At 38.9% G+C, this 115,343-nt stretch carries 101 protein-coding genes and 1 riboswitch (1 of these 102 running past the window's edge); of the genes, 50 read left to right on the top strand and 51 right to left on the bottom strand.

Annotated elements, in window-relative coordinates; genetic code table 11:
- Window positions 1–32: 32 nt before the first annotated feature.
- The 7 genes from ABVM49_RS06860 (at window position 33) to ABVM49_RS06830 (ending at window position 5,775) form a co-directional block, all read left to right on the top strand.
- A complete protein-coding gene (locus ABVM49_RS06860) occupies window positions 33–554 on the top strand; it encodes a hypothetical protein (protein WP_405203581.1) in 522 nt (173 codons plus the stop codon).
- Window positions 555–572: 18 nt separating this feature from the next.
- Complete coding sequence (locus ABVM49_RS06855; protein WP_405203579.1) at window positions 573–1,220, top strand: hypothetical protein; 648 nt, start codon at window positions 573–575, stop codon at window positions 1,218–1,220.
- 163 nt (window positions 1,221–1,383) lie between these two features.
- On the top strand, window positions 1,384–1,977 hold the full coding sequence (locus ABVM49_RS06850) for a hypothetical protein (protein ID WP_405203578.1): 594 nt from the start codon (window positions 1,384–1,386) through the stop codon (window positions 1,975–1,977).
- Between the two features lie 687 nt (window positions 1,978–2,664).
- Entirely contained in the window at window positions 2,665–3,321 is a 657-nt protein-coding gene (locus ABVM49_RS06845) for a hypothetical protein (protein WP_021778103.1), read from the top strand.
- A gap of 282 nt (window positions 3,322–3,603) precedes the next feature.
- Window positions 3,604–4,239: a hypothetical protein gene (locus ABVM49_RS06840; protein ID WP_405203577.1), complete on the top strand. Its 636-nt coding sequence runs from the start codon at window positions 3,604–3,606 to the stop codon at window positions 4,237–4,239.
- Window positions 4,240–4,363: 124 nt separating this feature from the next.
- Window positions 4,364–5,149, top strand: coding sequence for a sensor histidine kinase (locus ABVM49_RS06835; RefSeq protein WP_375252639.1), 786 nt, complete (start codon window positions 4,364–4,366; stop codon window positions 5,147–5,149).
- Window positions 5,146–5,775, top strand: a complete 630-nt coding sequence (locus ABVM49_RS06830; RefSeq protein WP_035325623.1) for a response regulator transcription factor — start codon at window positions 5,146–5,148, stop codon at window positions 5,773–5,775. The genes ABVM49_RS06835 and ABVM49_RS06830 overlap by 4 nt, the downstream gene beginning before the upstream one ends.
- Window positions 5,776–6,068: 293 nt before the next feature.
- On the opposite strand, the gene ABVM49_RS06825 is transcribed toward ABVM49_RS06830, so the two are convergent.
- Window positions 6,069–6,425 carry a DUF1801 domain-containing protein gene (locus tag ABVM49_RS06825; protein WP_405203576.1) on the bottom strand — a complete coding sequence of 119 codons (357 nt, stop codon included), beginning with the start codon at window positions 6,423–6,425 and terminating at the stop codon, window positions 6,069–6,071.
- A gap of 198 nt (window positions 6,426–6,623) precedes the next feature.
- Here ABVM49_RS06825 and ABVM49_RS06820 point away from each other — a divergent pair, with 198 nt between their 5' ends.
- From ABVM49_RS06820 to ABVM49_RS06805, 4 genes are read left to right on the top strand one after another with little or no spacing between them, the layout of a single operon-like run.
- A complete protein-coding gene (locus ABVM49_RS06820; RefSeq protein WP_375252637.1) occupies window positions 6,624–8,435 on the top strand; it encodes a sodium:solute symporter family protein in 1,812 nt (603 codons plus the stop codon).
- Window positions 8,435–8,923 (top strand): hypothetical protein, encoded by a 489-nt coding sequence (locus ABVM49_RS06815; RefSeq protein ID WP_035325629.1) that lies wholly within the window; start codon window positions 8,435–8,437, stop codon window positions 8,921–8,923. Before ABVM49_RS06820 ends, ABVM49_RS06815 begins: the two co-directional genes overlap by 1 nt.
- Window positions 8,924–8,926: 3 nt before the next feature.
- Window positions 8,927–9,844 (top strand): glutaminase, encoded by a 918-nt coding sequence (locus tag ABVM49_RS06810; RefSeq protein ID WP_405203575.1) that lies wholly within the window; start codon window positions 8,927–8,929, stop codon window positions 9,842–9,844.
- Between the two features lie 18 nt (window positions 9,845–9,862).
- Window positions 9,863–10,261, top strand: a complete 399-nt coding sequence (locus ABVM49_RS06805; RefSeq protein ID WP_405203574.1) for a DUF2809 domain-containing protein — start codon at window positions 9,863–9,865, stop codon at window positions 10,259–10,261.
- On the opposite strand, the gene mnmD is transcribed toward ABVM49_RS06805, so the two are convergent.
- Window positions 10,253–10,936: a tRNA (5-methylaminomethyl-2-thiouridine)(34)-methyltransferase MnmD gene (gene mnmD / locus ABVM49_RS06800; RefSeq protein WP_405203573.1), complete on the bottom strand. Its 684-nt coding sequence runs from the start codon at window positions 10,934–10,936 to the stop codon at window positions 10,253–10,255. The two genes, ABVM49_RS06805 and mnmD, sit on opposite strands and share 9 nt — an antisense overlap.
- A gap of 87 nt (window positions 10,937–11,023) precedes the next feature.
- On the bottom strand, window positions 11,024–11,572 hold the full coding sequence (locus ABVM49_RS06795) for a DUF4920 domain-containing protein (protein ID WP_405203572.1): 549 nt from the start codon (window positions 11,570–11,572) through the stop codon (window positions 11,024–11,026).
- An 81-nt stretch (window positions 11,573–11,653) separates the two neighbouring features.
- Here ABVM49_RS06795 and ABVM49_RS06790 point away from each other — a divergent pair, with 81 nt between their 5' ends.
- From ABVM49_RS06790 to ABVM49_RS06750, 9 genes are all read left to right on the top strand, one after another.
- Window positions 11,654–12,718: a branched-chain amino acid aminotransferase gene (locus tag ABVM49_RS06790; RefSeq protein ID WP_021778091.1), complete on the top strand. Its 1,065-nt coding sequence runs from the start codon at window positions 11,654–11,656 to the stop codon at window positions 12,716–12,718.
- 135 nt (window positions 12,719–12,853) lie between these two features.
- Window positions 12,854–13,639 carry a M48 family metalloprotease gene (locus ABVM49_RS06785; protein WP_405203571.1) on the top strand — a complete coding sequence of 262 codons (786 nt, stop codon included), beginning with the start codon at window positions 12,854–12,856 and terminating at the stop codon, window positions 13,637–13,639.
- 90 nt (window positions 13,640–13,729) lie between these two features.
- Complete coding sequence (gene gpmI / locus ABVM49_RS06780) at window positions 13,730–15,244, top strand: 2,3-bisphosphoglycerate-independent phosphoglycerate mutase (protein WP_405203570.1); 1,515 nt, start codon at window positions 13,730–13,732, stop codon at window positions 15,242–15,244.
- Window positions 15,245–15,255: 11 nt separating this feature from the next.
- Window positions 15,256–15,888: a thioredoxin family protein gene (locus ABVM49_RS06775; protein WP_405203569.1), complete on the top strand. Its 633-nt coding sequence runs from the start codon at window positions 15,256–15,258 to the stop codon at window positions 15,886–15,888.
- Entirely contained in the window at window positions 15,878–16,450 is a 573-nt protein-coding gene (locus ABVM49_RS06770) for a thioredoxin family protein (protein ID WP_405203568.1), read from the top strand. The genes ABVM49_RS06775 and ABVM49_RS06770 overlap by 11 nt, the downstream gene beginning before the upstream one ends.
- Before the next feature lie 131 nt (window positions 16,451–16,581).
- On the top strand, window positions 16,582–16,968 hold the full coding sequence (locus tag ABVM49_RS06765) for a DUF805 domain-containing protein (RefSeq protein WP_405203567.1): 387 nt from the start codon (window positions 16,582–16,584) through the stop codon (window positions 16,966–16,968).
- A gap of 108 nt (window positions 16,969–17,076) precedes the next feature.
- Entirely contained in the window at window positions 17,077–17,538 is a 462-nt protein-coding gene (locus ABVM49_RS06760; RefSeq protein ID WP_375252643.1) for a BT0820 family HAD-type phosphatase, read from the top strand.
- 5 nt (window positions 17,539–17,543) lie between these two features.
- The gene (map, locus tag ABVM49_RS06755; protein ID WP_021778084.1) at window positions 17,544–18,365 is read left to right on the top strand and encodes a type I methionyl aminopeptidase; all 822 of its coding nucleotides are present in this window, start codon (window positions 17,544–17,546) and stop codon (window positions 18,363–18,365) included.
- Window positions 18,366–18,368: 3 nt separating this feature from the next.
- Window positions 18,369–19,133: a class I SAM-dependent methyltransferase gene (locus ABVM49_RS06750; protein ID WP_405203566.1), complete on the top strand. Its 765-nt coding sequence runs from the start codon at window positions 18,369–18,371 to the stop codon at window positions 19,131–19,133.
- A 3-nt stretch (window positions 19,134–19,136) separates the two neighbouring features.
- On the opposite strand, the gene ABVM49_RS06745 is transcribed toward ABVM49_RS06750, so the two are convergent.
- The 15 genes from ABVM49_RS06745 to ABVM49_RS06675 all read right to left on the bottom strand — a co-directional run bounded on the left by ABVM49_RS06745 (window position 19,137) and on the right by ABVM49_RS06675 (window position 32,803).
- Window positions 19,137–20,135, bottom strand: coding sequence for an FAD:protein FMN transferase (locus ABVM49_RS06745; RefSeq protein WP_405203565.1), 999 nt, complete (start codon window positions 20,133–20,135; stop codon window positions 19,137–19,139).
- Window positions 20,135–20,497 carry a hypothetical protein gene (locus ABVM49_RS06740; protein WP_035328806.1) on the bottom strand — a complete coding sequence of 121 codons (363 nt, stop codon included), beginning with the start codon at window positions 20,495–20,497 and terminating at the stop codon, window positions 20,135–20,137. The genes ABVM49_RS06745 and ABVM49_RS06740 overlap by 1 nt, the downstream gene beginning before the upstream one ends.
- A gap of 65 nt (window positions 20,498–20,562) precedes the next feature.
- The gene (locus ABVM49_RS06735; RefSeq protein WP_298353723.1) at window positions 20,563–21,309 is read right to left on the bottom strand and encodes a LytTR family DNA-binding domain-containing protein; all 747 of its coding nucleotides are present in this window, start codon (window positions 21,307–21,309) and stop codon (window positions 20,563–20,565) included.
- Entirely contained in the window at window positions 21,281–21,967 is a 687-nt protein-coding gene (locus ABVM49_RS06730; RefSeq protein ID WP_405203564.1) for a sensor histidine kinase, read from the bottom strand. The genes ABVM49_RS06735 and ABVM49_RS06730 overlap by 29 nt, the downstream gene beginning before the upstream one ends.
- 95 nt (window positions 21,968–22,062) lie before the next feature.
- Complete coding sequence (locus ABVM49_RS06725; protein ID WP_405203563.1) at window positions 22,063–22,578, bottom strand: hypothetical protein; 516 nt, start codon at window positions 22,576–22,578, stop codon at window positions 22,063–22,065.
- 155 nt (window positions 22,579–22,733) lie between these two features.
- Entirely contained in the window at window positions 22,734–23,519 is a 786-nt protein-coding gene (locus ABVM49_RS06720) for a hypothetical protein (RefSeq protein WP_405203562.1), read from the bottom strand.
- A 95-nt stretch (window positions 23,520–23,614) separates the two neighbouring features.
- Window positions 23,615–23,809, bottom strand: a complete 195-nt coding sequence (locus tag ABVM49_RS06715) for a hypothetical protein (RefSeq protein WP_405203561.1) — start codon at window positions 23,807–23,809, stop codon at window positions 23,615–23,617.
- 213 nt (window positions 23,810–24,022) lie between these two features.
- Window positions 24,023–24,724 (bottom strand): hypothetical protein, encoded by a 702-nt coding sequence (locus ABVM49_RS06710; protein ID WP_405203560.1) that lies wholly within the window; start codon window positions 24,722–24,724, stop codon window positions 24,023–24,025.
- Between the two features lie 117 nt (window positions 24,725–24,841).
- Entirely contained in the window at window positions 24,842–26,548 is a 1,707-nt protein-coding gene (locus ABVM49_RS06705) for an OmpA family protein (RefSeq protein ID WP_405203559.1), read from the bottom strand.
- A gap of 204 nt (window positions 26,549–26,752) precedes the next feature.
- Window positions 26,753–28,060 carry an NADH:ubiquinone reductase (Na(+)-transporting) subunit F gene (gene nqrF / locus ABVM49_RS06700; protein ID WP_405203558.1) on the bottom strand — a complete coding sequence of 436 codons (1,308 nt, stop codon included), beginning with the start codon at window positions 28,058–28,060 and terminating at the stop codon, window positions 26,753–26,755.
- A 2-nt stretch (window positions 28,061–28,062) separates the two neighbouring features.
- Window positions 28,063–28,797 (bottom strand): NADH:ubiquinone reductase (Na(+)-transporting) subunit E, encoded by a 735-nt coding sequence (gene nqrE, locus ABVM49_RS06695; protein ID WP_035334627.1) that lies wholly within the window; start codon window positions 28,795–28,797, stop codon window positions 28,063–28,065.
- 51 nt (window positions 28,798–28,848) lie between these two features.
- The gene (locus tag ABVM49_RS06690; RefSeq protein WP_021778072.1) at window positions 28,849–29,496 is read right to left on the bottom strand and encodes an NADH:ubiquinone reductase (Na(+)-transporting) subunit D; all 648 of its coding nucleotides are present in this window, start codon (window positions 29,494–29,496) and stop codon (window positions 28,849–28,851) included.
- Window positions 29,496–30,242, bottom strand: coding sequence for a Na(+)-translocating NADH-quinone reductase subunit C (locus ABVM49_RS06685; RefSeq protein ID WP_021778071.1), 747 nt, complete (start codon window positions 30,240–30,242; stop codon window positions 29,496–29,498). Before ABVM49_RS06685 ends, ABVM49_RS06690 begins: the two co-directional genes overlap by 1 nt.
- 2 nt (window positions 30,243–30,244) lie before the next feature.
- The gene (locus tag ABVM49_RS06680) at window positions 30,245–31,453 is read right to left on the bottom strand and encodes an NADH:ubiquinone reductase (Na(+)-transporting) subunit B (protein WP_299150451.1); all 1,209 of its coding nucleotides are present in this window, start codon (window positions 31,451–31,453) and stop codon (window positions 30,245–30,247) included.
- 3 nt (window positions 31,454–31,456) lie between these two features.
- Complete coding sequence (locus tag ABVM49_RS06675) at window positions 31,457–32,803, bottom strand: Na(+)-translocating NADH-quinone reductase subunit A (RefSeq protein WP_405203557.1); 1,347 nt, start codon at window positions 32,801–32,803, stop codon at window positions 31,457–31,459.
- A gap of 414 nt (window positions 32,804–33,217) precedes the next feature.
- Here ABVM49_RS06675 and ABVM49_RS06670 point away from each other — a divergent pair, with 414 nt between their 5' ends.
- From ABVM49_RS06670 to apaG, 3 genes are read left to right on the top strand one after another with little or no spacing between them, the layout of a single operon-like run.
- Window positions 33,218–34,471: a DUF5103 domain-containing protein gene (locus ABVM49_RS06670; RefSeq protein ID WP_405203556.1), complete on the top strand. Its 1,254-nt coding sequence runs from the start codon at window positions 33,218–33,220 to the stop codon at window positions 34,469–34,471.
- A gap of 51 nt (window positions 34,472–34,522) precedes the next feature.
- Window positions 34,523–35,716, top strand: coding sequence for a DUF3667 domain-containing protein (locus ABVM49_RS06665; RefSeq protein WP_405203555.1), 1,194 nt, complete (start codon window positions 34,523–34,525; stop codon window positions 35,714–35,716).
- A 1-nt stretch (window position 35,717) separates the two neighbouring features.
- Complete coding sequence (gene apaG / locus ABVM49_RS06660) at window positions 35,718–36,104, top strand: Co2+/Mg2+ efflux protein ApaG (RefSeq protein WP_021778066.1); 387 nt, start codon at window positions 35,718–35,720, stop codon at window positions 36,102–36,104.
- On the opposite strand, the gene ABVM49_RS06655 is transcribed toward apaG, so the two are convergent.
- Both ABVM49_RS06655 and ABVM49_RS06650 read right to left on the bottom strand, forming a co-directional pair.
- A complete protein-coding gene (locus tag ABVM49_RS06655) occupies window positions 36,073–37,083 on the bottom strand; it encodes a DUF6695 family protein (protein WP_405203553.1) in 1,011 nt (336 codons plus the stop codon). The two genes, apaG and ABVM49_RS06655, sit on opposite strands and share 32 nt — an antisense overlap.
- Window positions 37,080–37,796: an NRDE family protein gene (locus ABVM49_RS06650; protein WP_405203552.1), complete on the bottom strand. Its 717-nt coding sequence runs from the start codon at window positions 37,794–37,796 to the stop codon at window positions 37,080–37,082. Before ABVM49_RS06650 ends, ABVM49_RS06655 begins: the two co-directional genes overlap by 4 nt.
- 264 nt (window positions 37,797–38,060) lie before the next feature.
- On the opposite strand from ABVM49_RS06650, the gene pruA reads away from it, so the two are divergent.
- Entirely contained in the window at window positions 38,061–39,692 is a 1,632-nt protein-coding gene (pruA, locus tag ABVM49_RS06645; RefSeq protein ID WP_021778063.1) for an L-glutamate gamma-semialdehyde dehydrogenase, read from the top strand.
- Between the two features lie 216 nt (window positions 39,693–39,908).
- On the top strand, window positions 39,909–40,577 hold the full coding sequence (locus ABVM49_RS06640) for a carboxypeptidase-like regulatory domain-containing protein (protein ID WP_405203551.1): 669 nt from the start codon (window positions 39,909–39,911) through the stop codon (window positions 40,575–40,577).
- 22 nt (window positions 40,578–40,599) lie between these two features.
- Here ABVM49_RS06640 and ABVM49_RS06635 read toward each other — a convergent pair whose 3' ends face one another.
- The 7 genes from ABVM49_RS06635 to ABVM49_RS06605 all read right to left on the bottom strand — a co-directional run bounded on the left by ABVM49_RS06635 (window position 40,600) and on the right by ABVM49_RS06605 (window position 49,089).
- The gene (locus ABVM49_RS06635; protein ID WP_405203550.1) at window positions 40,600–40,983 is read right to left on the bottom strand and encodes a hypothetical protein; all 384 of its coding nucleotides are present in this window, start codon (window positions 40,981–40,983) and stop codon (window positions 40,600–40,602) included.
- 10 nt (window positions 40,984–40,993) lie between these two features.
- Complete coding sequence (metF, locus tag ABVM49_RS06630) at window positions 40,994–41,959, bottom strand: methylenetetrahydrofolate reductase [NAD(P)H] (RefSeq protein ID WP_405203549.1); 966 nt, start codon at window positions 41,957–41,959, stop codon at window positions 40,994–40,996.
- A gap of 3 nt (window positions 41,960–41,962) precedes the next feature.
- On the bottom strand, window positions 41,963–44,653 hold the full coding sequence (gene metH, locus ABVM49_RS06625; protein WP_405203548.1) for a methionine synthase: 2,691 nt from the start codon (window positions 44,651–44,653) through the stop codon (window positions 41,963–41,965).
- Complete coding sequence (locus tag ABVM49_RS06620; RefSeq protein ID WP_405203547.1) at window positions 44,653–45,651, bottom strand: homocysteine S-methyltransferase family protein; 999 nt, start codon at window positions 45,649–45,651, stop codon at window positions 44,653–44,655. The genes metH and ABVM49_RS06620 overlap by 1 nt, the downstream gene beginning before the upstream one ends.
- Before the next feature lie 2 nt (window positions 45,652–45,653).
- The gene (locus tag ABVM49_RS06615) at window positions 45,654–46,742 is read right to left on the bottom strand and encodes an aspartate kinase (RefSeq protein WP_405203546.1); all 1,089 of its coding nucleotides are present in this window, start codon (window positions 46,740–46,742) and stop codon (window positions 45,654–45,656) included.
- Entirely contained in the window at window positions 46,730–47,701 is a 972-nt protein-coding gene (locus ABVM49_RS06610) for an alpha/beta fold hydrolase (protein WP_405203545.1), read from the bottom strand. Before ABVM49_RS06610 ends, ABVM49_RS06615 begins: the two co-directional genes overlap by 13 nt.
- 95 nt (window positions 47,702–47,796) lie before the next feature.
- Entirely contained in the window at window positions 47,797–49,089 is a 1,293-nt protein-coding gene (locus ABVM49_RS06605; RefSeq protein ID WP_035325679.1) for an O-acetylhomoserine aminocarboxypropyltransferase/cysteine synthase family protein, read from the bottom strand.
- 158 nt (window positions 49,090–49,247) lie between these two features.
- A riboswitch (SAM riboswitch) is annotated at window positions 49,248–49,369 on the bottom strand.
- Between the two features lie 410 nt (window positions 49,370–49,779).
- On the opposite strand from ABVM49_RS06605, the gene metK reads away from it, so the two are divergent.
- On the top strand, window positions 49,780–51,033 hold the full coding sequence (metK, locus tag ABVM49_RS06600) for a methionine adenosyltransferase (protein WP_405203544.1): 1,254 nt from the start codon (window positions 49,780–49,782) through the stop codon (window positions 51,031–51,033).
- 123 nt (window positions 51,034–51,156) lie between these two features.
- On the opposite strand, the gene ABVM49_RS06595 is transcribed toward metK, so the two are convergent.
- The 6 genes from ABVM49_RS06595 to ABVM49_RS06570 form a co-directional block, all read right to left on the bottom strand.
- A complete protein-coding gene (locus ABVM49_RS06595) occupies window positions 51,157–51,699 on the bottom strand; it encodes a CIA30 family protein (protein WP_405203543.1) in 543 nt (180 codons plus the stop codon).
- A 65-nt stretch (window positions 51,700–51,764) separates the two neighbouring features.
- A complete protein-coding gene (locus ABVM49_RS06590; RefSeq protein WP_405203542.1) occupies window positions 51,765–52,385 on the bottom strand; it encodes a TMEM175 family protein in 621 nt (206 codons plus the stop codon).
- An 80-nt stretch (window positions 52,386–52,465) separates the two neighbouring features.
- Entirely contained in the window at window positions 52,466–55,231 is a 2,766-nt protein-coding gene (locus tag ABVM49_RS06585; protein WP_405203541.1) for a carboxypeptidase regulatory-like domain-containing protein, read from the bottom strand.
- Between the two features lie 145 nt (window positions 55,232–55,376).
- Complete coding sequence (locus ABVM49_RS06580) at window positions 55,377–56,252, bottom strand: GLPGLI family protein (protein ID WP_405203540.1); 876 nt, start codon at window positions 56,250–56,252, stop codon at window positions 55,377–55,379.
- 65 nt (window positions 56,253–56,317) lie between these two features.
- The gene (locus ABVM49_RS06575) at window positions 56,318–57,145 is read right to left on the bottom strand and encodes a GLPGLI family protein (RefSeq protein WP_405203539.1); all 828 of its coding nucleotides are present in this window, start codon (window positions 57,143–57,145) and stop codon (window positions 56,318–56,320) included.
- Window positions 57,146–57,155: 10 nt separating this feature from the next.
- On the bottom strand, window positions 57,156–57,629 hold the full coding sequence (locus ABVM49_RS06570) for a hypothetical protein (RefSeq protein WP_405203538.1): 474 nt from the start codon (window positions 57,627–57,629) through the stop codon (window positions 57,156–57,158).
- A gap of 134 nt (window positions 57,630–57,763) precedes the next feature.
- On the opposite strand from ABVM49_RS06570, the gene ABVM49_RS06565 reads away from it, so the two are divergent.
- Together ABVM49_RS06565 and ABVM49_RS06560 are read left to right on the top strand one after the other, a co-directional pair.
- Window positions 57,764–59,368, top strand: coding sequence for a sensor histidine kinase (locus tag ABVM49_RS06565; RefSeq protein WP_405203537.1), 1,605 nt, complete (start codon window positions 57,764–57,766; stop codon window positions 59,366–59,368).
- On the top strand, window positions 59,361–60,038 hold the full coding sequence (locus tag ABVM49_RS06560; protein WP_405203536.1) for a response regulator transcription factor: 678 nt from the start codon (window positions 59,361–59,363) through the stop codon (window positions 60,036–60,038). Before ABVM49_RS06565 ends, ABVM49_RS06560 begins: the two co-directional genes overlap by 8 nt.
- Window positions 60,039–60,095: 57 nt before the next feature.
- Here ABVM49_RS06560 and ABVM49_RS06555 read toward each other — a convergent pair whose 3' ends face one another.
- Entirely contained in the window at window positions 60,096–60,488 is a 393-nt protein-coding gene (locus tag ABVM49_RS06555) for a group III truncated hemoglobin (protein ID WP_021778046.1), read from the bottom strand.
- A gap of 50 nt (window positions 60,489–60,538) precedes the next feature.
- On the opposite strand from ABVM49_RS06555, the gene ABVM49_RS06550 reads away from it, so the two are divergent.
- The 4 genes from ABVM49_RS06550 (at window position 60,539) to ABVM49_RS06535 (ending at window position 63,176) form a co-directional block, all read left to right on the top strand.
- The gene (locus tag ABVM49_RS06550) at window positions 60,539–61,327 is read left to right on the top strand and encodes a hypothetical protein (protein WP_405203535.1); all 789 of its coding nucleotides are present in this window, start codon (window positions 60,539–60,541) and stop codon (window positions 61,325–61,327) included.
- Window positions 61,328–61,329: 2 nt separating this feature from the next.
- Window positions 61,330–61,944, top strand: a complete 615-nt coding sequence (locus ABVM49_RS06545; protein ID WP_375252867.1) for a deoxynucleoside kinase — start codon at window positions 61,330–61,332, stop codon at window positions 61,942–61,944.
- 73 nt (window positions 61,945–62,017) lie between these two features.
- Entirely contained in the window at window positions 62,018–62,533 is a 516-nt protein-coding gene (locus tag ABVM49_RS06540) for a hypothetical protein (protein ID WP_405203534.1), read from the top strand.
- A gap of 124 nt (window positions 62,534–62,657) precedes the next feature.
- The gene (locus ABVM49_RS06535) at window positions 62,658–63,176 is read left to right on the top strand and encodes a hypothetical protein (RefSeq protein WP_405203533.1); all 519 of its coding nucleotides are present in this window, start codon (window positions 62,658–62,660) and stop codon (window positions 63,174–63,176) included.
- Between the two features lie 66 nt (window positions 63,177–63,242).
- Here ABVM49_RS06535 and ABVM49_RS06530 read toward each other — a convergent pair whose 3' ends face one another.
- The 6 genes from ABVM49_RS06530 to ABVM49_RS06505 form a co-directional block, all read right to left on the bottom strand.
- On the bottom strand, window positions 63,243–64,250 hold the full coding sequence (locus tag ABVM49_RS06530; RefSeq protein ID WP_405203532.1) for an App1 family protein: 1,008 nt from the start codon (window positions 64,248–64,250) through the stop codon (window positions 63,243–63,245).
- 149 nt (window positions 64,251–64,399) lie between these two features.
- Window positions 64,400–64,930 carry a peroxiredoxin-like family protein gene (locus ABVM49_RS06525; protein ID WP_021778041.1) on the bottom strand — a complete coding sequence of 177 codons (531 nt, stop codon included), beginning with the start codon at window positions 64,928–64,930 and terminating at the stop codon, window positions 64,400–64,402.
- A 145-nt stretch (window positions 64,931–65,075) separates the two neighbouring features.
- Window positions 65,076–67,505, bottom strand: coding sequence for a sodium-translocating pyrophosphatase (locus tag ABVM49_RS06520; RefSeq protein WP_405203531.1), 2,430 nt, complete (start codon window positions 67,503–67,505; stop codon window positions 65,076–65,078).
- Window positions 67,506–67,694: 189 nt separating this feature from the next.
- Window positions 67,695–68,222 (bottom strand): inorganic diphosphatase, encoded by a 528-nt coding sequence (locus ABVM49_RS06515; protein ID WP_021778039.1) that lies wholly within the window; start codon window positions 68,220–68,222, stop codon window positions 67,695–67,697.
- Between the two features lie 393 nt (window positions 68,223–68,615).
- Window positions 68,616–71,159 carry a DUF5686 family protein gene (locus ABVM49_RS06510; RefSeq protein WP_405203530.1) on the bottom strand — a complete coding sequence of 848 codons (2,544 nt, stop codon included), beginning with the start codon at window positions 71,157–71,159 and terminating at the stop codon, window positions 68,616–68,618.
- Between the two features lie 171 nt (window positions 71,160–71,330).
- Complete coding sequence (locus tag ABVM49_RS06505; RefSeq protein ID WP_021778037.1) at window positions 71,331–72,308, bottom strand: pyruvate dehydrogenase complex E1 component subunit beta; 978 nt, start codon at window positions 72,306–72,308, stop codon at window positions 71,331–71,333.
- A 254-nt stretch (window positions 72,309–72,562) separates the two neighbouring features.
- Here ABVM49_RS06505 and ABVM49_RS06500 point away from each other — a divergent pair, with 254 nt between their 5' ends.
- The 11 genes from ABVM49_RS06500 to ABVM49_RS06450 all read left to right on the top strand — a co-directional run bounded on the left by ABVM49_RS06500 (window position 72,563) and on the right by ABVM49_RS06450 (window position 82,619).
- A complete protein-coding gene (locus ABVM49_RS06500) occupies window positions 72,563–73,303 on the top strand; it encodes an electron transfer flavoprotein subunit beta/FixA family protein (protein WP_035325702.1) in 741 nt (246 codons plus the stop codon).
- Window positions 73,304–73,316: 13 nt separating this feature from the next.
- Window positions 73,317–74,279 carry an electron transfer flavoprotein subunit alpha/FixB family protein gene (locus ABVM49_RS06495; protein ID WP_021778035.1) on the top strand — a complete coding sequence of 321 codons (963 nt, stop codon included), beginning with the start codon at window positions 73,317–73,319 and terminating at the stop codon, window positions 74,277–74,279.
- Between the two features lie 166 nt (window positions 74,280–74,445).
- The gene (locus ABVM49_RS06490; protein WP_375253575.1) at window positions 74,446–75,060 is read left to right on the top strand and encodes a bifunctional nuclease domain-containing protein; all 615 of its coding nucleotides are present in this window, start codon (window positions 74,446–74,448) and stop codon (window positions 75,058–75,060) included.
- Between the two features lie 43 nt (window positions 75,061–75,103).
- Window positions 75,104–76,471, top strand: coding sequence for a NupC/NupG family nucleoside CNT transporter (locus tag ABVM49_RS06485; protein WP_405203663.1), 1,368 nt, complete (start codon window positions 75,104–75,106; stop codon window positions 76,469–76,471).
- A 197-nt stretch (window positions 76,472–76,668) separates the two neighbouring features.
- Entirely contained in the window at window positions 76,669–77,973 is a 1,305-nt protein-coding gene (locus ABVM49_RS06480; protein ID WP_405203529.1) for a carboxypeptidase-like regulatory domain-containing protein, read from the top strand.
- A 164-nt stretch (window positions 77,974–78,137) separates the two neighbouring features.
- A complete protein-coding gene (locus tag ABVM49_RS06475) occupies window positions 78,138–78,962 on the top strand; it encodes a thymidylate synthase (RefSeq protein WP_021778031.1) in 825 nt (274 codons plus the stop codon).
- A 24-nt stretch (window positions 78,963–78,986) separates the two neighbouring features.
- Window positions 78,987–79,394 (top strand): energy transducer TonB, encoded by a 408-nt coding sequence (locus ABVM49_RS06470; RefSeq protein WP_299150370.1) that lies wholly within the window; start codon window positions 78,987–78,989, stop codon window positions 79,392–79,394.
- Window positions 79,395–79,549: 155 nt separating this feature from the next.
- Window positions 79,550–79,987 carry a hypothetical protein gene (locus tag ABVM49_RS06465; protein ID WP_375253018.1) on the top strand — a complete coding sequence of 146 codons (438 nt, stop codon included), beginning with the start codon at window positions 79,550–79,552 and terminating at the stop codon, window positions 79,985–79,987.
- Window positions 79,988–80,118: 131 nt separating this feature from the next.
- A complete protein-coding gene (gene egtB, locus ABVM49_RS06460) occupies window positions 80,119–81,288 on the top strand; it encodes an ergothioneine biosynthesis protein EgtB (RefSeq protein WP_405203528.1) in 1,170 nt (389 codons plus the stop codon).
- A 37-nt stretch (window positions 81,289–81,325) separates the two neighbouring features.
- Window positions 81,326–82,291 (top strand): L-histidine N(alpha)-methyltransferase, encoded by a 966-nt coding sequence (locus tag ABVM49_RS06455; protein ID WP_405203527.1) that lies wholly within the window; start codon window positions 81,326–81,328, stop codon window positions 82,289–82,291.
- A 46-nt stretch (window positions 82,292–82,337) separates the two neighbouring features.
- A complete protein-coding gene (locus ABVM49_RS06450; RefSeq protein WP_375253015.1) occupies window positions 82,338–82,619 on the top strand; it encodes a DUF427 domain-containing protein in 282 nt (93 codons plus the stop codon).
- A 78-nt stretch (window positions 82,620–82,697) separates the two neighbouring features.
- Here ABVM49_RS06450 and ABVM49_RS06445 read toward each other — a convergent pair whose 3' ends face one another.
- Both ABVM49_RS06445 and ABVM49_RS06440 read right to left on the bottom strand, forming a co-directional pair.
- On the bottom strand, window positions 82,698–82,991 hold the full coding sequence (locus tag ABVM49_RS06445; RefSeq protein WP_405203526.1) for an isoamylase early set domain-containing protein: 294 nt from the start codon (window positions 82,989–82,991) through the stop codon (window positions 82,698–82,700).
- Between the two features lie 222 nt (window positions 82,992–83,213).
- Window positions 83,214–84,290 (bottom strand): aminotransferase class V-fold PLP-dependent enzyme, encoded by a 1,077-nt coding sequence (locus tag ABVM49_RS06440; RefSeq protein ID WP_405203525.1) that lies wholly within the window; start codon window positions 84,288–84,290, stop codon window positions 83,214–83,216.
- A gap of 64 nt (window positions 84,291–84,354) precedes the next feature.
- Here ABVM49_RS06440 and ABVM49_RS06435 point away from each other — a divergent pair, with 64 nt between their 5' ends.
- The 3 genes from ABVM49_RS06435 (at window position 84,355) to fabD (ending at window position 86,272) form a co-directional block, all read left to right on the top strand.
- Complete coding sequence (locus ABVM49_RS06435) at window positions 84,355–84,801, top strand: 2TM domain-containing protein (protein ID WP_298353866.1); 447 nt, start codon at window positions 84,355–84,357, stop codon at window positions 84,799–84,801.
- A complete protein-coding gene (locus ABVM49_RS06430; RefSeq protein WP_405203524.1) occupies window positions 84,798–85,280 on the top strand; it encodes a dihydrofolate reductase in 483 nt (160 codons plus the stop codon). The genes ABVM49_RS06435 and ABVM49_RS06430 overlap by 4 nt, the downstream gene beginning before the upstream one ends.
- A 107-nt stretch (window positions 85,281–85,387) precedes the next feature.
- Entirely contained in the window at window positions 85,388–86,272 is an 885-nt protein-coding gene (gene fabD, locus ABVM49_RS06425) for an ACP S-malonyltransferase (protein WP_405203523.1), read from the top strand.
- 76 nt (window positions 86,273–86,348) lie between these two features.
- Here the strand turns inward: fabD and ABVM49_RS06420 are convergent, their stop codons facing one another.
- Entirely contained in the window at window positions 86,349–86,810 is a 462-nt protein-coding gene (locus ABVM49_RS06420) for a hypothetical protein (RefSeq protein WP_405203522.1), read from the bottom strand.
- A gap of 243 nt (window positions 86,811–87,053) precedes the next feature.
- Here ABVM49_RS06420 and ABVM49_RS06415 point away from each other — a divergent pair, with 243 nt between their 5' ends.
- Window positions 87,054–87,824 carry a helix-turn-helix transcriptional regulator gene (locus tag ABVM49_RS06415; RefSeq protein ID WP_405203521.1) on the top strand — a complete coding sequence of 257 codons (771 nt, stop codon included), beginning with the start codon at window positions 87,054–87,056 and terminating at the stop codon, window positions 87,822–87,824.
- Between the two features lie 56 nt (window positions 87,825–87,880).
- On the opposite strand, the gene ABVM49_RS06410 is transcribed toward ABVM49_RS06415, so the two are convergent.
- Window positions 87,881–88,120 (bottom strand): hypothetical protein, encoded by a 240-nt coding sequence (locus ABVM49_RS06410; RefSeq protein ID WP_405203520.1) that lies wholly within the window; start codon window positions 88,118–88,120, stop codon window positions 87,881–87,883.
- A 144-nt stretch (window positions 88,121–88,264) separates the two neighbouring features.
- On the opposite strand from ABVM49_RS06410, the gene ABVM49_RS06405 reads away from it, so the two are divergent.
- The gene (locus tag ABVM49_RS06405) at window positions 88,265–88,924 is read left to right on the top strand and encodes a DUF2461 domain-containing protein (RefSeq protein ID WP_405203519.1); all 660 of its coding nucleotides are present in this window, start codon (window positions 88,265–88,267) and stop codon (window positions 88,922–88,924) included.
- Here the strand turns inward: ABVM49_RS06405 and ABVM49_RS06400 are convergent.
- A complete protein-coding gene (locus ABVM49_RS06400) occupies window positions 88,921–90,135 on the bottom strand; it encodes a 3-deoxy-D-manno-octulosonic acid transferase (protein WP_405203518.1) in 1,215 nt (404 codons plus the stop codon). The two genes, ABVM49_RS06405 and ABVM49_RS06400, sit on opposite strands and share 4 nt — an antisense overlap.
- A 160-nt stretch (window positions 90,136–90,295) precedes the next feature.
- Here ABVM49_RS06400 and ABVM49_RS06395 point away from each other — a divergent pair, with 160 nt between their 5' ends.
- Together ABVM49_RS06395 and ABVM49_RS06390 are read left to right on the top strand one after the other, a co-directional pair.
- Window positions 90,296–91,429, top strand: a complete 1,134-nt coding sequence (locus ABVM49_RS06395; protein ID WP_405203517.1) for a DegT/DnrJ/EryC1/StrS family aminotransferase — start codon at window positions 90,296–90,298, stop codon at window positions 91,427–91,429.
- A gap of 3 nt (window positions 91,430–91,432) precedes the next feature.
- Window positions 91,433–92,710 (top strand): amidohydrolase family protein, encoded by a 1,278-nt coding sequence (locus tag ABVM49_RS06390; protein WP_405203516.1) that lies wholly within the window; start codon window positions 91,433–91,435, stop codon window positions 92,708–92,710.
- 105 nt (window positions 92,711–92,815) lie between these two features.
- Here ABVM49_RS06390 and ABVM49_RS06385 read toward each other — a convergent pair whose 3' ends face one another.
- From ABVM49_RS06385 to ABVM49_RS06360, 6 genes are all read right to left on the bottom strand, one after another.
- Window positions 92,816–94,777 carry an OmpA family protein gene (locus ABVM49_RS06385; RefSeq protein ID WP_405203515.1) on the bottom strand — a complete coding sequence of 654 codons (1,962 nt, stop codon included), beginning with the start codon at window positions 94,775–94,777 and terminating at the stop codon, window positions 92,816–92,818.
- Between the two features lie 71 nt (window positions 94,778–94,848).
- Window positions 94,849–95,805, bottom strand: coding sequence for a type IX secretion system membrane protein PorP/SprF (locus ABVM49_RS06380; RefSeq protein ID WP_021778014.1), 957 nt, complete (start codon window positions 95,803–95,805; stop codon window positions 94,849–94,851).
- A gap of 58 nt (window positions 95,806–95,863) precedes the next feature.
- Window positions 95,864–109,162 (bottom strand): gliding motility-associated C-terminal domain-containing protein, encoded by a 13,299-nt coding sequence (locus ABVM49_RS06375; protein WP_405203514.1) that lies wholly within the window; start codon window positions 109,160–109,162, stop codon window positions 95,864–95,866.
- A 368-nt stretch (window positions 109,163–109,530) separates the two neighbouring features.
- Window positions 109,531–111,492, bottom strand: a complete 1,962-nt coding sequence (locus ABVM49_RS06370; RefSeq protein ID WP_405203513.1) for an OmpA family protein — start codon at window positions 111,490–111,492, stop codon at window positions 109,531–109,533.
- Between the two features lie 71 nt (window positions 111,493–111,563).
- Window positions 111,564–112,520 carry a type IX secretion system membrane protein PorP/SprF gene (locus ABVM49_RS06365; protein ID WP_021778014.1) on the bottom strand — a complete coding sequence of 319 codons (957 nt, stop codon included), beginning with the start codon at window positions 112,518–112,520 and terminating at the stop codon, window positions 111,564–111,566.
- A gap of 58 nt (window positions 112,521–112,578) precedes the next feature.
- Window positions 112,579–115,343, bottom strand: the 3' end of a protein-coding gene (locus ABVM49_RS06360) for a gliding motility-associated C-terminal domain-containing protein (protein ID WP_405203512.1). It continues 12,610 nt past the right edge of the window; only the last 2,765 of its 15,375 coding nucleotides appear in the window; its start codon lies off the right edge, out of view — the gene reads right to left on this strand; its stop codon occupies window positions 112,579–112,581.

Below are 115,343 nucleotides of genomic sequence, written 5' to 3'. Positions count from 1 at the left end.
ACAAGGAAAGACCACGTAAAATGTATCAAACTATGGCAGAGATACCTGACAACATTATCCCTGTACAAGAAGCAGATGACTTGTACAAAACTTATGGAAGCGATCGCGCTCCTATCATAGAAAGAGAGGTTAACGATCAATATAGAGGTGAAGACCCTCCTTATGAAGCGACAAGATTTGTTACTGCAGATTATGAGAAGCTCAAAGCATATATCGCTTTTATAGATCAAGAATCAGAAGAAGCTGGAGTAACCCCAAAAGGGCTACGTATCTATTTTGGGGCTACAGAGCCTACTAAAGGAAAACCTGGTAGAGAGACGGTGTTCTTTAACCCAGTAGCGGCCTTTAAAGGTATAGATGGCGATATCTCTTATGCCATTCACACAGACTTAGATGGTAACAAACAGGCAATCACGGTAGGTGATGTGATAGATGGAAAAATACCTAAGGCTTCTGACACAGAATTAGTTAATGGAGGTGTGCAAAGTCTTGCTGGTGATGACGTTATATGGCCACCACCACCAATTCAAAACGACCCTAACGATTACCACTAGAATTTAGAGGCCAGAATAATGAAATCACTAATATATGCAGTACATATTGCAGAACTTCTTGCCGCTATTTTGGCCTCTATTTATTATTTTAAATACAAAAAAACACCTTTAAAATTTTTCTGCATTTATTTATGGTATGTCCTTGTTAATGAAGCTTTAGCAAGTGTTCTTATCCCAAGAGGCATCGTTAGTTATCATCTCACAAATATTTACGGACTAATCACATCACTTTATGTAACCTGGGTTTGTCTGAGATATGTGAAATCATTCCATCTTAATAGAATTATTAAATTTCTAATATTCATAATTACCATCACTCATATAGTTGAGTTTGCTGTAAAAGGTTTTGATCAGCCTTGGGGTATTTCAAAAGCAGTAGGCCCACTTTTAGGAGTAGTCGCTCTTTTTATTTATTTAATTAATTTATTCAAAAGCGCTTCTGTCATAAATCCGTTTAAAGAAACCGTTACTTATTTTTTAATTGGTTTTGCACTATTTTTTGTTGCCTCTCCGGTAATCCTTATGGCTCGTATCTATTACTTAGATAATCTAACGATGAGTTATAACCTCTCATATATTATGGCCGCAATTGCAATTTTAATGTACACCATCTTCTCCTTTGGCTTTATCATTTCTAAAAAAGCATCTGAGTTAGAAGAGAACTAGATTAGTTCTTTCTTATGCTAGTGTAAGCTGTAACAACATTTGCCCTAGCTCCTACTTCCCATAAAGGGTCATTTACCCCTACCCCACTACCTATAAGGGTAGTATACTTGTGTTTCCCTAGCTTGGTTTAAGTTTTAACACTAACCCAAAACCAATTGTACAAATGAAAACAATTAAATTACTGGCCTTACTTTTTGTAAGTGCCATCATTCTTGAGGGCTGTAATGAGAAGCCCGCACATCCCACTGAAGGTGGCTCAATACCACCACCTAAGATTATTATAGACGTTCAGGAAGCTGAGGATATGTACCATCGTTATGGCAAAGACATAGCGCCCATTTTAGAAAAAAACAATCCAAATCTTAAAGCGACTAGATCGCTTTCTATAGATTATAAAACACTTAAAGATTATATCGCCTTTATCGATCAAGAAGCAAATAAAACTGAAATTACAGGACTGCGCATTTATTTTGCCAAATATGACGACTCACAAAATGATGGAAGAGCTACTGTTTTTCTCAATCCCATAATGGAAGCTGGCGCAATAGGTGACTTAAGAGACGATGTCTCTTTTGCAATTAAGACAGAGGATGGAAAAAGCACTGCGGTGCCAGTAGGAAAATTAATAAAAAAACCAACTACTGGATCAAACAGAGCAGACTTAACAATGACTATACAGAATGGAGTACAGAGTCTTGCGGCGAATGATTTTCCGTGGAGTCCACCACCGAATAGTGACCCCGATGATTATCAATAGGATAAATGAACGAAGAGTTTAAAATAGCAGGTATAATATCTGAATTTACAGCAGCAATTTTTGCTTCTATCTATTACTATAAATATCGTAATTCTAGACTTAAATTGCTGCTGTTTATTTTATGGTACATTCCCCTCAACGAGATGTTAGCTCAGTATCTTTTTGCAAGGACAGCAACTGGATACTTGTTAAAGAATCTCTATCGGATAATAATTCCCGCAAGTCTAATATTTCTAATTGGAACTCAAATCACACAAAGTTTAAGAAAAAAAATTGTTTCTATTTTTTTCTTCTTATGTGTCATTATATTCATAGTGAGTATTTATTTTGTAAACCCTCTTAAAGAATTTTCTAGTACTAATTTTACAATTTTCACTTTTATAGTGTTAGTATCTCTATTAATCTACTTTATTGATCTATTAAAGTCGGATAGGGTCTTAAAAATGTCAAGAGATCTTTTTCTATGGGTCGCTCTGGGGTTTTTAATTTTCTTTATTGCCTACCCTGTAATTTTATTGGCAAGAGAGTTTGTAAGTGACGGAAATAAAATACATAGGTCGTTAAATTATATTCAATTTACAGTGGCCATATTATCATATCTTACGATTGCCTTTGGATTCTATTATGGAAATAAGGTAGAAATCAACAAATAAATATTAACATTTAGAACAAAACATTGTACACCCTGTGGATTACCTAATATACATAGTGCTATTATTTGAGTTTGCTGCCGCAATCTCTGCCACTGTATATTATAAAAAGTACAAGTCAACCCCATTAAAATGGATGCTACCGCTTTTATGGTATATCGCCATTAATGAGTTTACTTGTCACATACTACTAGCGCCCTATAGGTTTGAGATACTTTATAACTTTTATGAGGTTATCGTCTGTTTAGGCTTATTAATAATCACAAGATTGCATTTATCACATCACACACGCATCGCTATAGCAAATGTATTAATCATAATAAGCGCTATCGCATTTACTATTACTGCGATTACTCAAGACCCTTTTAAAGACTGGCCTGTATTCTCATTTACGTTATCTACTATTTTAATCATTATAGCACTCACGCTATACCTAGTGGAGCAATTAAAAAGTAATAAAATTGCAGCATACACCAGAGATATCTTTTTGTGGGTATGTATTGGTTTTTTAATATTCCACATTTCATATCCCGTCATTATGTTTTCGCGATACTTCCTTGTTATGGATAGTGTTTTCATATATGAGGCAATTTTTCTTATTCAATTTATTGCAGTAATTGCGTGTTATGGCACGATTGCATTTGGTTTTTATAGAGGAGTACATTCAGCAACATTAATAAAGCGCACTTTATGATTAAGGAAGAAGTTCTTGTCATATGGCTGGTCTGCGTGACCATTTTGTTTCTACTATTTTTAGTAGCGACTTTGTTTTGTGCAATTGCGCTGTATTACCGTTTTGATAACAAGCCGCGAGTACGGTAAATGGCGTTTCTCTCGTTTTTTTAAAATTTGGTTTTGAGTACGCTTTCGCGAAAGCGTAACACAACCCTCCAGCGTAAAAAATCTTACAAAATGAAAATTTCTAATTTACTACCTTTCAATCTCATCAAATAAACCTACCTCCTTGAGCACCCTAATGTACATATCTGAAATTATAGCGGCACTTGTGGCAACTATTTTCTTCTACAAGTACAAACACCTGCCTATAAAAACGATACTGTACATACTCTGGATAGCCGTTATCACCGAAGGTATGGCTAGAGTTTACTCACATTACTACCACAATAATCACTGGGTATATAATCTGTATGCGTTCTTGTTTTACACCTTATTTTATAAAATGATTTATGATCATATAAAAAATAAAACCAGAAAACGACTCGTACTAGTTATTGCTACTATAATGATGATCGCAGTAATTATACGAGGTTTTACTGTGCCTGTAATTACATTCTATATGAGTAAAACGTATAGTATCGCAATGGTGGTAATGGTGTTTTTACTTATGATTTATGCCGTAGAGCGCCTTAAGAGTGATGACAGTTTACGGGCAAAAAATGAGCTAGCGCTTTTTGTTTTTACAGCTTATCTAGTTTTTGGTATTTCCTTTATTCCTCTGGCTCCTTTTTTGACAGGGCAGATGGACTTTAACTACTCCAGAGCTATGCTAGATATCTTAAAGGGCGTACAGACTGCGGCCTTACTGTTTGCAAATGCCTTACTTGTTTTTGGCTTTATATGGACAAAACCAAGGGCAAGAGAGATCTTATAAGAGAGCTTTCTAGATGCAAATTTTAAAGCTCCTACTGTAAACTAAAGGGCAAATGCCCTATGGTGAATGCGTACCAAAATAAGTATCTTGAACTCTTAATTTAATCACACCCCAATAGCAATCTATGTTTCTGATTCAAGATCAAGATAGCGGCACTCTTTTTATAGTGCTTGTTGCCATCACCATTTTACTACTACTGCTGGTTGTTGTAGTAGTGCTATTTTCTGTTTTTATGAAGCGTAAAAACAGCTTACTGTTAGAACAAGAAGAGGCAAAACAACGTTTTGAAAGAGAAATTACAGAAACGCAGATAGAGATACGTGAGGAGACACTACGTAACATAAGCTGGGAGCTACACGATAATATAGGGCAGCTACTTACACTTGCAAAAATACAAACACAAAACTCTGGTGGTAGCCAGCAAGATCTAGACGAGGCAGTTGCAACCATAGGTAAGGGTCTTACTGAGATACGAGCACTGTCAAAACTCATAAACCCAGAGGCACTTAAAAATATGTCTTTACCAGAGGCACTTAACCTAGAGCTAGAACGCTTTGAGAGAATGGCTTATCTAAAACCATCACTCAAAATATCTGGCAGCCCAATAGAAATAGATAAAAAGATTGAGACCATTATCTTTAGAATATTGCAGGAGTTTTTTACAAACACCATAAAGCACTCTAAAGCTACGCACCTAGATGTACACCTCAACTATAGAGGTGACACCGTACTCATTACCGTAAAAGATAACGGAGTAGGTTTTGATTATGAAAAAGCCAGGGCAAAAAATGGTATAGGCCTTACTAATATAGAAACACGCGCAAAGCTTATAGGCGCTACCATACAATATATGTCACAAGTTAATGAGGGCACAACGCTATCACTTAACTATAAAACACAATCATTATGAAAACAATAGTTATTGTAGATGATCACACATTACTTAGCCAGGCCATAAGCGGCTTAGTAAATTCATTTGAAAACTTTAAAGTGCTTTATACCTGTAAAAATGGGCAAGAACTACTAGACAACCTTAAGTTTGAAAACAAGCGTCCAGACATCGTCCTTATGGATGTAAATATGCCTATTATGGACGGTATTGAGGCTACCACAAATCTCAAAGAGCTCTATCCAGACATACTAGTGCTTGCGCTCTCTGTAGAGGAGGATGATCATACTATTTTAAAAATGATACGCGCAGGTGCAAAAGGATACCTCCTTAAAGACACCGAAAAAAAGGTGTTAGAAAACGCTCTTAATGAGCTTATCATAAATGGGTATTACCATACTAATACCGTGAGCCAGCTTCTTGTAAAAAGCTTAGATGGAGATAATAGAGATGAACTTAGGGATAGAGAAATAGAGTTTATAAAACACGCCTGCACAGAGATGACTTATAATGAGATTGCATCTGTAATGTTTTTAAGCCCTAAGACGGTACAAGGATATAGAGATAGTGTATTCTCAAAACTAAATTTAAAAAATAGAACAGGTCTTGTTATTTATGCACTTAAAAATGGCTTGTTTAAACCTTAACTACACATATTATATGGCCTACCAAACCTCCATAAATATATGATTTGTGGAGGTTTGGTTTTTTAGTGGATGTGTAAACACACCCATCTTTTATATATTTTGCATAGACACAAAATAATAAAAAAGGAGGCTTTCCCCCAAAAGCCTCCCGCTTGCTATCAAATACTAAATTCTATTGCTAGAACTACGATTCATTTGGATGGCAAGTTGTTAGGTATAAAATTAGATGATATTTACCCATTTTACAATTATATATAACGTTATTATTAGGGGTAAATGCCCTATTTATAAAACTACTTTTTAAGGTTATCTCTACTAGCAAAGTTAAGCAACACATCCATAAAAACCTTATAATCAATATCTTTCATATTTTTATAACGTAGAGATCTTAGATTTTTCCTTTTTTCGCCTCCCACAAGTGCTTCTTTATGAACACTTATTTCCACCCCACGAGGAAAACCCACGTCTACAAACGACGTTCTAAAATTGAGAAAACAAAACATTTTACCATCTAGCATATAAAATGGTAAATTCCATTTATAGGTCTCCTCTACCTCAGGCACGGTACTTTTTATAATAGCTTGTAGCTCTATAAGCATTGTACGCCAGGGCTCTGGTTTTGAGAGTATATACGCTTGAGCAGGATTCATTACTTACTTGATTTTGGTAGTTATAATGGTTTTATCTACGCTTTCGCGAAAGCGTTATATTATTCATTCTCCCACACATAGACTATGATAACAGCTTAAGGGGTGTAATGATGTCAAAATATCAAAAAAAACTATGGTGATGAATGCTTATCTTTCGCCTAATATTTCTCTTAAATATAAGACAAATTATACATTCTTATGATAGACTTATCAGGATTAGACATAGCCATTATTGCGCTACTTTTTATCATCATACTAGGTGTTGGGTTTTATGTAGGTAAAAGCGCCGGAAAAAACACGACTCAATATTTTCTATCTGGTCGCAGTATGCCCTGGTGGTTATTAGGTCTATCTATGGTTGCTACAACCTTCTCTACAGATACGCCTAATCTGGTGACAGATATTGTGCGTACTAACGGTGTGTCTGGTAACTGGGTATGGTGGGCATTTTTAGTCACTGGACTGCTTACCGTTTTTGTGTATGCAAAGCTGTGGCGCAAGTCTGAGGTAAAGACAGATATTGAGTTTTATGAGCTACGTTATGGCGGTGCCCCGGCGCGGTTTTTAAGAGGTTTTAGAGCCATCTATTTAGGTATTGTTTTTAACGTACTGGCTATGGCGGGTGTAACCCTAGCTGCCATAAAAATAGGTGAAGTGATGCTAGGCCTTGACCCAGTAACAACCGTGGTAGTAGCTGGTGTGATTACTGTACTCTTTAGCGCCATAGGTGGGTTTAAAGGTGTGGTATATACAGACTTTATATTGTTTTTTGTGGCGATGGCAGGAGCCTTTGGCGCGGCATATTATATTGTAGGTATGCCAGAAATAGGAGGGCTTGAAGCGCTTATTACACACGATAATGTAAAAGACAAAATTAATATTCTTCCAGATTTTAATAATACAGAGATGCTCATCACGCTACTTATCATCCCACTAGCGGTACAATGGTGGAGCTCTTGGTACCCAGGATCTGAGCCTGGCGGTGGTGGTTATGTCGCACAACGTATGCTCGCTGCCAAAGATGAAAACCACGCCATAGGTGCAACCTTCTTTTATAACATTATGCACTACGCGCTACGCCCCTGGCCGTGGATTCTAGTAGCACTAGCCTCACTTATAGTATTTCCAGACCTCGCAAGTATACAGGAAGCCTTCCCAAATATTTCTGAAGATAAGCTAGGGCAAGACCTTGCCTACTCTGCAATGCTCACAATGCTACCTAGCGGCTTGCTAGGCCTTGTGCTTGCATCACTATCTGCGGCATATATGAGTACGATAAGTACACACCTTAACTGGGGAGCATCATATGTGGTAAATGATGTGTATGCACAACAAATTAAACCAGAAGCGACAGAGAAGGAGCTAGTCGCTGTAGGTCGCATCACCACAGTGATACTTATGGTAGTAAGTGCGGGTATCGCACTGGCGCTTACTAATGCGCTACAGCTTTTTAATATTATACTAATGTTTGGAGCAGGTACTGGGCTCATCTTTATACTGCGCTGGTTCTGGTGGCGCATTAATGCGTGGACAGAGATAAGCGCGATGCTCGCCTCTGGTATCATTTCTATACTTATAGAATTTACCTCGCTGGGAGAAACACTTTTTGGTACTAGCGGGATGATGCCTGGCTATGCTAAGTTTCCTTTTGTGGTGTTTACCTCAACGCTTATATGGCTTGTTGTTACCTATCTCACAAAACCAGAAACTAAAGAAACACTTTATGCGTTCTATAAAAAAACGCAACCAGGTGGGCCAGGCTGGAAAGGAATTGTCACCGCTGCAAACCAAGAGGGAGTTACCATCGTACAACACACAGAAGCGTGGAGCGTGCCTATGGGAATAGTCGCAATGCTACTAGGCTGTATATTAATTTACGGAACGTTGTTTACCACGGGTTACTTCATTTATGGCCAACTTACTAATGCACTCATAGGGCTTAGTTTTTGCTTCACTTCTGGAGCCTTACTGATTGCGGTTTGGAAAAAAATAAAAGGAAAAGTACTCTAATGAAATTATCTCTTATTATCACCATATTGTGCTTGAGCTTAGGGCTACAAGCACAAGAAACGACAGACATCTACAAACAGGCTATTGGTCTTGTAAAAAAATCATCAGCTTTTAAGCAAACTGGTGCGACAGCAATTGCTACGGGTTCAAAAACTATAAGCTTTACAAACCAAGCCTATGCATTTTGGCTAGATGGCCTAGATACCCGTTTTAATGACAAGGATTTTGAAAACTTCTTTGGTGATTTATATCAACCTAAGGAGATAGAAAGCTTTAAAAAAGCTGGAGACAAGAGAAGATCAAAATACCAGCTATATGTTTCTGAGACAGATACAGATCTGTTTGTGATAGAGATGCTTTCGCGAAAGCGTAAACGCAAAGCAAAGTACCCTAAGTTTTATCAAGGGCAAAGCATCTCATTCCTTTTTGAAAAAACGAGCAATGGAGGTGTGCGCCTCATTGAGACGTTAACCCTACAAAATAATTAGACAATGATAGATTGCCAGCCTATAGTAGATAAAACGTACAAGAAGGTACTCGCTATGGAAAATAGCGGCAATGTAGCAAGCTACATACCAGAACTTGCAAAGGTAGATGCTACAAAGTTTGGCGTATGTCTCACCACCCAGAACGGTGAGGTGTTTACTGCGGGTGATGCGACTGTAAAATTTTCTATACAGAGTATTGCAAAAGTGCTATCACTTAGTCTCGTGCTTTCTAAAATAGGTGATGACCTATGGAAACGTATGGATTTTGAACCCTCTGGAACTGCCTTTAACTCACTAGTGCAACTTGAGAGTGAGAATGGCATCCCTAGAAACCCGCTTATTAATGCAGGGGCTATTGTGGTATGTGATATTATTTGTGAGCTTTTTGATAACCCAAAAGAAGCATTGCTGGATTATATACGCGAGGTATCTGGTATAGAAGATCTTCAGTATTCTGAAAATATTGCTCATTCTGAGCAGCAAACGGGTTATCGCAACTTTGCACTTGCAAATTTTATAAAGTCGTTTAATAATATTAAAAATACCTGCGACCAGGTTACAGACCTATACTTTCACCTATGTAGTATCGAGATGACGTGTGAGCAGCTCTCATATACGTTCGGCTTTCTTGCAAACCGTGGGAAGCAGTTTAATACAGGCAAAACAATTGTCACGCCTAATCAGGCCAAACGCATTAACGCCATTATGCAAACCTGTGGGTTTTATGATGAAGCTGGCGAGTTTGCTTATAAAGTAGGTTTACCAGGTAAAAGTGGTGTAGGTGGTGGTATGGTAGCCATACTGCCTGGTAGTTATGCAATTGCTGTATGGAGCCCAAAACTTAACAAACAAGGCAACTCCTATAGAGGAATGAAATTTTTACAATACTTCACAGATGAAACACAGGATACGGTGTTTTAGGAGCTAAATTATATTTTAATGAACATCTCCATTAAATACATCACTCTCTTTTTAGTCCTTTTTGCTATTGAAGTAATTATAGCAACATACATACACGACGATTTTATAAGACCCTACTTAGGAGATACGATTGTTATTTTATTAATCTACGCCTTTGTGATGGGGTTTTTCTCTGTAGGTCACACCCTCTCAAGCAAGATTAAAGTTGCCTTTTATGTATTACTATTTGCATTTATAATAGAGGGATTGCAAGCCTCTTCTTTTATTTATAAGATAGGCCTAGGAGATCAAAAATGGGCACAAGTGATCTTGGGCACTTCTTTTTCTTGGTGGGATATTGTAGCATACATAGCGGGCTTTATCGCAATAGTATGTGCTGAATGGGTTATAAACAAAAAGAAACTAGCTTCACACTAACGGCTTGCTAGCTCTAAGCATCTCACGCTTGCCTGGAGGTCCAGGCAGTCGCTCTACTACAAAACCTGCGGCTTGCATTGCCCTACGGGCTGCTCCTTGAGCACAATAGGTAGTAAGTACTCCTCCTGGAATTAAGGCTTCATACATTTTTGTAAAGATTTCTTCTGTCCATAAAGTGGGCTGCACTCTTGGGCCAAAGGCATCAAAATAAATAAGATCAAAAACCTCACTATCTCTAATATCTTCAAAACGCTGTGTGCGCTTAGTGAGTGTAAAGTGCTCACTTATATTTTCTGGTTGCTCCCAGGCAACGTCGTGCATCTCATTATAAACTTTTGTAGCATCCTCTTCCTCTAGCTGGCTAGCATACTCCATAGCTTGAGCTTCTTCTTTAGAAACGGGATAAGCCTCTGCCCCTACATAATTAATAGACACATTATGTTTATGCGCCTCAAAATAGGTAAGCAAGGCATTGAGACCTGTACCAAAACCCATCTCAAGTATAGCTATCTCTTTTTTTTGTGGATATGTAGTTACATAGTGAGCAAGCCCAGTTTTAAGAAAAACGTGTCTAGCCTCTTGTATCGCACCGTGTTTAGAATGATACTGCTCATCCCAGTCTGGTATGTGTATGGTCTTTGAGCCATCTGCCGTGGTAATTATTTCTCTTTTCATTTTTTCTTTTGAGGTTATTGCTTTGCGCAGCATATAAAAAAGGGCAGGCTTACACCCACCCTTTTTAAAACTATATCGAGTTACTTCTTACTCTGATTTAAGAAGAACACCATCTGCCATAAATCTTAATTCTCGCTGTGGCTCTGTTATGGCTGCAATCTCTTCTTCAGACTTGCCCCCGTCTTTTGCCATATGTCTCAACTCATCTACAGATACTTCTTCTAGATATGCCTTGCCTTCTACAATAGCCTCTCCTCCATCTGTATCTGTAGGGATAAAAAATCCGTAATCTTTAAATTTTACAAATACCTGCTCCTCACCAGCTATATCCAGTCGCATCCAGCATCCTTTTGAGGCACAAACAGCGTTTACTGGAGCCTGAAATTTTACAACCGCCGTATCACCTTCGGCAAGTGAAGCATATTTTTCGGCAATCTCACTTTTAGTTAATGTATTTTCTGGAGATATCGTTGCTCCATAGCTAGCATAATCGTTTTGAGCAATCGTTTGACTTGTAGCTAGTTCTTCTTTTTTTTCTGATTCCGCTTTCGCGAAAGCGTCATTACTCCCCTCCTCGCCTTGTTTACAACTTAGTAATGTCAAGAAAATTAAGAATATCGTTGCACATAGTTTCATAATCATTTGGTTTTAAGTTGAACATCGTAAAATTATGCAAAAATCAATCACCGAGTATGACAAATCATTAAATTTGTTACTATGGAAACAACCTCTACTCTTAAGATTACAAAGCGAGACAACAGCAAAATTGCTGATGTTGATTTTAATAACCTTGCTTTTGGAAGCGTTTTTACAGACCATATGTTTTCTGTAGAATATGTAAATGGGCAATGGCAGCAACCAGAAATAGTACCTTACGGACCTATCTCTATGGATCCTAGTGCAAAAGTTTTTCACTACGGTCAAGCTGTTTTTGAAGGAATGAAAGCTTTTAAGGATGATCAAGGAGATATCTTCTTATTTCGTCCAGAAGATAACTGGGAGCGTATTAATACCTCATCTGCACGTCTAGCAATGCCAGAACTTCCTAAAGAAGTTTTTATGGAAGGTCTTATGGAGCTTCTTAAACTAGACGAAGCTTGGATAAAAGCCGGAGATGGTAATTCTTTATACATACGCCCTTTTCACATTGCAACACAACCGGGAGTATCTGCATCACCATCAGACAGGTATAAGTTTATGATTATTCTTGCGCCTGCTCAATCATATTACTCTGGTGAAGTAAGCGTAGTATTTGCCGAAAAGTATAGCCGTGCCGCAAGTGGTGGTGTAGGTTATGCAAAAGCTGCAGGTAACTATGCTGCACAATTTTACCCTACTAATCTTGCAAAAGAAGAAGGATACCAGCAGGTAATCTGGACAGATGCAAATACACACGAGTATCTAGAAGAAGCGGGTACGATGAATGTATTTTTCCGTGTGGGAGACAAACTTCTTACAGCACCTACTAATGATACTATCCTTAATGGTATCACACGTAAGAGTATCATACAACTGGCAGAAGCAGCTGGTATTACTGTAGAGGTAAGACCAGTAGCCGTAAAAGAGATTGTAGAAGCTGCACAAGCTGGTGAGCTTAAAGAAATTTTTGGCGTAGGTACTGCTGCAGTAGTAGTTCCTTTTAAGAGCTTTGCTTACAAGGGTGAAGATCACAAACTCAATGCACCAGAAAATAGTTATGGAGTACAGTTTAAAAAAGACTTAAACGACATACAATATAACCGCACAGAAGATAAATACGGATGGAGAGTTGCTGTAAAGTAGTACTTCACCATACATAAACAAAAACCGGAATAGCAACTGCTGTTCCGGTTTTTGAGTTTCTACAAGGCTATTATACTAAGAGACTACAGACTTTTTATTACCTTGTAAGCATTAATAAAAACAACCATCTAGATTATGAGAAGAGGTAGCGGTCTTAAGATCAGGTTACTTATAGGAGTTGCCATTGTTGCATTTGCACTTTTTAAAAACTGTAGCAACAAGGAAGAAAATCCTTATACGGGTAAAACCCAAAGCATCACAATGTCTCCAGAAGAGGAGATTGCCATAGGCCTACAACACGCGCCTGCTATGGCAGAGCAGCACGGAGGCTTACATCAAGACCAGCAGTTACAAGCTTTTGTAGATCAAGTAGGTCACAAGCTCGTACAAGAAAGTATGGCTAGAGAGACACCTTATAACTATGATTTTCATTTATTGCAAGATGAGCAAACGGTTAATGCATTTGCATTACCAGGTGGCCAGATTTTTATCACCTATGCCCTACTTTCAAAACTTGAAAATGAAGATCAAGTTGCTGGAGTACTAGGTCACGAGATAGGCCACGTACTAGGTAAACACAGTGCAGAGCGTGTAGCAAACTCAGAGATGTGGTCTACCATCTCTATGGGTGCAGAAGTAGGTGGAGGTATGGGAGGCGCAGCAGGTGCCATAGGTCAAAACATATTACTAGGTAATGGTCGTGATGACGAGTTAGAGAGTGATGATCTAGGTGTACGCTTTATGATACGCGCTGGTTATGACCCGTACCAGATGATAGACGTGATGAAAATACTCAAAGCTGCAAGTGGTGGTAGCCGCCAGCCAGAGTTTGCAAGCACACACCCAGATCCAGAAAATCGTATAGAACAAATCAAGGAGAGCATCCAGAAATATGGTTATACGGGACCAGCGACTATGTAATAATATACTCGCAACCGTTTTCGTTAAAACCCCTTTAAAACCTCGCACCCGCGAGGTTTTGTTTTTATCTTTACTACTCAACCTAAGACGATGAATAAAAAAACAATCCTAATGATACTAGATGGCTGGGGTATGGCTCCAGACAAGAAAGTATCTGCCGTAGACCAGGCACAAACGCCTTTTATAGATAGCCTTTACAATAAGTACCCGCACGCACAGCTACTCACTCACGGTGAGAATGTAGGCCTGCCAGAAGGCCAGATGGGTAATAGCGAAGTGGGCCATATGAACCTAGGCGCAGGAAGGATTGTTTATCAAGACTTTGCTAAGATCAATAAAGCACTTAAAGAAGATACGCTCAAAGATGAACAAGCGCTTAAGGATGCTTTCGCTTTCGCGAAAGAAAACAACAAGTCTGTTCACTTTCTCGGTCTCGTTTCTGATGGAGGTGTACACTCACACATTGAGCATCTTAAAGGACTTATTCTCGCTGCCGAAAATGCAGGAGTGCCACAATCTTTCATTCACGCTTTTTCTGATGGTAGAGATGTAGATCCAAAATCTGGAAAAAAGATGATAGGTGATATTTCTGCTTTCGCGAAAGCGCACAAAGCACAACTAGCATCTGTAATAGGTCGCTACTACGCAATGGACAGAGATAAACGATGGGAACGCGTTGCACTTGCATATAATCTTATTACCAAAGGAGCTGGAACGCCTACTAAAGATATAGAACAAGCTATACAAGCCAGTTATGACGCAGGTAAAACAGATGAGTTTATAGATCCGCTTTTTGTGACTCAAGATGGTGAGACCATCTCTACCGTACAAGAAGGTGACGTAGTGATTTTCTTTAATTTTAGAACAGATCGTGGTCGCGAACTAACAGAGATGTTGTCTCAAAAAGATTTTGCAGAGCAAGACACAAAAAAGCTTGACCTGTATTATGTTACAATGACTAACTATGATGACACTTTTAAAGGCATTAAAGTTATTTACGACAAAGACAATCTCGTAAATACCCTTGGTGAAGTTTTAGAAAGCGCAGGTAAGAAACAAATACGCATCGCAGAGACAGAAAAATATCCTCACGTAACCTTCTTCTTTTCTGGAGGGCGTGAAGAACCTTTTGATGGAGAGTCTAGATTGCTAGCTCCCTCGCCAAAGGTTGCCACTTACGACTTGCAGCCAGAAATGAGCGCTTTTGAGATACGTGATAAAATTGTTCCAGAAATAAACAAAGGAGAGGTAGACTTTGTGTGTCTTAACTTTGCAAATCCAGATATGGTAGGTCATACGGGTGTGATGGAAGCCGCAATAAAAGCCTGCGAGACAGTAGACAGCTGTACAAAAGATATTGTAACCGCCGCCAAAGAAAATGATTATACTGTAATCATCATAGCAGACCACGGTAATGCAGAGGTGATGATCAACCCAGATGGATCGCCTAATACGGCACACACTACAAATCCAGTACCGGTGATACTAGTCGATAAAGACATCAAGAAAATCAACAATGGTATTCTATCTGATGTGGCTCCTACAGTTTTAAAATTGCTAGGCGTACCACAACCAGATGTGATGGATTGTGTACCTTTAATCTAAAATTAATGAGAATGAAAAATATCATTTATACAGGTTTGCTAGCTGTAGTTCTTGTAAGCTGTAATACTTCAAAAACAGCTACAGAAACCCAGGCCACGACGCCAAAAGAAGAAAAAGCTACAGTGATTGCAAAAGGTAATAGAATTGAAAAAGCTACCACCCCAACAAAACCTGCCTTACCTGCAAGGCCTGCACCTAAAGTAAAGACAATGCTCGTGGGTAAAGAAGATCGCACAGCACTAGAGCAACCACCATTTGGAAGCTGGTACAACACAAACTATGCACGGTATAAAACTGATGATGCACTTATACCAGAAATCACAGAAGAGATAGAAGGAGTTACCATTACTACATTTATGGGGACTTGGTGCGGAGACAGTAAACGTGAGACACCACGTATGTTTAAAATATTAGATAACGTAGCTTTCAGTAAAAAAGACCTTACACTTATTACTGTAGATCGCACAAAGAAAAAACCTACTGAATTTACAGCAGGAAATAACATTATACGCGTTCCTACTTTTATCCTTAAAAAGGATGGAAAGGAAATAGGTCGTATAGTCGAGCGTCCTGTAGAAAGCTTAGAAGCAGATATGCTTAAAATTTTAAAAGGAGAATCTTACAAACACGCATATGAAAATTAAAATAATCGCTCTTGCCACTCTTACCGTACTATTAACAGCTTGTAATGAGCACAAAACAGTAGAGCAAGTTACCGAAGAGCTAGAAGAAAAAGTAGCTACAGAAGCACCACTAGAGGAAGAAGCGCCTATACTTATAGGTGAGTTTAAAAGAGATACCCTCGAGTCTCGTGCTTATAATAAATGGTTTATACAGAGTTATAAAGATCACACACTAGATACAGAGAGTCTTCCTGCTTTAAAAAAGGGGCTTACAGATGTACGTGTCACCGTATTTATGGGAACCTGGTGTGAAGATAGCCAGCGTGAGGTACCTGCCTTTTTTAAAATACTTGATGAAATAGATTACGATAGTGACCTTATTCATATAGTAACCGTTTCTGAAGATAAAATAGAACCTGCAGAGCTAGTAAATCACAAAGAAATAACAAATGTTCCTACTTTTATATTTACTAAAGATGGTAAGGAACTAGGCCGTGTGGTTGAGTATCCGTTAGAAAGTCTAGAGAAGGATATGGTAAAAATACTCTCAGGTCAAGAATATAAACACGCTTATGCGGAGTAATATGAACAACCTTTAGATTATCAAAACCCTTCATAATTTATGAAGGGTTTTATTTTTTAACACTTGTAAAAAGCTAGGCAATATTCTTTAGTTTAGCCACACTAACATTAATCAAAAAACACAATTAATTTATGGAATGGTATTTAAAGGTAGTACGAGATAACTATGCAAATTTTGACGGTAGAGCGCGTCGTCAAGAGTACTGGATGTTTTATTTATTTAATATGATATTTACTTTCTTACTGTATATCCCTCTCATAGCAGGGGCAGCGATGGAGAGTGAAGCTCTTATGATGGCAGGCGGTTTACTGCTTATGCTTTATATATTTGCGATAATAATACCATCTATAGCCGTATCGGTGCGAAGACTACACGATCAAGATAAGAGCGGCTCTTGGTACTTTGTTGCCTTTATACCTTTTATAGGAGGTATCTGGCTTTTAATATTAATGGCAACAGAAGGAACACACGGAGCGAACCAGTATGGACCAGACCCTAAAGGTGATCTTATTCAGTAAAGAACAATAACACTTTAAAAAGGGCTTCTATAAAACTTATAGAAGCCCTTTCTTATTATATAAACGTAACCGTAGTTCTTTTTGTAATTTTGCATAAAATTTTAAGTGATTAAAGAAACAAAAACCATAGCGGTAGACTTTGACGGTACCATTGTAGAAAATGCGTATCCTAAAATTGGTAAGCCATTATTATTTGCTTTTGACACACTTAAAAAATTACAGCAAGAAGGAAATTTATTGATCTTATGGACCTATAGATCTCAAGATAAACTAGAAGAAGCTGTAGCCTTTTGCAAAGAAAATGGACTCACCTTTTATGCGGTAAATAAAAGCTATCCGGAAGAAGTAATGAGCCCAAAAATAAGCCGCAAGATAAATGCAGATATCTTTATAGACGATAGGGATGTAAGAGGAATGTTAGGCTGGGGGGAAATCTACCAGAAACTGGGCAAAGGGCAAGAACAAACGCAAAGCCTTAAGGCAACACAGAAAAAAAAGAAAACACCAAAAAAGAAAAAATCTAAAGGTGGCTTTATGGCACGTATAGAAGAGCTTTTTAAAGAAGATTAATAGCAATGGCAATCATACAAAAAACCAGAGAAGAAATAGAATTAATGCGTGAGAGCGCCCTTGTAGTATCTCGCACACTAGGGATGCTAGCTGGTGAAGTAAAGCCAGGTGTTACCACGCTCTACCTTGACAAACTAGCCGAGGATTACATAAGATCTCAAGATGCTATACCAGGCTTTTTAGGTCTCTATGATTTCCCAAACACGCTATGTATGAGTCCTAATGAACAGGTTGTACACGGAATTCCAAACGATAAGCCACTTGTAGAAGGTGATATTATCTCTATAGATTGTGGTGCTATAAAAAACGGATTTTACGGTGATCACGCCTATACATTTGAGGTAGGAGAAGTAAGCCCAGAAGTAAAAAAACTACTTGAGGTAACTAAGCAGTCTCTTTATGTGGGTATAGAACAACTCAAAGTAGGTAACCGCGTAGGTGATGTAGGATATGCTATTCAAAAATTTACCGAAGACCACGGTTATGGAGTTGTACGTGAGCTCGTAGGTCACGGTCTAGGTACTACAATGCACGAAGACCCAGAAATGCCTAACTATGGTAAACGTGGTCGTGGCAAAAAGTTTATAGAAGGTATGGTAGTTGCCATAGAACCTATGACTAATATGGGAACTAGAAACATAAAACAGCACAATGACGGCTGGACAATAACCACTCGCGATAATCAACCTAGTGCTCACTTTGAGCACGACGTTGCCATTGTAGATGGTAAACCTGAGCTGTTATCTACGTTTGCATACATTTACAAAGCATTAGGCATAGAGAGTGATGAGGAAACTCCTTTTCGCCAGCAAGCGCTAGTATTATAAGCTTTGAAGAAAATTTTTAAATTTTTCTTAAACGCCATCCCTCGACCTTTATTAATCAGGTTGAGTTATGCGGTGCGACCACTACTGGCACTTACTCTTAAGGGTAATCGCTATGAAGACCCTATAGACGGTAAGACCTTTAAAAAATTCTTGCCTTATGGATATGGCACTCCTAGAGAAAATGTACTCTCACCATCTACCCTTTCGCTAGAGCGTCACAGACTTTTATGGCTGTGGCTACAGCGTGAGACAGATTTTTTTAAAGCAGAAAGAAAAGTACTTCACTTTGCTCCAGAGCAAGCTTTTTATAAACGCTTTCGCGAAAGCGCACACCTAGATTACACCACTACAGATCTTAACTCCCCACTGGCAGATGTTAAGGCAGATATTTGTGATTTACCTTTTGCCGAAAATAGTTTTGACCTCATTTTTTGTAACCACGTACTTGAGCACATACCTGATGACACAAAGGCAATGCAAGAATTATATCGTGTGTTGAGACCTGGCGGGATGGCGATATTACAAATCCCTCAAGAATTAAATAGAGCAACCACCTTTGAAGATAACACCATCACAGACCGTGATGAGCGCGCAAAAATCTTTGGACAATACGACCACGTGCGTGTTTATGGAAGAGATTATTTTGAAAAGCTTAGAACCATAGGTTTCAAGGTAGATGAAGTAGATTATACAACTATACTAACCCCAGAAGAGGTAGACAGTTATCGTCTTGCTCCTGGTGAGATTATACCTGTTTGCTATAAGTAATAGTTACTTCTGTATATATTGGTTAAAACCAGGAGTCATAAAAACACCTTCATCATACACGAGATAGGCTTCTATATTTTGACCTCTTAAGGCCTCTTTTGAGCGCTCAAGCCCCATTGCCATACAAGACGTAGCCCAGGCATCTGCCGTGGCACAATCATCTGCTATAATGGTTGCACTGAGTACATCACTACGCTCTGCCGAACCCGTAAGCGGGTTTATAGTATGTACGTATTGTTTACCCGTAGCTTTGTCAACACGATTCTTTCGGTAGTTGCCAGAGCCGGCCATTGCTTTGTCTGTAAGGGTTACGAGAACTGATGCCGTTCTATCTGTCACTTTAGAATCTAGATTTTCTATTCCTACTGTCCAGCTTTGTTCTTTATTGAGGTTGGTCCCTGCAGCCACTATCTCTCCACCTATATCTACGAGGTAGTTATTAAACCCCTTTGAGCCCATATAAGCTGCTACTCTATCTACTCCATATCCTTTTGCGATGGCATTAAAGTCAAAATAAATAGTTGACGCAGTCTTGCTTATGGTTCCATCTTCTTGTAATTGTACTTTACTCCAACCTACATACTGCATTAATGAGTCTAGTGTTGGCGTGTCTATGGCTTCTAGAGCTTCTGTATCCCCAAAACCATACGCATTGCGCAATGCGCCTACTGTAGGGTCAAAGTAGCCTGAGGTTGCTTTATTTAGCTTTCGCGAAAGCGTAAATACATCCCTAAACATAGCATCTACAACAACCGTAGTGTCACCTCTATTTATTTTTGAAATATCACTTTGCGGAATGTAGGTGCTTAGTGACTGGTTTACCGCTGCTACCACAGAGTCTATACCCTTTTTAATTTGTGGAGCCCCTGCTACTTCTCCAAAATATTTTACTCCATAACTAGTACCAAAGGCGTTGCCTGCGATTGTAATCTCGTCTGGGGTTTGTGGCTGTTTACAGGCTATAAAACTTACAGCAATAAAAAGTGATAAAAGTATGCGCATTATTGTATCTCTTGAAGTCCGTTATAAATCTCTCTGTAAGCCGAATCTTTTTCGACCGGTTTTTGATAATTGTCTCCGTGACCTAGCCCTACCCCAGCATAAAATGTACGTGCTTCAAACTTGAGTGCGTGATCACGCATTTTTATCATAAAAGCCTCATCATACACATTTGCATCTTCTGGAAATGTACGCGCTCTTACGATTACAAAATGTAATTTTTTATCCTTGAGAGCCACAAATTGCGGGTCTTTTTTAAGCTTAGAATTTACTGCCATAAACTCAAAGCCTTGACTCTTTAAATCTTCTCCTACGATGTTCATCGCAAGGTTATGAAGCTCTTGTTCTGTAAGAAGTTCTGCCATATTACAAAGATAATTATTGCAGTTCTTACTTTACACATTTGCTCTTATTATTAAGACTATAGAGACTACTTACTTTTAAAGTTGTTTAAAAAATCACTCCGCTTGTTACGGGATACAGGCACCTTATTATTTTCTGTAAGTTGGACGTACCCCTCATTGAGGTAAGCAATGATATGATCTAAATTGATAAGGTGCGATTTATGTACTTGATAAAACGTTGTTTTATCTAACATCTTTACAAAGTGGCCTATACTATTAGAGCTCAACATAGTTTTACCTTCTTCTAAATAGAGCTTTGTATACCCATCTACTCCTTCACAACGTATGATGGATGGGATAGGGATAAACTCTAGGCCTTTTTGAGTGGGCACTACGATCTTCTTTTTTTGAAAATTTTGAACTCCTAGATTTGCGATAAGCTGCTTGTTTTTGGCCAAAGAATCCTTATGCTCTACGTTTTGAATAGCCTTGTGGACCGCCGTGATAAGATCATCCTTATCTGCTGGTTTTACTATGTAGCCTATAGCACAATGGCGTATTGCCTCGATGGCATACTCATCATAAGCAGTTACAAAAATGATTTCAAATGCGGGATTAGGAATAGACTTGAGCATATCAAAACCTGTCATCTCCGGCATTGAGATATCTAAAAATATCACGTCAGGCTGTAACTCTTGTATTTCTGTAATGGCATTTTTGGGGCTTTGACTCTCCCCCACAATAGTCAATTGCGGACAATACCTCTCTAACTTAGAACGTAAGATAGCAAGCGCCTTGCGCTCATCATCTACTAGGTATGCTCGTATGTTCATCTTCTATGGGTTTAAAAATTAAAGTAGCTATCGCCCCCTCTGAATCTTCTCTATCTTCTAGTGTGTAGCTTACTTTCCAAGTATTACTGTATTCTAATAGCTTGAGACGATCTTGCAATACGCTAGACGACCTGTTATTAAGTTCTTTGCCGCTGTTATCAAATATTGCTTTAGACTTTACCAGTCCTATACCATCATCTATTATAGTGACTTTAAAAGAGTCTTCACTCACGTAGCCAAAATGAATCGCTACAGTGCCAGTAGTGGCTTTGTGAAAAATACCGTGATTTACAGCATTTTCAACTATAGGTTGCAACAACATTGTGGGTATAATATCTTCTTCATCAAGCTCGGTATCTTTTGTAATGCTATAGGTAAGCTTGTCCTCAAATCGTAATTGCTCAATAGAGAGATAATTTTCTAACAAGGATACCTCTTGCGCTATGGTAATATGACGCTTTCGCGAAAGCGTAAAAAACGACCGTATTAATTTTGAAAACTTAGTCAAATAAATCTCAGACAGCTCTACCTCATTGCGCTGTATATAATACTGAATTGCATTGAGAGAATTATGCACAAAATGCGGATTCATTTGTGAGCGTAGCGCTTGGAGTTCTAGAGCGTGTTGTTGTTTCTGGCTATTAATTGTTTCTAACAAGTTATGCTGTATAAGCTTGTTTTTGCGATTATAAAAAATTAAAAACACAAGAATCAAAAAGACGCCTAATGTTATTAATATAACTATAAATGTTATTATGATTGAAGATTCTGGCGACTCCATATAAACCCAAAACTTATTATGATACATTTTAAAAAAGTGATATACACTTTTACCACAAATAGGTGGTGGTACTTCTCAAATGAGGCAAAGTAATTTTCTCCTATCTTAAATGGTGTGAACCCAAGGTAATAGAAAAAATGAGCGATAACAATCCAGAATAGTAAACTTCTAAAAATATTAGAACTCTCTCTGGAATTAAGTAAGCTCAGTAAATAGTAGAATGTAAAAAATATTACTCCTAAACCACCTAAAATATAAGACACTACCTGGCTCTCATCGTTAAAATCAATTTTTAAAATTACAAGCTCTAAAAAGATACTTAGCACATAGAGCAAAGCAAATCCCTTTACCGCTAGCTTTGCATTACGCCTCTTAAATTCTGAATAGAAAAGATAGAAGAGCGTGAGAAAATAGATGAAATTATAAATATTTGTACAAATACGGTTTCTACCAAAGTCTATATAAGTGCCATAATAGATTTTGAACATTTCATTAAGCACAGAATATAGTAAAGCAAATAAAAATAATTTAAACCTTCGTTCTAGCTTAGGCCACATCACAAAACCTACGATAACCGGAAGCCATTGTATATAAATATATTGGTCTAAAAAATACTGTTCAAATAAGTCCAAGGCAGCAGTGATTATTGATTTCCTGGTTTCTTTGGCTTTTTAGGAGGCATATCTGTAAACTCGTTGAATGATACAATCTCTACATTATCATTTAGTGCTGAATTAAAATTTATAGATGGAAGTATTGAAGCGTCATATCGTTTCTCCTTTCCAGTAAAACAGCTATCTGGATTTAAATAACAGAAAAGTGATTTATACTCTCCTTTGTATTTGTCAGACTCATCATCATAATCTATATAAAAAGGAATGTGTCTTTGTGCATCTACCTCTGCAGCTATATTATTATCATAATATGTAGGCGTAAAATATGTCGTAAGTCTACCTCGATAATCACCCTTTCTTAATGGATCTTCAAATTTTGAGCCTTCAGATTTATCACCCTCTACATCCTTATCTAAATCATATGCACCAAAACTAATTGCAATACCAGAAATTTTTGGCTCTTTATTTTTCTTTTGTAATACATCTAAAAAAGCAATGTAGCTTTTAAGATTATCGAGTGTTACAAGTGAGTATTCTGTAGGCAGGTATCCATTTCTTTGCACACTAACACCTTTTCTATCTGTGGCATCTTCTTGAATTTCTACTAGTCTTGGAATGAAACGGTCCTGATAGTTCTCATAAAGCGATCGCACATCATTCTCATTAATAGTATGTTTTGAGTTTTCAATTTTTGCAATTACTGCTTGATCATCTAGCTCACTGCTAGAATTAATATTCCCACAGTAAAAAAGGATATACAGTATTAAGACTATAATCACTAATGATTGTAGCCAAAGAATCGATTTAATTTTCATAATTAGAATGGTTAGTTAGTTATGTTTAAATATAAGTATTATTGAACGGATCAAGTTTTTCTGTAATCAACCAACCCGCTCAATTATTTATTTTCTCAATCAGCACTTCCTGCTGTAAGTGCTAGATAACTACAAGAGCCTATACCGAGAGTGCGACCCCCTGTCCAAGTATAATCTGCACAGGTAGCAGAATAGTTATACACTCCGCCTGGGATATCATTCCACTGAGCTATAGATGGACTAGTATCCTGACAGTCTACAAATCCCGTAGGAGGATCTTCTCCGTCCATCGTTTTAGTCCCTAACCCCTCTACTGTGATTATAATCTCACCACAACTAAGATCACCAAAAGCAGTAAAAGCTAACTAGGATTGCCCTTGTCACTCCAGATTTGAGTTTTCACCACTATCGTCATCATTAGAACAAGCAAAGCAGAAAACTGTAAAAATGGCTATTATTATATAATTGAATTTCATTTGTAACATTTTTTAGTATTCAAAGTGTTAGTCAATTGGACAACATTGTTTAAAACAAAAATTATCCCAATACCATCTCTCAGAAGGGTTAGATCCTTCATCTAAGCCAAAACCAAGACCCACTGTATTTTGAATTAATGAGTTAAAAGTCGCAATATCAGCTGGAGTTAGCGGACCAGTGACTCCAGCTAGCACCCATTCTCCCATACTATTAGATGGGAGACTCCCGCCAGAAGCAAGTTCCAATGGTACGCTGATTGTGACAGGCGCAGCGTTAGATTGTATTAAGCTAGCTGAGTTGAGCACAAAGAAAGCTCTAGGTGAGCCTGTTGCTATATTCCCACCTTGATAAATACCGATTGAATTATCTGACGTAGCTGAGTTACTTGATCCAGCTTCATATTCTACATCATACTGCAACTCACATCCAGCGGCAATAAAGTCTGACGGAAAATCAATATTATTATACACTACAGAACTGCCGCTAGCATCTACTGCTTGCAGTACTTGAGAACCATTACGGCTAATGATTTCTACATTGATTGCATTAATGGATTGCCAGTTTGATGCTGGTCCTAAATCATCTAATTCAAAATCAGTTAATAGTTCACAAGATTCTTCACAAGGTGGCTCAAGCATTTCTAATTCATACCCACACTCATCATCACTACAGCTCACTCCTAGAATGGCTAGTGACATTATTATTGTTATTTTATATATTGTTTTCATTTTGTTTTTAGATTAAAAAAAGGACCGCTTTATCTAAGCTAATTATCAACACCTTATCAGATCATAGTTCAACAATTATTGTTGTGATAAAGCAGTCCCTTTGGCTAACACTTAATTTTAATTACAGATTACTTTCATTTCTGTGCGTCTGTTTATTTGGTGTTTTGTCTCACTACAAGAAACACCATCTGCACACTCATTAAGTAATCTTGACTCACCGTATCCCTTACCTGTGATTTTGCTTCGGCTTACACCTTGCGAGACTACATAGTCTACCGCGGCATTTGCTCTGTTTTGAGATAGCGTTTGGTTATAAGAGTCTGACGCTCTAGAATCTGTATGCGAGCTTACCTCTACACGTATACCAGGATTATCTTTCATAAACTGTGCAAGCCTATTAAGCTCTGGTCGTGCATCTGGACGTATATCATATTTATCCAGATCATATAAAATATTATTTAATGTAATGGCTTTACCACACTCTGCTTCTTCTAGACAGATCTCAAGCTTTACAAAGAGTGTTGTACTTCTGTCATACTCGGCTGGGTTTATTGTAACCGTTTGAGAAAAGTATTTATCTTTCTTACCTCTCAACTCATAAGAGCCACGTTGCCCTATATGTAATATGTAGGTACCATTCTCATCTGTGATTGTACTTTTTTGTTCTGCAGCTGTGAGATTTTTTATAATGACATCTACACCAGGTAGTCCAGTTGCAGTATTACAGATAACGGCTTTACCTTGAAGAATAAAGTTTTCGTCTTCATAAAGAATCTCCTTTTGTAAGGTCTGTCCTTCTTTAAACTCAGAGGCACCTGCATTGTTACTAGTTAGACCCACCTCATAAAGTTGACCATCTATAACATAATCATCTTTTGCTATGTCATTAAACACTACTATACCAAATGTATTTGTAGTTCCCGTTTGCACTATATTACCTGCACTATCACGCAAAGCAACATCAGTATCAGGTAGTACTTGTCTTGTAAACTTATCACGAGCTGTCACCGCTAGCGAGTACTTCTCACAAGTAGTACAACACTTATTATCGTGCTTAGATTTTAACTTTATAGTTAACCCTGCAAATAGCCCTACAGATGATATATCGTGTTCACAAGCTTCTGCTCGCGTGTAAATATCACCAGTGAGGCTGCTACCCTGTTCTGAAATAATAGCATCATAATATCTAGCAGCCATACCACCATCAAGACTCTCTTGTACACCAAAATGTCTCATATAGTAAGCTCCTGCGTGTATGCCAAAAGTTTGATTAAAGAAATAGGTAAATCTCAGTTGAGCTTTACCCGTAAGAACACTACCCTCATCATAACCTGCGTGAAAGTTTAATCGATCATTTATAACAGTGTTCTCTCTCAACTCAGTCAGTCCGCCTTTTATACTAGCAAGACCACCTCTAAGATTTAGCTCTGCTTTAAACTTATTACTGGGTGACACATACTGAAAGTTAGGCCCTATACCATAAAAGAATCTAGTAATACCCTCCTCTCTCAAAGAGAAATCTGTGAGTGTTGTTCCTGAGATATCTATAAGATTATCTATAGGAAACGTGCTCTCCGGACTGTTTTTAATGTAATCTAGATCTAGCCCTATCCCAAACCATCTCCAGTAATAGTCTACAGAGAGACCCAGTTCAATACCTCCTTCATAATCTATAAAAGGAGTATCATTATCATATGTAGGAAAATCATATCCTACTCGGGGACTCAACTGCCAGTAATTGTGGTCAGGATGTGTCTGCGCTACACTCCCCCAAGTGCAAGCGAATACTACGAGTAGTACGACGGTTTTCATAAATGCTTTCATAATTAAAAGTTGTTGTTAATAATGATGCAAATATGAACCAGTTACATAAGGTGTAAAATAGCCACTACACGAACGGTAGTTTTGAGTACAGCAACGGTAATTTTAAAATGATAATAGATATGTACGCTTTCGCGAAAGCGTATAAAAAAACCCGATACATTGCTGTATCGGGTTTTTAGGTTTTCGCGAAAGCGAAATTATATACTATCCTCCAAAGTCATCAAAACGGATGTTCTCATCTGGAATTCCATAATCTTCTCCCATTTTCTGAACAGCATTGTTCATAAGTGGAGGACCACAGAAATAAAGTTCGATATCTTCTGGTGACTCGTGCTTGCTTAAATACTGGTCTATTACTACTTGGTGAATGAAACCTACAAAACCGTCTCCTTCTCCATCTGTAGAGTCTTTTACTTTCCAGTTATCTTCTTCCATAGGCTCAGAAAGTGCTAGATAGAATTTAAAGTTAGGGAATTCTCTCTCTAACTCACGGAAGTGTTCTAAGTAGAATAACTCACGCTTAGAACGTCCTCCATACCAGTAAGTAACCGTACGTCCTGTTTTAAGGGTTTTGAAAAGGTGATACAGGTGTGAACGCATAGGTGCCATTCCTGCTCCTCCTCCTACGTAAAGCATTTCTGCTTCAGATTCGTTTATGAAGAATTCTCCATAAGGTCCAGAGATTACTACTTTGTCACCTGGCTTTTGTGCAAATATGTATGATGAAGCAACCCCAGGGTTAACATCCATCCATTGGTTTTTAGCACGATCCCACGGCGGCGTAGCAATACGTACGTTAAGCATAATCTCGCGTCCCTCTGCTGGGAAGGAAGCCATAGAGTATGCACGCTCTACAGTCTCATTATTTTTCATTGTAAGTGGCCATAGACCAAACTTATCCCACTCTGTTTGAAACTTATCTGGTGTTTCGTGCTCTTCTGGGTGAGCAGTGATGTCTATATCCTTATAGTTAATTGTACACTCAGGGATTTCAATCTGGATATATCCTCCAGCTTTATACCCCATATCTTCTGGTATCTCAACTACAAATTCTTTAATGAATGATGCTACGTTATAGTTACGTACAACCGTTGCCTCCCATTTTTTAATTCCAAAAACTTCTTCTGGAATCGTAATATTCATATTTTGCTTCACCTTTACTTGACAAGCAAGACGTGCTCCGTGAGCAAGCTCCTTACGAGAGAAGTGTGGTGTTTCTGTAGGTAATGCTTCTCCACCTCCCTCAAGAACGTGACACTCACATTGTATACAAGTACCTCCACCTCCACAAGCAGATGGTAAGAATATTTTATTGTTTCCAAGAGTTGATAAGAGTGTACCTCCAGAGGCAACTTCAACTTCTTTTTCACCATTTATAGTAATTGTTACAGGTCCTGATGGAGATAACTTTTGCTTAGTAAAAAGCAATAAGCCCACAAGGATTAACGTAAGCACTAAAAAGGCAGCGATTGTTGCGATAACAACGCCAGACATTGATGCAGCTAGTAACATAATTAGTTTTCTTTTTCGTTAGCAATTTCAACCTCGATCATAGCTACGGGTTGCGTATTTTCTTCTTGTAACTCTATTTGAGCAGCTTCGGTAGCTGGTGCAGCTTCTTCTTCGTCACCACCAGTAAGCATTCCTCCAAAACTCATAAAACCTATTGCCATAAGACCTGTAATGATAAAAGTGATACCAAGACCTCTTAATGGAGCAGGAACATTTGAGTAACGTATTTTCTCACGTATCGCTGCAATTGCAAGAATTGCAAGGAACCAACCTATACCTGAAGATATACCGTAGTTAAAGGCAAGACCTAACGTCTGGATATCTCTAGATTGCATAAATAATGACCCTCCTAAGATGGCACAGTTTACTGCAATAAGTGGTAAGAAAATACCAAGTGAGTTATATAATGACGGAGAGAACTTCTCTACTACAATCTCTACCAGTTGTACCATTGTTGCAATAGTTGCGATAAATAGTATGAATGATAAGAAACTTAAGTCATAATCTGCATACTCTGGTCCTAACCACGCTAGTGCGCCATCACGAAGAATATACTGGTCAAGTAGCCAGTTTATAGGCACAGTTACTGCAAGTACAAATATGACAGCAGCACCAAGACCAACAGCGGTTGACACTTTTTTAGACACGGCTAGGTAAGAACACATTCCTAAGAAGGTGGCAAATACCATATTGTCTATGAAAATCGATTTGAAAAATAATTCAATATGCTCTAACATATCTTTGATTTTATAGGTTTACGCTTTCGCGAAAGCGTGATAATTCATTTTCTAGTTCTCTTCTACGAGTGCAGGGTTCTTACTACGCTGTACCCAGATAATGAGTCCAACTACGATAAGTGCCATAGGTGATAGTAACATAAAACCGTTATTCTCGTAGCCTATGCTGTATAATCCTGTTTTTTCTATAGGATCTCCTAGTACTTTAATACCTAGAAGCGTTCCTGAACCTAATAGCTCTCTAAAGAAACCTACTATGATTAAGATCACACCATAACCAAGTGCGTTACCTATCCCGTCTAAAAATGATCTGTATGGACCGTTACCTAAAGCAAAAGCCTCAAAACGTCCCATAATGATACAGTTTGTAATAATAAGACCTACAAAGACTGAAAGTTCTTTACTAAGCTCATAAGCAAATGCTTTGAGCGTCTGGTCTACTACAATTACAAGTGTTGCCACAACGATAAGTTGTACAATAATTCTAATTTTTGATGGTATGATGTTACGCATAAGCGATATCACTACGTTACCAATACCTAGTACGAATAGTACCGATACTGCCATTACGATAGACGCTTTAAGCTGAGCAGTAATTGCTAGTGCCGAACAGATACCTAATACTTGAATAGTAATTGGGTTATCATCTGCTAATGGATCAAGAATGAGTCGTTGATCTTTTTTTGATAGTATCGCCATTATGCTTTGGTTTTAAAATCTTTAATTACTGGAACGTAGCTCTTAAGCGTGCTTTTAATCATTGCACTCACACCGTCACCAGTGATCGTTGCACCTGCTAGAGCATCTACTTTATTATCGTCCTTACGTTCATTTTTTGGATCATTGTTACCTTTTGCAACTGTGATACCTGAGTACTGAGTGTCTGACATAATTTGCTCACCAGTAAAGTCGTCCATAAAGTAACGTTCTTTAATGTTTGCACCTAGACCAGGAGTCTCTCCTTTGTGATCAAAAAATACACCTTGTACAACTAGATCTTTATCTAGCGCTACATATCCCCAGATAGCATCCCAAAGTCCTTTACCGTACATAGGCACAACAAAAAATTGTTTACCATCACGCTCTCCTACAAAAAGAGGCATCTTGCGCTCATTTTTAGGCAACTTGCTTTGCTTCTTCATATCTACAGTAAATGCCTCATCACTTTGAGTCACTTTACCATTCTGGATGATGTAAGCTTCTTTAATGTACTTATCGTACTCTGCTTCTACCTTATCTGTAGGGATGAAGTTTACACCTCCATCTCCTTCTACATTCTCATTTACGCCCATTGCATAAAGAATGTTCTGCTGCTTTTCAAAGCGCTCATTTTCTTTAATAGCAGGCTTAAGACCTTGTGCTAGTCCTGCTAGAACTCCTCCTACTACGACTACCATAATAGTCGCAAAGAGAATTGTATATCCGTTTCCGTCTGTCTTTGCCATCGTTATGCTGTTTTAAGTTTAAGACGCTTCATTCTTCTCTTCACATTCCCTTGTACCACGTAGTGATCAATTGTAGGAGCAAATACGTTCATTAATAAGATCGCTAGGAATACTCCTTCTGGGTATGCTGGGTTAAATACACGTATCATAATAGATATAAAACCTATTAAGAAACCGTAAATGTATTTCCCTTTATTAGTTTGTGATGCAGTTACCGGGTCTGTTGCCATATATACTGCTCCAAATAAAATACTACCTATTATAAGGTGTTGCCAGAAAGGAACACTCATTAAGCCATAAAACTTACTAGTATCATCTATCCATCCTGCATCTACAACTCCATTAAAGATAAGTCCCATTGCTAGTGCTCCTACTATAGTAGAAAGTATAATTCTCCAGCTACCTATCTTTGTAAAGATTAAGAATAAGGCTCCTACAATAATGAGTATTTTAGAAGTCTCCCCTACAGATCCAGGAATAAATCCTAAGAACATATCTGTGTAGTCGTAATTAATCGTCGCTGCATTTTGAGCATAACTACCTAAGATAGTTTCTCCAGATATAGCATCTGGTGTTCCTGCTCTCTCTACTGCTTCGTGTACCCACACCTTATCTCCAGACATCCACGTTGGGTATGCAAAGAATAAGAAAGCACGTATAGTAAGCGCTGGGTTTAGGATATTCATCCCAGTACCTCCAAAAACTTCCTTACCTATTACTACACCAAAAACAACCGCTACTGCAAGCATCCATAACGGAATATCTACAGGTACAATAAGTGGCACAAGCATTCCAGTTACTAAGTAACCTTCCTCTACCTCGTGTCCTTTTATAACAGCAAAAATAAATTCTACAAGTAATCCTACACCGTAAGAAACAATTACTAATGGAAGTACTGTCCAAGCTCCTATAGAGAAGTTGTCTAGATTCCAGAAGTTAGTACTAAAGAACCCTTGAGCTGCTTCAATCTCTCCTGTTGCAAGGTAATGCTGGTAACCAGCATTAAAAATACCAAACAGTAAACAAGGAATCAATGCGATGATTACCGTGTTCATTGTACGTTTTAAATCATCTACCGCTCTTATGTGACCACCACTGTGTGTAGTCTCGTTAGGAGCGTATAAAAAAGTGTGAAGCGCGTTGAAAGCCGGAGCCATCTTCTTCCCTTCATACTTCATTTTAAGCTTATGTAAACTTTCTTTCATTCCCATAACTTATCCTATTTCTTTATACATAACATCTAATCCCTTACGAATGATCTCTTGGTGTGGCTGCTTAGACACACACATAAACTCTGTAAGTGCAAAATCTTCTGGAGCCACCTCATACATTCCTAAAGCCTCCATCTCGTCTAGATCTTCTACCATACAAGCCTTAAGGATTTGCATAGGGTAAATATCTAGAGGAAAAACCTCTTCATAGTTTCCAGTTACTACAAATGCACGGTGCTCACCGTTTGTATTTGTATCTAGATCATATTTCTTTTTAGGCTGTAACCAAGAAAAAGTAAGCGCTCTAGATGGAGAGATTTTATCAAAAACAGGCTTATTCCACCCGAAGAATTCATAATCATCACCCTCTGGTATTACTACAAACTCTGTTGCGTAAAACCCAAGAGCTCCGTCTGGCTTAACTTTAGTACCTGTCAATACATTACCAGAGATAAAGCGATTATTATCACCGTCTACACCAGCATCATATGCAAATGTAGATACCTCTGCACCTATGATTGTACGGTAATACTTAGGCGCTTTTATAGAAGACCCAGAAACCGATATCACACGTTGTGCGTTAAACTTACCTGTAAGTAACAACTCTCCTATTACAACAAGATCTTGTGCTGCAACCGTCCAGGCTGTCTCACCTTTGTCAATAGGACTTGTTTTATTTATTAAGGTTCCCACATTACCAGCCGGGTGTGGTCCTTTTACTGTATATGTTGTAACACCTGTAAGGCTTGCAAATACAGATGCACTAGAACCTATAGAAACGTGTACACCACCATCTGTAAGTTTTCCTAATGCTGTAACTGCTGCCTGCAGCTCTGCTTTCTTACCTGCTAGTACAAAATCAAGATCTGCAGCAAGTGGTCCAGTGTTTATACCAGATATAAAAACTGCTTTTGGAGATACTGTTGGGTTTGCAACCACATCATAAGGACGTTGTTTTATAAACGGCCACACACCACCTTCAAGCAATCTTGCTTTTACAGTAGCAGCATCTGCAGTTGGACTCAACGCTCCAAGATCACGAGTAGCACCAGCATAATCTGCTTCAATCACAATATCAGTAATCACACGGCGAGCGCCACGCTTGATTTCTGTAATTGTTCCAGCAACTGGAGATACAAATTTGATTTCTTCTTGAGACTTTGAGTAGAAAATCTCGTCTCCAGCCTTAAGGCTAGCTCCTTCTTTAAGGACCATTTTAGGAGTCACGAGATGAAAATCTGAAGGCCTAATAGTAATGGTACGCGATCTAGGCCCTTCAGAAATTGTCTTTTCTGCTTCGCCTACTAATCGGATATCAAGACCTTTTTTGATTCTGATGTCTTTTGACATATGTCAGTAGATTTATGTTATCTAAAATCCTCTAAAATTGAGGTGCGCAAATTTACAAAATACGTCTCATTTTTCCGAGCTAGAAAAAGTGAAAGTATTATTTATAACATTTCTAAATAAGAGTTTATCAATCTGTTTAATAAACAACCACTTTTTTAAGAAATCTATACTTAGACGCTCCACAAAATTCATAACGACTTCAAGTAGGCACCGCTACTCGTGGTTCATTTTCATTACAGACTCACATTAAGCACTTTACAAATTCAATTACTACTCCTCAACGTATTCAATTTCTAAAGTTTTAAATACGCTTTCGCGAAAGCGTAAAAAACACAGTACCACATCTTATCACGCATACCTCAACGCAATATCTCGGCATCAAATTTGTTTATATTTGGCAACCATCAGTCCACTATGAAAAATTATTTTACACTTTTCTTACTATTTGCAACGTTTACCACCTTTGCACAGGTAGCACAAGAAGTACCAGAACCTCCTTTTATTAAAACGGTACAATTTAACGCCAGCAGCACATCTGGAACCTCTTTACCCATACTACAACTAGGTAGCAGGTTGTCGCTTTCTTTTGACGATATTTATGGAGATGAGCGTGATTACTTTTATAAAATCACGCATCACAATGCAGACTGGACAGAGAGTAGCCTTGCTAGATCTGAGTATATGGACGGGATGGATAATGTGCGCATCCTCAATTTTGAAAACTCGGTTGCAACGCTCCAGTTATACACGCACTATGAGTTATCTATACCTAACCAGATGACTAAGCGTCTCACGAAAACAGGTAATTACATCCTTAGCATTTACGATGAAGAAGGTGAGCTCGTTTTCTCACGTAAGTTTATGATATTCTCACCCCAATTTAATGTGGGTGCTCAAGTAAAAAGATCAAGAGATTTACAATACATCAACACAAAACAAGTACTGCGATTTTTTGTAGACTCTGGAGATGAAGTTATTATAAACCCAAAACAAAATCTTCACACAGTTTTAATACAAAACAACAACCTCAAAACAGCCATTACAGGCATAGAGCCTCAATACAATATAGGTAACAGACTCGAGTATAGATATGATCAAGAGACCGCTTTCTGGGGTGGCAATGAGTTTTTTAACTTTGAAAACAAAGATGTGCGTGCCGCTACTTTTGCCATAAAAAGCATAGAGCTCAAGAGCCTGTATCACAATTACCTATACTCAAATCCAGCTAGGTATGACCAGCCCTACACCTACAATCCAGATATAAACGGAAACTTCCTCATAAACACCCTACAAGGTCGCACACCTCTTACCGAGGCAGAGTATGTATGGATACACTTCTCTTTGAGACACCCTAAACTTCTCGATGAACAGTCTATACATCTTTATGGAAACTTTAATAACTATGTAATAGACAATAGCACAAAACTGGAGTGGAACACCCGCACTAGAAGATACGAGCTACCGTACTTACTTAAACAAGGTTTTTACAACTACAATTATGTGCTAGTAAACAAAGATGGAAGCATAGATTATAAGAATAGTCTAGACGGGAATTTCTGGCAAACAGAAAACAATTATCAAATACTAGTGTATTACCGTAAGCCTGGAGGACGTTTTGATGAGCTGGTAGGCTTAGGGCAAACTAATTCTTCACAAATAACAAATTAGATTTTTACGCTTTCGCGAAAGCGTATTCACTAAAATCATATATTTACAGGGATGAAGGAAACACCTGTAAAATCTAACTCACGTAAGGCGATGAAATATCGTGGCGTTGAGTGCCTTAACTGCGGGCACCCGCTAGACCTCACCGATCGTTATTGTGCATACTGCGGGCAAATTAACACGACAAAACGGCTCACTATAAAAGACTTCTTTAATGAGTTTGTACTGAGTGTGTTTACTTATGACTCCCGTTTTAGATATACCGTTAAAGACCTACTTTTTAAACCAGGAACCATCACAAGGTATTATGTAGAAGGAAAGCGCCTCAAATATGCAAACCCCTTTCGGTTTTTTCTGAGTGCGTCCATTTCTTATTTTATATTACTCGCAATCATAGGTTTTATAAATGGTAACAACGACTTAGATTTTACAGATGAGGGTGTCGTGCAACTCAATGTAGACCAAGCCAAAGATGATATAGACTCCATAAAAGAAATCACAAAAGACATTGACCTCAACGAGCTTCAAAACCTCAACAATGAAGAAGCACAACTTCTTGAAGAAAAAATAAACAACACTGTAGAGAAGAGTGTAAAAAAGCTCAAAGAGAGAAAAGAAGCACAAGAAGCCAAAAAAGACTCCATCGTAAAAGTACCTTATGACACAAGAGCCGAAAGCTCCATAAACGGGATCTATCTTGAGAACATATTTACAAAAGGTGAGATATTTTACGACTTTTACGAATACACAGAAATAAGTGACCCAGAAGCTGCGCTCGATAGCTTAAAATACAGCAAGACCAGAACAAACGTATTTTTATATAGCAAGAATGAGGATATAAAACGCGTTAAGGATAATCCGGCTCGTTTTTTAAGATTTCTAGCTTCTAAGATTCCATTTTTCTTATTCTTTTTTGCACCTATTTTTGCGCTTTTCTTATGGCTAATTTATTCAAAGAAGAAGTTTAATTATATGGAGCACTTAGTCTTCATATTTCACATATTCAGCTGGGTGTTTTTAGTATTGCTTATTGCAATTATTCCAGACCTACTTATTGGAGATGAAATAGTTGCATCTCTATTACTCATTCTTGTGGGTCCATTTTACTTTTACAAGGCGTTGCGTAATTTTTATAAACAAAAACGCAGGTGGACAATTCTAAAATTTGTATTTTTAAACATAGTATTCTATTTAGGAGCGACATTATTTGCAGTAATCTTTTTTGCGATTACCGCATTTTTATTTTAAAATGGTACAACAAGTAACTAGAGGCATAAAGATTTCGGTAGAGACTACCTTTGAAGGCACGTTTTATAAAAACTATAAAATGCACTTCGCCTTTGGCTACAAAGTAACCATAGACAACCAGAGTAAAGATAGCGTGCAACTTATGGCACGTCACTGGAAAATACAAGACGCTCTTAACACTCCCGAAGTAGTAAATGGCGAGGGTGTGATAGGTAAAAAACCCGTTTTAAAACCTGGCGAAAGCCACACCTATAGTTCTGGTTGCTTACTTACGTCTCCCTTTGGCTCTATGGAAGGACATTACCAGATGGTAAACTTTACAACCACAAAAAAATTCAGAGTAAAAATACCTGCCTTTAAGCTGAGCGCACCTTTTGCATTAAACTAGCTGCCGTTTGCCCTGTAAGCTCAAGGCGAAAAATATCTTCTCCCTGTTGTATTGTACAGTATAAACAGTTACTATCATAAACAAATTTATAAGGTTGTGTAGCATCAAAACCTTCTGGCAATTGTGTAGTGCCACAAAAGTCTTGCACTCCACGCTCTGTATATCTTTTTACTAATGCTTTAGTCTTATCACCCTGGACTTCTAAATAAAAGTAAGCTCCGCTACCCGTCCCATCTAGAAAGGTAGCTCCTTCTGGCACCTCAATACTTATCCCATCTTGGTCAAGAACCTCAGGAACCTTTCGGTCAAAGAAGTTTGTAAGGTTTTCTTTTAAAGCCGTAGATGTGTATGGTTTTATACACCCATTATATATCTCATACACCCCTTCTTGTGATGCACTACGCTCTACATTACCCACGGTGCTGGGAGTAAATTTCTTATTGCGCTTAAGGTATTTTATTATAGAGTTGTTATTTGTACTAGCCAGTATCGTATCTGTCACAAATCTTGCACAGTTGCTTCCCACTTTCCCAAAGGCTTTGTAAGGAATACTCCCTTGCCCTTGGAGATCCATTATATATGAAAGGGCTTTATCATAATCTATCGTATCACATAAGGATGCAACAAGACGACCCTCCCCGTGTGTTTTTTCTGGATGCGCTTCTAGCCATAGTAAAAGCTCATTAAGATTAATTAAATGATGATTTTTTATCTTAGCTTTTACGGGCACAACAAGCTCTACATCTGTAAGAGCCCCACGCACTCTTCCCTTGCCTGGAGGAGTAATATACCTACCAAAATCAAAATACTGAGCCACTCCCGTTTCATTTTCTATAAGAACCAGCGCAGCGTGACCTGCTTTAATATGTGTGCGTGTGCCTAAGCCTACCAGTGGTAGTATTTTACACATAAGCTCATCAGACATTTTTACAAAAGTATCTGGAAAAGCAAGCACTATTATTTTACCCGTATTTTTCAAACAGCAACTGTATCAAAGTTAGTAATGTGCACCTCACCCTTTTGTAAATCACGGTAGGTCATTATGCAATCTTCCTTAGTCTTTTCTACTTGGGTTACACTTACAGTACCTAGTTTACCACGATTCATTTTAAGATCTACCTTTTCATCTCCCTCACCAGCTGTGGTGTGAAAACTTGATAATTGCTCACTACTCCAGTCAGTATTTTGAGCAAATGTTTTAAACCACTTTTTACGCTTCTCCTTCATATCTGTAGTATATAAGGTAGACGAAGACCATATTTTTGGTAAATCATCCAGTTCGCTTATATGCGCCTTCTCTCCATCCCAAACCAGTTCTGTTGCCTTGAGACCAGTGTTCCAATCTATAGCGATAATGGTGAAGGGCTCAATACCTTCATAGTCAAAATCATTTATAGAAGTCGTTAAATCATCAGACTTAAGTAGTTCTTTTACCACTACGCCTCTACTCATCTTATAATCCTCAACCTTGATATGATTTTCAAACCCTCCATTAAGAAGGCAAATCATTGTATTTTTTTCTGAAACTCCTATCCACGATCCTCCGGCTACGGCATCTTTTGGAAACAGCATTTTCACCCCATCTATATCATAAAAGCTAGGCGCAAGTGTGGTTCTTCCATAAGCCTCGTCACGGTTAGAGGTTAGAATAAAAGTGTTATCTTTTTTAGGTATATAAGTAACTGTGCACATTCTTTATGGGTCGTAAGTTCTGTTTGCAACTTACGAAAAAGCCTACACTTGCGGTTTCGATACCCATTATTTTGTAGTGTGACTGTCTACCATTGTCTCACTTACATTAAAATGTGATCTTCACAAATCTAGATATGATTGTATTCTATTTTGTTTTCGCGAAAGCGTAAAAAACCCCAACTGTTACAGTATTGCCAAACCGCTGAGCTATCGCAATAGAATTTGTACTTTTGCACTACCAAAAAATTAAAACCAAACACCACTATGGGAAAAGGATTTTTTCAAGTTCCAATCGCTGTAAACGAAGAGGTAAAATCGTATGCACCAGGCTCTCCAGAACGCGAGGCCGTTGCCGCAGCTTATAAAGAGTTATTTAACGCACATACCGAAGTACCTATGTACATAAACGGTAAAGAGGTGCGCACTAAAAATACACAACCTATCACGCCACCGCACGATCACAAGAAGGTGGTAGGTGAGTTTCATCTTGCCGAAAAAACACACATTGACCAGGCTATCGCTGGGGCACTTGAGGCTCGTACGGAGTGGGCAGAGCTTCCCTGGGAGCAACGTGCTGGTATTTTCTTAAAAGCTGCAGAGCTTATCGCTGGGCCTTACCGCGCAAAGATTAATGCTGCAACAATGATTAACCAGTCTAAAACAATTTACCAAGCAGAGATTGATGCTGCTTGTGAGCTTATAGACTTCTTACGTTTTAACGTGCAGTTTATGACAGATATCTATAACGAGCAGCCAGAGTCTACCTCTGGAGCTTGGAATAGACTAGAATACCGTCCGCTAGAAGGATTTATCTATGCGATTACTCCTTTTAACTTTACTGCCATCGCGGCAAACCTTCCTGCTGCTTGTGCACTTATGGGTAATGTAGTAGTATGGAAACCTTCAGATAGCCAGATGCTTTCTGCAAAGATTATACTTGACATCTTCCGTGAGGCAGGTGTGCCAGATGGTGTGATTCAAGTGGTACACGGTGATCCAGTAATGATTACAGATACTGTACTTGCAAGCCCAGATTTTTCTGGATTACACTTTACAGGATCTACACACGTATTTAAAGATGTGTGGAAAAAGATAGGAGAAAACATACATAACTATAAAACATATCCCCGCATTGTAGGTGAGACCGGTGGTAAAGATTTTATCGTTGCACACCCTACTGCACCAGCAAAGCAAGTGGCCACAGCGATCTCTCGTGGAGCGTTTGAGTTCCAAGGTCAAAAATGTAGTGCTGCAAGTCGCGGGTACATACCAGCATCTTCTTGGGAAGAAATTAAAGAGCTTGTGATAGAAGACGTAAAGTCTTTTAAAATGGGATCTCCAGAAGATATGAGCAACTTTATCACTGCCGTGATACACGAAGGATCTTTTGATAAGCTTGCAAAATACATTGACCAGGCAAAAGAAGATGCAAACGCAGAGATTATAGTAGGTGGTGGTCACGATAAGAAAAAAGGGTACTTTATAGAGCCTACCGTTATTGTAACTACAGATCCTAATTATACTACAATGCACACAGAGCTTTTTGGCCCAGTGATGACTATTTATGTATATGAAGATAAAGACTGGAGCGAGATGCTTAAGCTTGTAGACAGCACTAGTGAGTATGCACTTACTGGAGCAATACTAGCAACAGATCGTTATGCGATACAAGAAGCTACAAAAGCACTTAAAAATGCTGCTGGTAACTTCTACATAAATGATAAGCCTACGGGAGCTGTTGTAGGGCAACAACCTTTTGGGGGAGCACGTGCTTCTGGGACAAATGACAAAGCAGGATCTGCTTTAAACCTACTACGTTGGGTAAGCCCACGTATGATTAAGGAAACATTTGTTACTCCTACAGATTACAGATACCCCTTCTTAGCTAAGAAATAGGTAACCTTTTTTTCGTCTTTGAGACGAGGTATATAATAAGCAACAGGCTTTCTATTATAGAGAGCCTGTTTTTTATTACGCTTTCGCGAAAGCGGAATTACAGAATTTGGCGCCAGAGGGTTTTTCACTCATTAAAAAGGCCACTTCACTCATTCCAGATTTAAAAAAATATAGAGGGCTAGTATGTTTGTCGAGCAATCAAAAACACTAAGAGTTATGAGAACCATTATCGCACTTCTATTCACACTAATACCTATATTAAATATAATTGCCCAAGTAAAAGTTGCTGGAACTATTTATGGTGATGAAACACCTCTAGCATTTGCCACGGTTACAATTAAAGGATCCGAGAAAGGAAGTATTACAGACGAGGTCGGCCATTTTACATTAAGTGCAGAGACAAATGATACTTTATTAATCTCTCACGTGGGTTTTACTGCCAGAGAAATTAAAGTCACTCACTCAAACACTTTGAACATTAAGTTAGATAATAACAATCTGGAAGAAGTTATAGTTTATGCGCAAAATATAAAGACCGAACAAAAAGTGATTGGTAGTTGTAAATTTCACACAATTATTAGCTGTAATGCAAAAGCCATTGGTGTTAGAATTGAAAACGAACGAAACGTACAACCTGAAAAAATTAGAGCTGCTTTTCCAAACCCTACATCTAGCGGATATTTCGACATCTTACTTAATGAGACCTTTCACAAAGTTTCAGTTACAATATCATCTATGACCGGCCAAATTATAGGCTCTAAAACTACATATGATATTAATCAATTAAAAAACCTTGATATTTCATCCTATTCTCCTGGAGTTTATGTTGTAAATATCATTGCAGATGGTAAACCTCTTAAACCACTTAAAGTTATAAAATCGTAATATCACATAAGAGAACACCCAACTACCCCGCAAGTCTACACGCACCATATACCTCTGGGATTCCCATAAGGCGCACCTCGCGTAAGCCATTACCATAACGCTGTACTCGCGTAGTTATCAACCATATTGCATACCCAAAAATCACAACCCACAATGCAGCTGCTATAAAAAAAGATGCGATAGGATCTACCAGATAACACAGATACTGGACGCCTGTTACAGCAGTTGCTCCCTTTATCACATACCTAGCCCATAACTTGACTGCGTATACCCTCACCTTATGTTCTTTTCTAGTTTTTGGCAATTCCATACCGAAGTGCACAAGCAAGGTATATGCAAAAGGTCTATGTGCAGTTGCGGCCACACTTGCGCTACCTAACAGTATTAAAAAATGTAGTATCTCCATTAGATTAATTTTAAAAAACAGCCGCAGCTATCTGTCTAATATTATCACTTTTACCCATTGAGTAATAATGTAACACGGGTACGCCAGCAGCTTGTAACTCCTTGCTTTGTTGTATGCACCACTCTATCCCTATCTGGCGTATGGCAGCAGTGTCTCTTGCTTTTACAACTTCCATTACTAATGCATCTGGCACGTCTACACTAAAGCGCTGCGGAATTAAATTGAGTTGCTTCTTTGTCGCCAGCGGCTTGAGTCCTGGTATAATAGGTTTTGTGATACCTGCGGCTCGGCATTTTTCTACAAAGTCGAAGTATTTCTGATTGTCAAAAAACATTTGGGTCACCACATAACAAGCACCAGCTTCTAGCTTTTTTTTCAAAAAATGAATATCACTTTCAAGACTGGGCGCTTCCAGGTGCTTTTCTGGATATCCCGCCACTCCTATGCAAAAATCTGTTTTGGCGCTATTCTGCAAATCTTCATCTAAGTAGGTGCCATTATTTAAATCAATAATTTGCTCTACGAGGTCTTGCGCATAGATATTTCCATTTTTATTGGGCTTGTAGTAAGTCTCACTCTTTACCGCATCACCACGTAAGGCCATCACATTCTCAATACCTAGAAAATCCATATCTATCAAAAAATTCTCAGTATCTTCTTTAGAAAAACCTCCACACAACACGTGCGGTACTGCATCTACTTGATAGCGGTTTTGTATCGCAGCACAAATACCCACGGTACCAGGTCGCTTGCGCACCACCTTTTTCTCTAGCAATCCATCCTCACGCTCCTTATAAATGTATTCCTCACGGTGATAAGTTACATCAATAAAAGGCGGCTTAAATTCCATAAGCGGATCTATATTATCAAAAATGGTATTGATATTTTGCCCTTTAAGAGGTGGTAAAATTTCAAAAGAAAAATCGGTTCTCTTCGCTGCTATTGCCTTTGCTATGTGATCTCTTACTTTTGTCATAATCTACTCTGCTATATTTGGGGTGAGCCATTTTTCCGCTTTCGCGAAAGCAATATTTTTGCGGCTCGCATAGTCCTTTACTTGATCTTCTTTTATTTTCCCTAGCCCGAAATACCTTGCCTCTGGATGCCCGAAATAATACCCACTTACACTTGCCGCAGGCCACATTGCCAAACTTTCGGTAAGGGTAACACCTATGGACTCTTCCACACCAAGCAACTTCCAGATAGTCTCTTTCTCCAAATGATCTGGACAAGCCGGATAACCTGGCGCCGGCCGGATACCTTGGTATTTTTCTTTAATTAAATCTGTATTAGCTAGTGCTTCTCTGGTGGCATATCCCCAGTGTTTTGTGCGTACTTCCTTGTGTAGATATTCGGCAAAAGCTTCTGCGAGCCTGTCTGCGAGAGCTTTAATCATTATAGCGCTGTAATCATCTAGTGCATCTTCAAACTCTTTTGCTTTTCTGGCTGTTCCAAACCCTGCTGTAACACAAAAAGCACCCATATAATCTTGCAATCCACTATCTAGCGGAGCAATAAAATCTGACAGCGCAATATTGGGCTTGCCCGCTGCCTTTTTTGATTGTTGCCTAAGGGTTCTAAATACCACTGAATCCTCTACTCGCTCCTGATTTACTACAATATCATCTTGGTTATTTGCATTTGCTTTAAAAAGACCAAAAGTCGCTTTGGCAGTGAGCCATTTTTCGGTAATGATTTGTTTGAGCATTTGTTGTGCATCGGCAAATAATTCGCTGGCTTGTGTTCCTACCACCTCATCTGTTAAAATCTCTGGGTACTTACCGTGCAAATCCCAACTCCTAAAAAATGGACTCCAATCTATATAAGGCACCAGTTCGTTGAGATCTAAATGTTCAATCACTTGTACTCCTAGTTCTTTTGGAGCGACAATATCTTCGGCTTTAAAATCTATTTTTAATTTATTTGCTCTTGCCTGCTCAATCGTTACGTATTCTTTAATGCGTTGTCTTGAGTTAAAATTTTCGCGAAAGCGGGCATATTCATGCTTCAGTTCATTTTTAAAAAGAACACTTGTATCCTTCTGTAACAAATCACCCACAATAGTCACCGCCCTGCTGGCATCGTTTACGTGCACAACGGCACTCTCATAATGCGTGTCAATTTTTACAGCGGTGTGTGCCTTGCTTGTGGTCGCACCACCTATCAAAACTGGGATTTTGATATCTTGTCTTGCTAGCTCTTTGGCTAGATAAACCATCTCATCAAGGCTAGGTGTAATTAAACCACTCAGACCTATGATGTCTGCATTTACGGCAAGAGCGGTGGTTATGATTTTTTCTGGTGGCACCATCACACCTAAGTCTATAATCTCATAATTATTGCACGCTAGCACAACGCTCACAATGTTTTTACCTATGTCGTGCACATCTCCTTTTACGGTTGCCATAACAATTTTACCCGCACTCTGACTTGCGGCTTGGGTACCGTTTCTCAACTTCTCTTCTTCTATATAGGGCAATAAATAAGCAACGGCTTTTTTCATCACTCTGGCAGATTTTACTACTTGAGGCAAAAACATCTTACCACTCCCAAAAAGGTCTCCCACTACATTCATCCCCGTCATCAAGTGGCCTTCTATCACTTTAATTGGAGCATCTACAGCTTGTCTGGCCTCTTCTACATCTTGCAGAATATAGGCATCTATACCTTTTACCAGTGCTCTGGTGATACGGCTCTGCACATCCTCTGTTCGCCAGGCTTCGGTTTCTTTTTGTATAGATTCTTTTTGACCTACGGTCTCTGCAAATGTGAGCAAGCGCTCTGTTGCATCGTCTCTTCTATTGAGTATTACATCTTCTACACGCTCCAGTAAATCTGCTGGAATATCATCATACACCTCCAGCAAGGCGGGATTAACGATACCCATATTCATCCCTGCATCGATAGCGTGATACAAAAACACCGAGTGCATCGCCTCGCGCACGGCATTATTTCCTCTAAAACTGAAAGACACATTACTTACACCACCACTCACACTACAATGAGGTAAATTATTTTTTACCCATCGCGTGCTCTCTATAAAGTCTAATGCATTGCGTTTATGCTCATCCATACCCGTCGCCACAGGAAAAATATTGAGATCAAATATGATATCTTCTGCCGGGAAGTTTACCTCATTAACCAAAATCTCGTAGCTGCGCTTTGCAATCTCAATGCGACGCTCATAGGTATCTGCCTGACCTACTTCGTCAAAAGCCATTACAATCACAGCGGCACCATAACGTTTGATAGCCTTTGCTTGCTGTATAAAAATGGTTGCTCCTTCTTTTAAAGAAATAGAGTTTACAACACATTTACCTTGTACTACCTGCAAGCCAGCCTCTATAATCTCCCATTTAGAACTATCTATCATAATGGGCACTCTCGCGATATCTGGCTCTGCAATCACAAGATTTAAAAAGGTAACCATTGCCTCCTTGCCATCTATGAGACCGTCATCCATATTAATATCGATGATCTGCGCGCCGTTTTCTACTTGATCTCTAGCGACAGAAAGTGCTTCTTCAAATTGTCGCTCTTTAATGAGCCTCAAAAACTTTCTTGACCCCGCAACATTTGTACGTTCTCCTACATTTATAAAATTACTTTCTGGAGTAATCACTAGAGGCTCAAGGCCAGAAAGTCGCATATATCTAGGAGTCACATTCATTATAGCTTACATTTTCTAGGGGTTGCATTGGCTACTAGTTGAGCAATGGCTTTAATGTGTGCAGGTGTGGTGCCACAGCAGCCACCCACAATATTCACAAGGTTTTTATCGATGTATTTTTTAATCTGTATTGCCATTTGCTCTGGTGTTTCATCATACTCCCCGAAGGCATTAGGCAATCCCGCATTAGGATGTGCAGAAATACCTACCTCTGTTTTACTTGCTATGGCTTCTAGATGTGGCTGCAGCTGACTAGCACCTAGCGCACAGTTAAAACCAACAGACAACAACGGAATATGAGATACTGAAATTAAAAATGCCTCTGCCGTTTGCCCAGAAAGCGTTCTACCAGAAGCGTCTGTTATGGTGCCAGAAATCATTACAGGCGTGTCTGCACCTCGCTCTTCTTTTACCTGGTCTATCGCAAACAGCGCAGCCTTTGCATTGAGGGTGTCAAACACAGTTTCTACAAGTAAGATATCTACACCACCATCTAGCAAAGCTTCTACTTGCTGTTTATAAGCTACTCTAAGTTCTTCAAAACTTACGGCACGATAACCCGGGTCATTTACATCTGGCGACATACTCGCTGTCTTGTTTGTAGGACCTATGCTTCCTGCTACAAATCGTGGTTTGTGAGGTTCTTTTGCGGTGATAGATTGAGCGACATCTTTGGCAATTTTCGCGGAAGCGTAATTCAAATCATACACATACTCCTCCATCTCATAATCTGCCATTGCGATGGTGGTACTCGAGAAGGTGTTAGTCTCCACAATATCTGCTCCCGCATTAAAATACTTGCGGTGCACCTCTGCAATTGCGGCAGGCTGCGTGAGTGACAGTAAATCATTATTACCTTTTACAGACCGATGAAAATATTTAAAGCGCTCTCCTCTAAAATCTTCTTCACTAAAGTTATATGCCTGCAGCATCGTACCCATCGCACCATCTAGCACTAGGATACGCTCCTTTAGTGCCTTTGTAATTGCCGTGCTCATAACTAATTAAGACTTGTGGTGATTTTTAAAATATCACTTAGCACGCCTCTTGCTGTCACTGCTTTTCCTGCGCCGGCTCCTTGTATCACTAGCGGGTGATCGCCGTAGGAGTCTGTATAAATTTCAAAAACTGCATCTGCACCTTGAGTTTGTCCCAGCGCTGTGTGCTTAGACTCTTGCACTAGTTTTACTTCAAGTTGTTGTGTTTTTAAATCTAACTCACCTACGTGTCGCAACACTTCATTTGCTCCTAGTTGGGATTTACTTTTCTCAAAAATGGCATCAAGGGTTTTTACGCTTTCGCGAAACTGGGGTAAGGTAGTGGTACCATTTAATGCTTTAGGCACTAGTGATTGTACTTTTACATCGTCAAACTCTTTTGTGAGTCCTACCTCTCTCCCTAAAATCAAGAGCTTGCGTGCCACGTCTTTACCAGATAGATCTTCTCTAGCATCTGGCTCAGTGAGTCCCAACGCATCTGCCTCAAGTAATATGTCTGAAAAACTCTTATCCTCTACCGAAAAGGTGTTAAACAAATAACTAAGAGAGCCAGAAAATATGCCTCGTACCTTATGTATTTCTTCACCACTATCGTATAAACTTTTTATGGTCTCAATGATAGGCAGTCCTGCTCCTACGTTTGTTTCGTATAAGAACTTCTTGTTGTGCTGTTTTAAAGATTTACGCAAGGTTTTATAAAAATCGTACGAGCGTGTATTTGCAATTTTATTTGCCGTTACGATATGAAATCCATTTTCAACGAGAGATACATAGTTTTCTACAAACTGCGGACTCGCAGTGACATCTACCGCGATAAACGAGCTTTCAACATCGTGATTTGACTCTTGTTGTTGTTTTAACTTTTTCGCGTAAGCGTAAATATCATCTAGTGTGTATGGATGTGCCTGGTTCTCAAAATCTGCACTCCAACTGCCTGTCGTCTCATTTTGAAACAACGCCAGTGTAGAGTTTGCAATACAAAAAATGTTAAGTTGCTTACTAGAAGACTTTTTATTAAAATCTGTAATCTGTGTGATGAGCGTGCTCCCCACATTACCTATACCAAAGATGGCGATGTTTATTTGTGACATAATTGTGTTGAAAAAATGGGTTTTACAAAGCTTGATAACTGCTCATATTCTATTAAAAAGGCATCGTGACCGTGTATGGATTTAATCTCATCATAGGTAGATGAGACACCCATCTCTTGTAATTGTAAGTGGGTCTCATACATCTCATCTGCCAGAAAAAGTCCGTCTGTATCTATGGCTACTTGATGTACGGAACCGGTAAAGTCACACAGGGACTCTTTAAAATCTTTGCTTCCTTGCGTAATATCTGCACTAAGCAATAAGTGATTCATAAGCCTATATGCCGATAGTGAAAAACGTTCTGAGAGTTTTATGCCGTGGTGATTAAGCCAGCTTTGTGTATTATACAATTGCTCATCGCGCTTACTGCGATTAAACTTCTCTTTAAAAGAAGCTGGTGTGCGATAAAAGGTCATTGCGTGCATACGCGCATCTGCTACGGGCTGGCTAGAATGGGTAAGTAAGCTGTCTTGTATGTGACATTGTGCTATCACCCAGTCTGTTGCTTTCCAGTCTGTCGCAATGGGTATTAAATGTTTTATAAGCTGTGGCTGTTGGCTGGCAAGTTCCCAGGCTATTTGCCCTCCTAAGGAACCACCTACAACGGCAAAAAGTGATGTTATGTTAAGATGCTGTAGCACCTCCCCGTGTATGCATGCAATGTCATAATTTGTAAACTCTTTATACACTGTAATGCGCTGCGTGCTTGCGTGGCCATTACCTGGTATATCTATAGATAGTATGGTGTAGCAACCTGTATCTATAGCTTTTTCTTTACCTATCAAATCACTCCACCAGCCCTTATTACCGGTTATGGTAGAGTTACCCGTGAGCGCGTGATTAACCAGTACTACAGGTGCTGTACCTAGTACCTGACCTGCCAGCTGGTATGACACTTCGAGATCACAATGATAACCAGAACGTGTGGTAAAAGATGATATGGATACTTTGTTAAGCATATGTATTGCAGTTTAAGGTGGGGTGAAAGACTACTTATTGTAAAAAAAGCTCCAACTAGCTCTGGCAAAAAAGCTAGCTGGAGCATCACAATTAATTACACTAAAACAGTTTTATCTACGCGTGCAAAAGCCGCTACGAGATCTTCTTTAAGATCTTCTATATTCTCAAGACCTACAGAAAGACGTACGAGATCTTTAGTCACTCCAGTTGCCTCTTGCTCTTGGTCTGAGAGTTGCTGGTGTGTGGTACTCGCTGGGTGTATAATGAGTGATTTACTATCACCTATATTTGCGAGTAATGAGAAAAGCTTGGTCTCGTTTGCAATAGTTTTTGCACTTTCAAAACCACCTTTTATACCAAAGGTTACAATCCCACTCTGTCCCTTAGGCAAGTATTGCTTTGCAAGATCATTGTACTTACTTGACTCAAGACCTGGATAATTTACCCACGCCACCTCATCACGAGTTTCTAGCCACTGCGCAAGTGCAAGTGCATTTTGCGAGTGCTTTTGCAATCTAATTTCTAGTGTTTCTAGCCCTTGTAATATTTGGAATGCATTAAATGGGCTCAATGCCGCACCGTGATCTCTCAATCCTTCTATGCGCACCTTTGCAATAAACGCTGCCTCTGCTAGTGCATCGTGGTATACTAAGCCGTGGTAACCGGCAGAAGGCTCTGTAAACTCAGGAAATTTACCATTACTCCAGTCAAATTTTCCTGCATCTATGATCACTCCACCTAGTGCGGTACCATTACCGTTTATGTATTTTGTAAGAGAGTGAATCACGATATCTGCCCCGTGCTCTATTGGGTTAAGAAGCGCTGGAGTTGCTACCGTGTTATCTACAATAAAAGGTACTTTGTGCGCTTTCGCGAAAGCGGAAATACCTTTTAAATCTAATACATCCAACTTAGGATTACCTAGTGACTCCACAAAGAAGGCGCGGGTATTTTCTTGTGCTGCGTTTTTAAAATTTTCTGGATCTGAAGGATCTACAAAAGTGGTTGTAATCCCAAAACGAGGAAGTGTCACACTTAGTAAATTATATGTTCCTCCATAGAGACTACTTGAAGCTACTACGTGGTCTCCTTGCTTTAAGAGTGTAAGTAGCGTGGTGTTAATTGCCGCAGTACCAGATGCGGTTACTACAGCTGCCAGTCCTCCCTCTATCTCTGTGAGGCGCTTCTCTAGCACGTCATTTGTAGGGTTATTAAGGCGTGTGTAGATAAAACCTGGCTCAGAGAGGTTAAAAAGGTTTGCTGCGTGGTCTGCATCATTAAAAACGTAGGCAGTGCTCTGGTAAATAGGCACGGCTCGTGTTCCTCCGTTTGCTGCATAATCGTGTCCTGCGTGCAACGCCTTGGTTGCTAATTTTTGTGTACTCATTTTTCTTTTTTTTGAGTTTAATAGATTCCCTCTCACCTTGTGTGAAAGGATTAAAAACAAAAGCCAAACGTCTCTTAAACCCTATTACAGGCTCTCAAGATTTTTAAGAAAAATATTATAAGAAAAAACATAAGCGCGTACCTGAGCGGTACTGCTCGATGTTATCTATCCTCAAGATTCGGTAATGAGCGACTCTTGGGTAGAATGTAGCACCTTCTTTCTAAGTGAAAGGGTTGCTAAGGCTTCATAGGGTCATTCCCTCAGCCTTTCTTGATAACATTTCAATAAGTTGTTGAACTTTGTGAGCACAAATATTGTAAAAACAATTTTACAAAAACAAACTTTTTAGAATAATTTTCTAAATAAAGTTATGTTAAATTAAATTAGGTAAAAATTAAACTATATTTAATCTATATACAAAACTATTTTTCTACCACCTCCATAAATACAGAAAATAGGTCTTAGAAAATTTTCACAAAAAAATAACATTACCCTACCAGATTGGTAGGGTAATAGATTATTTATATCATTAAAGTTTCTTTACTTTTGTCCCCATAATAACGAGGACAGATTTGACTGCTTGCAACCTCAAAAAAAAATGGCTAAAATTAAACACAAGACTTTAACATTTCTTGTGTTATGTTTCTACCCAGCACTCGTCAAATCTACTTCTTGACAAAAAATTAAAAAATGGCTTATTTATTTACCTCAGAATCTGTTTCTGAAGGACACCCAGATAAAATTGCAGATCAGATTTCTGACGCACTTATTGATAACTTTCTTGCTTTTGACACGCAGTCTAAAGTTGCTTGCGAGACCCTAGTTACAACTGGGCAGGTAGTTCTTGCAGGAGAAGTAAAGTCTAATGCATACCTAGATGTTCAAAAAATTGCCCGTGAGACTATTAATAAGATAGGATACACAAAGGGTGAGTATATGTTTGACGGTAACTCTTGTGGTGTACTGTCTGCCATACACGAGCAGTCTGACGATATAAATCGTGGTGTAGACCGCGAGAGCAAAGATGAGCAAGGTGCAGGAGACCAAGGTATGATGTTTGGTTATGCGACTAAGGAAACTGAAAACTATATGCCACTCGCTCTCGAGCTATCACATAGACTACTCATTGAACTAGGTAAACTACGCCGTGAGGATGATGAGATTACTTACCTACGTCCAGATGCAAAAGCACAAGTTACTATTGAGTATAGTGATGATAATGTGCCGCAACGCATTGAAGCTATTGTGGTGTCTACACAACACGACGACTTTGATGAAGATGAGGCAATGCTAGGTCGCATACGTGGTGACATACAAGACATTCTTATACCGCGCGTAGTAGGAATGCTACCAGAAAATATCGCTGCGCTCTTTAATGATGATATTAAGTATCACATCAACCCAACGGGCAAGTTTGTGATAGGTGGACCTCACGGAGACACAGGTCTTACGGGGCGTAAAATTATAGTAGATACGTACGGTGGTAAAGGAGCTCACGGTGGTGGTGCTTTTTCTGGAAAAGACCCATCAAAGGTAGACCGCTCTGCAGCTTATGCAACGCGTCACATTGCAAAAAACCTAGTAGCTGCCGGAGTAGCAGATGAGATACTTGTACAAGTCTCTTATGCAATAGGTGTTGTTGAGCCTATGGGAATCTTTGTAGATACCTACGGTTCATCAAATGTGTCGCTATCTGATGGTGAGATTGCTCAAAAGGTAACCGAACTTTTTGATATGAGACCAGCTGCAATAGAAAGCAGATTAAAACTGCGATCTCCTATATACAGCGAGACTGCAGCATACGGACATATGGGACGTACAAACGAAGTGGTAACAAAAACTTTTGAAAGCTTTGACGGTAAGAAAAAGGAAGTTGAAGTAGAACTCTTTACTTGGGAAAAACTAGATTATGTTGAGAAAGTTAAAGACGCTTTTAATCTATAATCTATCCGTATAGATAGTAAAAAAGGGAGCCTAGTGGCTCTCTTTTTTTGTTTTGTAAGTTATTACTCATATGTGCTCAATGTGATGTGAATTCTCGGCAGGCTCGAAATGACAGAAATGTTGTTACTCAAATATGATTTTATCTACTTCTATCTCAAAATCTGTTGCGGCTTTTGTATTTGAAATTAATCCTATACGTATAATATCTGCAAGATCTTCTTTATCGGGGTGCCCTTCCAGAGGCTGCCCTAATCTATAGGTGCCAAAATCTGCGAGATTATAGGTGACGGTTTTCCACTCACCTTGAGTGATGGGTAGGTTTATTTTATAATTCGGTCTCCAGAATCTTTTATACTTATTGAGCGTGAGCCCAAAATCTTGCCCTGTGGATTTATATCTTACAGTTACCGTTGTATAACCCGACAAATCATAAGACTGGTAAGGAGTTCTCAAGGATGCAAAACCACCATTATTCTCAAGACTCACGCTTCCGCGAAAGATGACACTTTCCTTAGTTTGCTCAATGCTACCTGTAGATAATCCTCCCATCACACCATCAAGCACGACAAACCAGTCATGACAAGTGTTGCAAGTAGTTCCAAAATCAAAAGAGAGCGGTGTCGTGTTCATAGTAGTTGTGATCAATAAGGCTAAGAGATATTTCATAGCTTTTTTCTTTAAAGTTACGCTTTCGCGAAAGCGTAAACCTTATACTTACCACATTTTTAACACTACTCGGCAAGTGTCATTTTCTTCTTAAAACGACGATCAATCAGAAATTGAACAACAAAAAGAAAGACAAAAATCATTCGAGCAAACATTGGGAACACCAGTGTACAGAGCGCGGCAAGAACCCAAATTATTAAAACATTTATAGCCCTTGCACGATACCAGCGATACAGTACTCTGGTAAAACCTGTTTTCTTGTTTTCTGAGTAATACACATAGCGCGTCATAATTAAGTTAAAAGCACCTATAACCGCAAGATTGATACAGTAAAACATAAAAGGACCTGGGTAATCAAACCCATTTACATACATCGCTGTTGAGAATGGAAGTAAGACGATGGTGAGCAAGAAAAATATATTAATCCACAATAGCTTACCTGTTACAACACTTACAAATTTCATTAACTTAATGTGACCTATCCAATATAATGCACTCACTAAAAAACTCACCACTAGACCTATGAAATCTGGTATCCTGTTAGCAAGAACGGCTCCAAAAGACAACTTGTTAAGTGTAGCAATACTAGGAACACCCACCTCGAGAATGAGAAGTGTCATTACAATAGAAAATACAGCATCTGAGAAGTTTACTACGCGAGCTTTATCATAAGTTTCTTGTATCATTTTTCTAAAGTAATTAAATAAAGTAAAAGCGACCTCATAAAGAATGAAGTCGCTTTTAAAAAGTGTTTCTTGTAGTTATACTACAAACTATACTGTACTGTGAACATTACAATACGAGGCTGCACAAAATACTCTGTATTTGAGATGGTAAAATCATTTACACTATTTGTACTTATCACATCTACATCTAGCAAGTTTGTGGCTTGTATTCTAAACTCCCACTTACTTTCTGGTTTTTTATAGTAGAGATTTGCCTCTAAGAAAGAATATCTATTTTCTATCTCAGTACTATCGTCATTATCGTCATAGTTATACAAGCTCCAGTCTACAGCTATTGTAAATCCTTTTCCAAAACTCCACTCTGCATTTGCAAATGGTCTATTTGTAAAAAAGGTTCTATCTGTCACCCCGTTATCTGAGTTTGTGCTTGTAAAGTTATAACCTATTTCAAAATTGGGACCTTCTTTAAAATTAGTCTCTGCACTCGTTGTATAGTTCTGGGTTAAGTTTTTTGTATTACGATCTTCCGTATTTACAATGTTGTTGAGATCACTGTAGCTACCTCTTGCGCTTGCATTAAATTTCCACTTTTTAAAGCGTTTTGAGAAACGCGCATTTGCACTTAACGTCTGGTCTGCAAAATTTGTGTTATTTACAGGTCTTGATATTCTGTTTATACCTATAAAATCACCGGCTGTCTTAATAGGATCTACACGACGGCTATAGTTAACACCTCCAAAAAGACTCGTAAAGTTGAACATACTAAAACTAAAGTAATTTAAACTCACGTCGTGATAGATGGCATTTTCTATATCTCGATTACCTCTAAAGAGGCTGTTGTAGTTATTAAACAACAAGCCTTCGACAAAATTATTTACGTCTGTATACTGGGCAGTCATCTGGTAATTAAAACGTAGGCTTTTACCTTGAGAAAACTCAACTACAGTATATAAGTCTGGCAGCACCATCCACTCACTGTTTTCTGTTGTGCTAGCTAGCTGTGTGCTCTTAGTAGTGTAATTATGTAGTGTAAGCCCTGGTGTAATTGTAAATATGCCTGTCTTTATTTTATAATGAAGACCTAAAAACACATCGCTAAAATTAAAGCGCACATCATTACCTATAGGTGTACCATCTTCTGTCTCGTTGAGATCTTGACTACTACCATTTTCTAAAATTTCAAATAAGTTAGAATTAAAGTCTTGACGGCTTAAAGTGGTTCCTAGTGTAAAGTTGAGATTACTTTTATTATTAAGAACATAGTAGTAATCTATCTTTGCGTCAAGCTTGTTTGAGATGACGCTTTTATTTTGATTAATATCAAAAAGCCCGTCTGCTCCTGCTGTAAAATCTATGGCCTCAAAAGGATTATCTGGATCATCTGGGTTAGGAGACGTAAATGGCTCTTGAGATAATAACGCACTATAAAATGGATTTTCATCTTGATATAAATGCTGGAAGGTACCAGAGAATATGTTATTCTCATCTAGCGTATAATAAACATTTGCATTTTGATTTATAGAAAATGGTTCATTCTCCTTATTCTGGTCTACAATGTCTGTTGTGATCTCTCCATCTTGCGTAATAATACTTGCGCCATCAGAAAATTCTGTTTGTTTTGACTTTTTAAGCAGTACATCATAATCTACCTGCAGGCTCGCATTAGGTTTAAACTTTGAGCTTAATTTTGCCATACCCAGCTGGTTGCGCTGGTCTGTCACTTCATCAAATCCTTGAGTAAATCCTTGATTGATAAATGTGTTGAGAGAGTTATTTACAAAGTTGGTTTTATTATCGCTTAGTAGCGCAAAGCCACTAAGGTCCCACTTAGGTGAGGCTGCATAGGTAAAGTTTGCCGCTACAAAATTAGACTCAATCTCATTTGCTCTATTATTTTGAGTAGTTAAAAAGCCTAAACCGCTATCGCTTACATTAAATCCAGTACCACCTCGTCTATTAAACCCTCTAAAACCACCTGTAAAGTTGAAATAATCACGAAAAGTAAAAGGTACATCTCCCGTATTATTAAAGTTAGATATAACATTAATACTCCCCTTAGGACTGTAATAAAACAGTTTTGCCTTACCCAGATAGCGCGTCTTCTCACCATCACCTAGACCGGCAGTCACATCACCAAACCAAAAATTAGTCTTTCCTTCTTTAAGTCTTAAGTTTATAGCAACATTATCTTGATCATTACCCAGGCCTCGCATCTGGTCTACTTCATTATAATTTTTAAGTACTTCTACTTTTTTGAGTGCATCTGCAGGTATATTTTTTGTTGCTAACTTGGAGTCTCCGTCAAAAAACTCCTTCCCTTCTATCATCACTTTGCTCACAACCTGTCCTTCTACCTCAATCTCACCATCATCATTTACCTCAACACCCGGTAACTTTTTAAGTACATCGCCTAGCTTGCGTTCTGTACCATTTGTAAAACTGTCTGTATTATAAACAATGGTATCGCCTTTTATAGTAACCGGCATTTCATAGACAAGCTCTACATTATCAAGCTGATTTGGGTCCTCTTTAAGTACAAAATCTTTAACTACCTCATCTGCATCTTGGGCTGGTGTAAACTCTTCCAGTATAGACTGTAATCCCAAGTAACTTACTTTAAGATCGTAGGTAACACCCGTAGCAAGATCCAGCTTATATCTACCAGATTGATCTGTAATACCGTAAGACTCTAAGGTACCTTCAGCCTTGTTTGTAGCAATAATATTTGCTAACTCAAGTGGGTTCCCTATGCTGTCTTTAACCACACCTTTAAGTGTCATACTTTGGGCAAAAATAATGCTGGGCAATGCAAGCAGCACTGCCAAAAGAAGTTGGGTATTTTTCATCTTTGGATTGGTTGTTTTTTTACACCGCAACGTCCAGCAATTAAGGGTCGTCGTGTATAAAATAATTATGAATGTTAGTCCTACGCTTTCGTACTTCGGCAGGCTTTGTATAGACTACAGCAAACTGAAAGCGATGATATCCTTTCTAAAATCTGCCGCCGCCTTGACCACGTCTTCCTCCTCTACCAAAACGCTCTGCCATTTCTTTTCCTTTTTCTTCAAGAATTTTTGTGTACTCCTCGCGGCTTACTTCCTTACCTTTTACAGGAGCCTCAATGTTTACAGGCTCTTTTGGGTTTAACACCACCTTTGTGCATAAAATAGTGGTATTACTTGTGCTTAACTCTAGTATCAAACCTGGTAACCCGCCAAACTCGTCTGGGCCGTGACTTGCAGGAATCATAGGTGTATACCAGGCTACGATTTCTTCAGTCTTAGGCACCTCTTCGGCAACAGTTCCTCCAGCCTTTTTAATAGAGTCATTTTTTTCTTGCAACTCTCTTGCTCTTCTTCCCATTCTAGACCACAGGTTAGTCTCAAGGCTGCGCGTCGCTACTGCCTTAAAAACGGGATACTGCCCTATCATCTTACTTTCTTTTACAAGCTCCCAGTTAAGATTATTTAAGGTGTCTTTTACAAGAAAAGTTTTACCCATCATATCATTCTCACGTGCATAGTCATTACTTGCACGGTTAGAATAAATACCTCCTTGTGTAAAACCACCGCCAAAACCACGGCCTCCTCCACCTTGTCCTGGGGTTTCTAACTTTGCCTCTTCCTTATAAAAAGACTCATCTTTTGTAAAGCTTAGTGTATATTCTTTTTCTAAGAAGCGCTTCATACGCTCCATCATTTGCTTTTTCTGAGCTTCGCTCATTTGCTGTCCACGACGTCCAAAATTAGACATATCTACCGTGCGTTTGCTCTGGTAAGTAGCCACCCCAGTAATCTCCTGCGCAGTAACCACTGCCGAAAAAAGAAATGTGCAAATCATTAAAAAAGAAAAAGTAGCTTTACTCATAACATCTGTGTTTGAAATTTTAGACTATAAAGCTAGCTAATAGTTTAATACGGGTTAAAAATTATTTATCCCTGTATCTCAATACTGATGTGATTACCTCCTTTCTTACCTTTAGTCTGGTAACGCTCCATCATCTCTTTAGCTTTTGCAGTAGAAATTTCTTCATACTCCTCTGCACTTACTTTTTTACCTTTAGTAGGTGCTGTTATGTTAAGTTTTTCACTAGGATTGAGCACTACCTTTGTACACATCATAGCCATCTTACCGTCATTTACTTCGAGTATCAATCCTGGCAATCCCCAGAAACGATCTGGCCCTTGCTGTACAGGTATGTCTAGCGTGTACCAGGCAGTTGTGACCTTTGTTTCTTTTGTTGGGGCAGTTTCTTCTCCATTAACCATATTAATAGTCTCCTTCTCTTCTGTAAGTGTCGCTTTAAAACAGGTGTATTGCCCTATATTTTTTATCTCTTTCTCAAGTTTCCACTCAGGCTTTTTTAAGCTGTCTTCTATAAGGAAGTCTTTTCCCATTAGGTTGGTCTTATTTGTAAAGCTCTGCTCTTCTATATTATTAAACAGCTCATCATTACTAGTAGATACTTGAATTTGTATCCCGTTACTTGAAGGCGCTTGTGGCTTGTCTAACCTTGCATTTTCTTTCCACAAAGACTTTTTACCATCAAAGGTGAGTGTGTATTCTTTTTGAAACTGCTTGCGTAGCTGCTCTTGTAAGGTCTTCTGTATATCACTAGTAATACCAGATGTACTGTCCATCTTCATTTCTATATGACGCTGCGTTTGGTATGTTGCCACTCCAGACACTTGTTGTGAGTACGCTTTCGCGAAAGCGCAAACCATTACAAGCACTAGTAAATTTTTGGATATAGATTTCATAGTCTTTATGTTATTTGTTGTTCTTATTATTTTGTTGCTCTAGCTTTTCAAGCCTAGATTTTAGTTCTAAAAAGGATGGGCTTTTTTCAAATATACGTGCCGCTTCTGAAAGTTTTCTCTCAATGTCACTTAAGTCCTTCTTAGTAAGCCCGGCGAGTGGGGTTTGATCATCTTCATCTAGATTTATGGTAAATTTTATTTTTTTTGTGACCTTAGCGTTCAGACTATCTATAGTAACATCTTCTTTTTCGAGAGTGTAACTTATTTTCTGACTCACCTCTTCCATCTTAGTCTGTAATTTTACTATATCTGACTTTGAAAAGAACTCATTGCGCTCTACATCTTCAAGCTTTTCAGAAAGAACTGTGAGCGCCTCTTTTAGTTCTTCTTTAAATTCTTGAGACACTTCGAGCTTCAACTCTTTTTGTTGAGCAAAAGAAACACTCACTAGTAAGGATAGAATGATTGTGATAATTGTTTTCATAATAGATTGATTTTAAAATGTTTGTTGTATTGAACAGTACAAATATGGAGAACATCTATGGGTATTTGAGTTAACAACCGTTAACGAGTGTTAAGCGATTTGGTAACAGCTAGTTAACCCACTACATTTGAATTATGCAAGAAAGACATTATAAAACCATATTGTATTTTATAAGCGCCGTCATAATATGCACACTCGCAGTGCAGATTTACTGGAATTATAAAAATTATGAGGTGGGAAAAGCACAGCTCAAACGTGATATGCAAACCAGTATTGATAATGCTGTAAGCGCTTATTATGAAGATATCACGGCTTCTAACACTATAGGATTTCTGGGAGACGATCAAAATCTAGATTTATTTTTTAAGTCAGATAAAATGCAGAATCTAGGTAAGCGTGTAGACAGTGGTCTTACTATAAATAGTATTAAAATAGAAGAGACTAATAATGATGATAACATTATAGTGGAAGGTGCAAGCCCAACAGAACTAGACAGCATTTTTGCAAGTCGTGTGGTTAAGGTAGATACCACATATGCTCAGGAATTTAAACGCAACTCACCTACATCGAGCGCTCATACTACTTTTAAAGTATTTGGCGAAAGTGAGAAAGCAGTAGAAGTACTTTCAAAAAGAATAAAAAACAACCTACTTACCTCACAACAGGTAACAGACTCTTCACAAACAGCATTACCAGATAGACTTGAAGCACTTACAGACCTTACAACGAGTATAGTTTTGTCATTTAAAGATGATAAAATAAACGTGCCTACACTAGATAGCCTCATTAACCTAGAGCTTACGCGAAAAAACCTCAACAACACACAATATACTATTGCTTACAACGCAGCAGAAAGTGATACCATACAAACACTCAATAATCACGATCTTGCTATCGTCTCTACCTCAAATTTGCTCCCTAAGAAGAGTAGTCTAGCCGTAGGTTTTAAAAATGTAGCCAGTATCGTTTTACGACGTAATTTACTAGGGATGCTCCTCTCCCTACTACTTGTAGGTGCTGTAATAGCCAGCCTACTCTACCTCCTTAAAATCATACAAGAGCAAAAACAACTTGCCGAGATTAAAAATGACTTTATAAGCAACATCACCCACGAGTTTAAAACCCCCATAGCCACCATAGGTGTAGCTATAGAGAGTATACAACACTTTAATGAGGCAGACAGTAAAGAGAAAACAAAAAAATATCTTGAGATGTCATCACAGCAAGTATCAAAACTCAACACGATGGTTGAGAAGCTACTTGAGACCGCCACTCTAGACAGCGAAGCTTTAGAACTTAATAAACAAGAGACTAACATCACTGAGCTACTTGAGCACATCACACAATCACATCAAGAAACAACAAATGGCAAGGCACTAACCTTTACCCCTCAAGACAGAAATATAAGTGCCTCTATAGATGTTTTTCACCTAGAAAACGCGCTAGATAATATTATAGATAACGCCATAAAATATGGTGAAGATACCATAAAAATAGACCTTAACAGCACAAAAGAAAATATACAAATCACCATCGCAGACGGTGGCAACAAGCTTACAAAACAACAAGCTCAACACATTTTTGACAAGTTCTACAGAGTGCCTAAGGGAAATAAGCACGATGTAAAAGGTTTTGGTATAGGTCTCTACTATACAAAGACCATTATAGAAAAACACAGTGGTAATATCACGGTACAAACCCAACCCACCACTTTTAAAATCACACTGCCATATGTCTAAAATAAATCTACTACTCGCCGAAGATGAGCCTGCGCTAGGCCAGATTGTAAAAGAGAGTCTTGAGACTAGGGACTTTACCGTCACACTATGTCCAGATGGTGAGATTGCTTTTAAAAAATTTAAACAAGACACTCCAGACATACTCGTACTTGATGTAATGATGCCTAAGATGGATGGTTTTACTCTAGCCAAAGAAGTAAGAGCTATAAATGATGAAATCCCCATTATATTTCTCACAGCAAAGTCTCAACCAGCAGATGTTGTAGAGGGGTTTAGCATAGGTGGTAATGACTACCTAAAGAAACCCTTTAGTATGGAAGAACTCATCGTGCGTATTAAAAACTTATTGAATCGCTCTGCACAACAAAAAAAGTCAGAGGTGCTTAAAGTGGGTGACTACAGCTTCGACTTTCCGAGGCAAGAATTGCATTACAATAATGACGTCACCCGTCTCACACATAGAGAAGCCCATCTTCTTTTTAATCTGGTAAAAAATAAGAATCAAGTGCTGGACCGTAGCCTGATTTTAAAAAAACTATGGGGCAATGATGACTTTTTTAATGCCAGAAGTATGGATGTCTTTATCACAAAACTTCGCAAGAAACTCAAAGACGACCCTCAAGTTGAGATTGTAAATGTGCGTGGCTATGGTTATAAATTGCTGTGCTAGATGTATATTTAACGCAAAGTATTAGTTGCTGTGTTACGCTTTCGCGAAAGCGTAAAACTACTCCATTTTAGGCTTAGCCTGAAACATATTTACTAAAAAGAAAGTTCCAATCTTACGAGCTCTAAACTTTGCCATCTCTGCAAGGTCTCCTTCATATAATTCATCTACCGTTTGCACCCAGTGATTGAGCCACACGCCAAAGTGTTGCTCATTTATAGTGTAACCCTCATCTCTATCTACACGCTTGTGAGCCTGTAAAGGTCTTCCTGTAAAAATGCGCTTTTGAAACAGGTTACCTTCCCAAAAATCTGTGAGATGCTCAAAGTGATGTGGCCAGTCTGTAATGTGTTTATTAAAAATAGGTCCCAGATAAACATCACTACGTATGCGACCATAAAAAGTGGTCACCAGTTTATATACGTCTTCTCTATTTTTAATCTCTTTTCTCACATTACAAAGGTATTAACTATAACGGCTAGATTTTTGTACTTTGCTTACTAATGCACAAACTGATTTACATACTATTATTTCTTGCTTCTATCACAGCTACAAGCCAGAGCTACTCCCTAGAGAAGATCAATGAGGTCACACTAGACACAGACACCTTTATCGCTGTAGATGCTTTTAATGCCCTTTACCACATTAAAGGTGATATATTATATAAGAGTGATGTGCAAAATGAGTATCAATTTTCGGCCTTGCAACTGGGTTCTTTAACTTCTGTAGATGTGCTCAACCCGCTTAGAATTACCTTGTTTTATGAAGGCTCAAACACAGCTGTCATTCTTGATAACACACTTAACGAGATCACACGTGTAAACTTCTCTACGATAGAAAACTTTAGAAACGTAAGCCACGTGCGTACGGCAAGTGATAGGCGCTTCTGGATTTTTAATACAGATTTACAACAGTTAGAAATTTTTGACTGGAATACTCAAAAGATTCTTACCCAGTTTCCCCCTATGGCACATAATGCCACAGCGCTTATGAGCAACTTCAACTTTGCCTGGGTGAGTACTACAGATGGTGTTTTTTACTACAATAATTATGGAAGTTTTATAGAGAAGATAGAAAGTCCTGAAAGCCAGCTTATGTCACAAGACAAAGGTGCTTTTATACTTTATGCAGATAAGAAGCTCTATTACAAACCTAATGATACTGCTGCTGTAGGAGTTATAGAAACATTAGATTTATCTATAAAACAGCTTTCTTTAAAAGGGGAAAGTCTCTATATTTACAGTGATAAAAAGCTCGCTGCTTTCCGTCTCAAACTAGCTAAACAACCTTAACTATGCACATCGCCATCGCAGGTAATATTGGTGCCGGTAAAACGACACTGACTAAACTTCTCGCAAAACATTTTAAGTGGACTCCACAGTTTGAAGACGTGGTAGATAACCCTTACCTAGATGATTTTTATAACGAGATGGAGCGCTGGTCTTTTAACCTGCAGATTTACTTTTTAAATAGCCGTTTTAGACAATTACTAGAGATACGCGATAGTAAAAAATCTATTATACAAGACCGTACTATCTATGAAGATGCATTCATATTTGCGCCTAACCTGCACGCGATGGGATTACTTACTAATAGAGATTACAACAACTACAAGTCGCTTTTTGACCTTATGGAGAGTGTAGTAGATGCTCCAGACCTTATGATTTACCTGCGTAGCTCCATCCCAAACCTTGTATCTCAAATACATAAGCGTGGCAGAGACTATGAAAACTCTATATCTATAGATTACCTAAGCCGTCTTAATGAACGATACGAGGCGTGGATACACGGTTATGACAAAGGAAAACTTCTTATTATAGATGTAGATAATCTTGACTTTGTAGATAATCCAGAAGATCTAGGAGATATCATAAATAGAATAGATGCTGAGTTAAACGGGCTTTTTTAACATAAAGTTTAATAATATCTAAGTTTGGCAGGGTGTTTGATAATTTTTGAACTTCAATCAAAAATCAAACATTATGAAATTTATTACCAAACTAGTAGTTCTAGCAATCCTTGTAACTTCTTTATCTTGTAGTAGTGATGACGACAACTCATCATTACAAGAAGTTGCTATTACCACAGCCTCATTAAGCGGCACTTATGAGTTAACAGCTTATAATTCCCTAGATATAACATTATTGGAGACAGAAGATGGTACATATACTGAATCAATTATAGGAGAACACCTTACTCTTGGGAATTCAAATATCACCTTTACAGAATCTGGCGATTATTCATTTAATTATAACTACGTAATTACCGAAAAGTATGCTTTGAACGGCTTTACCTACATAACAGATAACGTAGATTATTCAGATGCTTCTGCGGGAGATTATACGATTACTGGAGATCAGAAAGTTTTATTTAATGGTCGAGAATATGAAGCAACCCTACTCAATAATGGTGAACTTACAATTTATTTTGAGCAAAATGAAGAAACCGAATACTACGAAAACACCTATAGTCAAGAATTAACGTTTACTAAGGTTTAGTATTACATACACAGCTCAACAACAGCTATTTATAATTAATCGCAAATACATATTCTATAAGAAAATTCTTTCTAGTTCTGTTTTTATAAACTAGATTTGCGCGTTTTTAAACTTAAACTATATTATGAAAAAGATTACTCTATTTTTAGTTATGGCAATTTCTGTGATGACTATATCTTGTAGCAATGACGACGATTCTTCTGAGCTAGCAGGACCAACACTTACACCTGCACTACTTGCCGGAACTTACAACTTAAACTTTTACGAGAGTGAAGAGGTAATACAAGAAGAAGTTACAGGTGGTACAGCTACTACAACTATAAGTGAGGTAGGTGATACATTTGGATCTTCAAATATTGTTTTTGAGGCAAACGGAACTTATACTGTAAACTTCCAATACCGTGTTACTAGAACAACTCAACTAGAAAATAACGACCCTGTAGAAGAAACTGAGATTATCACAAACTCAGATACAGGTAATTACTCTGTAAATGACACAAACCAGACAATTACTATAGATGGTGAGACTGGAGATGTTACTTTATTTAACGATAGCCAGCTTAGACTATTATTTGAAAGCACAGATGTTGAGGCAGATGGGACATCTACATTTACTAGTGAATTACGTTTTGCAAGACAATAGTCAAAACACAATTTAATTACATAAACAAAAACGGCTACTTTAATTAAGTAGCCGTTTTTTTATGCTTTATACTATAAGACCTATAGATCTCGCGTGCTCCTCTGCAAAGGAACTCTTTTCTACTAGTACTGCCGGCGTGGTCTCATACTGTGCAAGTACACTTTTTACACGCATTACCTTTTTCTTATGCTTTACACTGCGCAGATACACCGCCAGTATTTGCTCTGGATACTCCTTTGCTACTTCTAGATAAATATCTACATCGTGCTCTCCACTATCACCTATAAGCACAAACTTTAAGTCTGGATAGGTATTTAATATATTTCTAATCTCGTGCTGCTTGTGTGGCTTTTCTGGTTTTGGAGTTTTCTCAAAAGGCCCTCTAAAATCTCTTAATAATATAGGCCCTTTCGGGAAATTTTGATTCCTCACAAAAGATTCTAGGTAGTTATATAAATTCCAAGGGCTGTTACTCACATAAAACATTGGATTTGCATCTGCTCCAGAAGTTCCTCTATGTAGCTTTTGATATAAAGAAGGAGCTCCCTCTAGCGATGTACGCCTCCCTACATCTTTAAAAAGTGTATTTACTATCACTCTCCACTTAAGAAGCGACGCTACTCCCGTTTGTAATATCGTATCATCTATATCACTTATGACTCCATAAGACGCATTTTCTGAAGGGATAAGCATCTCTATAGCAAACTTATTTTCTCCCATAAGAACCACATCCTTTTTTACATCATCAAAGCTCACTATAAGCTGGAGCCAGCCCTCACTATTAGTCATCTTATCTAAGCCGTGTACCTGCTCATCTATTTTAAAATATCCTTCGGCATCTGTGGTGGTATAAAAGACAGCTCCATCTGGCAAAGTCACTTTGAGTTTTGTGTGACGCAACTCATCTGTAGCAAACTGTTTATAGGCATTTTTAAAAGCAGCAAGCACACCCTTTTTCTTTAGATCTACTCCTTCGTGCTCTAAAGCGCGCCCTATGAGGTATAAGTGATTTTTAGTCCCATAGGACTGGTACCCGTCTATTTGTATAGGATCTTGTTTTTTAGAAAAGAACATTGTACGATGTATTGGTTAGTATTACGCTTTCGCACTTCGGCAAGCTCAGTATAAACTTCAGTAAACTGAAAGCGTAAAAATAATAGCTTCATAAAAAAAGTGCACAACTATAGTAATGCACTTTTTTAGTAGAGATATGTATCTATATCTTACGCATTTTGAGGAATTCCTTTTACCTCTCCTCTAGCTGGGTAATCTTTTTTCATAATAAAATCTATCCCTCCTAAAATGTCGTCAAAGTGTGGTCTTGCAAAAGGCATAGACTGCACACTTGAGAAAAATAGTGTGCCATCAGGTTTTATCAAGAAGAGACCAGGCTCTGTAAAGAAGTCTGGCTCCTTATCTGAAACCGCTTCAGAAATAAACAATCCGTACTCTCTTGCTTTCTCTAGTGATAGATTATATGCTACTGGTAGTCCTTCTATATCCCAATCTTCACCTGCTATTTTTGCTCTCTTCTCTGTATCTGCACTTATGGCCACGACATTAATCCCGCGATCTACAAACTTATCTAGCTTTTGAGAAAGCTCTTCAAGTTGTTTTTTACATACAGGACAATGCAGTCCTCTATAAAAAACTAAGAGTGTAAAGTTTTCTGCATTTTGATCGCTCAGTTTCCAGTTAGTATCATTTATTAATGGAAGCTCCAGTGAGGGAACTTGTGTTTTTGGTAACAACATAATTTTAATTTTTACATAAAATTACCGCATAAACAGCTGCAGCTCTCATAACACCATTGTAAACCTTTGTTAAGGTATGTGAATGTCATAAAAAAAGGTGAGCCTATAAGACTCACCTCGTTATACGTAATAGCTAGTATATAAACTATTTATTGCGAAGTGATGCTTCAAAGGCGTCCATTTGCTTTTTTACCTCAGCTTCTGTACCTGTAAACTCTTTTACCTCAGTACTCATCTCACCATTATCATCTGTCGTAATAGTTACTGTTCCTACAAACTGCCCATCACGCTCTGCCATAGCAAAGCGAACTTCTTTTTGCACCTCGCGTGTTTCTTTAATACGTCCATCTTGAGTAATTGCGACCACAGTCCCATCTTCTGTAGTAATAGCCAGACCATCATCTATATGACCGCCTAGTATAGGTGCAATCACAAGACCGATAAGACAGGTAAGTTTTATAAGTATATTCATAGATGGCCCAGATGTATCTTTAAAAGGATCTCCTACCGTATCACCAGTAACAGCAGCTTTATGAGCATCAGATCCCTTGTAAGTCATCTCACCGTTAATCTCTACTCCTGCCTCAAAAGATTTTTTTGCATTATCCCAGGCACCTCCAGCATTGTTCTGAAAGATTGCCCACAACACGCCACTTACCGTAACGCCAGCCATATACCCTCCTAGCATCTCTGCAATAGCAAGACGATTCATCCCAAAGGCAAGCGGCAAGAAAGCAATCACCAGCGGGAAACCAATGGTTAAAATACCTGGCAGCAACATTTCTTTAAGCGAAGCTTGTGTAGATATAGCCACACATTTATCATACTCTGGTTTCCCAGTTCCCTCCATTATACCCGGTATGTCTTTAAACTGGCGACGTACCTCTTGTACCATTTCCATAGCTGCTTTTCCTACGGCATTCATCGCAAGTGCAGAAAATACCACTGGAACCATTCCTCCTACAAAGAGCATTGCCAGTACAGGTGCTTTAAAAATATTAATACCGTCTATTCCTGTAAAGGTTACATAAGCCGCAAATAATGCGAGCGATGTAAGCGCTGCAGAGGCAATTGCAAATCCTTTTCCTGTAGCCGCCGTAGTATTACCTACAGAATCTAGAATATCTGTGCGCTCACGCACGATAGGCTCCTGCTCACTCATCTCTGCTATACCACCTGCATTATCTGAAATAGGTCCAAAGGCATCTATCGCAAGTTGCATCGCTGTAGTAGCCATCATTGCAGAGGCTGCTAGAGCCACCCCATAAAAACCTGCAAATGCATATGACGCCCAGATCGCACCGGCAAATAATAGTACCGATGGAAATGTAGAGATCATACCCGTAGCGAGACCTGCAATAATGTTAGTCCCTGCCCCTGTACTTGATTGTTGTACAATTTTGAGAATAGGCGTTTTACCAAGTCCAGTATAATATTCTGTCACAGAAGAAATCACAGCCCCCACAACTAGCCCCACTATGGTCGCATAAAAAACGCGCATAGATGAGATTTCTTGCACTCCTTCTCCAAAGAATTCCATTTGCATCGTTTCTGGAAGCATCCATTTACATAGTGCAAAACAAGCTACTGCTACAAGTATTATAGAAGTCCAGTTACCTATATTAAGAGCACCCATAACCTGAGACTCCTTTGCGTCGTTACTCTTAATTTTAACAAGCATTGTACCTATAATAGATATAATAATACCCACACCTGCTATAGCCATAGGCAACAATATAGGACCAATACCTCCAAAGGCGTCTGAAATGCTACCCCCCATATCTTTTATCACATAATTACCTAGTACCATTGCTGCTAGCACGGTTGCTACATATGAGCCAAATAAATCTGCACCCATCCCTGCTACGTCTCCTACATTATCTCCCACATTATCTGCAATAGTTGCAGGGTTGCGAGGATCATCTTCTGGTATACCAGCTTCTACCTTACCTACAAGGTCTGCTCCCACATCTGCAGCTTTGGTATAAATACCACCCCCTACACGAGCAAAAAGTGCAATAGACTCTGCACCTAGAGAGAATCCTGCTAGAGTTTCTAGCACAATGGTCATATCCATCGTATTTGTCCACTCACCACCCATAAAGAAATGGAAGAAAAAGATAAAGAATGCTGTAAGACCAAGTACTGCAAGACCAGCAACTCCAAGCCCCATCACCGTACCTCCGCCAAAAGAGATTTTAAGCGCATTAGGCAAGCTAGTGCGCGCCGCCTGAGTGGTACGCACATTCGTCTTAGTAGCGATTTTCATTCCTATGTTTCCTGCAAAGGCAGAAAATACAGCACCGCATATAAATGCAATAACAATAAGCCAGTGCGTGGTAGGCACTACATAAGACACAATAGCAAGTAATACACTTACGATAATTACAAATATGGTAAGCAGCTTATACTCGGCATTTAAAAAAGCGAGCGCTCCCTCATAAATGTGATCAGATATTTCTTTCATCTTACCATCACCAGCATCTTGTTTCATAACCCAAGATTGCTTTATGATCATATAGACAAGCCCAAGAAGGGCCAATACAATCGGCACGTAAATCATCATTGATTCCATAAATTTTGTTTGGTTTTAGTGAGAATTTATTAATAAAATTCTTAAAATTTTAGATGTTACTAATGTAGCAAAATCAACCCAAATCACAAATACTTAACAATCAATAGAATACATAAAACAATAACAAACAAAAAAAGCCGTAACGCATTGCGTTACGGCTTTTAGGCTAATTCGTTTATACTGTGAGTCTTAGTATATACTCACCTCGCTACGTGGTACATCAGACTCTTGGAATCTCTGGTAACACTTTGCCACAATTTCTCTAGCTTCGTGTACGTCTCCCCATCCACCTACGTCTACTTTTTTCTCTTCAAGATCTTTGTACACTTGGAAAAAGTGCTCAATCTCTTTTATAAGGTGTGGGTTACAGTCAGATAAGTCTTCAAGCTTGTTTGCACTTGGATCTGTTACTGGCACACAAATTACTTTTTCATCTGGTCCTTTTTCATCTGCCATATGGAAAACTCCTATAGGCTTCACCTCAATCACACATCCAGGAAAAGTAGGCTCTGTTACAAGAACAAGTACATCAAGAGGATCTCCATCTAGTGCAAGAGTTTCTGGTATAAAACCGTAATCTGCAGGGTACATCATAGAAGAAAAGATCATACGATCGTAACGTATTTTCTTTAGTTCAAAATCATACTCATATTTGTTACGACTCCCTTTTGGGATTTCGATTAAAACGTCAAATGTTTTTACTTTTTCTGCTGTCATATCATTATAAAAAACAAATTATGCTCCCTCCTATTAAAAAATCTCTTAATATAAGAGCATTAATTTGTGTAGTTAGTATTGCGCTTTCGCGAAAGCTAAATTTTAAATAGCTGAAATTCAATTAATTATAAACAGCAGCTTGCCAAAAAATATCTTTCGGGGTGCAAAAATACGCTGTAAAAGCGTTATCACCAAAGGAATACGTGTTAAGATTAGGTTAGGCACCTACTCGTACAGCGGTTTAAAAAAGAAAGGTGATACTAATTAAAGTACCACCTTGAATGTTTTCACAACAAGATAATCTGTTTGTTGTTCTATTATCTCATTAATGTGATTTACTTAAATAAACATCTCTGACGGGAATACTACTTTCGCGAAAGCGTAAAAAACAAATTAAAAATAAAATCCAAAACTACCTGTCACCCCTATCTTACGAGCATCTGGCAAGAAGTTGTAATTTCCTCTAAAGTTAACATCTATACGAAACACCTTAAAGATATTACCTACCCCGATGCTGTACTCATAATACGGTTCCATAGATGGGGCAATCATAGATGGTGTGATGGCGGTTACTGGATCTCCCTCTGCAAAGAGAAGACTCTCAAAGGCGGGTCTGTTAAGATCAATATTAGCCTGTGATATATTACCTATAATACCACGCACGCCTATAATCTCTCTGAGATTTAACCCCTTTAAGAAAGGAATACGGTTAAAGATTCTTCCTCCAAAGTTATGTTCTAGCTGTAGTGATGCATACTCATCTGTAGTAAACTCATAAAAATTGAGCTGGCTAAAGGTGTTAAATATTGAGAACAGTGACTGGTTACCTGGTACTGGACTTAATAATGCCAGTGGCACCTCATCAAAAGTTTTACCTACCTCTGTAGAAGCGGTAAGTGTACCTAGACCTCCTACACGTATTGCCTTACGAGCAGAAAATTGAAACTTATCATACCCAAAATCACTGTCTAGCGTACCCTCTAGCCCACGTGTGTAACTCGCATAAAAGCTAGGGAACCACTCGTTTGTAACGCGTCGCTCTACGCCAAAACCTGATGTCTTTTTACCTGGCTCCCAGATAGTAGTAAGTACCACCTCTACTTGTTTAAGCTCACCCGTGGTGGTGGTTTGTGTGGCATCTGTAAAGTAGTCTAGACTAAAGGTCTCTGAGGCAGACTCGAGCGTGCGCAGTGAAAAATCTGCACGTACCTGCAGGTTACGCACCACCTCTATCTCTGCTGCTACATTTGCCAGTTTTATAGAAGTAAGCTTATCATTAGTCGCTGTGTTTACTAGAGATGATGAGGCAAGATTTCTACCTAGCACATCTCTTGAAGTGGTAAGGCTCGCTCCTATTTGCTCTACATCTTGACGGTAACCGCCAGAGATTATAAGTCTACTCTTTTTATCTAAAAGCCATTTACCAGAAATACCAAATTTTCCTTTTTTGTCTTTAAAACCATAAGCTAGAAAACCTTCAAGACGCCAAGGGTCGTTTTGAGAAAAATAAGTTCTACCACCTGTACGTACACGCAAACCTTCTACCTCGTTAAACCCAAAGGTTGAAAATATAGGGCCGTAATCAAAATTGAGACTTGGGATTTCATAATAACCAGAGGCTAGCACAGAGCCTGCATTATAGAGATTTCTAAATTTCTTAACCGTTTTAAGGGTGTCTAGCATTTTATAAACGCCTAGCTCATCTTTACTGAGTTCTTCTTTTCTATTCTCTTCCCAAAACTCATCGTCACGATTATAGATATCCTTATCGTAGTTATAAACTTCTTTATCGTAGTAATCTTTGTCTAGCTTTTTATCAAACTCATAGTTATCATACAGGGTCGTACGCTTACCGTACATTCCTCTAGATTGCTCTTTTTTATTAAAAGCAAAGTCTGACAAGAAGTAATCACGCGAGAGTAAGAACGTAGTATCGTTTACGATATCAAACTCTTGCTCCATATAGATTTCTTTGACCCAGTTTATGTTTGCACTTTTTGAAAGCTGCATATTAATCTCTTTAATTGCCCAGGTTGAGTCGTTTACCCAGAAGTCTCCTTTAAAGGTGAGTTCGTTTTTACGACGTGGATAATAAATGATATTATAACACCATTTATTATCTATGTAGGCACTATCTGAGAGTACATAATTATAGGTTTGGATTCCTGTGCGCGACAGCGGACTCGTAAAACTCTTATCAAAAAACTGCAAGTAGTTCTGGTAGATATCATAATCACTGTACAGATCTTTTACAAAGCCTATCACTGTTTGATTCTCGCTAAAACCGCTGTTTTTATTACCTAGCAGCTCTTCTTTTACTTTGTTAATCTCGTTATCTCCATAAACTTTTGACACGGCTTCGTTTACAAAAATGGGTAGATAGGTTTTACCTGTCACATTTGAAGTATCTGTCTGATCAAATATAAATTCCATCCCTTTAAATAAACGACTATTTATAAGTGCACTGTCTATGGTGTTAAGGTCAAACTCTAGCTTTTCATACTTATCATACTGGTATTGCTTAAACTGCTTGAGTCCATTCTCTCTTTTATTTGCCCATATCTTGCGCAGTATATCTACAGCAGGGTTGTTCTTTTTATCTGTTTTACCCGTAAAGATTACAACCTCATCTAGCGCACCAGCCTCTTCTTCTAGTGTGATTTTCATCTCGTAGTTCACCTTTTGCTCTAAGTCTACAATAAGGTTTGAAAACCCTATAAAGGAAAATCGCACTTGCTCCCACGTAGCATCAGACTCGAGGTAAAAGCGACCATTCTCGTTTGTAATAGTTCCCTCATTTGAACCCATAAAAACGACATTTACAAATGGTAATGCATTTCCCTGCGTGTCAAAAACTTCTCCACTCACTTTAGTCTGACCATAAGATATAGCCACCGTAAAAAGCGCGATAAGGAAGAAAAGTAAATTATGTTTCATCTATTAATTCTATTTGTGCGTTGTTACATATCATTCAGTAGGGTTACAATGATTACCCTATAACGTTTAGAATATGTATTATTCTGTATGAGATGTTATTTTATACACATTAATTAAAAAACCCCTCTCTTGGGTAGAAAGGGGTCAAATATAGTACGCTTTCGCGAAAGCTTATCTGTACATCACCTTCTTAACTGCCTTTACAACGTCATCGCTGTTAGGCAACCACTCCTTAAGTAGTACTGGTGAGTAAGGGGCAGGTGTATCTGCCGTGTTTATTCTTTGTATAGGTGCATCTAGGTAATCAAAACAGTGCTCTTGTACCTGGTGACTTATCTCTGTAGATACGTTTCCAAAAGGCCAAGCCTCTTCAAGTATCACAAGTCTATTAGTTTTCTTTACTGAGTCAAAGATAGCTTGCTTATCTAGAGGGCGTACCGTACGTAAATCGATAATCTCGCAAGAAATACCATCTTCTGCCAGTTGGTCTGCTGCTTTGTAAGCCTCTTTTATAATTTTTCCAAAAGAAACGATAGTTACATCTGTTCCCTCTCTCTTAATATCTGCAACACCTATAGGTAATACATACTCTCCATCTGGCACCTCGCCTTTATCACCATACATTTGCTCAGACTCCATAAAGATTACAGGATCGTTATCACGTATCGCTGCTTTAAGTAGTCCTTTTGCATCATAAGGGTTAGATGGTACAATTACTTTAAGACCAGGTGTATTTGCAAACCAGTTTTCAAAAGCTTGAGAGTGCGTTGCTCCTAGTTGACCTGCAGATGCCGTAGGTCCTCTAAAAACGATAGGGCAAGAAAATTGCCCACCAGACATCTGTCTTATTTTTGCTGCATTGTTTATAATTTGATCAATACCTACAAGTGAGAAGTTAAAGGTCATATACTCCACAATAGGACGACAACCCGTCATAGTACTACCTACACCTATACCTCCAAAACCAAGCTCTGCAATAGGAGTATCTATAACTCTATCTGCACCAAACTCGTCTAGCATTCCTTTTGAAGCTTTGTAAGCACCATTATATTCGGCTACTTCTTCTCCCATTAAATAAACAGATGCGTCACGACGCATTTCTTCACTCATAGCCTCACAAACGGCTTCTCTAAACTGGATTGTTCTCATATAAGTTACCCACTAGTGGGTTAATTTGCAAAGGATTCTCAAAGCATTGCCTTAATCACCTAATTAATAATCGTTTTTTACGTACTCACAAAAATAAGCAATTCAGAAACCTCAAAAAATGAGAATTTTGCAAAATTTTACTATGCGCGCATAGTAAAATATAGTTTTTTACCTTATTTTTGTAACGATAACGAAATAGTACGAGTTTACGCTTTCGCGAAAGCGTACCTTTATCTTTATAAAAAACAAATTCTATGAAAATATTAGTGTGCATAAGTCACGTACCTGATACGACTTCAAAAATTAACTTTACTGAAGGAGACACCAAGTTTGATACTAATGGTGTTCAGTTTGTGATCAACCCAAATGATGAGTTTGGATTAACCAGAGCAATGTGGTTTAAAGAAAAACAAGGAGCTTCTGTAGACGTAGTAAACGTAGGAGGACCAGAAACAGAACCTACACTTCGTAAAGCACTTGCAATAGGTGCAGACACAGCTATACGTGTTAATACAGAAGCAAAAGATGGTTTTCAAGTTGCCAAAGAACTTGCAAAAGTAGTTCAAGACGGAGGATACGACCTTGTAATTGCAGGCCGTGAGTCTATAGATTATAATGGTGGTATGGTACCAGGTATGCTTGCAGGTCTTACTGGAGCAAACTTTGTAAATACGTGTATCTCACTAGAAGTAGATGGCACAAACGCTACTGCAACTAGAGAAATAGATGGTGGTAAAGAAACAGTTACTACAACTTTACCTCTTGTAATAGGAGGTCAAAAAGGACTAGTAGAAGAGAGCGACCTACGTATACCTAATATGAGAGGTATTATGATGGCTCGTAAAAAACCATTAAGTGTGGTAGAACCTACTGGCGCAGCAACCGAAACAGCAGCTGTTGCCTTTGAAAAGCCAGCACCAAAAGGAGCCGTAAAACTTGTAGACACTGTAGACGAGCTCATCGATTTATTACATAACGAAGCGAAAGCTATCTAAAAAGTACGATAATATGTCAGTTTTAGTATACACAGAATCAGAAAACGGAGAATTTAAAAAAGCTTCACTTGAGGTAGCATCTTATGCAAAGGGTGTTGCAGATATGATGGGAACTTCTGTTACTGCTATTGCAGTAAATGGGGGTGACACAGCGCCACTAGGAACCTATGGTGTAGATAAAGTTTTAAACCTTAAAGACAGTAAGCTAGACGCATTTAATGCAGCTGCTTATGCAAAGGGTATTGCTGCTGCAGCAAAGGCAGAAGGTGCAACAGTAGTTGTATTAAGCCAGAGCGCAAATGCAAAGTATCTTGCTCCTTTACTAGCGGTAGAGCTTGAGGCAGGATATGCATCAAATGTAGTTGCACTTCCAGAAAGCGCAGCTCCATTTAAAGTAAAGCGTACTGCTTTTACCAACAAAGCATTTAACATTACAGAGATCTCTACAGATGTAAAAATTGTAGGTCTTGGTAAGAACGCATATGGTCTTAAAGAAAACAGCGCCGCTGCTGCAACAGAAGATTTTAGTGCAGATCTAGGAACATTTGGTGTAGAGGTTGCCTCTGTAGATAAAGCTACAGACAAGGTTTCTATCGCAGATGCTGAGATTGTAGTCTCTGCAGGTCGTGGTATGAAAGGACCAGAAAACTGGGGAATGATAGAAGAAATGGCAGACATACTTGGAGCAGCAACTGCTTGTTCTAAGCCAGTATCTGATCTAGGGTGGAGACCTCACGGTGAGCACGTAGGGCAAACTGGTAAGCCTGTTGCTTCTAACCTATACATCGCGATAGGTATCTCTGGAGCTATACAGCACCTTGCGGGTATTAACTCTTCAAAAGTAAAAGTAGTAATCAACACAGATCCAGAAGCTCCTTTCTTTAAAGCAGCAGATTATGGTATCGTAGGTGATGCTTTTGAAATTGTACCTCAACTCAACGAGAAGCTTAAAGCCTTTAAAGCTTCTAACAGCTAGAAATATATTATTAGTTATATAAAATGAGCTTAAATTCTATTTAAGCTCATTTTTATTTACCCTTATCTACCTAACAGACTGCACATTACCTTGTAATTAAGATAACAATACGGCAAATCGTATAAACTTCTTAACTTATAAACCCTTTTTCCTATTTTTGCAACTTATGAGCTTAGTGCGTTTAAATATTAAAGGAATCTCCTACAGCCAGACTCAAAATGGCGCGTATGCCCTTATTCTTACTGAACAGGACGGAGAACGTAAGTTACCTATAGTAATAGGAGCTTTTGAGGCACAGTCTATTGCAATTGCATTAGAAAAGGAAATAAAACCACCCAGACCTCTCACACACGACTTATTTAAAAACTTTGCAGATCGTTTTGATATCGTCATTAAACAAGTAATAATACACAAACTTGTAGATGGTGTTTTTTACTCTAGTATAATTTGTGAGAGAGACAAAATAGAAGAAATTATAGATGCACGCACCAGTGATGCTATATCACTAGCCCTACGTTTTCAAGCACCTATATTTACTTATAAAAACATACTTGATAAAGCAGGTATCTTTCTCAAAGGGAACACAAACCCAGAGGAGTTTACAGAAGAGGATGAAGTCCTAATGGATGAAATCATTCTGGAAGAAGAGCCTACATCAAGCGGTGATGATTATAAAAAAATGTCACTTCAAGAACTACACAACAAATTAGAGCAAGCCGTAAATAGTGAAGACTATGAGACTGCTGCAAAAGTGCGAGATGAAATCTCAAAACGCAACTAAACATTTTTATATGCGCAAGCTACTACTCACCCTATTAGTATTAATGAGTTCACTTACAACATTTGCGCAGGAGCAATCACAGGCTATTGTAGATGTTATCCCTTCACAAGGTTTTACCTTTGAGAGTTTTGGTCGTGGTGTTTTGGGTATGATTACCCTTATTATCATTGCTGTGTTATTTAGTAGTAATCGCAAAGCGATAAACTGGAAAACAGTAGGGCTAGGTCTCGCATTCCAGCTTATTATAGCTGTTTGTGTACTCAAAGTCCCTTTTGTAGAAAGCATTTTTGACTTTATAGGGAGCATCTTTGTAAGCATACTGGAATTTACGCTTGCCGGGAGTGATTTCCTATTTCAAGGTCTCGTAAGTGACACCTCAACTTTTGGGTACATATTTGCTTTTCAAGTATTACCTACTATTATATTCTTTTCTGCACTTACCTCTGTGATGTACTACTTTGGAATAATACAGAAGGTTGTAAAAGCCTTTGGGTGGTTACTATCAAAGCTCTTAGGTATCTCTGGAGCAGAAAGTTTGAGTGTAGCGGGTAACATCTTTTTAGGCCAGACAGAAGCACCGCTTCTTATAAAGGCATACTTAGAAAAAATGAACAAGTCAGAAATCTTACTTGTAATGATAGGAGGTATGGCTACAGTTGCTGGGGCAGTACTTGCGGCATACATAGGTTTCTTAGGTGGTGAAGACGAAGCGCTTAGACTTATTTTTGCAAAGCACCTACTTGCAGCCTCTGTAATGGCGGCACCAGGAGCAATTGTAATATCAAAAATATTATACCCCCAGACAGAAGAAGTAAATACAGATGTAACCGTTTCAAACGATAAGATAGGAGCAAACGTACTTGATGCTATTGCAAACGGAACAACAGAAGGATTAAGACTCGCTGTAAATGTAGGGGCTATGCTTCTTGTTTTTGTAGCATTTATAGCAATGGCAAATGGCCTACTAGGCTGGATAGGTGAAATCACGACACTTAACGGCTGGATAGCTACACACTCTGCATACCCACAACTATCACTAGAAGCTATTTTAGGAACCATCTTTGCACCACTTATGTGGCTTATAGGTGTAGCTAGTGAAGACACAACGATGATGGGACAACTACTAGGTATAAAACTAGCAGCCAGCGAGTTTGTAGGTTACATACAGCTTGCAGAGCTTAAAGACACCACAAACGTTGTACACCTCAACTATGAGAAGTCTATCATAATGGCAACATATATGCTTTGTGGATTTGCAAACTTTGCCTCAATAGGTATTCAGATAGGTGGTATAGGGTCTCTAGCTCCAGGGCAGCGCACGCAATTATCACGTTTTGGTCTTAAAGCACTTATAGGAGGTTCTATAGCTTCACTTATATCTGCAACCATTGCTGGTATGATTATAGGGTAGTCAATATCTAGCACCACTCTTTTTTTAGATTTTTTACGCTTTCGCGAAAGCGCAATCAGTCACACCCACGTTTATTAAGCAAAACTATCTACTGGGTGAAAGCAATCTTTACAACACCCGACAAAAGTGTACTACCTACATCAATTTTTGTCGTATCTTAATGGGGTAGAATAGATTGCATACTAAAAAAACCGCTTATGAAAACGCACAAAAAACAGCTAACTAGCCAGCTCTCGTGGCTACTTGCACTATGCCTAATACTTGCATTTACACCAAGTACCTATGCCCAAAAAATCACAAACTATATAGAAGTAAAAGGAAAAATAGCCGAATCTGAGTCCAAAGATGAAATCGCTAAGGCAACCGTTACTCTTATGGGAACTAACCTAAGCACTGTATCAAATAATGAAGGTGAGTTTGCTTTAAAAATACCAGCGAAAGACGCAAATAAGCAGCTTAAAATTACCGCGCTTGGCTTTAATGAAAAGATTATTCTATTACCAGAAAATCTCAAAAAGCCACTCAAAATTAAACTCGATTATAGCATCATAAATCTTGATCCAGCAAATCTTGTTGCCTACACAGATGCAAAGGCCCTTGTAAAAAAAGTACTCAATAAAAGAAAAGATAATTATCTAGGTAATGAGACCGTAATGACTGCATTTTATAGAGAGACCATAAAAAAACGCAGTAAAAACGCATCGCTGGCAGAAGCCGTTGTAAACATCTATAAGCAACCTAATGCAAACAGCAAGAAGGATCAAATAAGACTTGTAAAATCTAGAAAAGACACAGATTACTCTAAGCTAGACACCATCGCCCTTAAACTACAAGGAGGCCCTTTTAGCACATTATATGTAGACGTAATGAAGTATCCAGAATATATCTTTAGCCCAGAAACGATGGATGCTTACACCTTCAGATTTGGCAAAGTATCAGAAATTAATGGTGAGAATGTATTTGTCATACGTTTTAAGCAACGCGGGGAAGTACTTACACCCTTATATGAAGGTAATTTATATATAGGAGCCACCAGCCTCGCACTTGTAAAAGCAACCTATGCGCTCAAACTTGATAATACAGACGAGGTGAATGAAATGTTTGTGCGTCGCAAGCCTAGTAATGTAAAAATAAAACCACGCAACATTTCTTATGAAGTTAATTATCGCGAGAAAAATGGCAGGTGGGTTTATGGATATAGCAAAGCAGATCTCTCATTTGAGGTAAAGAAAAAGCGACGCTTTTTTAAATCCATCTATACACTCTCTTGTGAGATGGCTGTTACAGACTGGCAACTCGCCCCAGCAAATGCCTCTTGGGAAGGTGATGATGAGATAGATGAATATATCATTATGGCAGATCAAAACCTAGGTTTTGGTGATCCAGAATTCTGGGGAACATACAATGTGATTGAACCAGAAAAATCTATAGAGTCTGCGATAAAAAAAATACAGCGCAGGCTAGAACGCTCAGAAGATCGCGCCTCACTAGGCGGTAAATAACCCGTACGTTAATAACTCATAATAAGTAGAAACACCTTTCGTTGTAGAAAATGGTAGGTGTTTTTATTTTGCTTAAACTTTGCAAAAGACTTTTTACGCTTTCGCGAAAGCGTAATCACCACCAGCATAAGCACCTTACAATTATCACTTAGTAAACTAGATGTATGAAACAGTATCACGACTTAATGAAGCACGTACTCGCCGAAGGTAACTTTAAAGGCGATCGCACCGGTACAGGAACAAAAAGTGTATTTGGGTATCAAATGCGTTTTGACCTCTCAGAAGGCTTCCCGATGGTTACTACAAAAAAGCTACACCTTAAATCTATCATCTATGAGCTTTTATGGTTTTTACAAGGTGATACTAACGTGAAGTATTTACAAGAAAATGGTGTGCGCATCTGGAATGAGTGGGCAGATGAGAATGGAGACCTAGGTCCCGTTTATGGTTACCAGTGGCGCAACTGGAATGGTGACGAGATAGACCAGATTAAAGATATTGTAGAGACACTTAAAAAAAATCCTAATAGCCGCAGGATGCTGGTAAGCGCTTGGAATCCTTCTGTAATGCCAGATACCTCTGTTTCTTTTTCTGAAAATGTTGCAAATGGTAAGGCTGCCCTACCTCCTTGTCACGCATTTTTTCAATTTTATGTAGCAGATGGAAAGCTAAGTTGCCAGCTATACCAGCGCAGTGCAGATATCTTTTTAGGAGTTCCGTTTAATATAGCTAGCTACGCACTATTTACAATGATGATGGCGCAGGTATGTGGCTATGAGGCTGGAGATTTTATTCACACCTTTGGCGATGCACATATTTACAGTAATCATATGGAACAAGTTGAACTTCAATTATCAAGAGAAATTCGTACTTTACCTACTTTGAAAATAAATCCTGAGGTAAAAGACATCTTTGGCTTTACTTTTGATGACTTTACTTTAGAAAATTACAATCCGCATCCTCATATTAAAGGAGCTGTTGCGGTATAACCTCAAATTAACCTACTTACAACAATGAAAAAATTACTATTTGCCCTTGCTTTTTTTGCAGCTTTTACAACTATGAGCGCACAAGAAGGCGTGACTATGAGAAAGTCTACAACTCTTAAAGTTGCAGAGGTTCCACCTACCTGGCCAGGATGTACTGGGTCTATCAATCAAAAAAACAATTGTTTACGCCAGAAACTAGCAGGACATATTGTTAAGAATTTTAAATTTCCATCAGACTATGTAAAAGGCAAGGTGGCAATTGATATGTTTATAAACAAAGAAGGTAAGCCTGTGATACGATCTGTAAAAGGCGGGTCTCCAGGAGTACAAAAAGAAGTAAAAAGAGTGATTATGATGATGCCTCAAGTAATTCCCGGCAATATGGGAGGAACAAAAAAGGATAGCGATCTTAAACTTGCATTTACTTTGTAAGGCTGTAAGAACATACATTACTATAAAGCGAGGAGCAAAAGAGATTTTGCTCCTCTTTTCATTTATAGCTATCTCAATAGTAAATAGTTATCGGTGTTTTCCATATCCTCCTACTTTAATAGATATATTTATCACTCATCATCAAATCAACATTTATGAATCGCTTGATATCTATACTCGTACTACTTGTATGTGCCACCTCTTTACAGGCACAATCTTACTCAGACAGCAAAGAATATTTTTACGGCTCGCAAGCCGGTGTAAAAGCCTTTGAGCGCCCTCCCATCTGGCCTGGCTGTAATTTTGAGAATATATATAAACTGAGAAGGTGTTTTGACGAATCTTTAAGTGAGCATATAGCGACCAATTTTAAAATTCCATACGATCTTATGGAAAAACTAGAGTATAAGAAGGTTACAGTAAACTTTTATGTTCAAAAAGATGGGTCTATTAGAATACGAAGTATAAAGGGAGGAATACCAGAAATAAAAGAACTGGCCAAAAAAGTCATCTTATCTATTCCAGAAATTAAACCTGGAGAACTAGGAGGTAAAAAAGTAGCTGCAGAATATACAATACCCATCACCTATTAATACTACCTACCTACTCGATTAAACTTGGTGTATCATTTAACCTAAATATTAACATTTTGCCAAATGAGGTCATAAAATTTTACACACACTTAAAAACCCGTAACTTTATGTGACTTATAATTGTCACCGCTATGATTGTTACAGAAAATTTACTTGAGTTTTTTCTTGAAACTCGACAGCACACAGAGCGCCTGTGTAAACCACTTGAGATAGAAGACTATGTTGTACAACCCATAGTAGATGTCTCGCCACCTAAGTGGCACCTAGGTCACACTACGTGGTTTTTTGAAGAGTTTATTCTAAAACATCATAAAGAAGGTTACACACTTTTTAGCGATGACTTTGCTTTTGTTTTTAACAGCTATTATGAGAGTGTGGGTAAGCGTGTTGTGCGCACAGACAGAGGTAATCTATCCAGACCCACGGTAGATCAAGTATATGCTTACAGAAAATATGTGACAGAGGCCCTTAAGGATCTTCTAGAAGGAGACGTTTCGGCAGAGGTGACTAAGTTACTTACCATAGGCATACATCACGAGAAACAACACCAAGAGCTACTCGCTACAGATATAAAATATATACTAGGCAACAACCCACTTATGCCTGTTTACGGAGGAGATATTAGCTTTCGCGAAAGCGTAAAAGAAATCCCACAATCTCAATGGACCCATATAACCGAAGGTGTATATGAAATAGGACATAACACTACAGATTTTTGCTATGATAATGAGCTGGGGCGTCATAAAGTATACCTACACGACTATGCAATATCTAATACTCTTGTAACAAACGGTGAGTGGATAGCTTTTATAGAAGCTGGAGGATATAATAAAACATTACTCTGGCACGCCGAAGGCTGGGACTGGGTTCAAAAAAACAATATAGAATGTCCTATGTACTGGCATAAAGTAGGTGATAAATGGTATCACTACACACTAGAAAAAGGCTTACAAGAAATAGACAAGAGTGCCTCTCTAGCTCATATCTCATACTACGAGGCATTTGCTTATGCACAATACAAAGGTCTACGCTTACCTACAGAATTTGAGTGGGAAGTAGCAAGTAAACATCTAGACTGGGGAGACCGCTGGGAGTGGACAGAGAGCGCCTACCTACCCTACCCTGGCTATAAAAAAGAAGAGGGAGCACTGGGAGAATATAATGGTAAGTTTATGGTAAACCAGAAGGTCTTAAGAGGTGGCTCCGTGGCAACACCAAGTAGACATTCACGACACACCTATCGCAACTTTTTTCAAACTGGATTGCGATGGCAATTTACAGGACTACGCCTAGCAAAATAATAGTAAGTTATTACCACACTACACGACCATTACATATATGACACAAATTAAACCAACCATAGCAACCGCATTTCATAAAGAAGTTGAAGAAGGGCTTACGGCATTTCCAAAATATCTTTCTTCAAAATTTATTTATGATAAGAAGGGAGACAAGCTCTTTCAAGACATTATGGCAATGCCTAGCTATTACCTCACAGATTGTGAGTATGAAATTTTTGAAACACATAAAACTGCCATTGCACAAGCTTTTACAAGTAAAAGCGGCTTTGAGCTTATAGAACTAGGGGCTGGTGACGGGAAGAAAACAAAGATTTTACTAGAACACCTAGTAACTCGCGGAGACACTTTTACTTACCTCCCTATAGACATCAGTCAGAATGCGCTAGACGGTCTAGAAGAAAGTATGAATATCGATTTACCGCAAGTAGATATAAAACCACAACAGGGCACCTATTTTGACGTACTAGAAGGGCTAGCAAATTACAACTCTCGTAAAAAAGTAATTGTAGTACTAGGCTCAAACATAGGGAACCTTTTACACCCGCAGGCTATAGACTTTTTATCAAATATTCAGAAAGCAATGAGCCCGGGAGATTTACTTTTTATGGGGTTTGACCAAAAAAAGAATCCGCAGGTGATACTTGATGCTTATAATGACCCAGATGGTATTACCGCTGCTTTTAATAAAAACCTACTGCACCGCATTAATGATGAGATGGATGGTACTTTTAATCCAGACCAGTTTAAACACTGGGAGGTTTACGATCCAGAAACAGGAACTGCAAAGAGCTATCTCGTGAGTAAGCAAGATCAAGATGTACGTATTAACGCTCTAGATCTTGATGTACACTTTAATGCCTGGGAGACCATACATACAGAGATAAGCCAGAAGTATGACGACAGCATTGTAGAGTGGCTTGCAAATGAGTCTGGGCTTAATATTATAAACGACTTTGCAGATAGTAAGGGATATTACAAGAACTATTTATTTGAAAAGAAATAAGAGTACGCTTTCGCGAAAGCGTAACAACATCTAAAAAAAAAGAATTATGAAAGCAATATGGAACAACGAAGTAATAGCAGAAAGTGACGATACGATAGTGATAGAAAATAATCACTATTTTCCGCACGATGCTATAAAGAAAGAATATTTTAAATCTAGTGATTTACACAGTACCTGCCCCTGGAAAGGGAAGGCATCATATTACTCAATAGAGGTGAATGGAAAAGAAAATACTGATGCCGCTTGGTACTATCCAGAAGTAAGTGAGCTAGCAAAAAGTATAGAGAATAGGGTTGCCTTCTGGCGTGGTGTCGAGGTAGTAGAGTAATCTTATTTTGTAATAAAAAAAAGCCATTTTCTAACCGAAAATGGCTTTTTGCACTATAAGTTGGGGGAAAACTTAACGTTATAATTCTAAAACGCTGTTTTCGGCAGCGGCATAATCATTCCATTGGTAACCATCTGCAGCTTCTTCATTTACCCACTCTCCATCTACTACATATTTAAACTCGTATGACTTTTCTGTAGGGATATCAAAGGTACCTTTAAAGGTTCCGTTCTTAAGTTTTTTAAGAGGTGTTGTGGTATCCCAGTTATTAAAATCACCTGCTACGGCAACCGTATCTGCATCTGCAGCAGCAATCGCAAAGGTTACTTTACAAACAGGCTTTGTTTTTAAAAATTTCTTAGTAAGCGCCATAATTCTTTGTTTTTGATAAAGTACAAAGATAGGATTAGCACGTTATAAAAAACAGATAATCAGACTATTGAGCTCATTATTCACGATTTAATAATATTGCACCTCTTAAAATTGATATCTAGTAAATCGAAAACGTTTGAAGGCATCATAAATTGATTTTATGATGATTAATTAACACGTCACTCACGTAAAATTTACAGTAAAAACCACAAAACAAATCGATTATGACTTGATAGCTTTAAGTAAATGTGCTAGATCATCTTCTGTATTAAAGTAATGAAAACCTACCCGCACGCCTTCTCCTCGCACCATCGTAAGTATATCTTGGTTTTTTAGTTTTATGATAGTTTTATCATCTCCTGTTATATTAAAAAATGCACCGTGACTCTCGCGCTCTGCAATTGCTTTTGAAAGAAGTCCATTTTCTAAAAACATCTCTTTGGCTTTCAGATTTATATCCTTAATTCTCTTATCTATAAGCCCCATACCAAGTTGATTTATAACATCTATTGCTACACCTAGGCTTCCATAATTGAGCGTGTCTTGGTGTCCCGGCTCAAAACGACCCAAAAAGTTACCTTCTTGAGGCTTATACTTTCCTTGTATAGAATTAAAACCTGTTGTGCTAGGCGCTACACGATCTACAATACTTTCTTTAAACAAGAAAAAACCATTACCATACCCAGCATTCATCCACTTGTAGGTGCTCGCCCCCATAGCATCTAGTGCAGAGTTATCAAAATCAAACACCTCTGTACCTACATACTGTGTAGCATCTGCAAGAAATAATGTATCAGGATATAGCGCTTTTAACTCTTTAAGAAACCCTTGGTTTATTTTTAAACCATCCAGCCACTGCACAAGTGAGAATGCAAAAATATCTGGCGTATCTTTCTTAAAAGCTTGTGCAACCACCTCCTCAAGATTAGGACTAATCTGGGTGTACTTGACATCAAAATCTCTACTCTCAAAAGGCCAGTTTATAGATGGGTAATCTCCTTCTAACAGCAGTACCTTTTTGTGTTTTTTAATCCCTTCAAGTAGCGTATTAAAACCGTATGAAAAATTAGGAACAAGGGCTACTCTATTTGCCTCGCAAGAAAAAAGCTTGCCTACCTTCTCACGCACAGACCCTAATATTTTACCTTGATTTTCTTTGAGCAAGCTTCCTTGTACTAAGAAATCAAGATCGTGTTCTTGCCTCCACTCCATCACGAGCACAGAGAGTAAACCAGAAGAAGGTGTATTGAGATAGGTGTACTGACTCAGGATTGGGAAGAGTTTGGCAAAATTTTTCATAAGCTATTTTTAAAATGACGTTCTAAAAGGCTAATTTTATATGATCATATAAAGGTCGCATTTTATGGCACTATTCTCAAAGAAAACAACAACATCTATAGACCCAGTTCAAAAAGAACTTATAGAAAACGCTCAAGCTCGCGTAAGGCAAAAGAAAAACCTCTACAGGCATTTTGTAGCTTTTCTAGCAGGAGCAATACTTCTTATTGTAATTAATCAAGTGCTTAATGTGGGTGAAGAGTTTAAACCTTTTGAGACTCCTTGGTTTGTATGGGCAATTCTTATATGGACATTTTTCTTTCTCATACATCTCATAAACGTCATTGTAATGAGCAAGTTTATGAATAAGGAGTGGGAACAAAAACACCTAGACAGACTCGTAGCCAAACAAAAACTACGCATCGCAGAGCTAGAAGAGAGTGTGCAAGTATCACACCCGTTACCAGAAAAAAAAAGTCCAATCTTAACAGACCCAAACACCTCACTAGACAACCAGAATACTCCCCTATGATAACAATGATAGCAGCAGCTGCCGAAAATAATGCACTGGGTAAAAATGGCGATATACCCTGGCATCTTCCAGATGATTTTCGTCATTTTAAAAAACTCACCACAGGTCACCATATTATTATGGGGCGTAAAACCTGGGAGTCTTTCCCAAAACCGCTACCTAATAGAACACACGTAGTCATTACAAGAGATAAGCAATACAACGCACCAGGTGCTACCGTTGTGCATTCCCTAGAAGATGCGCTGGCATATTGTAAGCAAGAGGCTCACACATTTATTATAGGCGGTGGCGAGATTTATAAACTAGGTATGCCATATGCCACCCATATAGAACTTACCCGAGTACATAACGAGTATGCGGCAGATGCGTTTTTTCCAGAAATACCAGAGAGTGAGTGGCAACTTGTAAACAGTACCTTTCACGATGTAGATGACAAACATAAAAGCGGCTTTACTTTTCAAAGCTGGAAGAGAAAGTAGAGTAAAGAACTTATACGTAGTTTTTAGTACGCTTTCGCGAAAGCGTATATCTCCTCATTGAGTCTCTCTCATTTTGTACTTTTGCACCTACTAACGAATATAAATTTATGAAAGCATATATATTTCCAGGTCAAGGTGCTCAGTTCTCAGGAATGGGATTAGACATTTTTGAAAAATACCCAGATGCTCAAGATCTTTTTTTAAAGGCAAATGATATTTTAGGTTTTAATATTACTGATGTAATGTTTGAAGGAACTGCAGAGGATCTTAAAGAAACTAAAGTAACACAGCCGGCTATCTTTATACATTCTATAGCACTTAAATCTGTTATGACAGATTTTGCACCGGCAATGGTAGCTGGTCACTCACTAGGAGAATTTTCTGCCCTTGTAGCAAGTGGCGCATTAAGTTTTGAAGATGGATTAAAGCTTGTGAGCCAGCGTGCACAGGCTATGCAAAAAGCTTGTGAGCTACAGCCATCTACTATGGCAGCCGTATTAGGTCTAGAAGACGCAGTGGTAGAAGAGGTGTGTGAGCAAACACCAGGAGTTGTGGTAGCCGCAAATTATAATTGTCCAGGCCAGCTTGTAATATCTGGAGAGATAGAAGCCATAAATAAAGCCTGTGAGACTATGAAAGAAAAAGGTGCACGTAGAGCGCTTGTGCTTCCTGTAGGAGGAGCTTTTCACTCACCTATGATGGAGCCAGCTAGAGAAGAACTAGCCGCGGCTATAGAGGCAACCAAGTTTACAAAACCTATATGCCCTATATACCAGAATGTAACTGCTAGCGCTATAACAGATGCTAGCCAAATACAGGCAAACTTAATAGCACAACTTACCGCTCCAGTAAGATGGACACAAACCATACAGCAAATGATTGCAGATGGTGGTACAGAGTTTATAGAAGTAGGTCCTGGTAAAGTGTTACAAGGCCTTATGAGAAAAATAAACAGAGATGTAGCTGCAAGTAGCGCTATACTACCTGAATAGTATTACTCTATTTTACAACATAAAAAAAAACCAGCTGTTAGGCTGGTTTTTTTATTTATGATGGTTAAGTGTCTTCTTAGTGACCTGTCGCCTTCTTTACTTTATCTACAGCTCCGTTTGCAGCATCTTTTGTTGCATTTGCAGCGTTATTTGCAGCGTCTTTTGTTGCGTCTACAGCATTGTTTGCAGCATCTTTAGTTGCATCAATAGCGTTGTTTGCAGCATCCTTAGTTGCATTTGCAGCATCTTTAGCTCCCTCTACTGTTGCATCTGCAGCGTTTTCGATAGCGTTTCCTGTTGCATCTACAGCATCTCCTGCAGCGTTTGCAGCGTTATTTGCAGCATCTTTTACAGAGTTACCAGCGCTCTCAAGAGCATCACCAGCACTGTTTACAGCATCACCAGTTGCGTTTGCAGCATCATTTGCAGCATTTTCAACAGCGTTTCCAGCTTCATTTGCTTTTTCTTGTACTTCTCTACAAGAAACTGCTCCTACGATAAGGGCTAGTGCAGCAACATTTAATAATAATTTTTTCATAATAGAAATTTGTTTAGATAGTTGTGAGGTGCAAATTTAACATAATTTCACATTTAATCAGCAATATTAGATATTTACTACAATCTTTAACCGATAAAAAACACAAATACATCGACAATCTGCCTTATACAACACTTGTTTTTAAAATGTTATGTTCTTTATACGTCCAAAGTGCTGAAAAAGATGTTTTTAGATAAAATAATTTTTATTTGGAAATATTCCTAATTTTCATACATTTACCGTATGGGAACAAATGATTTACCTTCAGAAATACGTAGATTTAAAGAAGTGCGTGAAGATCACGACTTCACACAAGCAGAGTTTGCCGAAAAATTAGGCATAAAAAATAGTACTGCAGATATAGAGCGCGGCCGTACAAAACTCTCTGGCCAAGTTATTACAGAGCTACTGCGCCTTTTTCAAATAAACCCACTATGGATTTACGGTTACAGTAACCAGAAGCACCTTAACCCAGATAAAGGAGACATAAGTCCTAAGGTTGTCATAGTAGATAAGGAGGATAATGAAAATATGGTTTTAGTAAATCAAAAAGCCGCTGCGGGTTATCCTAATAATATTGCAGATGTAGAGTGGTATCAAAACCTGCCTGCCTTTGACTTCCCTATACCTCAATACCGTAATGCTACTTACAGAGGTTTTCAAGTAGAGGGCGACAGTATGCTCCCTAACTTTAGACCAGAAGACTGGGTACTTGCAAAGGGTGTAGAAAGTCTTGAGTATGCTAGTGATAATAAAGTATATGTCATTGTTATGCAAGATGCTGTTGTGGTAAAAAAACTACAAAAACTTCCAGATTCATCGCGCGTACTTCTTATATCAAGCAATGAAGATTATGCACCCTATGAGGTTACCGTAAGCGACATACAAGAAATATGGCAAGTAAATAGTAAGCTCACTTTTAATCTAGATGAAGGTAGTAGTAACAGCCTACTTAAAGAGCTACAACAGTCTATGCTTGAACTCAAAGCGCAGATGACAGAATTTAAAGCATAAAAAAAGGATAATACAATAACTTGTATTATCCTTTTTACGTGCCGTTACAAAACAGACTAATAATCTGTTTTAATTTTAACCTCTCCATCTTCATCTACCTTTACTTTGGTCTCAGAACCGTTTGCATTTTCTGTTTTTAATTTATAACCGTCGTCTGTATTTTTTTCTTTTATCTCAGCGGCATTTTCTTTTGCTTCTTCTATAGCCTGCTCTGCTTCTGTTTTCTTCTCTTTACAAGAGGTTAATGATACAGCCATAATACCTAGAGCAATTGCTCCTATTTTTAATGTTTTCATAATCATATTGGTTTAGTGTACTACAAATGTAGATTGATTAATAAGGCTTCACGCACAAAGCTTTACCAATAAGCTCTAAAGTTACGTTAACATTTATCCCTCATACTTTCTATATTACCTAAAACTGTTAATTTTAAAGTAAAAATGAACTTTCAAGATACCTACGACTTTCTCGAAAAACTTCAACAAAACAACTCCAAAGAGTGGATGGATGCTCATCGCAAAGAGTATCATCATATTAGAGACAACCATATAAACTGGCTTAACAAACTTAATGCGAAGCTGGCGGAGATAGATGAAGCGTATTTCGATACACCTGGTAAAAAGGCTATAAACCGTATCAATAACAATCTAATGTTTCACCCTAACAAGCCTATTTACAAAGACCATATAGGCGCAGGACTGGATCAAAGAACTAAGCAAGGGGATTTTTACATTGAGATAGGTCTCAAACATAATCTTGTAGCCGGTGGTTACTGGAAGCCTAAAAAAGAAATTCTAGATAGTATACGCGATGCGATAGATTATAACGGCGAAGAACTCAAAGCTATATTAGAAAAACCTAGCTTTATAAAAGCATTTGGAAACCTATGGGGTCAAGATAAACTAAAAACCGCACCAAAGGGTTTTTCTAAAGACCACCCCCATATTGACTTACTTAGGTATAAAACATTTGCAGTGGAGACTACGCTTTCGCGAAAGCAAGTTTTATCAAAAGATTTTGACGCACTACTTATTGAAATGTATAAAGAGATGCTCCCTTTTAGAAGATACTTGAGAGAAGCCGTATCTGTGCTTACTTAATTGCTGTCTTTGATATAGTCTATTACAGCTCGCGTAGCCCCAGTATTACTATTTATAAAATGCCCTGCAATCATACCTGTCTGAGCTCTAAACTTGTCATCACTGAGTAGTTTATTGAGTCGCTCGTCAAATTGATCTTGACTCGCAACCGCATATAATCCAGCAAGCTGCTGGAGTATTTTTGCCTCGGGAAATTTATTAAAATGAGGACCTATAAGAATAGGCACTCCAAAGGTCGCCGGTTCTAAAATATTATGTAATCCTGTATTCCCCATAGCACCGCCTACATAAGCTACATCTGCATAACTATAGATTTTAGTAAGAAGTCCTATCGTATCAACTATAAGTACATCATAATCTTTTAAAGTATTTATATCCATTGTAGAGTAACGCGCGACTCTAGCGGTACAAGCTCCTATAAATGCTGATATTTTTTCTTCTTTAATCTCGTGTGGAGCGATAATAAATTTGGCCTTGCCTTCGTGATTGTTTATGTAGTCTATAATTAATTTATCATCTTCTGGCCAAGTGCTTCCGCATACCACACAGAGATTATCATTCTTAAATTGTGAAACAAAATCAAGTGTATTATCCATTGTAAGCTGCTGGCTCACTCTGTCAAAACGAGTATCTCCACTTATTGTATAATTTTGAAATCCTAGCTTTTCTAAAGCTTCGGCAGAGTTTTGATCTTGTAAAAAGAAATGCTCAAAACTCTCTAATGATTTGATCATCCATTTACCATAAGGTTTAAAAAAAGGTTGACTTTGCCTAAAGACCCCAGAAATCAAAAAGGTTCTAATCTTTCGGCGTTGTAGCTCTCTTAGGTAGTTAGGCCAGAATTCATACTTAACAAAAAAAACTGCCTCTGGTTTTATGGTATCTAAGTAGGTACTAACGTTTGATGTGGTGTCTAGTGGTAGGTAGATCGTCGCTTTCGCGAAAGCGTTATTTTTCTTTATTTCATATCCAGAGGGAGAGAAGAAGCTTATCACCAACTGGTGGTCTGGATAGTGCTCAGCAAGGGCCTTTAATATAGGTACCCCCTGCTCATATTCTCCTAGGGAAGCGGCGTGCATCCACAACGTTTTCTTTGTAGGTATGAGTTCCGCATTTAAAATCTTAATAGTATCCTTTCTACCTGTAATAGACTTTTGAAGCTTTTTATTAAAATTTCCAGCAAGCGGTAATACAGCCTGGACTAACCTCATTAATAAAGAATACAGTGTGTGCATAGGTCAAAAATACACTTTGTAATTAAATAGGTCTGAGTAGGAGATGGAGATTTTGTATTTTTGTTTTCTGTAAAATCAACGCTTTTTATTAAAATACCACTCTGTAGAAAGGTCACTTGCCTTTCTCCCATATCTAATGAAAAAAATACAAATGGTCGATCTTAAAGGCCAATACGCGACTATAAAAGAACAAGTAGACAGCAGCATTGCAGAGGTAATTGCAAACACTGCCTTTATAAATGGACCTGAAGTAAAAAGCTTTCAAACCGAACTGGAAGCGTATCTAGGCGTAAAGCACGTTATACCGTGTGCAAATGGTACTGATGCACTTCAAATCGCTCTAATGGGTCTAGGCTTAGAACAAGGAGATGAGGTCATCACGGCAGATTTTACTTTTGCAGCAACTGTAGAGGTGATTGCCCTTTTAAAACTTACTCCGGTTCTTGTAGATGTTGACCCGGTAGATTTTAATATCGACATTGAAGCTATTAAGAGAGCTATCACACCAAAAACAAAGGCTATTGTGCCTGTTCACCTTTTTGGTAGAGCAGCAAATATGGATGCTATTATGGATCTAGCAAAAGAACACAACCTCTTTGTTATAGAAGATAACGCACAAGGTATAGGTTCAAACTACACAGGCCGTGATGGTAAGAAAACAAAAACTGGAGGGATAGGTCACGTAGGTACAACATCTTTTTTTCCTTCAAAAAACTTAGGTTGCTATGGTGATGGCGGTGCAATATTTACAAATGACGATGACCTTGCCCATACCATAAGAGGTGTGGTAAATCACGGTATGTACGTACGATACCACCACGATGTAGTAGGGGTAAACAGTAGACTGGACTCTATACAAGCAGCAGTTTTAAGAGCAAAACTGCCACATCTAGACTCATATAACAAAGCGAGACGCGATGCTGCACGCAAGTATACAGAAGCCTTTATGAGTAATAAAAAGATTATTACACCTATAGTTTGTGATAGTTGTGATTGCCACGTTTTTCACCAGTATACACTACGTGTAGTAGACACAGACCGTGATGCTCTCGTAGCACACCTTAATGAGAATGGGATACCTTGCGGCGTGTACTACCCTATCCCACTGCACAGCCAGAAAGCTTATAAAGATGAGCGATATGATGAGGCAGACTTCCCTGTGACTAATGCTATTGTAAAAGACTGTATATCTCTACCTATGCACACAGAGCTAGAAGACGACCAGATTGCTTTTATAACGAAAACCGTGATTGACTTTGTAAATAAATAATCTATGAAACATACGCTATCCTTTCTACTTGCTTGCCTAGTGAGTATGACCACTTTTGCACAAGAGACGTTACTACATTGTGGTAAAATAATAGATACTCAAAATGGCAAGGTTTTAAAAGAGCAAACCATTACCGTACTAGGTAATCAAATTGTGAGTGTTGAGAAGGGGTACGCTTCCGCGAAAGCTGGACAAAGCATAATTGATCTTAAAACCAAAACGGTAATGCCTGGCTTTATAGATATGCACGTGCACATAGAAGGCGAGACAAACCCAAAACAGTATCTTGAGACCTTTACTAAGAATGAGGCAGACGTAGCCTTTACAGCAGCCGAAATTGCAGAAAGAACATTACTCTCAGGCTTTACAACAGTAAGAGATCTAGGCGGCTCTGGAGTAAATGTATCTTTAAGAAACGCCATTAACTCAGGAACCACTCGAGGCCCTCGTATTTATACTGCCGAAAAGGCCATAGGAACCACAGGAGGCCACGCAGATCCTACTAATGGTTTTAAAAAGGTAAATATGGGCGACCCTGGCCCAGCCCAAGGTGTTATAAACAGTGTAGATGACGCAAGAAAGGCGGTAAGACAACGCTATAAGAATGGCGCTGACCTTATAAAAATCACAGCCACCGGAGGTGTTCTTAGTGTGAGTAAAAATGGTGATAACCCACAATTTAGACAAGAAGAGGTAGATGAGATTGTACGCACTGCAAAGGAGTACGGAATGCACGTAGCTGCGCACGCACACGGTAAAGAAGGTATGCAACGTGCTATTAAAGCGGGTGTACAGACCATTGAGCACGGCTCATTTATGGATGAAGAAACGGTGCAGCTTATGAAAAAACACAACACCTATCTCGTACCCACCTTATCTGCAGGAAAGTACGTCGCTGCCAAGGCTAAAGTAAAAGGTTACTACCCAGACATCATCATACCTAAAATTGAAAAGGTAAATACAACACTTAAAAAGACATTTACAATGGTTGCAAAATCTGGAGTAAATATTGCTTTTGGGACAGATGCAGGCGTATTTCCTCACGGTGAGAATGCAAAAGAGTTTAGATATATGGTAGATTATGGATGGAGCCCTATGTTTTCAATACAATCTGCAACTATTACAAACGGGAAACTTCTAGATATGGAAGGTAAACTAGGTGTACTAGCCCCAGGCTACCTCGCAGACATTATAGCTACAGATGATGACCCTACACAAAACATAGCAACCACAGAAAGTGTCTCTTTTGTTATGAAAGATGGATTAATCTATAAGCAATAACGACGTAAAACTTTAAAATAATTAACTAGACTAGGTAAACACTACCCATTAAAAAAGCCTCGCTCATTTCTGAGCGAGGCTTTTTTAATTAAGTATAAATGACCTTTATTTTGTCACTATAATAAATTCAGACCTTCTGTTAAGTTGGTGCTCCTCTTCTGTACATTCTATACCATTCCCACAAGCATTAGTAAGTTGGGTCTCTCCATATCCCCTGCCAGTAAGTCGTGACATACTAATACCTCCTTGATCTACTATGTATCGTATTGTAGATACATTTCTACGTTGAGATAAACTCATATTATAAGCATCTGGAGCTCTACTATCTGTATGTGATCTTACATCAATTTTTAGACTTGGGTACTCCCTCATTACTGCGATAACCTTCTCAAGCTCTAATGCGGCATCTGGACGAATGTTATGCTTATCAAAATCAAAGTAGATAGGATTAAGCTCTAGTGTCTTTGCAAGATCGTCTCCTAACTCTATCTTTAATGGTGGTTTTAAGTATAAATCTCTGCTTAAAACCAGCCCTACCTCTGATGTGGTGTTGACTATGGCCTCTGCTGGCTCATATAAAGACTTACTAGCACGTACTATGTATGATGTATTACAATCTACATCTGGAAAACTAAAACGTCCCGCATTGTCGCTTATTTTTGTCCCTACAACTTCATTTGCAATATTGCGTAACTCTACCGTAGCTTGAGGAAGTATCCTATCGGTCTTTACATCCTTTGTAACTCCTGTAATATTCTGAGCACAATCTGTAAGCAACTTTTGTTTACGCTCAAAACTATAAATATCATCATTACCAAGACCTGTAGCCCTGCTAGAGGCAAAATAACCTGTACCAAGCTCCTCGTTTAATATCAACCCAAAATCATCTGCACTACTATTTACAGGCTTACCTACATTGTAAGAATCTCCTATACTACCAGCTGCGTCTAACTTACTAACAAAAATATCAAGTCCTCCTAAACCAAGATGCCCATCTGAAGCATAAAAAAGCTTGTTATCTGAACTGATAAAAGGAAACGTCTCTCTACCCTCGGTGTTGATACGATCGCCTAGATTTACAGGCTCACCATAACTACCATCCCCATTAATGGTTACCATCCATAAATCACTTAAACCTTTTGTACCAGGCCTATCTGAGGCAAAGTATAAAATATCTTCTTCAGGACTCAAAGCAGGGTGTGCAGTAGAAAACTCATCACTATTAAAAGGAAGCTCTACAGGAACAGACCAACCATCATTAGATTTTTCACTCACATATAACTTTAACTTTGTCGTACCATCCTCATCTCTCTTTAACTTTGTCTTCTTTGAATAGTTATTTCTTGTAAAATAAACAACATCTCCATTTTCTGTAAACACAGAAGTACTCTCGTGATAAGGAGTATTTATCTCATCTGATAGACGATTAATAGTAGGATCATTAGTCTCTGTATCTCTTACAACAAAAAGATCTAAAAAAGGTTGATCGTTCCAATCGTGTATGTAGTCTCCAGTAGCCACTTCGCGATTTGAAGAAAAAACAAGATCCTCACCATAGTAACTAGGACCAAAATCTTGAAGCTCACTGTTAAAAGAAACCTTCCCAATGGTATATCTACCAGACTGTGCTTCGATTTCCTTAAGGTAATCACGCTCGGCTACATAACGCTCTGCTCGAGAATCATCTCCATTTAACCTATTGAAAATATCCATTTGAGTATCTGCCAGATCATAGCGCTTCATACTCTTAAGAGACTGAGCATATCTAAAGTAATACTCAGCATTTGCAACAAGCGTATCACTTTCTGAACCTAAAAGTTCACCATACCACTTTGCAGCCTGCTTATAATCGGCAGTGAGATAATAAGCATCACCTAGTTTCTTTAAAACCTCTGGTGATCTAAAACCCCTCTCTGCAACTCGTAAATATAAATTACGAGCATCTACAAAGGCATATTGATCAAAATTTTCAGTCGCTTCCCGTACCTTACCCTCTTGTGCCGTAACAGTAAAGCACAGCAAACACATTATTGATGCTAGTAAGCTCTTTAGTAATCTTTGTTTCATACAAAATAATTTTAGTCAGCTCTATTTAAACTAACGCTTTCGCGAAAGCAAAAAAATATTAATATATCTAATTAGAAGAATCTAGGGGAAATCAAACGCTTAGGTTTCTTTAAAATCTCAAACCTTAAAAACACCTCGTAACTACCGTTGTTAAACTGTTGTAACTCGGTAGTCTCACGATCATAAGCAAAGCCTATCATTAAACTATCTGTCACCTGAAAACCTACAAGACCACTTAAAGCAGCACTCCACCTATAAGCAGCACCTAAGGTTAATCTATCATATAATAAAGCATTTGCAGTAACATCTACTTGTAGTGGCGCTCCAGATACCCACTTTGCAATAGCAGCAGGTTTTAACTTAAAGTCTGGAGTAATATCAAAAACATAACCCGAAGTGAGGTAGTAGTTAATACGCTCGGTAGCGAGATAAGTAGCATTAGGATCGTTCGTGTTTTGGCTATCATCAAAGTGATCGGTCTCCAATAAATTTGGAGCACTTAAACCAGCATAAAAACGATCTGTAGAATAAAATAACCCCACTCCTATTTGAGGTGAAAACTGGTTGTCTATATTATTCTGAATAAGCGCATCACCATTCTGAAATGGCGAAGCCTCTGAATAGTTTACATCTAATAAGTGTACCCCTCCTTTTAATCCGAAACTAAGCTTACCAATATCTGATGTAGGTATTGAGTAACTAAAGGCAAGGTCTACATAGGTCTCACTGGTGATAAAAATATCATCTTGAACGATATTAAGACCTAAACCTACACGCTGAGAGTCTCCTATAGGAGAATGGATAGAAGCGGTTTGTGTACGAGGTGCGCCGTCAAGACCAACCCACTGACTTCTGTGAAGACCCAGCACACTAACACCACCACGTGAACCCGCATAAGCAGGATTAATACTTAACGTATTATACATATACTGTGTATACTGTGCGTCTTGCTGGGCATTTAACTGAACTGTACTCAGCGTTAAAATGAGCAATGACACAACAAATATAGTGTTAAAACATTTTTTCATATTGCTTTATTTTAATCCGGTGTACTCTTACAAGTACACCGAATATTAGTATCTATTATTATCTGTTTAAGTATAAAGGTCCCGCAAGTTGCTGAAGTTTACCTGAAGCATTAGTATATTCTACAGTGTAGTAATACGTTCCTACTGGTAAAAGCTGATCGCCGTTTATAGTAGCACGACCATTACTCTCTCCTCTAAAGTACTGACCATCCTGACCATAACCATTTACTCCATAAACCTCTACTCCCCAACGGTTGTAAATACGTACAGTATTGTTTGGATACTTTTTAATACCTCTTATGACAAATACATCATTTAAACCATCGCCATTAGGAGTCATTATATCAAATACCTCTAAACCATCGGTCGCATTAGGATTACCATTGTTAACCTCTAAGAAGTCAATTATACCATTACCATTTTCATCTCCACATTCATCTCCATTAGGTATACCATCACCATCACAATCTAGATCTTTCCACTCTTGAGTTGTAGCTGTCATATCTTGATTTTCTGGATTTAAATCACAAGGATCTAATGGATTAGTACCATCTAATATTTCTACTCCATTAGTAACGCCATCGCCATCACAATCAAGATCATTCCATTCTTCACTTGGTTCTACAGACTGATTCTCAAAACTGAAGTCACAAGGGTCATTTGGATCTGTATTATTAGGTCCTATCATCCCATCTCCATCAGGATCAAGCTCGTCAATATTAGTAACGCCATCTCCATCACAATCTGCTAAAGCGTTTTCTTCAGAAATAGTGCTTAGATCTAAGTTATCTAAATCAAAGATACACGGATCACCTGTATTATTATCACTACCATTAGGTGTCCCATCATCATCACAGTCTGTATCTAACCATTCTTGGCTAGGTGTAACAGTCTGACTATCTAATATGTAATCACACAAGTCTAATGGGTTTGTTCCGTCTTCCAATTCATCACCATTAGTAACTCCGTCGCCATCACAATCCAGCATATTCCACGCTGGTGATTGAGGTAGACTAACATCATCAAGCTCAAAATCACACGGATCTACAGGGTCAGTACCACCGGTTACTTCATCACCATTTGTTACACCATCACCATCACAATCCTGCATTTCCCACTGAGATGTCACTATCGAGATATCTTGGTTTGCGGTATCGTAACTACAAGAATCATATGGATTTGTTCCATCAATAACCTCTTGACCATTTAAAACACCATCACCATCACAATCAGAACCTTGCCAAATTGGGTTGTTTTGATCTTCATCACCTATTGTACCATCATCAACACAAGGATCATTTGGATCCGGATCATTTGCATTGATAGTTCCGTCACCATCACAATCTGCTAATGCCCATATAGAATTTGTTGAATCCTCATCACCTATTACTCCATTATCTGCACAAGGATCTAATGGGTCTGGATCTTCACCATTGATAGTCCCATCACCATCACAATCTGCATTATACCAATCTGAATCTGTATCCGTAAGATCTACCATAGTAAGATCAGCATCAACACAAGGATCTAATGGATCGTCATCTGTTTCATTTGGATTACCATCACCATCACAATCCGCTGTTAACCAATCTCCTGATTGCGGTAAACTAACATCATCAACATTGTAATCACAAGCATCGGTTGGATCTGTACCATCAGGACCAGCTGTACCATCCATATCAGGATCTACTTCTATTCCATTTGTTACACCATCTCCATCACAATCTGCCATATACCAATCTGAATTATTATCGAACAGGTTTACATTTGCTATGTTTCCTCCTATACAAGGATCATATGGATCTGGATCATTTCCATTAACCTCTCCATCTCCATCACAATCTGCCGCTGCCCAAACATCATAGTTTGGATCCGTTGGATCTGGAATAGTTACTATATCTGTATCACCAGCACAAGGATCAAATGGATCTGTATCTGAACTGTTTGGTTCTCCATCGCCATCACAATCTGCATTATTCCATTCATCTGTCACTATTGTGATATCCTGATTCTCTTCTAAATAATCACAAGTATCAAGCGGATTAGTTACATCATTTATTTCCGTTCCATTTGAAACACCATCTCCATCACAATCTAGTGCTAACCACAGTGTTGATACGATTGTAACATCCTGGATTGAAGCATCATATTCACAAGGATCATTTGGATCTGTACCAGTCGCAATCTCATTACCATTGGTTACTCCGTCACCATCACAATCTGCATTCAAATAAATATCACCTACTATAGTTACATCTTGATTATCGAGATCAAAATCACAAGCGTCGAGAGGATCTGTTCCATCTATAGTTTCCTGACCATTGGTTACACCATCGCCATCACAATCTGCATTGTTCCATTCATCTGTCACTATTGTGATATCCTGATTGTCTTCTAAATAATCACAAGTATCAAGCGGATTAGTTCCATCATTTATTTCCGTTCCATTTGAAACACCATCTCCATCACAATCTAGTGCCAACCACAGTGTTGATACCATTGTAACATCTTGGATTGAAGCATCGTATTCACAAGGATTATTTGGATCTGTGCCAGTCGCAATCTCATTACCATTGGTTACTCCATCTCCATCACAATCTGCAGCCAAATAATCGCCTTCCACAATTGTTATATCTTGACTTACAATATCAAAATCACAAGGATCATTTGGATCTGTACCATCGGCAATTTCCTGACCATTGGTTACTCCATCTCCATCACAATCGGCATTTAAAAACGCTGTTGTTTGTGTTACAGTAATATCCTCAACATCAAAATCACAAGGATCAAATGGGTCTGTTCCTGCTGCAATCTCGTCACCGTTAGTTACTCCATCACCATCACAATCTGCATCAAAATAATCACCCATCTGTGATAAGGTCACTAAAGAAGGGTCAAAATCACAAGGATCGAATGGATCTGTACCATTAGCAGCCTCATCTCCATTACTTACTCCATCACCATCACAATCGGCAGCAGCCCATATAGCATAGTTCTCATCTGTAGCATCTGGAATCGTTGCAACAGTTACATCGCAAGGATCGAATATATCTGTTCCGTTTGCTATCTCATCTCCATTTGTCTCGCCGTCACCATCACAGTCACTTGAAATAAAGGGCTCTGCTATCGTAGTCTCATCTTGACTTGCAACATCAAAGTCACAAGGGTTATTTGGATCGGTACCATCGGCAATCTCATCACCGTTAGTTACTCCATCACCATCACAATCAGCATCAAAATAATCACCCATCTGTGATAAGGTCACTAACGAAGGATCAAAATCACAAGGATCGAATGGATCTGTACCATTAGCAGCCTCATCTCCATTACTTACTCCATCACCATCACAATCGGCAGCAGCCCATATAGCATAGTTCTCATCTGCAGCATCTGGAATCGTTGCAATAGTTACATCACAAGGATCGAATATATCTGTTCCGTTTGCTATCTCATCTCCATTTGTCTCGCCGTCACCATCACAGTCACTTGAAATAAATGGCTCTGCTATCGTAGTCACATCTTGACTTGCAACATCAAAGTCACAAGGGTTATTTGGATCGGTACCATCGGCAATCTCATCACCGTTAGTTACTCCATCACCATCACAATCAGCATCAAAATAATCTCCCATCTGTGATAAGGTCACTAAAGAAGGATCAAAATCACAAGGATCGAATGGATCTGTACCATTAGCAGCCTCATCTCCATTACTTACTCCATCGCCATCACAATCCGCAGCAGCCCATATAGCATAGTTCTCATCTGCAGCATCTGGAATCGTTGCAACCGTTACATCACAAGGATCGAATATATCTGTTCCGTTTGCTATCTCATCTCCATTTGTCTCGCCGTCACCATCACAGTCACTTGAAATAAATGGCTCTGCTATCGTAGTCACATCTTGACTTACAACATCAAAGTCACAAGGGTTATTTGGATCGGTACCATCGGCAATCTCATCACCATTAGTTACTCCATCTCCATCACAATCTGCATCAAAATAATCACCCATCTGTGATAAGGTCACTAAAGAAGGATCAAAATCACAAGGATCGAATGGATCTGTACCATTAGCAGCCTCATCTCCATTACTTACTCCATCGCCATCACAATCCGCAGCAGCCCATATAGCATAGTTCTCATCTGCAGCATCTGGAATCGTTGCAACCGTTACATCACAAGGATCGAATATATCTGTTCCGTTTGCTATCTCATCTCCATTTGTCTCGCCGTCACCATCACAGTCACTTGAAATAAATGGCTCTGCTATCGTAGTCACATCTTGACTTACAACATCAAAGTCACAAGGGTTATTTGGATCGGTACCATCGGCAATCTCATCACCGTTAGTTACTCCATCTCCATCACAATCAGCATCAAAATAATCACCCATCTGAGATAAGGTCACTAAAGAAGGATCAAAATCACAAGAATCAAATGGATTTGTACCATTAGCAGCCTCATCTCCATTACTTACTCCATCACCATCACAATCGGAAGCAGCCCATATAGCATAGTTCTCATCTGCAGCATCTGGAATCGTTGCAACCGTTACATCACAAGGATCGAATATATCTGTTCCGTTTGCTATCTCTACTCCATTTGTCTCGCCGTCACCATCACAGTCACTTGAAATAAATGGCTCTGCTATCGTAGTCACATCTTGACTTGCAACATCAAAGTCACAAGGATTATTTGGATCGGTACCATCAGCAATCTCATCACCGTTAGTTACTCCATCACCATCACAATCAGCATCAAAATAATCACCCATCTGTGATAAGGTCACTAACGAAGGATCAAAATCACAAGGATCGAATGGATCTGTACCATTAGCAGCCTCATCTCCATTACTTACTCCATCGCCATCACAATCAGCAGCTTGCCATATTGGGTTCGTAGTGTCTTCATCGCCTACCGCACCATCGTCTACACAAGGATCAAGTGGATCTGGATCTACACTATTTGGTGTCCCATCTCCATCACAATCGGCTATTAACCAATCTCCCATTTGTGGTAAACTAACATCACTTATATTTGAATCACAAGGATCGCTCGGATCTGTTCCATCAGGACCGGCAGTACCGTCTCCATCAGGATCTACTTCAACTCCATTTGGCACACCATCACCATCACAATCCGCATTATACCAATCCGTATTGTTATCTGATAAATCAACATTAGCCAATTCTACTCCTATACAAGGATCATATGGCTCTGGATCGTCTCCATTTGTTTCACCATCACCATCACAATCAGCGGCTTGCCAGATTGGATTCGTAGTATCTTCATCGCCTAGCGTTCCATCGTCTACACAAGGATCATAAGGCGCTGTATCTGTACCATTTGGTGTTCCATCGCCATCACAATCAGCAGCTTGCCAAATCGCATTGGTCATATCTTCATCGCCTATCACACCATCATCCGTACAAGGATCAAGTGGATCTGGATCTACTCCATTTGGTGTTCCATCACCATCACAATCGGCAGCTTGCCAAATCGCATTAGTCGTATCTGGTGTACTTCCTGCTGTGAAATCACAAGGATCTTCTGGTGCTGGATCTGTTCCGTTTGGATCACCATCGCCATCACAATCGGCAGCAGCCCATACATCATAAGCATTCTGAGCAGCAGTACCCGGAGCCATAGGATCTACCTGAACCGTCGGTGTCGTAACACTACAAGGATCAAACGGATCTGTACCATTCATTACTTCTTCACCATTAGTCTCTCCATCACCATCACAATCGGCAGCAGCCCATACATCATAGTTCGGGTCTGCAGGTGCTGGTATCGTAGCAACACCACTAACACTACAAGGATCGTTAGGATCTGAACCATTCATATCTTCTGTACCGTTAGTCTCACCATCACCATCACAATCAGCGGCTTGCCAGATTGGATTCGTAGTGTCTTCATCGCCTAGCGTTCCATCGTCTACACAAGGATCATAAGGCGCTGTATCTGTACCATTTGGTGTTCCATCGCCATCACAATCAGCAGCTTGCCAAATCGCATTGGTCGTATCTTCATCGCCTATCACACCATCATCTGTACAAGGATCAGTCGGATCTGGATCTACTCCATTTGGCGTACCATCACCATCACAATCGGCAGCTTGCCAAATCGCATTAGTCGTATCTGGTGTACTTCCTGCTGTGAAATCACAAGGATCTTCTGGTGCTGGATCTGTTCCATTAGAATCACCATCACCATCACAATCTGCAGCAGCCCATACATCATATGCATTCTGAGCAGCAGTACCTGGAGCCATAGGATCTACCTGAACCGTTGGTGTGGTTACACTACAAGGATCAAACGGATCTGTACCATTCATTACTTCTTCACCATTAGTCTCTCCATCACCATCACAATCGGCAGCTGCCCAAACATCATAGTTCGGATCTGCTGGTGCTGGTATTGTTGGTACCCCACTCACACTACAAGGATCGTAAGGGTCTGAACCATTCATATCTTCTGTACCGTTGGTCTCTCCATCACCATCACAATCAGCGGCTTGCCAGATTGGATTCGTAGTGTCTTCATCGCCTAGCGTTCCATCGTCTACACAAGGATCATAAGGCGCTGTATCTGTACCATTTGGTGTTCCATCGCCATCACAATCAGCAGCTTGCCAAATCGCATTGGTCGTATCTTCATCGCCTATCACACCATCATCTGTACAAGGATCAGTCGGATCTGGATCTACTCCATTTGGCGTACCATCACCATCACAATCGGCAGCTTGCCAAATCGCATTAGTCGTATCTGGTGTACTTCCTGCTGTGAAATCACAAGGATCTTCTGGTGCTGGATCTGTTCCATTAGAATCACCATCACCATCACAATCTGCAGCAGCCCATACATCATATGCATTCTGAGCAGCAGTACCTGGAGCCATAGGATCTACCTGAACCGTTGGTGTGGTTACACTACAAGGATCAAACGGATCTGTACCATTCATTACTTCTTCACCATTAGTCTCTCCATCACCATCACAATCGGCAGCTGCCCAAACATCATAGTTCGGATCTGCTGGTGCTGGTATTGTTGGTACCCCACTCACACTACAAGGATCGTAAGGGTCTGAACCATTCATATCTTCTGTACCGTTGGTCTCTCCATCACCATCACAATCAGCGGCTTGCCAGATTGGATTCGTAGTGTCTTCATCGCCTAGCGTTCCATCGTCTACACAAGGATCATAAGGCGCTGTATCTGTACCGTTTGGTGTTCCATCCCCATCACAATCAGCAGCTTGCCAAATCGCATTGGTCGTATCTTCATCGCCTATCACCCCATCATCCGTACAAGGATCAAGTGGATCTGGATCTACTCCATTTGGCGTACCATCACCATCACAATCGGCAGCTTGCCAAATCGCATTAGTCGTATCTGGTGTACTTCCTGCTGTGAAATCACAAGGATCTTCTGGTGCTGGATCTGTTCCATTGGAATCACCATCGCCATCACAATCTGCAGCAGCCCATATATCGTAAGCATTCTGAGCAGCAGTACCTGGAGCCATAGGATCTACCTGAACCGTTGGTGTGGTTACACTACAAGGATCAAACGGATCTGTACCATTCATTACTTCTTCACCATTAGTCTCTCCATCACCATCACAATCGGCAGCTGCCCAAACATCATAGTTCGGATCTGCTGGTGCTTGTATTGTTGGTACCCCACTCACACTACAAGGATCGTAAGGGTCTGAACCATTCATATCTTCTGTACCGTTGGTCTCTCCATCACCATCACAATCAGCGGCTTGCCAGATTGGATTCGTAGTGTCTTCATCGCCTAGCGTTCCATCGTCTACACAAGGATCATAAGGCGCTGTATCTGTACCGTTTGGTGTTCCATCGCCATCACAATCAGCAGCTTGCCAAATCGCATTGGTCGTATCTTCATCGCCTATCACACCATCATCCGTACAAGGATCAAGTGGATCTGGATCTACTCCATTTGGCGTACCATCACCATCACAATCGGCAGCTTGCCAAATCGCATTAGTCGTATCTGGTGTACTTCCTGCTGTGAAATCACAAGGATCTTCTGGTGCTGGATCTGTTCCATTAGAATCACCATCACCATCACAATCTGCAGCAGCCCATACATCATATGCATTCTGAGCAGCAGTACCCGGAGCCATAGGATCTACCTGAACCGTTGGTGTGGTTACACTACAAGGATCAAATGGATCTGTACCATTCATTACTTCTTCACCATTAGTCTCTCCATCGCCATCACAATCTGCAGCTGCCCAAACATCATAGTTCGGATCTGCTGGTGCTGGTATTGTTGGTACCCCACTCACACTACAAGGATCGTAAGGGTCTGAACCATTCATATCTTCTGTACCGTTGGTCTCTCCATCACCATCACAATCAGCGGCTTGCCAAATCGCATTGGTCGTATCTTCATCGCCTATCGTTCCATCGTCTACACAAGGATCATAAGGCGCTGTATCTGTTCCGTTTGGTGTTCCATCCCCATCACAATCAGCAGCTTGCCAGATTAGATTCGTCGTATCTTCATCTCCTATCACCCCGTCATCCGTACAAGGATCAAGTGGATCTGGATCTACTCCATTTGGCGTACCATCACCATCACAATCGGCAGCTTGCCAAATCGCATTAGTCGGATCTGGTGTACTTCCTGCTGTGAAATCACAAGGATCTTCTGGTGCTGGATCTGTTCCGTTTGGATCACCATCGCCATCACAATCTGCAGCAGCCCATACATCATAAGCATTCTGAGCAGCAGTACCCGGAGCCATAGGATCTACCTGAACCGTCGGTGTCGTAACACTACAAGGATCAAACGGATCTGTACCATTCATTACTTCTTCACCATTGGTCTCGCCATCGCCATCACAATCTGCAGCCGCCCAAACATCATAGTTCGGATCTGCTGGTGCTGGTATTGTTGGTACCCCACTCACACTACAAGGATCGTAAGGATCTGAACCATTCATATCTTCTGTACCGTTGGTCTCTCCATCACCATCACAATCGGCAGCTTGCCAGATTGGATTTGTAGTGTCTTCATCGCCTATCGTTCCATCGTCTACACAAGGATCATAAGGCTCTGTATCTGTACCATTTAGTGTTCCATCGCCATCACAATCAGCAGCAGCCCAAATATCATAAGCTGTCTGTTCTGGTGTTCCAACCATCATTGGATCTGTTGGCACTGGAGTTCCTGGTGTAAAATCACAAGGATTCATTGGATCTGGATCACTTCCATTAGGATCACCATCACCATCACAATCTGCTATTAACCAGTCTCCTCTTTGTGTTTGAGTAACTAGCAAAGGTTCATAATCACAAGGATCTGTTGGATCTGTTCCATTACCATCGTCAACACCATTTCCATCAGGGTCAATTTCATTTCCATTTGTTACACCATCGCCATCACAATCTGCATCTTGAAATTCTGTAGTCGTTATTGTATAATCCTGACTTCCGGGTAAATAACTACAAGTATCATAAGGATCTGTACCATTTGTATCATTCTCTATTCCGTTAGTGACACCATCGCCGTCACAATCTGCAGCAGCCCAAATATCATATGCATTCTGAGCTGGAGTACCAGCCATCATAGGATTAGTTGGAGCCGGAGTACCAGCACTAAAATCACAAGGATCTGTAGGGTTAGGATCAGTACCGTTAGGATCACCATCACCATCACAATCTGCAGCAGCCCATATTGGATTACTAGTATCAGCTATACTTCCAGGAGTGAAATTACAAGGGTCATTAGGATCTGGATCTGTACTATCACAATCACCGTCACCGTCAGTATCAATACACCCATCTACTGTTACGCTTTCATTTAAATCATCTCCAGCAGTAGTAGGATCTGTTTGATCTGGTGTTGACGCCGCAGTAGTTGTATTTGTTATCGTGTTCCCATCTTCGCCACCATCTACAACACCTTCGATTGTTAAAGTAACAAATTGTCCGCTACCTATTAAAGGTATTGTCCAGTTTGGATCAGTATATGTAGAAGGCTCGTCACCTCCCGTATTTCCGTTATTGACAGTTGCAGTAAGGCCTGCTGGGATTGCATCTACTAAAGAAACATTAGTAGCATCATCTGGACCGTTATTCGTAACCGTAATTGTAAATGATACTGTATCTCCTTCCGCCGGTGTAGCATTACCACTTACCAAGGTTTTAACAGTAACCAAATCTGCCTCACCAACTGCAATTCCATCGTTATTTCCGTCTGTACCATCATCCACATTATTTGCAGGATTCCCATCTACTTGATCTGCTGAAACTGATGTAATATTTGTAAAAGGTCCAGCAGCATCTATTGTACCTGTCACGATTAAAGTCACATCACTAAATGGTGAATTAGGCAATATTGTCCCGACATTACAAGGGAAGGTTACACAACCTGCTCCAGTTATTCCTGTAATAGTAACATTTGTAGGAGTATCTGTAACAAATACATTTGTTGCTGTATCTGTTCCCAAATTACTTACAACTATATTCCAAGAGACCGTATCTCCAGGGGCAAAAGGTCCCGATTGATTTAATGTTTTAGTTATACCCACATCGGCGGCGGCAACACTACAAGAATCTGGCGCTGTACCTGCTACTTGTGTATCTGTACAGCCACTTGGATTTACAAATGTTGCTGTCAAAATAACATCTGCACCATCTGAAGCAAAGGTTAAACCAGAAAACGTGTATGATGTTGCACCCGCTGGTATTGAAGACACTGGAACGAACTCATTTATTCCTGCACCAGTTAGATCTAGAGTACCTAACCCTGGTGGATTTGTAAACTCGACTATAACATCTGCTGTGAATGTATCATCTGATGCATCACCGGTCGTACCGCCTGAGTCACACGCACTAATATTGTCTAAAGAAATAATTGCAATTGTACAGGTATTTACCGTAATAAACACATTTGCTGTATCTTGATTACCTAAAGGATCTGCTACTGTGTAAGGAAAAGATATAGGAGTACTACTTCCAGGAGGAGGTGTAATAATGAGCTCACCACCCACATATTCTACAATAGTACCATCTGAAAGTAACACTGGCGCACCACCTTCTGTAATAGGCATCCCATCAACCTCGGTTATAATAATAGGGTCCATATCTGGATCAGAATCATTACTTAAAGGAGCTATTGTAATTGGCGTATCAACATTTGTAACATCAATATCATCTTCAGCCTCGGGAGGGTTATTTAATATTACAGACGATTGGACAGGCCCTACTACTGTGCCATTTGGATCTGTAGCCGTGAAAGTAGCTACATTTTCCATAGTACAAGGTAATGTAATTTCAACATCAATTGTTAAAATAAGTCTTTCGCCTGGAGCGAATTGACCTGTATTATTTTCAAAAATGTTATTAAGTCCTTGTCCAGTATAAAAGGCATTGAGCACTGGATCTACTGTTGCTGTTGACGTTACTATTTGTGGAGCCCCAATACTTACAATATTTCCAGGACACATCGCTTCAATATCATCAACAACTTGTAAATTAAATATGTCTACCGGAGACGTTGGATCATTCTGAATTTCTATTTGAAAAGTAACATCTCTATTGCCCAAGGTGCCAGCGGGATCATTATTAATAATTGTTTTTGTGATTACAGGAATTGGTGTGAATAAAAGTTGCACCGGAGTTTGATCACAAAAACACTGCTCATCATCGTGCTCTGCTGTTGTATTTCTTCTTGATATGTCCGAAACAGCCGTTCCATTTGAATCTTCACCAGAAAAAACACCTTGCGTATTCCTTACTGTTTGATTTCCTGTAGGCCCTACATTCAAATCAACTCTATAAGATGCTGTCTCTCCAGAGGCCATACTCTGACCTGGAACTAAAAGATTTGTGGAGGTACCTATTACTCCCGAGCCTCCATCGAAATCTGGATTTGCAGCTAACGTTCCTGTAAGCTGTGTTACAGTAAATGTATTGATTGGGATACCTGAATTAAACAAATGATCAAATGAATCTACGTATTGCACATTACTTGCTGTACCTGAACCAGAGTTTCTAAGTGTAATTGTATAGAAAAAATCAGAAGTCCCATCTGTATTAATAGGAGGAGTAGCATCATTTACTTGAAGCCCAGCGCTCAATATAGAAAGGTTTTCCTCAAACAACTCAACATCTGTAGCACTCGTTATATAAGGATCTCCAGTCACTGCATCATTTGCTGTTGCAAAAATTTCATTAATAACTGTAGCTCCGTCCAAACCTGCAACAGCATCTACCTCAATACAAAATGCGTAAGTAATACTTTCTCCTGGACCTAACTCTTGTAATGTATCAATTATAATAACATCTTCTTGTGTAGTTCCATTAAAAGAGCCATTAGGAGTTACTCCTAAACTTAAAGGCCCAGCAGACCTTGAAACTATATTCACAATATTTGCGTCACCTAAAAATGGCGTACCCAAATCGTCAGAAATATTTATGTTGTATACCGGATTCGCCCCAGTGTTAGTTAAAGTTCCTTCATAACGTATTCTATACCTATCATCTGTAGTATACCCCCAATCACAATGAGACTTATCTATTACTAAACCTCCATCACCAACGGGCACACTACACTGCGACGGTGCTGTAAATGTATTAGGGAGATTAAAAGGGCAAGTACTATCAGAAAAAGCAGCTGTTAAGTCTACCGGCCCTCCGTCTGATGGAAACACAACGCCCACAAACGTATGACTTGTAGGAGAGTCTAACGTACCAACACCTTCAAATTGATCAAAAACATTATCTCCTGTTAAATTGAGGGTTCCTGTCGTTGGCGGAAAATCAAATGTTACAGTTATATCTGCAGTAAATGTATCATCACCATCTTGACCTGGTCCTTGTGTACCTCCATCATTACAGATTGAGATATTATCTGCCACTATACCATTTATAATACAATCAGGACTACAAGAAGCTGGAGCCGAAACTGCCATAGGATCTGTAAAAGTACAAGCTGCATCATCTGAGAATGTAGCAGTCAAACTTTGGAGCATTCCATCTGCCGTAAACAGAACATCTTGAAATGTGTGTGAAGTTGCCGTATCTAAATCTGCAACCAAAACCGTTACAGCATTTAGATTATCACCAGTAATGTCAAGACTACCCGTAGCCGGAGCCATATCAAATGTAACTGTTACATCTGCAGTAAAAGTATCATCACTAGGATCTGGAGTAGTACCTCCATCATCACAAGCAGATATCATAGATGTAGAGATAACTGTAATGTTACATTGTGCATTACCGACTTGCGATACTAAGAAAGAAAGTAATAAAAATCCAAAAATTGAATTTTTAAAATTGTTCCGATAAGATAAATTACGTAGTAGTGATTTCATAAGCGAATACTATAATATTACTTTATGTGAATCCAAAAAATTGGCCATAGTTTACTCGAAAGATAGATTAAGTTATTTTTAATATAACCAAGAACCTGTATTTAAATATTTAATATCGATAAAAAGTTAATAAAACACGATTAAGTGCGTTTTAAATTACAATTAGACAAGAATTCTATTTAATTTTTTATAAAATTTTTACAAAAACTTGTTTTTTAATTGAAGCCAGTAGGTATCTATGTGCAATAAAGGCATAAAACTTAGACTAAAAGACTTTAAAAGAATTAACTAGACTAGGTAAACACTACCCATTAAAAAAGCCTCGCTCATTTCTGAGCGAGGCTTTTTTAATTATGTATAAATGACTTTTATTTTGCCACTATAATAAATTCAGACCTTCTGTTAAGTTGGTGTTCCTCTTCAGTACATTCTATACCATTACCACAAGCATTAGTAAGTTGGGTCTCTCCATATCCCCTGCCAGTAAGTCGTGACATACTAATACCTCCTTGATCTACTATGTATCGTATTGTAGATACATTTCTACGCTGAGATAAACTCATATTATAAGCATCTGGAGCTCTACTATCTGTATGTGAGCGTACATCGATCTTAAGACTTGGGTACTCCCTCATTACTGCGATAACCTTCTCAAGCTCTAATGCGGCATCTGTACGAATGTTATGCTTATCAAAATCAAAGTAGATAGGATTAAGCTCTAGTGTCTTTGCAAGATCGTCTCCTAACTCTATCTTTAATGGTGGTTTTAAGTATAAATCTCTGTTTAAAACCAGCCCTACCTCTGATGTGGTGTTGACTATGGCCTCTGCTGGCTCATATAAAGACTTACTAGCACGTACTATGTATGATGTATTACAATCTACATCTGGAAAACTAAAACGTCCCGCATTGTCGCTTATTTTTGTCCCTACAACTTCATTTGCAATATTGCGTAACTCTACCGTAGCTTGAGGAAGTATCCTATCGGTCTTTACATCCTTTGTAACTCCTGTAATATTCTGAGCACAATCTGTAAGCAACTTTTGTTTACGCTCAAAACTATAAATATCATCATTACCAAGACCTGTAGCCCTGCTAGAGGCAAAATAACCCGTACCTATCTCCTCGTTTAATATCAACCCAAAATCATCTGCACTACTGTTTACAGGCTTACCTACATTGTAAGAATCTCCTATACTACCAGCCGCGTCTAACTTACTAACAAAAATATCAAGACCTCCTAAACCAAGATGCCCATCTGAAGCATAAAAAAGCTTGTTATCTGAACTGATAAAAGGAAACGTCTCTCTACCCTCGGTATTGATACGATCGCCTAGATTTACAGGCTCACCATAACTACCATCTCCATTAATGGTTACCATCCATAAATCACTTAAGCCTTTTGTACCAGGCCTATCTGAGGCAAAGTATAAAATATCTTCTTCAGGACTCAAAGCAGGGTGTGCAGTAGAAAACTCATCACTATTAAAAGGAAGCTCTACAGGAACAGACCAACCATCATTAGATTTTTCACTCACATATAACTTTAGCTTTGTCGTACCATCCTCATCTCTCTTTAACTTTGTCTTCTTTGAATAGTTATTTCTTGTAAAGTAAACAACATCTCCATTTTCTGTAAACACAGAAGTACTCTCGTGATAAGGAGTATTTATCTCATCTGATAGACGATTAATAGTAGGATCATTAGTCTCTGTATCTCTTACAACAAAAAGATCTAAAAAAGGTTGATCGTTCCAATCGTGTATGTAGTCTCCAGTAGCCACTTCGCGATTTGAAGAAAAAACAAGATCCTCACCATAGTAACTAGGACCAAAATCTTGAAGCTCACTGTTAAAAGAAACCTTCCCAATGGTATATCTACCAGACTGCGCTTCGATTTCCTTGAGGTAATCACGCTCGGCTACATAACGCTCTGCTCGAGAATCATCTCCATTTAACCTATTGAAAATATCCATTTGAGTATCTGCCAGATCATAGCGCTTCATACTCTTAAGAGACTGAGCATATCTAAAGTAATACTCAGCATTTGCAACAAGCGTATCACTTTCTGAACCTAAAAGTTCACCATACCACTTTGCAGCCTGCTTATAATCGGCAGTGAGATAATAAGCATCACCTAGTTTCTTTAAAACCTCTGGTGATCTAAAACCCCTCTCTGCAACTCGTAAATATAAATTACGAGCATCTACAAAGGCATATTGATCAAAATTTTCAGTCGCTTCCCGTACCTTACCCTCTTGTGCCGTAACAGTAAAGCACAGCAAACACATTATTGATGCTAGTAAGCTCTTTAGTAATCTTTGTTTCATACAAAATAATTTTAGTCAGCTCTATTTAAACTAACGCTTTCGCGAAAGCAAAAAAATATTAATATATCTAATTAGAAGAATCTAGGGGAAATCAAACGCTTAGGTTTCTTTAAAATCTCAAACCTTAAAAACACCTCGTAACTACCGTTGTTAAACTGTTGTAACTCGGTAGTCTCACGATCATAAGCAAAGCCTATCATTAAACTATCTGTCACCTGAAAACCTACAAGACCACTTAAAGCAGCACTCCACCTATAAGCAGCACCTAAGGTTAATCTATCATATAATAAAGCATTTGCAGTAACATCTACTTGTAGTGGCGCTCCAGATACCCACTTTGCAATAGCAGCAGGTTTTAACTTAAAGTCTGGAGTAATATCAAAAACATAACCCGAAGTGAGGTAGTAGTTAATACGCTCGGTAGCGAGATAAGTAGCATTAGGATCGTTCGTGTTTTGGCTATCATCAAAGTGATCGGTCTCCAATAAATTTGGAGCACTTAAACCAGCATAAAAACGATCTGTAGAATAAAATAACCCCACTCCTATTTGAGGTGAAAACTGGTTGTCTATATTATTCTGAATAAGCGCATCACCATTCTGAAATGGCGAAGCCTCTGAATAGTTTACATCTAATAAGTGTACCCCTCCTTTTAATCCGAAACTAAGCTTACCAATATCTGATGTAGGTATTGAGTAACTAAAGGCAAGGTCTACATAGGTCTCACTGGTGATAAAAATATCATCTTGAACGATATTAAGACCTAAACCTACACGCTGAGAGTCTCCTATAGGAGAATGGATAGAAGCGGTTTGTGTACGAGGTGCGCCGTCAAGACCAACCCACTGACTTCTGTGAAGACCCAGCACACTAACACCACCACGTGAACCCGCATAAGCAGGATTAATACTTAACGTATTATACATATACTGTGTATACTGTGCGTCTTGCTGGGCATTTAACTGAACTGTACTCAGCGTTAAAATGAGCAATGACACAACAAATATAGTGTTAAAACATTTTTTCATATTGCTTTATTTTAATCCGGTGTACTCTTACAAGTACACCGAATATTAGTATCTATTATTATCTGTTTAAGTATAAAGGTCCCGCAAGTTGCTGAAGTTTACCTGAAGCATTAGTATATTCTACAGTGTAGTAATACGTTCCTACTGGTAAAAGCTGATCGCCGTTTATAGTAGCACGACCATTACTCTCTCCTCTAAAGTACTGACCATCCTGACCATAACCATTTACTCCATAAACCTCTACTCCCCAACGGTTGTAAATACGTACAGTATTGTTTGGATACTTTTTAATACCTCTTATGACAAATACATCATTTAAACCATCGCCATTAGGAGTCATTATATCAAATACCTCTAAACCATCGGTCGCATTAGGATTATTATTGTTAACCTCTAAGAAATCTGTTATTCCATTACCATTTTCATCACCTAATTCATCTCCGTTAGGTATACCATCACCATCACAATCTCCATCAAGGAAATCTTGACTCACGTTTACTGTCTGACTTTCTACTTCAAGACTACAAGAATCATTAGGATTAGTTCCATCTAAACCTTCTCTACCATCTAATACTCCATCTCCATCGGTATCAGGATTTGTTGGATCGGTAGTATTACCATTAGGATCTGCAGGAGTATTTGGATTATCAATACCTGTTATTTCTTCCTCATTTGTTAACCCATCGTTATCACAATCTGCATTGTCAAACTCCGGTGTCGTTAGAAGTGTTTGACTATCTGCAACAAAATCACAAACATCAAACGGATTTGTACCATCTGCAATCTCATCGCCATTAGTAACTCCATCACCATCACAATCAAGGGTGTCAAAATCACCTCCTACAGTTAGTGTAATACTACCAACTAAGAAATCACAAGGGTTATTAGGGTCTGTACCATCTTCTGCTTCATCTCCATCTGTTACTCCATCGCCATCTGTATCAGCATTTGTAGGATCTGTTGTATTTCCATTTGGATCTGCAGGGGTATCAGGGTCATCTATACCCGTTATTTCTTCACCATTATTTAAACCATCCATATCACAGTCAAGATCATTCCAAGCTTGAGTAGGATCAATAGATTGACTACTCACCTGTAAATCACAAGGGTCATTAGGGTCGGTCATATCACCAGCTTCATCGCCATCGGTTACTCCATCTCCATCACTATCAGGATTCTGTGGGTCTGTGGTGTTACCATTTGGATCGTTTGGAGTTGATGGGTCATCAATTCCTGTTGTTTCCTCATTATTGGTAAGACCATCCATATCACAATCTGCACTGTCGTAAGCGGCATCAGTCATTTCTGTCTGGTTAGCTACCACTAGGCTACAATTATCATTAGGATCTGTACCATCAAGCGCTTCTTGACCATCTGTTACGCCATCACCATCACTATCAATATCTAATGGATCTGTAATCTCACCATCAGGATCTGCAGGGGTGGTAGGATCGTCAACTCCAGTAAGCTCTTCACCGTTATTTAAACCGTCCATATCACAATCAAGATCATTCCAAGCTGTCGTTGGCGTTACCGTTTGACTAGCAATCTCAAGAGCACAAGGATCATTAGGGTCGGTCATATCACCAGCTTCATCGCCATCGGTTACTCCATCTCCATCACTATCAGAATTCTGTGGATCTGTGGTATTACCATTTGGATCGTTTGGAGTTGATGGATCATCAATTCCTGTTGTCTCTTCATTATTGGTAAGACCATCCATATCACAATCTGCACTGTCGTAAGCGGCATCAGTCATTTCTGTCTGGTTAGCTACTACTAGACTACAATTATCATTAGGATCTGTACCATCAAGCGCTTCTTGACCATCTGATACTCCATCACCATCACTATCAATATCTAATGGATCTGTAATCTCACCATCAGGATCTGCAGGAGTGGTAGGATCATCTATTCCTGTGAGTTCCTCACCGTTATTTAAACCGTCCATATCACAATCAAGATCATTCCAAGCTGTCGTTGGCGTTACCGTTTGACTAGCAATCTCAAGAGCACAAGGATCATTAGGATCGGTCATATCACCAGCTTCATCGCCATCGGTTACTCCATCTCCATCACTATCAGGATTCTGTGGATCTGTGGTATTACCATTTGGATCGTTTGGAGTTGATGGATCATCAATTCCGGTGGCCTCCTCATTATTGGTAAGACCATCCATATCACAATCTGCACTGTCGTAAGCGGCATCAGTCATTTCTGTCTGGTTAGCTACTACTAGACTACAATTATCATTAGGGTCTGTACCATCAAGCGCTTCTTGACCATCTGATACTCCATCACCATCACTATCAATATCTAATGGATCTGTAATCTCACCATCAGGATCTGCAGGGGTGGTAGGATCGTCAACTCCAGTAAGCTCCTCACCGTTATTTAAACCGTCCATATCACAATCAAGATCATTCCAAGCTGTCGTTGGCGTTACCGTTTGACTAGCAATCTCAAGAGCACAAGGATCATTAGGGTCGGTCATATCACCAGCTTCATCGCCGTCGGTTACCCCATCTCCATCACTATCAGGATTCTGTGGATCTGTAGTATTACCATTTGGATCGTTTGGAGTTGATGGATCATCAATTCCGGTGGCCTCCTCATTATTGGTAAGACCATCCATATCACAATCTGCACTGTCGTAAGCGGCATCAGTCATTTCTGTCTGGTTAGCTACTACTAGACTACAATTATCATTAGGGTCTGTACCATCAAGCGCTTCTTGACCATCTGATACTCCATCACCATCACTATCAATATCTAATGGATCTGTAATCTCACCATCAGGATCTGCAGGGGTGGTAGGATCGT

The organism is Dokdonia sp. LLG6352-1, from assembly GCF_045055815.1.
GTDB lineage: Bacteria > Bacteroidota > Bacteroidia > Flavobacteriales > Flavobacteriaceae > Dokdonia > Dokdonia donghaensis.
This window is presented reverse-complemented; position numbering and strand designations above follow the sequence as displayed.

Bases quoted from the DNA above. Each gene is read 5' to 3' on its own strand.
- ABVM49_RS06810 (WP_405203575.1), top strand. From the start codon at position 8,927: ATGATAGATTGCCAGCCTATAGTAGATAAAACGTACAAGAAGGTACTC.
- ABVM49_RS06705 (WP_405203559.1), bottom strand. From the start codon at position 26,548: ATGAAAGCATTTATGAAAACCGTCGTACTACTCGTAGTATTCGCTTGC.
- ABVM49_RS06375 (WP_405203514.1), bottom strand. From the start codon at position 109,162: ATGAAATCACTACTACGTAATTTATCTTATCGGAACAATTTTAAAAAT.
- ABVM49_RS06405 (WP_405203519.1), top strand. From the start codon at position 88,265: ATGAACTTTCAAGATACCTACGACTTTCTCGAAAAACTTCAACAAAAC.
- ABVM49_RS06795 (WP_405203572.1), bottom strand. From the start codon at position 11,572: ATGAAACTATGTGCAACGATATTCTTAATTTTCTTGACATTACTAAGT.
- ABVM49_RS06440 (WP_405203525.1), bottom strand. From the start codon at position 84,290: ATGAAAAATTTTGCCAAACTCTTCCCAATCCTGAGTCAGTACACCTAT.
- ABVM49_RS06445 (WP_405203526.1), bottom strand. From the start codon at position 82,991: ATGGCGCTTACTAAGAAATTTTTAAAAACAAAGCCTGTTTGTAAAGTA.
- ABVM49_RS06550 (WP_405203535.1), top strand. From the start codon at position 60,539: ATGCACAAACTGATTTACATACTATTATTTCTTGCTTCTATCACAGCT.
- ABVM49_RS06385 (WP_405203515.1), bottom strand. From the start codon at position 94,777: ATGAAACAAAGATTACTAAAGAGCTTACTAGCATCAATAATGTGTTTG.
- ABVM49_RS06370 (WP_405203513.1), bottom strand. From the start codon at position 111,492: ATGAAACAAAGATTACTAAAGAGCTTACTAGCATCAATAATGTGTTTG.
- ABVM49_RS06430 (WP_405203524.1), top strand. From the start codon at position 84,798: ATGATAACAATGATAGCAGCAGCTGCCGAAAATAATGCACTGGGTAAA.
- ABVM49_RS06590 (WP_405203542.1), bottom strand. From the start codon at position 52,385: ATGATACAAGAAACTTATGATAAAGCTCGCGTAGTAAACTTCTCAGAT.
- ABVM49_RS06675 (WP_405203557.1), bottom strand. From the start codon at position 32,803: ATGTCAAAAGACATCAGAATCAAAAAAGGTCTTGATATCCGATTAGTA.
- ABVM49_RS06830 (WP_035325623.1), top strand. From the start codon at position 5,146: ATGAAAACAATAGTTATTGTAGATGATCACACATTACTTAGCCAGGCC.
- ABVM49_RS06805 (WP_405203574.1), top strand. From the start codon at position 9,863: ATGAACATCTCCATTAAATACATCACTCTCTTTTTAGTCCTTTTTGCT.
- pruA (WP_021778063.1), top strand. From the start codon at position 38,061: ATGGGAAAAGGATTTTTTCAAGTTCCAATCGCTGTAAACGAAGAGGTA.
- ABVM49_RS06835 (WP_375252639.1), top strand. From the start codon at position 4,364: ATGTTTCTGATTCAAGATCAAGATAGCGGCACTCTTTTTATAGTGCTT.
- ABVM49_RS06825 (WP_405203576.1), bottom strand. From the start codon at position 6,425: ATGAATCCTGCTCAAGCGTATATACTCTCAAAACCAGAGCCCTGGCGT.
- ABVM49_RS06390 (WP_405203516.1), top strand. From the start codon at position 91,433: ATGAAACATACGCTATCCTTTCTACTTGCTTGCCTAGTGAGTATGACC.
- egtB (WP_405203528.1), top strand. From the start codon at position 80,119: ATGATTGTTACAGAAAATTTACTTGAGTTTTTTCTTGAAACTCGACAG.
- ABVM49_RS06815 (WP_035325629.1), top strand. From the start codon at position 8,435: ATGAAATTATCTCTTATTATCACCATATTGTGCTTGAGCTTAGGGCTA.
- ABVM49_RS06680 (WP_299150451.1), bottom strand. From the start codon at position 31,453: ATGGGAATGAAAGAAAGTTTACATAAGCTTAAAATGAAGTATGAAGGG.
- ABVM49_RS06850 (WP_405203578.1), top strand. From the start codon at position 1,384: ATGAAAACAATTAAATTACTGGCCTTACTTTTTGTAAGTGCCATCATT.
- mnmD (WP_405203573.1), bottom strand. From the start codon at position 10,936: ATGAAAAGAGAAATAATTACCACGGCAGATGGCTCAAAGACCATACAC.
- ABVM49_RS06595 (WP_405203543.1), bottom strand. From the start codon at position 51,699: ATGAAATATCTCTTAGCCTTATTGATCACAACTACTATGAACACGACA.
- ABVM49_RS06525 (WP_021778041.1), bottom strand. From the start codon at position 64,930: ATGTTGTTACCAAAAACACAAGTTCCCTCACTGGAGCTTCCATTAATA.
- metK (WP_405203544.1), top strand. From the start codon at position 49,780: ATGGCTTATTTATTTACCTCAGAATCTGTTTCTGAAGGACACCCAGAT.
- ABVM49_RS06455 (WP_405203527.1), top strand. From the start codon at position 81,326: ATGACACAAATTAAACCAACCATAGCAACCGCATTTCATAAAGAAGTT.
- ABVM49_RS06515 (WP_021778039.1), bottom strand. From the start codon at position 68,222: ATGACAGCAGAAAAAGTAAAAACATTTGACGTTTTAATCGAAATCCCA.
- ABVM49_RS06635 (WP_405203550.1), bottom strand. From the start codon at position 40,983: ATGGAGATACTACATTTTTTAATACTGTTAGGTAGCGCAAGTGTGGCC.
- ABVM49_RS06530 (WP_405203532.1), bottom strand. From the start codon at position 64,250: ATGTTCTTTTCTAAAAAACAAGATCCTATACAAATAGACGGGTACCAG.
- ABVM49_RS06615 (WP_405203546.1), bottom strand. From the start codon at position 46,742: ATGTCACAAATAAACATCGCCATCTTTGGTATAGGTAATGTGGGGAGC.
- ABVM49_RS06770 (WP_405203568.1), top strand. From the start codon at position 15,878: ATGAAAATTAAAATAATCGCTCTTGCCACTCTTACCGTACTATTAACA.
- ABVM49_RS06490 (WP_375253575.1), top strand. From the start codon at position 74,446: ATGAGCTTAGTGCGTTTAAATATTAAAGGAATCTCCTACAGCCAGACT.
- ABVM49_RS06735 (WP_298353723.1), bottom strand. From the start codon at position 21,309: ATGAACATACGAGCATACCTAGTAGATGATGAGCGCAAGGCGCTTGCT.
- ABVM49_RS06545 (WP_375252867.1), top strand. From the start codon at position 61,330: ATGCACATCGCCATCGCAGGTAATATTGGTGCCGGTAAAACGACACTG.
- ABVM49_RS06575 (WP_405203539.1), bottom strand. From the start codon at position 57,145: ATGAAATCTATATCCAAAAATTTACTAGTGCTTGTAATGGTTTGCGCT.
- ABVM49_RS06580 (WP_405203540.1), bottom strand. From the start codon at position 56,252: ATGAGTAAAGCTACTTTTTCTTTTTTAATGATTTGCACATTTCTTTTT.
- ABVM49_RS06650 (WP_405203552.1), bottom strand. From the start codon at position 37,796: ATGTGCACAGTTACTTATATACCTAAAAAAGATAACACTTTTATTCTA.
- ABVM49_RS06565 (WP_405203537.1), top strand. From the start codon at position 57,764: ATGCAAGAAAGACATTATAAAACCATATTGTATTTTATAAGCGCCGTC.
- gpmI (WP_405203570.1), top strand. From the start codon at position 13,730: ATGAATAAAAAAACAATCCTAATGATACTAGATGGCTGGGGTATGGCT.
- fabD (WP_405203523.1), top strand. From the start codon at position 85,388: ATGAAAGCATATATATTTCCAGGTCAAGGTGCTCAGTTCTCAGGAATG.
- ABVM49_RS06510 (WP_405203530.1), bottom strand. From the start codon at position 71,159: ATGAAACATAATTTACTTTTCTTCCTTATCGCGCTTTTTACGGTGGCT.
- ABVM49_RS06450 (WP_375253015.1), top strand. From the start codon at position 82,338: ATGAAAGCAATATGGAACAACGAAGTAATAGCAGAAAGTGACGATACG.
- ABVM49_RS06505 (WP_021778037.1), bottom strand. From the start codon at position 72,308: ATGAGAACAATCCAGTTTAGAGAAGCCGTTTGTGAGGCTATGAGTGAA.
- ABVM49_RS06535 (WP_405203533.1), top strand. From the start codon at position 62,658: ATGAAAAAGATTACTCTATTTTTAGTTATGGCAATTTCTGTGATGACT.
- ABVM49_RS06470 (WP_299150370.1), top strand. From the start codon at position 78,987: ATGAAAAAATTACTATTTGCCCTTGCTTTTTTTGCAGCTTTTACAACT.
- ABVM49_RS06540 (WP_405203534.1), top strand. From the start codon at position 62,018: ATGAAATTTATTACCAAACTAGTAGTTCTAGCAATCCTTGTAACTTCT.
- ABVM49_RS06365 (WP_021778014.1), bottom strand. From the start codon at position 112,520: ATGAAAAAATGTTTTAACACTATATTTGTTGTGTCATTGCTCATTTTA.
- ABVM49_RS06785 (WP_405203571.1), top strand. From the start codon at position 12,854: ATGAGAAGAGGTAGCGGTCTTAAGATCAGGTTACTTATAGGAGTTGCC.
- ABVM49_RS06715 (WP_405203561.1), bottom strand. From the start codon at position 23,809: ATGGACGGAGAAGATCCTCCTACGGGATTTGTAGACTGTCAGGATACT.
- ABVM49_RS06855 (WP_405203579.1), top strand. From the start codon at position 573: ATGAAATCACTAATATATGCAGTACATATTGCAGAACTTCTTGCCGCT.
- ABVM49_RS06475 (WP_021778031.1), top strand. From the start codon at position 78,138: ATGAAACAGTATCACGACTTAATGAAGCACGTACTCGCCGAAGGTAAC.
- ABVM49_RS06415 (WP_405203521.1), top strand. From the start codon at position 87,054: ATGGGAACAAATGATTTACCTTCAGAAATACGTAGATTTAAAGAAGTG.
- ABVM49_RS06380 (WP_021778014.1), bottom strand. From the start codon at position 95,805: ATGAAAAAATGTTTTAACACTATATTTGTTGTGTCATTGCTCATTTTA.
- ABVM49_RS06790 (WP_021778091.1), top strand. From the start codon at position 11,654: ATGGAAACAACCTCTACTCTTAAGATTACAAAGCGAGACAACAGCAAA.
- apaG (WP_021778066.1), top strand. From the start codon at position 35,718: ATGGTACAACAAGTAACTAGAGGCATAAAGATTTCGGTAGAGACTACC.
- ABVM49_RS06520 (WP_405203531.1), bottom strand. From the start codon at position 67,505: ATGGAATCAATGATGATTTACGTGCCGATTGTATTGGCCCTTCTTGGG.
- ABVM49_RS06395 (WP_405203517.1), top strand. From the start codon at position 90,296: ATGAAAAAAATACAAATGGTCGATCTTAAAGGCCAATACGCGACTATA.
- ABVM49_RS06775 (WP_405203569.1), top strand. From the start codon at position 15,256: ATGAAAAATATCATTTATACAGGTTTGCTAGCTGTAGTTCTTGTAAGC.
- ABVM49_RS06640 (WP_405203551.1), top strand. From the start codon at position 39,909: ATGAGAACCATTATCGCACTTCTATTCACACTAATACCTATATTAAAT.
- ABVM49_RS06495 (WP_021778035.1), top strand. From the start codon at position 73,317: ATGTCAGTTTTAGTATACACAGAATCAGAAAACGGAGAATTTAAAAAA.
- ABVM49_RS06485 (WP_405203663.1), top strand. From the start codon at position 75,104: ATGAGTTCACTTACAACATTTGCGCAGGAGCAATCACAGGCTATTGTA.
- ABVM49_RS06745 (WP_405203565.1), bottom strand. From the start codon at position 20,135: ATGCGCATACTTTTATCACTTTTTATTGCTGTAAGTTTTATAGCCTGT.
- ABVM49_RS06610 (WP_405203545.1), bottom strand. From the start codon at position 47,701: ATGCTTAACAAAGTATCCATATCATCTTTTACCACACGTTCTGGTTAT.
- ABVM49_RS06670 (WP_405203556.1), top strand. From the start codon at position 33,218: ATGAAAAATTATTTTACACTTTTCTTACTATTTGCAACGTTTACCACC.
- metF (WP_405203549.1), bottom strand. From the start codon at position 41,959: ATGACAAAAGTAAGAGATCACATAGCAAAGGCAATAGCAGCGAAGAGA.
- ABVM49_RS06725 (WP_405203563.1), bottom strand. From the start codon at position 22,578: ATGTTCAAAATCTATTATGGCACTTATATAGACTTTGGTAGAAACCGT.
- ABVM49_RS06400 (WP_405203518.1), bottom strand. From the start codon at position 90,135: ATGAGGTTAGTCCAGGCTGTATTACCGCTTGCTGGAAATTTTAATAAA.
- ABVM49_RS06840 (WP_405203577.1), top strand. From the start codon at position 3,604: ATGTACATATCTGAAATTATAGCGGCACTTGTGGCAACTATTTTCTTC.
- ABVM49_RS06560 (WP_405203536.1), top strand. From the start codon at position 59,361: ATGTCTAAAATAAATCTACTACTCGCCGAAGATGAGCCTGCGCTAGGC.
- ABVM49_RS06420 (WP_405203522.1), bottom strand. From the start codon at position 86,810: ATGAAAAAATTATTATTAAATGTTGCTGCACTAGCCCTTATCGTAGGA.
- ABVM49_RS06690 (WP_021778072.1), bottom strand. From the start codon at position 29,496: ATGGCGATACTATCAAAAAAAGATCAACGACTCATTCTTGATCCATTA.
- ABVM49_RS06720 (WP_405203562.1), bottom strand. From the start codon at position 23,519: ATGAAAATTAAATCGATTCTTTGGCTACAATCATTAGTGATTATAGTC.
- ABVM49_RS06820 (WP_375252637.1), top strand. From the start codon at position 6,624: ATGATAGACTTATCAGGATTAGACATAGCCATTATTGCGCTACTTTTT.
- ABVM49_RS06500 (WP_035325702.1), top strand. From the start codon at position 72,563: ATGAAAATATTAGTGTGCATAAGTCACGTACCTGATACGACTTCAAAA.
- ABVM49_RS06435 (WP_298353866.1), top strand. From the start codon at position 84,355: ATGGCACTATTCTCAAAGAAAACAACAACATCTATAGACCCAGTTCAA.
- map (WP_021778084.1), top strand. From the start codon at position 17,544: ATGGCAATCATACAAAAAACCAGAGAAGAAATAGAATTAATGCGTGAG.
- ABVM49_RS06605 (WP_035325679.1), bottom strand. From the start codon at position 49,089: ATGAGTACACAAAAATTAGCAACCAAGGCGTTGCACGCAGGACACGAT.
- ABVM49_RS06570 (WP_405203538.1), bottom strand. From the start codon at position 57,629: ATGAAAACAATTATCACAATCATTCTATCCTTACTAGTGAGTGTTTCT.
- ABVM49_RS06410 (WP_405203520.1), bottom strand. From the start codon at position 88,120: ATGAAAACATTAAAAATAGGAGCAATTGCTCTAGGTATTATGGCTGTA.
- nqrE (WP_035334627.1), bottom strand. From the start codon at position 28,797: ATGTTAGAGCATATTGAATTATTTTTCAAATCGATTTTCATAGACAAT.
- ABVM49_RS06585 (WP_405203541.1), bottom strand. From the start codon at position 55,231: ATGAAAAATACCCAACTTCTTTTGGCAGTGCTGCTTGCATTGCCCAGC.
- nqrF (WP_405203558.1), bottom strand. From the start codon at position 28,060: ATGTTACTAGCTGCATCAATGTCTGGCGTTGTTATCGCAACAATCGCT.
- ABVM49_RS06740 (WP_035328806.1), bottom strand. From the start codon at position 20,497: ATGGCAGAACTTCTTACAGAACAAGAGCTTCATAACCTTGCGATGAAC.
- ABVM49_RS06860 (WP_405203581.1), top strand. From the start codon at position 33: ATGGCAGAGATACCTGACAACATTATCCCTGTACAAGAAGCAGATGAC.
- ABVM49_RS06710 (WP_405203560.1), bottom strand. From the start codon at position 24,724: ATGAAAACAATATATAAAATAACAATAATAATGTCACTAGCCATTCTA.
- ABVM49_RS06465 (WP_375253018.1), top strand. From the start codon at position 79,550: ATGAATCGCTTGATATCTATACTCGTACTACTTGTATGTGCCACCTCT.
- ABVM49_RS06665 (WP_405203555.1), top strand. From the start codon at position 34,523: ATGAAGGAAACACCTGTAAAATCTAACTCACGTAAGGCGATGAAATAT.
- ABVM49_RS06620 (WP_405203547.1), bottom strand. From the start codon at position 45,651: ATGAGCACGGCAATTACAAAGGCACTAAAGGAGCGTATCCTAGTGCTA.
- ABVM49_RS06480 (WP_405203529.1), top strand. From the start codon at position 76,669: ATGAAAACGCACAAAAAACAGCTAACTAGCCAGCTCTCGTGGCTACTT.
- ABVM49_RS06685 (WP_021778071.1), bottom strand. From the start codon at position 30,242: ATGGCAAAGACAGACGGAAACGGATATACAATTCTCTTTGCGACTATT.
- ABVM49_RS06765 (WP_405203567.1), top strand. From the start codon at position 16,582: ATGGAATGGTATTTAAAGGTAGTACGAGATAACTATGCAAATTTTGAC.
- metH (WP_405203548.1), bottom strand. From the start codon at position 44,653: ATGAATGTGACTCCTAGATATATGCGACTTTCTGGCCTTGAGCCTCTA.